The sequence below is a fragment of the Actinosynnema sp. NPDC023587 genome (assembly GCF_040640215.1).
GTDB lineage: Bacteria > Actinomycetota > Actinomycetes > Mycobacteriales > Pseudonocardiaceae > Actinosynnema.
Genome location: NZ_JBFABG010000006.1, coordinates 1 through 115,343, shown reverse-complemented (window position 1 = coordinate 115,343; position 115,343 = coordinate 1). Strand labels below are relative to the sequence as shown.

Annotated in this window: 105 protein-coding genes and 1 pseudogene (1 of these 106 running past the window's edge); 43 read left to right on the top strand and 63 right to left on the bottom strand. The window is 73.1% G+C overall.

Going from position 1 to position 115,343, the window contains the following annotated elements; translation table 11 throughout:
- Positions 1–75: the end of a tetratricopeptide repeat protein gene (locus AB0G01_RS18195; protein ID WP_360946801.1), read on the top strand. The gene continues 738 nt to the left of window position 1, outside the view; 75 of the gene's 813 nt are visible here — the last part of the coding sequence; its start codon lies off the left edge, out of view; it ends in the stop codon at positions 73–75.
- Between the two features lie 76 nt (positions 76–151).
- Here AB0G01_RS18195 and AB0G01_RS18190 read toward each other — a convergent pair whose 3' ends face one another.
- Positions 152–817, bottom strand: coding sequence for a TetR/AcrR family transcriptional regulator (locus AB0G01_RS18190; RefSeq protein ID WP_360946799.1), 666 nt, complete (start codon positions 815–817; stop codon positions 152–154).
- Positions 818–872: 55 nt separating this feature from the next.
- On the opposite strand from AB0G01_RS18190, the gene AB0G01_RS18185 reads away from it, so the two are divergent.
- Positions 873–1,610, top strand: a complete 738-nt coding sequence (locus AB0G01_RS18185; RefSeq protein ID WP_360946797.1) for a DUF4386 family protein — start codon at positions 873–875, stop codon at positions 1,608–1,610.
- 141 nt (positions 1,611–1,751) lie between these two features.
- Here the strand turns inward: AB0G01_RS18185 and AB0G01_RS18180 are convergent, their stop codons facing one another.
- Positions 1,752–2,687, bottom strand: a complete 936-nt coding sequence (locus AB0G01_RS18180) for a lysyl oxidase family protein (protein ID WP_360946795.1) — start codon at positions 2,685–2,687, stop codon at positions 1,752–1,754.
- Positions 2,688–2,831: 144 nt separating this feature from the next.
- On the opposite strand from AB0G01_RS18180, the gene wecB reads away from it, so the two are divergent.
- The gene (gene wecB / locus AB0G01_RS18175) at positions 2,832–3,944 is read left to right on the top strand and encodes a UDP-N-acetylglucosamine 2-epimerase (non-hydrolyzing) (protein ID WP_360946793.1); all 1,113 of its coding nucleotides are present in this window, start codon (positions 2,832–2,834) and stop codon (positions 3,942–3,944) included.
- On the opposite strand, the gene AB0G01_RS18170 is transcribed toward wecB, so the two are convergent.
- Positions 3,854–5,407, bottom strand: coding sequence for an FAD-dependent oxidoreductase (locus tag AB0G01_RS18170; protein WP_360946791.1), 1,554 nt, complete (start codon positions 5,405–5,407; stop codon positions 3,854–3,856). The genes wecB and AB0G01_RS18170 overlap by 91 nt on opposite strands.
- 96 nt (positions 5,408–5,503) lie before the next feature.
- Positions 5,504–6,304: a glycosyltransferase gene (locus AB0G01_RS18165; RefSeq protein WP_360946789.1), complete on the bottom strand. Its 801-nt coding sequence runs from the start codon at positions 6,302–6,304 to the stop codon at positions 5,504–5,506.
- Positions 6,305–6,699: 395 nt separating this feature from the next.
- Here AB0G01_RS18165 and AB0G01_RS18160 point away from each other — a divergent pair, with 395 nt between their 5' ends.
- Both AB0G01_RS18160 and AB0G01_RS18155 read left to right on the top strand, forming a co-directional pair.
- Complete coding sequence (locus AB0G01_RS18160) at positions 6,700–8,097, top strand: sugar transferase (RefSeq protein WP_360946787.1); 1,398 nt, start codon at positions 6,700–6,702, stop codon at positions 8,095–8,097.
- On the top strand, positions 8,079–9,632 hold the full coding sequence (locus tag AB0G01_RS18155) for a putative glycoside hydrolase family 15 protein (RefSeq protein WP_360946785.1): 1,554 nt from the start codon (positions 8,079–8,081) through the stop codon (positions 9,630–9,632). The genes AB0G01_RS18160 and AB0G01_RS18155 overlap by 19 nt, the downstream gene beginning before the upstream one ends.
- 46 nt (positions 9,633–9,678) lie before the next feature.
- On the opposite strand, the gene AB0G01_RS18150 is transcribed toward AB0G01_RS18155, so the two are convergent.
- The 10 genes from AB0G01_RS18150 to AB0G01_RS18105 all read right to left on the bottom strand — a co-directional run bounded on the left by AB0G01_RS18150 (position 9,679) and on the right by AB0G01_RS18105 (position 19,930).
- Entirely contained in the window at positions 9,679–10,746 is a 1,068-nt protein-coding gene (locus AB0G01_RS18150; RefSeq protein WP_360946783.1) for a glycosyltransferase family 4 protein, read from the bottom strand.
- An 11-nt stretch (positions 10,747–10,757) separates the two neighbouring features.
- Positions 10,758–11,846 (bottom strand): glycosyltransferase, encoded by a 1,089-nt coding sequence (locus AB0G01_RS18145; protein WP_360946781.1) that lies wholly within the window; start codon positions 11,844–11,846, stop codon positions 10,758–10,760.
- Positions 11,843–13,249, bottom strand: coding sequence for an oligosaccharide flippase family protein (locus AB0G01_RS18140; RefSeq protein ID WP_360946779.1), 1,407 nt, complete (start codon positions 13,247–13,249; stop codon positions 11,843–11,845). Before AB0G01_RS18140 ends, AB0G01_RS18145 begins: the two co-directional genes overlap by 4 nt.
- Positions 13,246–14,505: a glycosyltransferase family 87 protein gene (locus tag AB0G01_RS18135; RefSeq protein ID WP_360946777.1), complete on the bottom strand. Its 1,260-nt coding sequence runs from the start codon at positions 14,503–14,505 to the stop codon at positions 13,246–13,248. Before AB0G01_RS18135 ends, AB0G01_RS18140 begins: the two co-directional genes overlap by 4 nt.
- Positions 14,502–15,338, bottom strand: a complete 837-nt coding sequence (locus AB0G01_RS18130; RefSeq protein ID WP_360946775.1) for a hypothetical protein — start codon at positions 15,336–15,338, stop codon at positions 14,502–14,504. The genes AB0G01_RS18135 and AB0G01_RS18130 overlap by 4 nt, the downstream gene beginning before the upstream one ends.
- The gene (locus AB0G01_RS18125; RefSeq protein ID WP_360946773.1) at positions 15,335–16,396 is read right to left on the bottom strand and encodes a glycosyltransferase; all 1,062 of its coding nucleotides are present in this window, start codon (positions 16,394–16,396) and stop codon (positions 15,335–15,337) included. The genes AB0G01_RS18130 and AB0G01_RS18125 overlap by 4 nt, the downstream gene beginning before the upstream one ends.
- Positions 16,378–17,550 (bottom strand): O-antigen ligase family protein, encoded by a 1,173-nt coding sequence (locus AB0G01_RS18120; protein ID WP_360946771.1) that lies wholly within the window; start codon positions 17,548–17,550, stop codon positions 16,378–16,380. The genes AB0G01_RS18125 and AB0G01_RS18120 overlap by 19 nt, the downstream gene beginning before the upstream one ends.
- Positions 17,547–18,491: a polysaccharide deacetylase family protein gene (locus AB0G01_RS18115; protein WP_360946769.1), complete on the bottom strand. Its 945-nt coding sequence runs from the start codon at positions 18,489–18,491 to the stop codon at positions 17,547–17,549. Before AB0G01_RS18115 ends, AB0G01_RS18120 begins: the two co-directional genes overlap by 4 nt.
- Positions 18,488–19,318, bottom strand: a complete 831-nt coding sequence (locus tag AB0G01_RS18110; protein WP_360946767.1) for a hypothetical protein — start codon at positions 19,316–19,318, stop codon at positions 18,488–18,490. The genes AB0G01_RS18115 and AB0G01_RS18110 overlap by 4 nt, the downstream gene beginning before the upstream one ends.
- 213 nt (positions 19,319–19,531) lie before the next feature.
- A complete protein-coding gene (locus tag AB0G01_RS18105; RefSeq protein ID WP_360946765.1) occupies positions 19,532–19,930 on the bottom strand; it encodes a MerR family transcriptional regulator in 399 nt (132 codons plus the stop codon).
- A gap of 108 nt (positions 19,931–20,038) precedes the next feature.
- Between AB0G01_RS18105 and AB0G01_RS18100 the strand changes: the two genes are divergently transcribed.
- The 4 genes from AB0G01_RS18100 (at position 20,039) to AB0G01_RS18085 (ending at position 24,518) form a co-directional block, all read left to right on the top strand.
- Complete coding sequence (locus AB0G01_RS18100) at positions 20,039–21,337, top strand: hemolysin family protein (RefSeq protein ID WP_360946763.1); 1,299 nt, start codon at positions 20,039–20,041, stop codon at positions 21,335–21,337.
- Positions 21,334–22,362, top strand: a complete 1,029-nt coding sequence (locus AB0G01_RS18095) for a hemolysin family protein (protein WP_360946761.1) — start codon at positions 21,334–21,336, stop codon at positions 22,360–22,362. Before AB0G01_RS18100 ends, AB0G01_RS18095 begins: the two co-directional genes overlap by 4 nt.
- A gap of 190 nt (positions 22,363–22,552) precedes the next feature.
- The gene (locus tag AB0G01_RS18090) at positions 22,553–23,992 is read left to right on the top strand and encodes a GMC family oxidoreductase N-terminal domain-containing protein (protein ID WP_360946759.1); all 1,440 of its coding nucleotides are present in this window, start codon (positions 22,553–22,555) and stop codon (positions 23,990–23,992) included.
- A 289-nt stretch (positions 23,993–24,281) separates the two neighbouring features.
- Positions 24,282–24,518 (top strand): hypothetical protein, encoded by a 237-nt coding sequence (locus AB0G01_RS18085; RefSeq protein WP_360946757.1) that lies wholly within the window; start codon positions 24,282–24,284, stop codon positions 24,516–24,518.
- Positions 24,519–24,739: 221 nt separating this feature from the next.
- Here the strand turns inward: AB0G01_RS18085 and AB0G01_RS18080 are convergent, their stop codons facing one another.
- From AB0G01_RS18080 to AB0G01_RS18065, 4 genes are all read right to left on the bottom strand, one after another.
- Positions 24,740–26,050, bottom strand: coding sequence for a family 2 encapsulin nanocompartment cargo protein terpene cyclase (locus AB0G01_RS18080; RefSeq protein WP_360946755.1), 1,311 nt, complete (start codon positions 26,048–26,050; stop codon positions 24,740–24,742).
- A 150-nt stretch (positions 26,051–26,200) separates the two neighbouring features.
- A complete protein-coding gene (locus tag AB0G01_RS18075; protein WP_360946753.1) occupies positions 26,201–27,685 on the bottom strand; it encodes a sugar ABC transporter ATP-binding protein in 1,485 nt (494 codons plus the stop codon).
- Complete coding sequence (locus AB0G01_RS18070; protein WP_360946751.1) at positions 27,685–28,731, bottom strand: sugar ABC transporter substrate-binding protein; 1,047 nt, start codon at positions 28,729–28,731, stop codon at positions 27,685–27,687. Before AB0G01_RS18070 ends, AB0G01_RS18075 begins: the two co-directional genes overlap by 1 nt.
- A 26-nt stretch (positions 28,732–28,757) precedes the next feature.
- Positions 28,758–29,783: an ABC transporter permease gene (locus AB0G01_RS18065; protein ID WP_360946749.1), complete on the bottom strand. Its 1,026-nt coding sequence runs from the start codon at positions 29,781–29,783 to the stop codon at positions 28,758–28,760.
- Positions 29,784–29,929: 146 nt separating this feature from the next.
- Between AB0G01_RS18065 and AB0G01_RS18060 the strand changes: the two genes are divergently transcribed.
- The 3 genes from AB0G01_RS18060 (at position 29,930) to AB0G01_RS18050 (ending at position 32,589) form a co-directional block, all read left to right on the top strand.
- The gene (locus tag AB0G01_RS18060; protein WP_360946747.1) at positions 29,930–30,736 is read left to right on the top strand and encodes an SDR family NAD(P)-dependent oxidoreductase; all 807 of its coding nucleotides are present in this window, start codon (positions 29,930–29,932) and stop codon (positions 30,734–30,736) included.
- Positions 30,737–30,904: 168 nt separating this feature from the next.
- Positions 30,905–32,044, top strand: coding sequence for a substrate-binding domain-containing protein (locus tag AB0G01_RS18055; protein ID WP_360946745.1), 1,140 nt, complete (start codon positions 30,905–30,907; stop codon positions 32,042–32,044).
- Between the two features lie 122 nt (positions 32,045–32,166).
- Positions 32,167–32,589, top strand: coding sequence for a DUF4383 domain-containing protein (locus tag AB0G01_RS18050; RefSeq protein ID WP_360946743.1), 423 nt, complete (start codon positions 32,167–32,169; stop codon positions 32,587–32,589).
- A gap of 128 nt (positions 32,590–32,717) precedes the next feature.
- Here the strand turns inward: AB0G01_RS18050 and AB0G01_RS18045 are convergent, their stop codons facing one another.
- Complete coding sequence (locus AB0G01_RS18045; RefSeq protein WP_360946741.1) at positions 32,718–33,752, bottom strand: hypothetical protein; 1,035 nt, start codon at positions 33,750–33,752, stop codon at positions 32,718–32,720.
- A gap of 198 nt (positions 33,753–33,950) precedes the next feature.
- On the opposite strand from AB0G01_RS18045, the gene AB0G01_RS18040 reads away from it, so the two are divergent.
- Positions 33,951–34,325 carry a hypothetical protein gene (locus AB0G01_RS18040; protein ID WP_360946739.1) on the top strand — a complete coding sequence of 125 codons (375 nt, stop codon included), beginning with the start codon at positions 33,951–33,953 and terminating at the stop codon, positions 34,323–34,325.
- A 170-nt stretch (positions 34,326–34,495) separates the two neighbouring features.
- Here the strand turns inward: AB0G01_RS18040 and AB0G01_RS18035 are convergent, their stop codons facing one another.
- A complete protein-coding gene (locus AB0G01_RS18035) occupies positions 34,496–35,989 on the bottom strand; it encodes an FAD-dependent oxidoreductase (RefSeq protein WP_360946737.1) in 1,494 nt (497 codons plus the stop codon).
- A 65-nt stretch (positions 35,990–36,054) separates the two neighbouring features.
- Positions 36,055–37,212 carry a cytochrome P450 gene (locus tag AB0G01_RS18030; RefSeq protein WP_360946735.1) on the bottom strand — a complete coding sequence of 386 codons (1,158 nt, stop codon included), beginning with the start codon at positions 37,210–37,212 and terminating at the stop codon, positions 36,055–36,057.
- Between the two features lie 274 nt (positions 37,213–37,486).
- On the opposite strand from AB0G01_RS18030, the gene AB0G01_RS18025 reads away from it, so the two are divergent.
- Positions 37,487–38,473 carry a glycosyltransferase gene (locus AB0G01_RS18025; RefSeq protein ID WP_360946733.1) on the top strand — a complete coding sequence of 329 codons (987 nt, stop codon included), beginning with the start codon at positions 37,487–37,489 and terminating at the stop codon, positions 38,471–38,473.
- An 11-nt stretch (positions 38,474–38,484) separates the two neighbouring features.
- Here AB0G01_RS18025 and AB0G01_RS18020 read toward each other — a convergent pair whose 3' ends face one another.
- The 3 genes from AB0G01_RS18020 to AB0G01_RS18010 form a co-directional block, all read right to left on the bottom strand.
- On the bottom strand, positions 38,485–39,222 hold the full coding sequence (locus tag AB0G01_RS18020) for a 5'/3'-nucleotidase SurE (protein WP_360946732.1): 738 nt from the start codon (positions 39,220–39,222) through the stop codon (positions 38,485–38,487).
- The gene (locus AB0G01_RS18015; RefSeq protein ID WP_360946731.1) at positions 39,219–40,124 is read right to left on the bottom strand and encodes a PfkB family carbohydrate kinase; all 906 of its coding nucleotides are present in this window, start codon (positions 40,122–40,124) and stop codon (positions 39,219–39,221) included. The genes AB0G01_RS18020 and AB0G01_RS18015 overlap by 4 nt, the downstream gene beginning before the upstream one ends.
- A gap of 65 nt (positions 40,125–40,189) precedes the next feature.
- The gene (locus AB0G01_RS18010; RefSeq protein WP_360946729.1) at positions 40,190–40,411 is read right to left on the bottom strand and encodes a DUF6343 family protein; all 222 of its coding nucleotides are present in this window, start codon (positions 40,409–40,411) and stop codon (positions 40,190–40,192) included.
- A 108-nt stretch (positions 40,412–40,519) separates the two neighbouring features.
- Here AB0G01_RS18010 and AB0G01_RS18005 point away from each other — a divergent pair, with 108 nt between their 5' ends.
- A complete protein-coding gene (locus AB0G01_RS18005) occupies positions 40,520–40,912 on the top strand; it encodes an HNH endonuclease (RefSeq protein ID WP_360946727.1) in 393 nt (130 codons plus the stop codon).
- A 22-nt stretch (positions 40,913–40,934) separates the two neighbouring features.
- On the opposite strand, the gene AB0G01_RS18000 is transcribed toward AB0G01_RS18005, so the two are convergent.
- From AB0G01_RS18000 to AB0G01_RS17990, 3 genes are all read right to left on the bottom strand, one after another.
- Positions 40,935–41,420 carry a TspO/MBR family protein gene (locus AB0G01_RS18000; RefSeq protein WP_360946725.1) on the bottom strand — a complete coding sequence of 162 codons (486 nt, stop codon included), beginning with the start codon at positions 41,418–41,420 and terminating at the stop codon, positions 40,935–40,937.
- 66 nt (positions 41,421–41,486) lie between these two features.
- On the bottom strand, positions 41,487–42,929 hold the full coding sequence (locus AB0G01_RS17995) for an NAD(P)/FAD-dependent oxidoreductase (protein WP_360946723.1): 1,443 nt from the start codon (positions 42,927–42,929) through the stop codon (positions 41,487–41,489).
- A 160-nt stretch (positions 42,930–43,089) separates the two neighbouring features.
- Positions 43,090–44,091 carry a hypothetical protein gene (locus AB0G01_RS17990; RefSeq protein ID WP_360946720.1) on the bottom strand — a complete coding sequence of 334 codons (1,002 nt, stop codon included), beginning with the start codon at positions 44,089–44,091 and terminating at the stop codon, positions 43,090–43,092.
- A 79-nt stretch (positions 44,092–44,170) separates the two neighbouring features.
- Between AB0G01_RS17990 and AB0G01_RS17985 the strand changes: the two genes are divergently transcribed.
- Complete coding sequence (locus AB0G01_RS17985; protein WP_360946717.1) at positions 44,171–44,524, top strand: MmcQ/YjbR family DNA-binding protein; 354 nt, start codon at positions 44,171–44,173, stop codon at positions 44,522–44,524.
- 19 nt (positions 44,525–44,543) lie between these two features.
- Here AB0G01_RS17985 and AB0G01_RS17980 read toward each other — a convergent pair whose 3' ends face one another.
- Entirely contained in the window at positions 44,544–45,530 is a 987-nt protein-coding gene (locus AB0G01_RS17980) for a hypothetical protein (RefSeq protein ID WP_360946714.1), read from the bottom strand.
- Entirely contained in the window at positions 45,527–46,153 is a 627-nt protein-coding gene (locus AB0G01_RS17975) for a PadR family transcriptional regulator (protein WP_360946711.1), read from the bottom strand. Before AB0G01_RS17975 ends, AB0G01_RS17980 begins: the two co-directional genes overlap by 4 nt.
- Before the next feature lie 188 nt (positions 46,154–46,341).
- On the opposite strand from AB0G01_RS17975, the gene AB0G01_RS17970 reads away from it, so the two are divergent.
- Positions 46,342–47,124 (top strand): hypothetical protein, encoded by a 783-nt coding sequence (locus tag AB0G01_RS17970; RefSeq protein WP_360946708.1) that lies wholly within the window; start codon positions 46,342–46,344, stop codon positions 47,122–47,124.
- A complete protein-coding gene (locus tag AB0G01_RS17965; protein ID WP_360946705.1) occupies positions 47,121–48,269 on the top strand; it encodes an XRE family transcriptional regulator in 1,149 nt (382 codons plus the stop codon). The genes AB0G01_RS17970 and AB0G01_RS17965 overlap by 4 nt, the downstream gene beginning before the upstream one ends.
- Before the next feature lie 25 nt (positions 48,270–48,294).
- Here the strand turns inward: AB0G01_RS17965 and AB0G01_RS17960 are convergent, their stop codons facing one another.
- The 3 genes from AB0G01_RS17960 to AB0G01_RS17950 form a co-directional block, all read right to left on the bottom strand.
- Positions 48,295–48,891, bottom strand: coding sequence for a short chain dehydrogenase (locus AB0G01_RS17960; protein ID WP_360946702.1), 597 nt, complete (start codon positions 48,889–48,891; stop codon positions 48,295–48,297).
- 105 nt (positions 48,892–48,996) lie between these two features.
- A complete protein-coding gene (locus AB0G01_RS17955) occupies positions 48,997–49,800 on the bottom strand; it encodes an SAM-dependent methyltransferase (protein ID WP_360946699.1) in 804 nt (267 codons plus the stop codon).
- Between the two features lie 236 nt (positions 49,801–50,036).
- Positions 50,037–51,449 carry an APC family permease gene (locus AB0G01_RS17950; protein ID WP_360946696.1) on the bottom strand — a complete coding sequence of 471 codons (1,413 nt, stop codon included), beginning with the start codon at positions 51,447–51,449 and terminating at the stop codon, positions 50,037–50,039.
- 137 nt (positions 51,450–51,586) lie between these two features.
- Between AB0G01_RS17950 and AB0G01_RS17945 the strand changes: the two genes are divergently transcribed.
- Together AB0G01_RS17945 and AB0G01_RS17940 are read left to right on the top strand one after the other, a co-directional pair.
- Entirely contained in the window at positions 51,587–52,192 is a 606-nt protein-coding gene (locus AB0G01_RS17945) for a TetR family transcriptional regulator C-terminal domain-containing protein (protein WP_360946693.1), read from the top strand.
- Positions 52,193–53,269 carry a P1 family peptidase gene (locus AB0G01_RS17940; protein WP_360946690.1) on the top strand — a complete coding sequence of 359 codons (1,077 nt, stop codon included), beginning with the start codon at positions 52,193–52,195 and terminating at the stop codon, positions 53,267–53,269.
- A 25-nt stretch (positions 53,270–53,294) separates the two neighbouring features.
- Here AB0G01_RS17940 and AB0G01_RS17935 read toward each other — a convergent pair whose 3' ends face one another.
- Positions 53,295–54,026 carry a zf-HC2 domain-containing protein gene (locus AB0G01_RS17935; protein WP_360946687.1) on the bottom strand — a complete coding sequence of 244 codons (732 nt, stop codon included), beginning with the start codon at positions 54,024–54,026 and terminating at the stop codon, positions 53,295–53,297.
- A 64-nt stretch (positions 54,027–54,090) separates the two neighbouring features.
- Between AB0G01_RS17935 and sigC the strand changes: the two genes are divergently transcribed.
- Positions 54,091–54,660, top strand: coding sequence for an RNA polymerase sigma factor SigC (gene sigC / locus AB0G01_RS17930; RefSeq protein WP_360946684.1), 570 nt, complete (start codon positions 54,091–54,093; stop codon positions 54,658–54,660).
- Between the two features lie 201 nt (positions 54,661–54,861).
- Here the strand turns inward: sigC and AB0G01_RS17925 are convergent, their stop codons facing one another.
- The 5 genes from AB0G01_RS17925 to AB0G01_RS17905 form a co-directional block, all read right to left on the bottom strand.
- Positions 54,862–55,974, bottom strand: a complete 1,113-nt coding sequence (locus AB0G01_RS17925) for a hypothetical protein (protein ID WP_360946681.1) — start codon at positions 55,972–55,974, stop codon at positions 54,862–54,864.
- Positions 55,975–56,247: 273 nt separating this feature from the next.
- Complete coding sequence (locus AB0G01_RS17920; protein ID WP_360946678.1) at positions 56,248–56,859, bottom strand: HD domain-containing protein; 612 nt, start codon at positions 56,857–56,859, stop codon at positions 56,248–56,250.
- 73 nt (positions 56,860–56,932) lie between these two features.
- Positions 56,933–58,501: a PH domain-containing protein gene (locus AB0G01_RS17915; RefSeq protein ID WP_360946675.1), complete on the bottom strand. Its 1,569-nt coding sequence runs from the start codon at positions 58,499–58,501 to the stop codon at positions 56,933–56,935.
- 179 nt (positions 58,502–58,680) lie between these two features.
- Positions 58,681–59,442, bottom strand: coding sequence for a hypothetical protein (locus tag AB0G01_RS17910; RefSeq protein ID WP_360946672.1), 762 nt, complete (start codon positions 59,440–59,442; stop codon positions 58,681–58,683).
- Positions 59,439–59,918 (bottom strand): hypothetical protein, encoded by a 480-nt coding sequence (locus tag AB0G01_RS17905; RefSeq protein WP_360946669.1) that lies wholly within the window; start codon positions 59,916–59,918, stop codon positions 59,439–59,441. Before AB0G01_RS17905 ends, AB0G01_RS17910 begins: the two co-directional genes overlap by 4 nt.
- Positions 59,919–60,128: 210 nt before the next feature.
- Here AB0G01_RS17905 and AB0G01_RS17900 point away from each other — a divergent pair, with 210 nt between their 5' ends.
- On the top strand, positions 60,129–61,772 hold the full coding sequence (locus tag AB0G01_RS17900) for a caspase family protein (protein WP_360946666.1): 1,644 nt from the start codon (positions 60,129–60,131) through the stop codon (positions 61,770–61,772).
- A 28-nt stretch (positions 61,773–61,800) separates the two neighbouring features.
- Here AB0G01_RS17900 and AB0G01_RS17895 read toward each other — a convergent pair whose 3' ends face one another.
- Both AB0G01_RS17895 and AB0G01_RS17890 read right to left on the bottom strand, forming a co-directional pair.
- Positions 61,801–63,996 (bottom strand): hypothetical protein, encoded by a 2,196-nt coding sequence (locus tag AB0G01_RS17895; protein ID WP_360946663.1) that lies wholly within the window; start codon positions 63,994–63,996, stop codon positions 61,801–61,803.
- Positions 63,997–64,067: 71 nt separating this feature from the next.
- On the bottom strand, positions 64,068–65,018 hold the full coding sequence (locus AB0G01_RS17890) for a TauD/TfdA family dioxygenase (RefSeq protein ID WP_360946660.1): 951 nt from the start codon (positions 65,016–65,018) through the stop codon (positions 64,068–64,070).
- A gap of 315 nt (positions 65,019–65,333) precedes the next feature.
- Between AB0G01_RS17890 and AB0G01_RS17885 the strand changes: the two genes are divergently transcribed.
- The 8 genes from AB0G01_RS17885 to AB0G01_RS17850 are packed head-to-tail and all read left to right on the top strand — an operon-like array spanning position 65,334 to position 74,386.
- Entirely contained in the window at positions 65,334–66,521 is a 1,188-nt protein-coding gene (locus tag AB0G01_RS17885; protein WP_360946657.1) for an ROK family transcriptional regulator, read from the top strand.
- Positions 66,518–68,083, top strand: coding sequence for an ABC transporter substrate-binding protein (locus tag AB0G01_RS17880; protein WP_360946654.1), 1,566 nt, complete (start codon positions 66,518–66,520; stop codon positions 68,081–68,083). Before AB0G01_RS17885 ends, AB0G01_RS17880 begins: the two co-directional genes overlap by 4 nt.
- Complete coding sequence (locus AB0G01_RS17875; protein ID WP_360946651.1) at positions 68,080–69,039, top strand: ABC transporter permease; 960 nt, start codon at positions 68,080–68,082, stop codon at positions 69,037–69,039. Before AB0G01_RS17880 ends, AB0G01_RS17875 begins: the two co-directional genes overlap by 4 nt.
- A complete protein-coding gene (locus tag AB0G01_RS17870) occupies positions 69,036–69,833 on the top strand; it encodes an ABC transporter permease (protein ID WP_360946648.1) in 798 nt (265 codons plus the stop codon). Before AB0G01_RS17875 ends, AB0G01_RS17870 begins: the two co-directional genes overlap by 4 nt.
- Before the next feature lie 15 nt (positions 69,834–69,848).
- Complete coding sequence (locus tag AB0G01_RS17865; protein ID WP_360946645.1) at positions 69,849–72,131, top strand: arylsulfatase; 2,283 nt, start codon at positions 69,849–69,851, stop codon at positions 72,129–72,131.
- Positions 72,118–73,695, top strand: coding sequence for an ABC transporter ATP-binding protein (locus AB0G01_RS17860; protein ID WP_360946642.1), 1,578 nt, complete (start codon positions 72,118–72,120; stop codon positions 73,693–73,695). The genes AB0G01_RS17865 and AB0G01_RS17860 overlap by 14 nt, the downstream gene beginning before the upstream one ends.
- A 59-nt stretch (positions 73,696–73,754) precedes the next feature.
- Positions 73,755–74,135 carry a hypothetical protein gene (locus AB0G01_RS17855; protein ID WP_360946639.1) on the top strand — a complete coding sequence of 127 codons (381 nt, stop codon included), beginning with the start codon at positions 73,755–73,757 and terminating at the stop codon, positions 74,133–74,135.
- A gap of 47 nt (positions 74,136–74,182) precedes the next feature.
- Positions 74,183–74,386 (top strand): hypothetical protein, encoded by a 204-nt coding sequence (locus AB0G01_RS17850; protein WP_360946636.1) that lies wholly within the window; start codon positions 74,183–74,185, stop codon positions 74,384–74,386.
- Positions 74,387–74,454: 68 nt separating this feature from the next.
- Here AB0G01_RS17850 and AB0G01_RS17845 read toward each other — a convergent pair whose 3' ends face one another.
- The 3 genes from AB0G01_RS17845 to AB0G01_RS17835 form a co-directional block, all read right to left on the bottom strand.
- Positions 74,455–75,756 (bottom strand): M28 family metallopeptidase, encoded by a 1,302-nt coding sequence (locus AB0G01_RS17845; protein WP_360946633.1) that lies wholly within the window; start codon positions 75,754–75,756, stop codon positions 74,455–74,457.
- 162 nt (positions 75,757–75,918) lie between these two features.
- Positions 75,919–76,875, bottom strand: coding sequence for an ATP-dependent DNA ligase (locus tag AB0G01_RS17840; protein WP_360946630.1), 957 nt, complete (start codon positions 76,873–76,875; stop codon positions 75,919–75,921).
- Positions 76,876–77,018: 143 nt separating this feature from the next.
- A complete protein-coding gene (locus AB0G01_RS17835) occupies positions 77,019–78,215 on the bottom strand; it encodes an ROK family transcriptional regulator (RefSeq protein ID WP_360946627.1) in 1,197 nt (398 codons plus the stop codon).
- A 149-nt stretch (positions 78,216–78,364) separates the two neighbouring features.
- Between AB0G01_RS17835 and AB0G01_RS17830 the strand changes: the two genes are divergently transcribed.
- The gene (locus AB0G01_RS17830) at positions 78,365–79,087 is read left to right on the top strand and encodes a GntR family transcriptional regulator (RefSeq protein WP_360946624.1); all 723 of its coding nucleotides are present in this window, start codon (positions 78,365–78,367) and stop codon (positions 79,085–79,087) included.
- Positions 79,088–79,156: 69 nt separating this feature from the next.
- On the opposite strand, the gene AB0G01_RS17825 is transcribed toward AB0G01_RS17830, so the two are convergent.
- Together AB0G01_RS17825 and AB0G01_RS17820 are read right to left on the bottom strand one after the other, a co-directional pair.
- Positions 79,157–79,747, bottom strand: coding sequence for a DUF5994 family protein (locus AB0G01_RS17825; protein WP_360946621.1), 591 nt, complete (start codon positions 79,745–79,747; stop codon positions 79,157–79,159).
- Between the two features lie 159 nt (positions 79,748–79,906).
- On the bottom strand, positions 79,907–80,788 hold the full coding sequence (locus tag AB0G01_RS17820) for a LysR substrate-binding domain-containing protein (RefSeq protein ID WP_360946618.1): 882 nt from the start codon (positions 80,786–80,788) through the stop codon (positions 79,907–79,909).
- A 94-nt stretch (positions 80,789–80,882) separates the two neighbouring features.
- On the opposite strand from AB0G01_RS17820, the gene AB0G01_RS17815 reads away from it, so the two are divergent.
- Positions 80,883–81,248 (top strand): nuclear transport factor 2 family protein, encoded by a 366-nt coding sequence (locus tag AB0G01_RS17815; RefSeq protein WP_360946615.1) that lies wholly within the window; start codon positions 80,883–80,885, stop codon positions 81,246–81,248.
- Positions 81,249–81,266: 18 nt separating this feature from the next.
- Here the strand turns inward: AB0G01_RS17815 and AB0G01_RS17810 are convergent, their stop codons facing one another.
- Positions 81,267–82,055, bottom strand: a complete 789-nt coding sequence (locus tag AB0G01_RS17810) for a GAF and ANTAR domain-containing protein (protein WP_360946612.1) — start codon at positions 82,053–82,055, stop codon at positions 81,267–81,269.
- Between the two features lie 521 nt (positions 82,056–82,576).
- Complete coding sequence (locus AB0G01_RS17805) at positions 82,577–82,825, bottom strand: DUF6537 domain-containing protein (protein WP_360946609.1); 249 nt, start codon at positions 82,823–82,825, stop codon at positions 82,577–82,579.
- Between AB0G01_RS17805 and AB0G01_RS17800 the strand changes: the two genes are divergently transcribed.
- Both AB0G01_RS17800 and AB0G01_RS17795 read left to right on the top strand, forming a co-directional pair.
- Positions 82,794–83,708, top strand: coding sequence for an RHS repeat-associated core domain-containing protein (locus AB0G01_RS17800; protein WP_360946606.1), 915 nt, complete (start codon positions 82,794–82,796; stop codon positions 83,706–83,708). The two genes, AB0G01_RS17805 and AB0G01_RS17800, sit on opposite strands and share 32 nt — an antisense overlap.
- Before the next feature lie 197 nt (positions 83,709–83,905).
- The gene (locus AB0G01_RS17795; RefSeq protein ID WP_360946603.1) at positions 83,906–84,256 is read left to right on the top strand and encodes a hypothetical protein; all 351 of its coding nucleotides are present in this window, start codon (positions 83,906–83,908) and stop codon (positions 84,254–84,256) included.
- 683 nt (positions 84,257–84,939) lie between these two features.
- Here AB0G01_RS17795 and AB0G01_RS17790 read toward each other — a convergent pair.
- On the bottom strand, positions 84,940–88,371 hold the full coding sequence (locus AB0G01_RS17790) for an indolepyruvate ferredoxin oxidoreductase family protein (protein WP_360946600.1): 3,432 nt from the start codon (positions 88,369–88,371) through the stop codon (positions 84,940–84,942).
- A gap of 161 nt (positions 88,372–88,532) precedes the next feature.
- Between AB0G01_RS17790 and AB0G01_RS17785 the strand changes: the two genes are divergently transcribed.
- The gene (locus AB0G01_RS17785; RefSeq protein ID WP_360946597.1) at positions 88,533–88,982 is read left to right on the top strand and encodes an Lrp/AsnC family transcriptional regulator; all 450 of its coding nucleotides are present in this window, start codon (positions 88,533–88,535) and stop codon (positions 88,980–88,982) included.
- A gap of 117 nt (positions 88,983–89,099) precedes the next feature.
- Here the strand turns inward: AB0G01_RS17785 and AB0G01_RS17780 are convergent, their stop codons facing one another.
- Both AB0G01_RS17780 and AB0G01_RS17775 read right to left on the bottom strand, forming a co-directional pair.
- A complete protein-coding gene (locus AB0G01_RS17780) occupies positions 89,100–90,857 on the bottom strand; it encodes a M28 family peptidase (protein WP_360946594.1) in 1,758 nt (585 codons plus the stop codon).
- 340 nt (positions 90,858–91,197) lie between these two features.
- The gene (locus tag AB0G01_RS17775) at positions 91,198–91,617 is read right to left on the bottom strand and encodes a hypothetical protein (RefSeq protein WP_360946591.1); all 420 of its coding nucleotides are present in this window, start codon (positions 91,615–91,617) and stop codon (positions 91,198–91,200) included.
- 139 nt (positions 91,618–91,756) lie between these two features.
- Between AB0G01_RS17775 and AB0G01_RS17770 the strand changes: the two are divergent.
- Positions 91,757–92,116 (top strand): annotated as a pseudogene (locus AB0G01_RS17770) (transposase); the annotation flags it as partial.
- Between the two features lie 205 nt (positions 92,117–92,321).
- Here the strand turns inward: AB0G01_RS17770 and AB0G01_RS17765 are convergent.
- Positions 92,322–92,627: a hypothetical protein gene (locus AB0G01_RS17765; RefSeq protein ID WP_360946588.1), complete on the bottom strand. Its 306-nt coding sequence runs from the start codon at positions 92,625–92,627 to the stop codon at positions 92,322–92,324.
- A gap of 628 nt (positions 92,628–93,255) precedes the next feature.
- Between AB0G01_RS17765 and AB0G01_RS17760 the strand changes: the two genes are divergently transcribed.
- The 3 genes from AB0G01_RS17760 to AB0G01_RS17750 all read left to right on the top strand — a co-directional run bounded on the left by AB0G01_RS17760 (position 93,256) and on the right by AB0G01_RS17750 (position 96,449).
- Positions 93,256–94,494, top strand: coding sequence for a helix-turn-helix transcriptional regulator (locus AB0G01_RS17760; protein ID WP_360946580.1), 1,239 nt, complete (start codon positions 93,256–93,258; stop codon positions 94,492–94,494).
- Positions 94,491–95,375, top strand: a complete 885-nt coding sequence (gene ribD / locus AB0G01_RS17755) for a bifunctional diaminohydroxyphosphoribosylaminopyrimidine deaminase/5-amino-6-(5-phosphoribosylamino)uracil reductase RibD (protein ID WP_360946577.1) — start codon at positions 94,491–94,493, stop codon at positions 95,373–95,375. Before AB0G01_RS17760 ends, ribD begins: the two co-directional genes overlap by 4 nt.
- Positions 95,376–95,570: 195 nt before the next feature.
- Positions 95,571–96,449, top strand: coding sequence for a hypothetical protein (locus AB0G01_RS17750; protein WP_360946574.1), 879 nt, complete (start codon positions 95,571–95,573; stop codon positions 96,447–96,449).
- Positions 96,450–96,605: 156 nt separating this feature from the next.
- On the opposite strand, the gene AB0G01_RS17745 is transcribed toward AB0G01_RS17750, so the two are convergent.
- Entirely contained in the window at positions 96,606–97,121 is a 516-nt protein-coding gene (locus AB0G01_RS17745; RefSeq protein ID WP_360946571.1) for an OsmC family protein, read from the bottom strand.
- Positions 97,122–97,492: 371 nt separating this feature from the next.
- On the opposite strand from AB0G01_RS17745, the gene AB0G01_RS17740 reads away from it, so the two are divergent.
- Positions 97,493–98,260, top strand: coding sequence for an aminoglycoside phosphotransferase family protein (locus tag AB0G01_RS17740; protein WP_360946568.1), 768 nt, complete (start codon positions 97,493–97,495; stop codon positions 98,258–98,260).
- An 85-nt stretch (positions 98,261–98,345) separates the two neighbouring features.
- Here AB0G01_RS17740 and AB0G01_RS17735 read toward each other — a convergent pair whose 3' ends face one another.
- Complete coding sequence (locus tag AB0G01_RS17735) at positions 98,346–99,662, bottom strand: M20/M25/M40 family metallo-hydrolase (RefSeq protein ID WP_360947384.1); 1,317 nt, start codon at positions 99,660–99,662, stop codon at positions 98,346–98,348.
- A 346-nt stretch (positions 99,663–100,008) separates the two neighbouring features.
- On the opposite strand from AB0G01_RS17735, the gene AB0G01_RS17730 reads away from it, so the two are divergent.
- Complete coding sequence (locus tag AB0G01_RS17730; RefSeq protein ID WP_360946565.1) at positions 100,009–100,377, top strand: hypothetical protein; 369 nt, start codon at positions 100,009–100,011, stop codon at positions 100,375–100,377.
- Positions 100,378–100,527: 150 nt separating this feature from the next.
- On the top strand, positions 100,528–104,061 hold the full coding sequence (gene dnaE / locus AB0G01_RS17725; protein ID WP_360946562.1) for a DNA polymerase III subunit alpha: 3,534 nt from the start codon (positions 100,528–100,530) through the stop codon (positions 104,059–104,061).
- Between the two features lie 180 nt (positions 104,062–104,241).
- On the opposite strand, the gene AB0G01_RS17720 is transcribed toward dnaE, so the two are convergent.
- The 10 genes from AB0G01_RS17720 to AB0G01_RS17675 form a co-directional block, all read right to left on the bottom strand.
- On the bottom strand, positions 104,242–105,165 hold the full coding sequence (locus AB0G01_RS17720) for an aldo/keto reductase (protein ID WP_360946559.1): 924 nt from the start codon (positions 105,163–105,165) through the stop codon (positions 104,242–104,244).
- Positions 105,166–105,387: 222 nt separating this feature from the next.
- Entirely contained in the window at positions 105,388–106,059 is a 672-nt protein-coding gene (locus tag AB0G01_RS17715) for an LmbU family transcriptional regulator (RefSeq protein ID WP_360946556.1), read from the bottom strand.
- Positions 106,060–106,214: 155 nt separating this feature from the next.
- On the bottom strand, positions 106,215–106,874 hold the full coding sequence (locus tag AB0G01_RS17710) for a response regulator transcription factor (protein ID WP_360946553.1): 660 nt from the start codon (positions 106,872–106,874) through the stop codon (positions 106,215–106,217).
- On the bottom strand, positions 106,871–108,103 hold the full coding sequence (locus tag AB0G01_RS17705; protein WP_360946550.1) for a histidine kinase: 1,233 nt from the start codon (positions 108,101–108,103) through the stop codon (positions 106,871–106,873). The genes AB0G01_RS17710 and AB0G01_RS17705 overlap by 4 nt, the downstream gene beginning before the upstream one ends.
- Before the next feature lie 51 nt (positions 108,104–108,154).
- Positions 108,155–109,015: a methyltransferase domain-containing protein gene (locus AB0G01_RS17700; protein ID WP_360946547.1), complete on the bottom strand. Its 861-nt coding sequence runs from the start codon at positions 109,013–109,015 to the stop codon at positions 108,155–108,157.
- A gap of 25 nt (positions 109,016–109,040) precedes the next feature.
- A complete protein-coding gene (locus AB0G01_RS17695; RefSeq protein WP_360946544.1) occupies positions 109,041–110,747 on the bottom strand; it encodes a carbamoyltransferase N-terminal domain-containing protein in 1,707 nt (568 codons plus the stop codon).
- A 220-nt stretch (positions 110,748–110,967) separates the two neighbouring features.
- Complete coding sequence (locus AB0G01_RS17690; protein WP_360946541.1) at positions 110,968–111,180, bottom strand: hypothetical protein; 213 nt, start codon at positions 111,178–111,180, stop codon at positions 110,968–110,970.
- Positions 111,181–111,236: 56 nt separating this feature from the next.
- Positions 111,237–111,452 (bottom strand): hypothetical protein, encoded by a 216-nt coding sequence (locus tag AB0G01_RS17685; protein ID WP_360946538.1) that lies wholly within the window; start codon positions 111,450–111,452, stop codon positions 111,237–111,239.
- A gap of 127 nt (positions 111,453–111,579) precedes the next feature.
- Entirely contained in the window at positions 111,580–112,821 is a 1,242-nt protein-coding gene (locus tag AB0G01_RS17680) for a flavin-dependent oxidoreductase (RefSeq protein ID WP_360946535.1), read from the bottom strand.
- Between the two features lie 12 nt (positions 112,822–112,833).
- Positions 112,834–114,129 (bottom strand): activator-dependent family glycosyltransferase, encoded by a 1,296-nt coding sequence (locus tag AB0G01_RS17675; RefSeq protein ID WP_360946532.1) that lies wholly within the window; start codon positions 114,127–114,129, stop codon positions 112,834–112,836.
- A 206-nt stretch (positions 114,130–114,335) separates the two neighbouring features.
- Here AB0G01_RS17675 and rfbA point away from each other — a divergent pair, with 206 nt between their 5' ends.
- Positions 114,336–115,208 (top strand): glucose-1-phosphate thymidylyltransferase RfbA, encoded by an 873-nt coding sequence (rfbA, locus tag AB0G01_RS17670; protein ID WP_360946529.1) that lies wholly within the window; start codon positions 114,336–114,338, stop codon positions 115,206–115,208.
- Positions 115,209–115,343: the final 135 nt, after the last annotated feature.

Here is a 115,343-nt window from a genome sequence, read left to right as displayed (position 1 = left end):
GCCGACGAACTCGGGTTCGACGTGGACCGCGCCCTCGGCTCGATGGACCTGACCCGCCCCGACCCGACCGGCTGACCTGGCTGACCCGACTGACCCGACCCGCCGGTGGCCGGCCACCCGAGGAGCGCCGGCCCCGTGGTGGACGGCCCGGTCACGGGGCGATGCCGAGGTCGTCGGACAGGGCGCGGAAGCGGGCTTCGGCGAGCGGGGCGGTGTCCTCGCCCAGCCAGGCCAGGTGGCCGAAGGTCTCCAGGACCACCAGGCCGTGGATCGCGGTCCACGCGGCGAACGCCACCGCCGCCGCGTCCGGCGGCAGGTCCACCGCCGAGGCGAAGACGTCCAGCGCGGTGGGGGGCGGTGCGACCGCCCGCTGCTTCAGCGCGCCGCGCCGCCACGCGTCGATGATCGGCGGCACGAAGGCGGTGCCCACCTGCCGGCTCGCGTGCGACGTCGGGCCGGACCTCGGGGCCTGGTAGTCCGGGACCGGCGTCCCGTACAGGAGCGCGAACTCGTGCGGGTGCGCCAGCGCCCACCGCCGGTAGGCCAGTGCCGCCGCCACGAAGGCGTCGCCCTCCGCCGCGTCCCGCGCCCGCGCCACCTCCTCCGCCAGCGCCGCGAAGCCGTCGGTGATCAGGTCGGTCAGCAGCGCGTCCCGGCTGGGGTAGTAGCGGTACAGGCCCGCCGGGCTCATCCCGATCGACACCGCCACCGCGCGCAACGACAGCACCGCGCCGCCGCCCTCCCGCAGGTGGGCCAGCGCCGCCGCCTTGATCTCGGCCGACGTCTGCTCCCTGAGCCGTTCCCGCCTGGTCGCCATGGTGCGTCAGGCTAGCGCGTTGCGATCGGTGTTCGCAGTGCGCTACCGTCGAAGTGTGAACACTGATCGCAGTGCAACTATTGATCGCAGTGCAGTCGGCGGACGCGTCGACGTCCCGAGGCGGGCGACCGCGCTGCTGCTGCTGGTGGAGGGGCTGTTGCTGTTCGCCCCGGCGGTGGTGCTCGGGGCCGCCGTGGGCTGGCCGGCCAGCCTGGGCGAACCCGCCGCCACCGTGCTGCCGCAGGTGGCCGAGAACGAGGTGGCGCTGCGGTTCGGGTACGTCCTGTACCTCGCCTACTCGGCGCTGTTCCTGCCGGTGGCGCTGTGGGCCACGGCGACCTTCGCGCCCGGCCGGCAGGACTCGCGGGTGGTCCGCCTCGGCCTGGCGTTCGCCGCCCTGTCCACGGCGGCGCGGTGCATCGGCATCGTCCGGTGGCTCACCACCATGCCCGACCTCGCGCACGACTGGCAGGCGGGCGTGCACCGGGACGCGATCGAGGTGCAGTACGACGCGCTGAACTCGTTCGCGGGCGGTGTCGGCGAACTGCTCGGGGTGTCGCTGTTCGCGGCCGGCTGGCTGCTCTGCCTGGCCAAGGTCGCGGACATCCCGGTGTGGCTCAAGGGTTTCACCGTCCTCACCGCCGCCGCCCTGGCCCTGCCGCTGGTCGAGCTGCTCGGCGTGGACGCGGGCGCGCTGATCAGCGTGGGCAGCGGGACGGTCCAGCTCTGGTTCCTGGTCGCCGCCGTGCACGTCGTCCGGAGCGGCCGGCGGTCCCGGCACCCGGCCGCCTGATCCGCGCCCGTGCCCCCGGTGCGCCAGGCCGGGCCCCGGCCGCCGGACCCCGCCACACTTCGGACCACGACCGCGACAGCCCCGGTCCCCGCGCGGGGACCGGGGCTGTCGCGCGCGGGACGCCGGTGAACCCGGCCCCGTTCACGACTTGGCGCAGTGCTCCTGGTCGGGGCAACTGCGCAGCAGCTCCACCTTCGGCGGCTTGGTGATCACCGGCGGGCGTCCGGTGCCGCCCGGCCACTGCACCGAGATGGCGATGGACGACGCGTTGTTCCCGTAGCTCTTCTCCAGGAAGCTCCGGTCGACGTTGACCAGGTTCACCACGTCGTACACGCCCGAGGGCACGTCGGTCAGGTCCAGCCACTGGTAGTCGACGTCGTACTTGTAGTCGTCGCCCGCCCCGACCGAGATGCCCTCCACGACGTCGAGCGCGCGCGGCTCGTGGTGGCGGCAGCGGTTCAACCGCAGGAACTCCGCGAGCAGACCCTCGGAGCTGTCCGGGTCGCGCGGCCGGTTCGCCAGGTCGCGGGCGTCGCGCGTGGTGTAGCGGTCGCCGAGGCAGAACCCGTTCTTCCGGTCCTGCACCAGGGTCGTGCCGTCCGGCTTGCGCAACTGGAAGCGCTCGAAGTCCATCAGGTGCCAGTGCGTGTGCGCGGGGGCGGGCTCGTAGTACATCGTCGCCGGGATCGGGTTGTCGGCCTCGTCGTAGGAACCCGGGATCGACCCGTCGCGCGAGGACTGGAACGCCTGCCGCGCGGTCATCGTCGGCGAGTCCACCGAATCGCGCCTGCCGTAGATGAGCAACGGCCCGTCACCGACGTTGTCCACCGCCGTGGTGAACCGGATGCGCACCCCGCCGGCCCGGCCCGAGTCCAGGCAGGCCCCGTTCGGCGCGTACCGGTCGGCCACCATGCACACGTCCCAGGCATCGCACCGGTCCGGTGCTCCGGTGGTGCCGCCGCGACAGCCGACCGGTGCCTGTCTCAGGTCCGGCAGGAGCGGCCCCCCGGACGCGGGGGCACCCAGCACCGCCGCGGTCAGCGCGGCGGCTGCCGCGGCCTTGAATGTCCGAATCACCACCGCAACGTACTGGCAGCACAGCCGATTCGACACATCCGTTCACTCGATCGGTTGAGGTGCAACGGAAATCCGCACGTCGGGACCTAACGTGTCGCGCGGTCCGGCACCGGACACCCCGGTCGAACAAGGAGAACCCCCACGGTGGACACCGTCACGCTGGTGTGCGGCACGCGTCCCGAGTTGATCAAACTCGCCCCGCTCGTCCGGCTCCTCGGCTCACGCGCGGTCGTCGTCTACACCGGGCAGCACTACGACCGCACGATGTACGAGCTGATCCGCCGCGACCTCGCGGAACCGGGCCGCTTCCACGAGTTCGCGCTCGGCGGCGCGCGGCGCGGCGCGCAACTCGGCCGCGCGGTCAAGGCGGTCGACGACGTGCTCGCCGCGCACCGCACCGCCGCCGTCGTGGTGCAGGGCGACACGACCTCGGCGCTCGCGGGAGCGTTGGCGGCCAACGCGAACGACGTCCCGCTGGTGCACGTGGAAGCCGGTCTGCGCAGCTTCGACCGGGCGATGCCGGAGGAGCACAACCGGGTCGCCATCGACCACCTCGCCGACCTGTGCTGCGCGCCGACCCCGCTCAACCGGGCCAACCTGCTGGCCGAGAACATCCCGGCCGACCGGGTCCGGGTCACCGGCAACACCGTCGTGGAGGCGCTGGCCGCCGCGCGGCCCGGCCCCGAGGCGGAAGCCGCCGTGCTCGCCGCCCACGGCCTGCGCCGCGACCACTACGCCGTCGCCACCATCCACCGCCCGGAGAACGTGGACGACCCGGTGAACCTGGAAACCGTGCTGCGCGAGCTGGCCGCGCTGCCGCTGACCGTCGTGCTGCCGCTGCACCCGCGCACCGCCAAGCGGGTCCACGACTTCGGCCTCGGCGCGCTGCTGGGCGACCTGCACGTGGTGGAACCCAGGGCCTACCCCGAGTTCCTCGCCCTCGCCGCCGGCGCGGCCGTGGTGGTGTCGGACTCCGGCGGCATCCAGGAGGAGGCCAGCGTCCTCAAGCGACCGGTCGTCGTGGTCCGGCGCAGCACCGAGCGCCCGGAGATCGAGGGGACCTTCGGCACGCTCGTCCCGCCGGGCCCGCGGATCGGCGCGGAGGTCGGCCGGTGGCTCGACGACGTGGCGGGCCACCGGGCCCGCCTCGCCACCGTCCCGTCGCCCTACGGCACGGGCTCACCCGCGCTGCGGATCGCCACCGCCCTGGAGGAGCTGGTCGACCAGCGCCCCGGGGCGCTCCTGCCGGTCGGGTGAGCCGGGTCGGACCGCGGGGGGGGGGGGCCCGCCCCCCCCCCGCGGGGGCCCGGCCCCCCCCGGGGTGGCGCCCCGCGCCCCCCCGGGGGAAGGGGGCCGGGGGGGGGCCCCCCCCCCGCGGGGGCCCTCCCGGGGGGGCGGTGGCGCGGGGCCGCCGCGGCGGCGCCCCCCCCCCGCCCCCCCCCGCGGTTCGCCAGGCCCACGCTGGAGTTCCAGCTCGTCACCGACGGGTAGACGTGCGCCGTGGTGGCCAGCAGCAGCGGCGTGCCCCCGACCACGACCGGCGGCTGCCGCGCCAGGTAGCCCAACGGGTACACCGGTTCCACGAACGGCGCTTTGAACACCCGCACCTCCTCCACGTCCCCGGCCACGAGGTCCGGGTACAGGCCGACGAGCTGCGCGGCCCACCGCGCCGCGATCCGCTCGTCGTCCTCGCGGTAGAGCGCGGATTCCCGGTCGGTGTAGCGCATCGCGTACACCAGGTGCCGCCCGTCGAACTCGCCGGCGAGCGCGGACATCTCGACGACGCCGTCGAACTCGGTGCCGGACCGCACCACGGGGGCCCAGTAGTGGCCCGTCAGCGGGCGCTTGAGGAAGAACAGCGCGTTCACCACGCCCTGGTACGGCAACCGCACGTCGGGCAGCGCCCGCGCCAGCTCCTCGTCGGCGATCGACCGCAGCGCGGGCAGCGGCAGCGTGGAGACGACCCGGTCGGCGGTGCGCACCTCGCCGGAGGCCAGCGTGACCGCGCCGCCGGCGGACACCCGCGTGACGGGGCAGGAGGTGCGCACCGCGCCGCCGGAGTCCTCGACGGAAGCCCGCAACGCGTCGACGAGGGCGCGGTAGCCGCCTTCCGGGTAGCCGCGCACGGAGACGTTGCTCTCGCGCCCCAGGCGCTGCCACAGGTACAGCGCGGGCACGTCCCCGAACGACGCGCCGAACTTCGACCCGAACATCGGCGCGAGCAGCAGCTCCCAGATCCGGTCGCCGTAGACGCCGCGCAACCAGTCCTCGGTGCGCAGCCGGTCGAGGTCCTTGCCCCGGCCCAACCGCCGGAGCAGCAACGAGACGACCCCGAACCGGACCCGCTCGGGCAGCCGCAGCGGCGTGAACCGCAGCAGGTCGCGCGGGGTGTTGAACGGGAAGTGCCGCCCGTCCACGACCATGCCCATCCGGGTCGGCCGCCACCGGATGCGCTCGCGCGCCCCCACCTCGTCGAGCAGCTCCAGCAGGTCGTCGTCGGTGGGCATCACGCAGTGGTAGAAGCGCTCGACCCACCGCTCCCGCCACGGGAAGAACGTGCCCAGCCCGCCGAGCTGGTCACTCCCCTCGACCAGCTCGACGACCGCGCCGGCCCGACCCAGCCGGTGGGCCAGCGCCAACCCGCAGATCCCACCGCCCAGCACGACCACCCGCATCCCGCGCAACCCCGTGCCCACTCCCGCCACCTTCTCCTCGCCCACCCGGTCCCGCCTCCGCTCCGCTCGCCGCCGGTCCCACCCGTGCCCGTCCTCCGGCCGTCCTCGCGGTTCCCGGCCCGCCCGGACGGCCGTCCCGGGTCAGAGCGGCCGGTAGGGCGCGGGGGCGAGCCGGTCGCGCACCAGCAGCTTCAGGTACTGCGCCACGGTCTTCCACAGCCGCAGCTTGCTCGGGCCCTGCTTGCGGTCGTAGTGCAGGTGCAACGGCACCTCGGTGATCACCGGCCGGCAGTGGCGCAGCTTGAGCAGCAGCTCGACCATGCACGCGAAACCGCGCTCCTCCACCAGCCGCTCGCCCCAGTGGCTCGTGGCCCGGTCCAGCAGGCTCACCCGGTAGGCGCGGAAGCCGCTGGTGAAGTCGCGCACGCCCGCCACCCGGAACACCCGGCGGAACAGCAGCGCCGCGCCCCGGGAGAGCAGCCGGCGGAACGCGGGCGCGGTGGCGTCGTCGCCGCCCGCGACGAACCGGGAGCAGATCACCACGTCCGCGCCCGCCGCGATCTCCCCGCGCAGGGCGGTGATCAGCGCCGGGTCGTGGGTGTCGTCGGCGTCCATCACGACCACCAGGTCGTCGCGGTCGGCCACCTCCAGCACGGCGCGCAGACCGGACCGCACGGCCTGGCCCAGCCCCAGGTTCTCCGGGTGCCGCACGACGCGGACGTCCAGGCCCGCGACCTGGCCGGCGGCCTCGGCGGTGCCGTCGGAGGAGCCGTCGTCCACCACCCAGGCCGTGACCTCCTCGGTCCGGGCCACCTCGGCGAGCCGGCGCAGCAGCGGCGGCAGGGAGGCGGCCTCGTTGTACGCGGGGAGCACGACGTGCGCCCGTCCGCGGGTGAGGATCGAGCCCGGCGCGCGGCGCGCCTCACGTTCGTCGACGGTCACTGGTCGACCCCATTTCCATCGTTGCGGGTGAGCGGGCCAGAATTATTCGCCTGGGAACTCCGCGCGGGTTCCGCCCACCCCGTGTTCCGCACACCCGTGTTGGTGACGAGAACGCGCACGAGACGCTGCCTTTATCGCCGGATTGGAGGACATTCGCTCCCGAAAGAGTGATGCAACTACGTGTCTCGTTCTGTTCTGTGCGGTAAGTAATCAAAATGCTCGTTCGAGTGAACTCGGGCGGTTTACGTTTGTGGCGGTTCGGCCAGGGGGTGGGAGACCGCCCCCTCGTGGCCGACCGAGGGAAAGGACGTCGTCGCAATGTGCAGTGGCCAGGAACCGGAGCCGAGGAGCTCGGGTAGACGTGCGCCGGTCCTCGTCCGGAAGGGCGGCCGGAGGTGAGCCGGGCGAGCGCGACGACCACCGCGGCGCGGTCGCCGGGTGCACCGGTCGAGGTCCGGCGGGACGTGTTCGGGCGGGTCAACGCGGTCGCGGTGCTGCTGGTCGTGGTCGACGTGGCCGCGATCGCCGTCGTGGTGAGGGCGCTGCCGCCGGTCTGGGCGGGCGCGGTCGCCGTCGTGCTGCTGGGCGTGCGGGCCTCCTGCCGGCTCTACCGGCGGCGGCTGTGGCTGTCCTGGCTGCACGACCTGCCGCGCTCGGTGATCGCGACAGCGGCGGCGTTCGCGCTGGTCACAGTCGTGTCCCTGGTGTGGGGCGGCGCGCCGGACGCGACCGCCGACGCGCAGTGGGCCATGGTGAAGTTCACTGCATGGAGTGAACCTGGCCGCCTGTTCGTGTTCGCTTTCGGGCGCTGGGCCCGCCGCCGCTTCCACCGCTGCGACCGCACCATCGTGGTCGGCGCGGGCAAGGTCGGGGCCACGCTGGCCGCGTCGATGCTCCAGCACCCCGAGTACGGGTTGCGCCCGATCGGGTTCGTCGACCCCGCTCCCGCACTCGACCCCAGGGTGCTGCCGGTACCGCTGCTCGGGGACAACCTGGGCGACGCCATCACCCGGCTCGGCGCGGGCAGCGTCGTCCTGGCGTTCTCCCGCGCGGCCGACTCGCCGCTGGTCAACGCCGCCATCACGGCCCACCGGCTGGGCTGCGCGATCTTCGTCGTGCCCCGGATGTACGAGCTCTACCAGGACGGCCCGGACGTGGAGCGGCTGCGCAGCTACCCGCTGACGCGGCTGAGCACCGCGCCGACCAGCCGGCCGAGCTGGTGGGTCAAGCGCGCGGTGGACGTGGTGCTCGCCGGGCTCGCCCTGGTGGTGCTGGCACCGGTGATCGCGCTGGGCGCGCTGGCCGTCGTGCTGGAGAGCGGCCGGCCGGTGATCTTCCGCCAGGTCCGGGTCGGCATGGACGACCGCACATTCGTCCTCTACAAGCTGCGCAGCGTCCGGATGACCGACCACCAGGACGATTCCCAGAGCCGGTGGTCGGTGGTCGGGGACCGGCGCGTCGGACCGGTCGGGCGATTCCTCCGGCGCACCTCGCTCGACGAGCTCCCGCAGTTGTGGAACATCCTCAAGGGTGACATGTCCATTGTCGGCCCGCGACCCGAGCGCCCCGGTTTCGTGCGCGAGTTCTCGGCGGTGCACGACCTATACTGGGCGCGGCACCGGGTGCCGACCGGTTTGACCGGGCTCGCCCAGGTCCACGGGTTGAGGGGGGACACCTCGATAGTCGACAGGTCCCGCTACGACAACTACTACATCGCCAATTGGTCGTTGTGGCTGGACGCGAGAATCCTCCTCCTGACGGTGGGTGAGCTGTTGTGCCGAAGGAACCGCTGATTCGGGACCGCACCCGGCGGGCGCTGGCCGGCGCCAGCGCGGCGGTGCTCCTGCTGGTGGGACTGGCCGTGGTGCCGAGCTCGGCCGTGGAGCACGGGACCACCACGGCCGCACCGCTCGCGGCCGACCCGCCGGCGCAGCGGCGCGGCGAAGAGCCGTCCGGCGTCGCGCCGCTCGGTGCGCCGCCGAAGCCGACCGCGCCGTGCGCGTGGTGGTACGGCATCGGCGAGCCGCCGACCTACGCCGACCTCGACCTCGCCGCCCGCCGCTACGACCTGGTGGTGCTCAACGCGACCGAGACCGCCGCCATGCGCCGGCTGCGCCGGCTCAACCCGAAGATCAAGGTGCTGGTGTACAAGGACTTCTCCAGCACCCGCGACTACCACGGCGCGGTGGTCGGCGGCCACGACGCGCCGCTGCTGCCCAGCGGCATCGGGTACGTCGACGCGGAGCGCCGGCACCCGGAGTGGTTCGCGCTGGACACCGCCGACCGGCGGATCGAGTGGGCCGGGTACCCGAGGCACTGGCAGATGGCGGTGTGGGACGCGGGGTACCAGCGGGCCTGGGCCGAGGCGGTGACCGCCGAGGTGGTCCGCGAGGGCTGGGACGGGGTGTTGGCGGACAACGACTTCAGCTCGCTGAAGTACTACTCGAAGGCCGTGCTGAAGGGCACCGCCGACACCGCCGCCACCGACCGGTCGATCCGGGACGGCATGGACCGGTTCCTGGAAGTGGCCGGTTCCGCGCTGCACAAAGCGGGCAAGATGCTGATCCCCAACGTCTCGGAGTCCCAGCTCACGCCGGGCCGCTGGTCGGCGCACTCGCGCTTCGACGGCGCGATGGAGGAGAACTTCGGCCTGCGCGGCACCGGCGGTGACGGCGAGCTGGTCACCTTCCAGGGCAACGAGTTCAAGGAGCTGCGCGCCCAGGCCGCGCTCGGCGAGTCGTGGCTGTTGCTGGTCACCAAGACCCACGGCCACCGGGAGGAGCGCGTCGGCTACGCGACGGCGGCGCTGCTGGCCGGGCCGTACACGTGCTGGCACGGGGCGAGGACGAACGACTACCAGGACCCGGACTGGTCGGTGTACCAGGACACCGACCTGGGGGAGGCGGTCGAGACCGCGAACCGGCTGCCCGGCGGCACGTGGACGCGCCGCTTCACCCACGGCTGGGTGGCGGTGAACCCGACCGGCAAACCCGTCCGGGTCGACCTCCCGGCGGGCCTGGTCGGCGTCGACGGCACCCCCGCGCCGCCGTCGACCGAACTGGCCGCCACGGACGCCTTGGTGCTGCTGAAGCCGGGCCCGCCGGTCACCACCCCGGCCGCCACGCCGCCGACCACGGCCCCGACGACCACGGCGGAGCCGATCACGACGTCCCCGGGGCCCACCGCCCCGAAGCCGACGACCACGCTCCCCGCCCCGGTGACGACCACGCCGGTGACGACCACCCCGCCCGCCACCACCGACCCGACGACCCCGCCGGTCACCACCCCGCCCCCGGTCGGCCCGGCGCGGATCGCCCGCGCCCGCTGACCGGGGGACCCGGCCACCGGCCCGGACCGCCGTCCCCGCACCGGTGTCACTCGTCGGCGAGCAGTTCCCGGTAGAGGGCCAGGTGGCGTTGCGCGCAGACCTCGGGGGAGAACCGGGTCCGGGCGCGCAGCGCCGCCAGCCGTCCCCACCGGCCGGGAACGGGATCGGTGAACAGGCCCTTCAGGCAGACCGCCAGCCCCTCCACGTCCCCCGGCGCGGCGAGCCCCGCGCCGTCCACGAGCATCTCCGCGACCCCGCCGGTGTCCGTGGCCACCACCGGCTTGCCCGCCGCCATCGCCTCGGCCACCACGAGCGGCTGCTGTTCCAGCAGCGACGGCAGCACCAGCGCGTCGTGCCGCCGCAACTGGTCGGCCACGTCCGGCCGGAACCCGAGGAACTCCACCCGGCCCGGCAGCAGCCGCCGCGCCTGCTCCTCGGCCGCCAGGCGCAGCGGCCCGTCCCCGATCACGGTCAGCGTCGCGTCGTCCGGCATCACCCCGGCCAGCGCCGCGAGCAGCACCGGCAAACCCTTGCGCTCCACCAGGAGCCCGACGAACACCAGCCGCCGCACCGGCCCGCGCGGCGGTGCCGCCTCGGGGATCTCCACGCAGTTGTCGATGTGCGCCACGCGGTGCGCCGGCACCCGTAGCCGTCGTTGCAGGAACTCGCCCATCGACGTGGCCGGCACGACCGTCCGGTGCACGAACCGCGCGACGCCGGCGTCCGCCGCGAGCACGGTCCGGGTGTAGCTCGACGGCCCCACCGCGCCCGGCACACCCCGGAACCACGCCTCGCTCACGTCGTCGGGCAGCCCGTGGTAGGTCTGCACCACCTTGTGCCGCAACCGCAACCCCGCGCTCACCAGCCCGGCCCGCCGGTCCTGGGCGTGCACGACGTCGGGCCGCCACGCCCGCACCGCGTCGCGGGCGAGCCGGCCGCCCGGCAAGTCCCCCTTGCCGAGCACCGAAACCGGTTCGTGGCACCCCGCGATCAGCTCCCCGCCGCGCGCCGGGCGCGGCCCGAACACCCGGACCTCGGCCTCCCCGGACGCGGCGAGCGTCGCCGCCAGCCGCACGGTCACGTCCACCGGACCACCGCGGTCCTGCGTCAACACGTAGGCGACCTTCACCGATTACCTCCCACGAGCTTCTCCACCAGGGTCGCGACCTGGTCGCCCACCCGCACCGAGTCGAACAGCACCTCGGCCCGCCGCCGCCCGGTCAGACCCTCTTCGGCGGCCAGCACCGGGTCGGCCAGGCGCACCGCGACGGCCTCGGCGAGCGCGGGCACGTCACCGGCCGGCACGACCGCGCCCGCGCCGCCGACGCTCTGCCGCACGCCGCCGACGTCGAAGGCGACCACGGTCCGCCCGCTGGCCATCGCCTCCAGGGGCACCAGGGCCATCCCCTCGGCCCGCGACGGCAGCACGACCACGTCCGAGGCGGTGTAGAAGTCGGCCACCGCCGTGTCGTGCCCCCACCACCGCACCGACCCGAGGTCGCCCGCCGCCTCCCACCTGGCCCGCATCGGGCCGTCGCCGACCAGCACGAGCTGGGCGTCGGGCACCCGCTCCAGCACCGCCGGCCACGCCCGGAGGAGCTGGTCCTGGCCCTTGAGCGGGGCGAGCCGGCCCACGCACACGGCGGTCGGCACGTCCGGCAGGCCCAGCCGGACCCGGGCGGCGACCCGGCTGCGCGGCCGGAACGCGGTCGTGTCGACGCCGTTGCACACCACTTCCGCCGCCGTGCCGATGCCCCGGGCGCGCCCGGCGGCGAGCTCGTCGTCACTGACGCACACGAGCTGGTGAGTCCACCGGGCCGCGTACCGCTCCCACGCCGCCGACGCGTGCCGCAGCACGCCGCGCGCGGTCTGGAACGACCACAGGTGCGGCTGGAAGATCGTCGGCCGGGTGCCGCGCACCGCGAGCCGCCCGGCCAACCCCGCCTTGGAGCTGTGCAGGTGCACCGCGTCCGGGTCCAGCACGGCCAGCACCCGGCGCAGCCGCGCGGCCTCGGCGAGCGTGCCGGGACCGGGGGAGCGGCCGGCGGGCCAGTCGTGCACGTCGATCCGCACGTCGGCCAGGCGGTCCGCCAGCCACCCCGGCGGGCACACCACGTCGACCGACCACCCCCTCTCCCGCTGGGCGACGGCGAGTTCCAACACCACTGCCGCGACCCCCGCCGCCACCGGCTGGGTCACGTGGACGATCCTCATCGGCGCACCTCACGCAGTTCGCGAACCGTGCGGCGGTTGGCGGGCAACGCCGCCGCCGTGTAGCCGAGCACCAGCGCCGCCGCCTCGCCGAGCGCGCCCGGCAGCGTCGGTCCGAACAGATCGCCGAACAGCCGTCCCACGGCCAGGCAGCACGCCACCCCGACCGCGACGGAGGCCGCCATCCGCGCGAGTCCGGGCGGCGCGATCCCGTTGCGCGCCAACACCAGCCACGCCAGCGGCACCATCGCCCACACCACGGCCAGTTGGGTGATCGCGACCGCGACCACGCCGTACCGGGTGCACAGCGCGAGCCCGACGACCAGCGCCACCAGGTGCGCCAGCTCCAGCGCCAGGTACCGGCGGGCGTGCCCGGCGGCGCGGATGACCTGGTACCACAGGTGCAGCAGGCCGAACCCGAACCCGTAGCCGCACAACAGGACCAGCGGCAGCGCGGCCGGTGCCCAGCGGTCCCCGAAGAGCACCACCCGGTCGGCCAGCGCCGCCGTCACCGCGTACAACCCGCCGGTCACCACCAGCACGGCGTGCGTGAACCGACCGGCCGCCTGGGGCAGCTCACCGCGCCGGCCGGTGCGGATCAGCCTGGCGCACAACGGGAACACCACGCCACCGAGCACGACCGCGACCATGATGCAGGGCACCCAGGCGATCCGGTACGCCAGCGAGTACACGCCGACCGCCTCGGTGCCCAGCTCGTGGCCGACCGCCAGGTAGTCGACGTTGACCAGCAGCACGGCCACCAGCGCGCCCGGCCCGACCACCGAGATCCACCGCACCGCCTCGGCGGCGGCGTCCGCGTCCCACCGGGGCCGCACCCGCACCCCGACGGCCACGCCCAGCACGGGCTGCGCGACGGCCGTGCACAGCAGCCCGTACACCAGCGCGTGCGGCCCGAACCCCTGGGCGGCCAGCACGATCGTCAGGGCCGCGCCCAGCACGGCACCGCCCGCGTCGGGCAGCAGCCGCCGCCGGAAGTCCAGGTCGCGGTGCAGCAGCCCCATCTGCACGCCGGCCGCCGCGGTGAACGGCAGGCTCGCGGCGGCCAGCCGGATCAGCGGCGCGACGCCGGGTGCGCCCAGCGCCGCCGCGATCCCGTCCGCCGCCAGCACCAGCAGCAGCGCCAGCGCGACGCCCGTGCCGACGCTCAGCGTCAGCAGGGTCCCCGCCATCCGGCGCGGGTCCAGACCCGTCCGGCTGATCACGTCGTAGACGCCGGCGGACTGCACGACCTGGCCGATGTTGACCAGCGCGACGGTCAGCGCGACCAGGCCGAGGCCCTCCTCGGTCAGGAACGCCGCCAGCACCAGCGTCACGGCCACCTGGCCGCCCTTGCCGACCAGGTTGACCAGGAACAGCCACAGCGAGCCGCGCACCGCGCCCGTCACGTCCGCACGGCGGGCGCGTGCCGTCGTGCGACCACGACCAGCACCACCCAGGCGACCACGATCGCCGCCCCGTCCAGCGTCACGCTCGCCCGCTCGCCCAGCGACGACCGCACGGCGTCGTCCACGAAGTGCAGGTGCGCGAACGGGATCAGCGCCGCGACCAGCGCCACGCCGAGCGACGGGGTCCGGTCCCGCCACCACCGCACCGCGACCATCGCCAGCGCCGGCACGGCGATCAGCACGTCGCCGGGCTGGTGCACCACCGCGACCACCACGGCCAGGCACGTCACCAGGTCGGCCACCGCGAGGCCGGTGGGGTCACCGGCCCGGTCCAGCCGGCGCACCACCAGGACCGTCGCGGCCAGCACCCCGACCAGCACGAGCGGTTCCGCGCCCGGCGGCAGCCACCCGGTGATCCGGAAGAGCACCGCCGCCACGTCGACCCGCTGCGCGGTGAGGGAGTCCACCGCGCCGTACGCGGTCGCGCCCGCGTGCTCCAGGTTCCGCCCGACCACGTCCAGGAACGCGCCCACCCCGCCACCGCCGAGCACCAGCGGCACCACCACGAGCAGACTGGCCAGCGCCGCGACCCCGGTGCCGCCCAGGGCGACCTTCCGCGACCCGCGCGCGAACAGCAGCACCGCCAGCGGCAACCCGAACTGGGGCTTCAACCACGCCAGCGCCAACGCGACCACCGCCAGGCGCGGGTAGCGGTCCCGCGCCAGCAGCGCGCCCGCCGCGCCGACCGCGATCAGCGGGTTGACCTGCCCCACGTACAACTGGGCCTTGCCGACCTGGCTGACCACCAGCAGCGTGCCGACGACCGCCGTGCCCAGGAACAGCGGCGCGCGCACGTGCCCGGCCGTGAGCACCGCGAGGAAGACCAGCAGCAGCAGCAGGAACGCCGCGAACGCCACCGCACCCACCCGGTAGTCGGGCAGCGCGAACGGCAGGTGCAGCACGAGGTGGTAGGGCTGGTACAGGTTGAAGTTCTGCCGCACCGGCCAGTGCGCGAACATCACCGCCGGGTCGTACGGGTTGCCGCCCGCCAGGAATTCGCGGATCGGGTAGTGCAGCGCGTCGCGGAAGTCCTGCATCCGCTCCTCGGCCCGGTTCGCCCAGGTGGGGGCCGGCACCTCCCACGCGGGCCGCAGCGCCCGCCACGCGGCGAGCGCCCCGACCGCCGCGACCAGGACCGGGACCAGAACAGCGACCAGCCCCCGCCGGTCCAGACCGCGTTCCAGCTCCCGTTTCACACCACCACCACCGCGATCACCGACGTGTCCGCCGACAGCGAGCCGACCACGCCGGCCAACGCGTCGTGCCGCGCGCCACGTGGCACGACGGCCACCAGCGCCGTCCCCTCGGCCGGCTCGAAGACCTTGTCCGGCAGGTCGTCCGAGAGGTCCTCGGCCCGTTCGACCAGATCGGGGTCGACCGACACCACGCGCACCGGCCGGGCGGCTGCGGTCAGCATGGCGGTCAGCTTTTCCAGCAGGTCCGGGTCGTCGTCGGGCAGCACCGGCACCGCGTGCCGCACGCCGGCCGACGCCAACGCCGCCCGCACGCCGTCGGTCGCGCGGGTCCGGCGCAGGTGCCGCACCACCACGGAGGCGATGCCGGCCACCAGGCCCGCCGCGCCGGCCAGCCCCGTCGTCAGCGGCCAGTCCGGGGAGACCCGCACGACCTCGGGCTGGTCGAGCAGCCGCAGCTTCCCGGCCGGGGCCAGCAGGTCCGCCTGCACCAGGACGTTGGCCAGCGCGGTGGCCTCGCGCTTGGCCTGGAGGGCGGTGGCCGCCCGCACCGACACCCGGGCCAGCCCGGACGCGGGGACCAGCTCCACCGACACCCGCTCGGCGTTCGTGCCGACCGCGCCCACCACGGACGGGCTGCGCGCGAGTTCCACCAGGGCGGGCAGCGCCAGGGCGGTGACCTCGCCGTACTGCGGCGAATCCGCGCTCGCCGGGCCGGCCAGCAGGCCCACCCGCGCCACGTGCTCCTCGCTCCGGAACAGGGTGGCCAGCACCACCAGCGAGGCCACCGCCAGCGCCACCAGGACGCCCTGCCCGATCAGCCGCGTCTTCGTCATCGACTTCCCCACTTCCGCAACAGCTCGTCGTAGGACTTCATCAGCGCGCGCGGGTCGTGCGCCTTGGTCACGGCGGCCCGCCCCGCCGCGCCCACCGCCGCGCGCCGCGCGTCGTCGAACAGCAGGCTCCGCAACGCCTCAGCGGTCGCCTCCGGGTCGCGCGGCGGCACGACCAGCCCGCCGCCGCCGGCGAGCGCCTGGCCCACGCCGTCCACGTCCGTCGCCACCACCGGCCGCCCGGCCGCCAGCGACTCCAGCACCGCGATCGGCATCCCCTCCCAGTCGCTGGTCAACACCGTGACGTCGGCCGCCGCCAGCAGGTCCGGCACGTCCGGTCGGTTGCCCAGGAACCGGACCCCGGCCATGCCGGCGGCGGTGCGCTCCAGCGCGGGCCGCAGCGAGCCGTCGCCGGCCAGCCACAGCTCCGCGCCGCCGCCGATCCGCGCCCACGCGGCCAGCAGCACGTCGTGCCGCTTCTGCGGGGCCATCCGGGCCAGGCACAGCGCCACCGGCACGTCCTGCGGCACGCCCATCGCGGCCCGCACCGTCGCCCGGTCCACCCGGGGTTCCTGCGGGAACACCGCGTTCGGGATCACCAGCGGGTCCGGGCGCAGCCCGGCGGCGCGCAACCGGGTCGCGGTGGCCTCGGCCACCGTCACCACCGCGCCGGAGGTGCGCCGCAGAATCCGCGCCGCACCGTCGTAGTCGGTGTCCGCGACGCCGTGGAACACCGTCAGCAGCGGAACCCGGCCGGGCAGCAGCGCCAACCGGGCGACCATGCTCGCGGACACGTTGTGCGCCAGGACGACCTCGGGCTTGAAGTCCTTGATGGCGGCGCGGGTCGCGGTGGTCGCGCGCAGCACCCCGGCGGCCTTGCGGCGCGGGACCGGCACGGTGAACGTCGGCACGCCGTGCCCGCGCAGCGCCTCGGCCCGGTGCCCGCCGCCGCTGGCCACGGCGGTCTGCCAGCCGAACTCCCGACCGCTCCGGGCCATCCCGGCGACCAGGGCCTCCGCCCCGCCGGTGCCCATCTCACTGATCACGTGGAGCACGCGCACTCGGTTCCCCTTCGACGCAGATCGGCCGCGGCGACGACCGCGACCAGGGACCACAACGGCAGGTAGTACTGCTGGGACAAGAAGGTCGACGCCACGACCACGGCGATCAGCGACGCCTGCGCGGCGGCCATCGGGCGGCGCGACCCGGCCCGCAGCACCCGTTCCGAGGACACCGCCGCGATCGCCAGCAGCCCCGCGAAGAGCCCGAAGCCCGGCACCCCCAGCTCGGCGGCGACCTCCAGGTACATGTTGTGCGCCACCGGGTTCTGCTCGTCCACCTCGGCGTTGTGCGACGCGGCGGCGTACCCGCCGCGAAACCCGCCCGGCCCGACCCCGAGCACCGGGCGGTCGGTCAGCATCCGCGCCGCCGCCTGCCAGCGCAGCTCGCGGGTGTCCACGTTGGACCCCGCGATGTGGCTCTTCTCCTGCAAGGCCCGGTCCAGCGTCGGACCCGCGAGCACCAGCGCGGCGACGCCCACCGCCGCCAGGGCGGCCGCCCCGCCGACGACCGCGCGCACCGGCAGCGCCCGCCGGGCCACCAGCCACGCCAGCGCGGCGGTGAGCGCGAGCCCGCCGCCGCGCGAGAACGTCGCCGCCGCGCCCGCCGCCAGCACCAGGGCGGTGGCCGCCAACCCGGCCGCGCGGGCCGCCGACCGCCGCCCGTCGATCAGCGCGACCAGCAGCGGCAGCGCGGCCACCAGGAAGTACGCCAGGTCGTTCGGGTCCTCCAGCGGTCCGGTGGCGCGCGTCTGCCCGTCCGCGACGAGGCTGTGCAGCGCGCCCACGGCGGCCACCGCCGCGCCGCCGGCGATCGAGGCGAGCAGCGCCCGGATCGGCACCTCGCGGGACGCGACGTCCACCAGCACCACGGTGACGACCAGGAACGGCAGCCACCGCAACAGGTATTCCACGGCGTACGGGCCGCCCGCGTTGAGCGCCGTGGACGCCAGCAGCACCACCGCGAACAGCGCCAGCACCCCGTGCACCGGGTGGGGTCGCGGCACCCGCCGCTCCCACACCCGTCGGGCCAGCCACGCCACCACGAGCAGGCCGGGCGCGACCTTCGCCGCCTGGCCGTGCAGTTCCAGCAGGTAGCCTTCGAGCGGGGCCAGGGCCACGGTCGCGCACGCGAGCACGCGCACCAGCCAGGTCATCCCGACCGCGCCAGTCGCCGCGCGGCCCGCACCGGCAGGTCCGCGCCCAGCCGGGCGACGTGCTCCCCGGTGCCCACGACCTCGAAGTGCCGCCGCAGCGCGCCCAGCGCCCAGCCGAGCAGCGCGACCTTCCGGGCGGCGGGCACCGCCATGCCGGGGAAGAACTCCATCCCGGGTGCCTCGGCCGCGCCCAGCACGTCCGTGGGGTGCAGCAGCAGCGACGGCGAGACCCCGCGCAGCCGGCACAGCCGCAGCGCGGTGCGGAAGTAGCCCCGGGCCAGGGCGGGGGAGAACTGGTGCAGTCGCAGCAGGTACGACCCGTGCACCGGGACCCTCAGCAGCGGCATGGTGGTCACCGGCAGCTCGACCGGGCCGCTGTCCCAGCGGTAGGCGCGGTTGGGCGCGAACACCTCGGCGAAGCCGCCGAACAGCTCCGAACTGTCCTCTGTGGAGGGTGCGGAGCGGTTGTGGTAGAAGCGCGCCAGCGGTCCGATCCAGGTCGGCAGCGTGCTCGCGTCGTACCGGTAGCCGCGCTCGGCGAGCACGTCCAGCAGGTCCGGCGTGACGCTGTAGCCGGGCCCGCGGAAGCCGACCGGGCGCGGCGCGCCGGCGGCGACCAGGGCGTCCTCCGCGCGCACCACCTCGGCTTCGAGCTCGGCGCGCGAGTACCGGTGCAACCACGGCTCGTGGCCGAACGAGTGGTTCGCGACCTCGTGCCCGGCGGCGCTGATCGCGGCCACCGCGGCGGCCCCGTCGTCGCGCACCGCGTCCGCGCCGACCACGAACACCGTGGTGGTCAGGCCGTGCTCGGCGAAGACCTCCAGCAGGCGTGGCGTCGCGGTGGGCAGGAAGCTCGGCCGCCGCTCCCACGCCGGGTCGCCGTGGGTCTTGAGGTAGGCCCAGAGGTTGTCCAGGTCGAGCGAGACGCTGGCGACGGTCACACCGCCTCCCGCGCGGGAGCGGGCGGCGCGGCCACCGGGCGCGCCGCGCGGCCCAGGGCGAGCACGCCCAGCACGACGAGGGCGACGCCCGCCGCCACCCACCACTCGCGGCCGGGGGTGATCCGGTCCCCCAGGGCCAGGACGCCCACGGCCGAGGTGACCACGACGGTCACCGAGTCCATGGTGGCGACCGTCGAGGTGGCCCCGCCGCGCTGCAACGCGACCGCCATGCCCGCCTGCCCCACCAGCGCCGCCGCGACCATCAGCCACAGCAGCGGGAAGAAGGGCAGGTCGAGCAGCGGTTCGTCGGCCAGCGACCGGCCGGCGATCGCGACCACGGCGTAGGCGAGTCCCGCCGCCGCCGCCACCGGCACCACGCCGGACGTCTTGCGCACCACCAGGAACACCGCCACCAGCGGCGGCCCGAGCACCAGGAGCCCGGTGCCGGTGGGGATCTCCTCGGCCACCGACGGCGCGGACGCCCCGGCGAGCAGCAGCAGCCCGATCGCCATGGTCACCAGCACGGCGACCTCGACCGCGCGCACCCGCCACCCGAGCACGAGGACGCCGAACACGGTGGCCACGCCGACCGCGCACGACGAGCCGGCCTGCACCAGGTACAGCGGGAGCTCGGCGCGGGCGGCGAAGGCCAGGGCGAACCCGCCGACCTGGCCGGCGAACCCGAGCAGGTAGAGCCGGTCGGCGACCAGCCGGGCGAGCAGTCCGAAGCCGTCGCCCGGTGCGGCGCGGCGGGCGGCGGTGGTCTGCGCGACGATCCCCAGCGCGTACATCGCCGTGGCGGCCACGAGAGCGGCATATCCGGGCACGCGACAACTCCACGGGGAAAAGGAATTCGACGGGTGGCAGCGTACGACCCGGAAATTCCCGTCCCGATCGGGCGATATTCGAATTACTCGAAAGAGTGATGCAGAACGGCATAAATCAGCGCGCTGTCACCAGGCAGGGTGGTGTCGTTCGCACGCCCGGTGACGGGCCCAGCGGACGGGTGAGTTCCGGTCGCGGCGAGCGGGCACCGGCGGCTACGGCAGCGGGAGGTCCGGCGGGATCTGGAGCGCGATGGTGATCAGCGCGTGCACCCGGGTCGCGATGGCACCGAGGATGCCCTGGAGCTCGGGCGAGGCGGTCTCGGCCGCCGCGTGCAGCACCCGGAGGTCGTCGTCGATGAGGGTCAGGATCGCGCCCACGTCGGTCTGGCCGCCGGTCAGCGCCACCGCGATCTCGTCCAGCGGCAACCCGTGCACTTCGAGCCGCTGCACCAGGTGGATGCGCTCCACGTCGGCCAGCCGGTACAACCGGTAGTTGCCCGCGGTGCGCTGAGCGGGCGCGATCAATCCCAACTGGGTGTAATAGTCCACCGTGCGGATGCTGACGCCCGCTCGGGCCGCCAACTCACCGATCCTGATCAGGGCCTCGCTCACAAACCATACAGTGCCACGTGCTAGTGTCGATGTCATGCCTGATCCGACGGATTCCGACGGTTGCAGTAGCGAGCCGGGCGAGCCCCGGCCACCTCGCGGCGGTGCGCCGTGCTGATCCTCGGCGGCCTGCTGGCCATCGTCGCGCTCACCGCCGCGACCGGGTACTTCGTCGCGCAGGAGTTCGCCTACATGGCGGTCGACCGCGGTCGCCTCCGGCAGATGGCGGAGAACGGCGACAAGGCCGCCGACCGCGCGTACGCCGTCACCACCCAGCTCTCGTTCATGCTCTCCGGAGCCCAGTTCGGCATCACGGTCACCGCGCTGCTGGTCGGCTACATCGCCGAACCGCTGCTCGGCACCGGCCTGGCCGACCTGCTCGGCTTCACCGGCCTCCCCGAGGCGGCGCGGATGTCGCTGTCGCTGGTCCTGGCGCTGGTGTTCGCCACCGTCGTGCAGATGGTGCTCGGCGAGCTGTTCCCCAAGAACCTGGCCATCGCCAAGCCGGAAGCGCTGGCGAAGTTCCTGGCCCCCTCCACCGCGGTCTACCTGAAGGTGACCGGTCCGGTGATCCGCCTGTTCGACGCCTCGGCCAACCGGCTGCTGCGCGCGGTCGGCATCGAACCCGTCGAGGAGCTCCCGCAGGGCGCGACCTCCGAGGACCTGGCGCAGATCATCGGCGCGGCCGGCGCGGAGGGCCACCTCGACCCCGAGCTCACCCGCCTGCTCGACCGGGGCCTGGACTTCCGGGGGCTCACCGCCGACCAGGCGATGACGCCGCGCGTCGCGGTCCGCACGGTCGGCGCGGACGAGCCCACCTCGCACGTCGTGGAACTGCTCGACACCGGGCACTCCCGGTTCCCCGTGGTCGGCCACGACCTGGACGACCTGATCGGCGTCGTTGGCCTGGCCGAGGTGCTGACCGTGCCGCCGGAGCACCGGCGCGGCACCCCCGTGCGGTCGATCGCCGTGCCCGCGCTCGTGGTGCCCGCCTCGCTCGGCCTGCCCGCCGTGCTGGAACGGCTGCGCACCGAGCGCCGCCAGCTCGCGTGCGTGGTCGACGAGTTCGGCGGCTTCGCGGGCGTGGTCTCGCTGGAGGACCTCGCCGAGGAGCTCGTGGGCGAGATCCACGACGAGGACGACATCGTCGCCGAGGGGGTGCGCCGCCGCCCGGACGGCTGGTGGTCGGTGCCCGGTCGGTCGCGGATCGACGAGATCGCCGACGCCACCGGTATCGAACTGCCCTCCGACGACAGCTACGACACCGTGTCCGGCCTGGTGCTGCACCGGCTGGGCCGCACCGCGCGCGCCGGTGACGAACTCGCCCTCGACGGCGTGGTGGTGCGGGTGGCCGAGGTGTCCCGGCACGTGCCCAGCGCCGTCCTGCTGCACGCGGAGGGTGGCCGATGAACACCGGTGGGGCGCTGTTCGCGTCACTGGTCCTGCTGGTGGCCAACGCCTTCTTCGTGGCCGGCGAGTTCGCCCTGATCGCCGCCAAGCGGCACCGCCTGGAACAGGCCGCCGAGGACGGCAGCCGGGCCGCGCGCGCGGCCGTGGCCGGGGTGCGCGAGCTGTCCCTCATGCTCGCCGGCGCGCAGCTCGGCATCACGCTGTGCACCCTGGGGTTGGGCGCGCTGGCCAAGCCCGCCGTCGCCGACCTGCTCGACCCGCTGTTCCTGGCGCTGGGCCTGCCGACCCGGCTCTCCTACGCGGTCGCGTTCACGATCAGCCTGGTGCTGGTGGTCTTCCTGCACATGGTGGTCGGCGAGATGGCACCCAAGTCGTGGGCCATCGCGCACCCGGAGCGCTCGGCGCTGCTGCTGGCGATCCCGTTCCGGGCGTTCGCCAGGTCCGTGCGGTGGGTGCTGACCTCGCTCAACCACACCACGAACGCGTTGCTGCGGCTGCTGAAGGTGCAGCCGCAGGACGAGCTGTCGCGGGCGGACCAGCCGGACGACATCCGGATGCTGGTGCGCCAGTCCGCCGAGCACGGCCTCATCCCGGAGGGCCAGCGGCGGCTGCTGACCCGGATGCTCCAGTTGCGCGGCACGTCCCTGGCGCAGGTGATGGTCCCGGTGTCCGAAGTGGACAGCGTGCGCGAGGACACCGACGCGTACGACGTGGAGCACCACAGCCGCGCGACGGGCCACTCCCGCTTCCCGGTGCGCGCCGAGGACGGCCGCTTCGTCGGCCTGGTGCACATCCGCGAGGTGGTCCGGGCGACCGCGGTGGGACAGGCCCGCCCGGCGCGCGAGCTGATGACCGCTCCGCTCACCCTGCCGTCGTCGCTGTCGGTGACGGACGCGGTGAGCGAGATGCGCGCGCACCGCTCGCAGCTCGCGCTGGTCGCGGACGGCGACGACGTGGTGGGCATCGCGGCGCTGGAGGACCTGCTGGAAGAGCTGATCGGCGAGTTCGAGGACGAGACCGACTAACCGGCGGTGGTCCGGGCGTCCCCGCCCGGTCCCGTCCCGCCCGAGGGGCTCCGCACGTGGCCCCGCAGCCCGGGGCTTGCGCGGTCCGGGTCCGGTGCGGTTCACGTCCTCCTGTGCCCGATGCGCGGCCGGACAACGGCCGTGCGCTCCGGTTCAAGGAAGACAGCCGCCCGTTTGCTGGACTGGGGCAATGGTCGACGCGGACTTCGTGGTGGTGGGTGGGGGCACGGCCGGCTGTGTGCTGGCCCGGCGGCTGCTGGACCGGACAGAGGGCACGGTGCTGCTCCTGGAGGCCGGCGACCGGGACCTGAACCCCGCCATCCACGACCCGCTGCGGATGCACGAGCTCTGGGACAGCGCGCAGGACTGGGGCTTGCGGTCGGTGCCCCAGCGCGACGCCGGAGGCCGGTCGTTGCACCTGCCCAGGGGGCGGGTGCTGGGCGGTTCGCACGCGCTCAACGCGATGATCCACGTTCGCGGCAACCCCGCCGACTACGACGACTGGGCCGCGCGCGGCAACGCCGGCTGGTCGTGGGCGGACGTCGAGCCGGTGTTCCGGCGGATCGAGGACGGGCCGCTGACCATCCTGCGCGACTACGCCGCCGACGCCGTCCAGGACTCGATCGTGGCCGCCGCGCAGCAGGCCGGGGTGCCGTACAACGCGGACTACAACGACGGCGACCAGACCGGCGTCAGCCGGATGCAGTTCACCATCGCGGCGGGGGAGCGGCACACCACCGCGCGCGCCTACCTCACCCCCGTGCTCGACCACCCGAGGTTCACCCTCGTCACGAACGCGCACGTGCGGAAGCTGCTGATGTCCGGCGACCGGTGCGTGGGCGTGGAGTGGACCGAGTACGACCGGGTGCGCCGGGCCCGCGCCGGCGAGGTGGTGCTCAGCGCGGGCGCGCTGGGGTCGCCGCTGGTGCTGCTGCGCTCGGGCATCGGGCCCGCCGACGACCTGCGGGCGTCGGGCGTCGACGTGGTCGCGGACCTGCCGGGCGTCGGCGACAACCTCCAGGACCACTGGCTGGTCCCGACGATCTTCAGCGCCGCCAAGCCGATCGGGCACACGCCGGGCATCCCGCCCGCGCAGACGCACCTGTTCTGGCGCAGCCGCCCCGGCCTGGCGGGCCCCGACCTCCAGCCGCTGCACTTCAGCGCCCCGCTGTACGAGAAGTGGATGTCCGGCCCCGACAACGGGTTCTCGCTGATGGCGGGGCTGATCCGCCCGGAGAGCTCCGGCCGCGTGACGCTGTCCGCCCCGGACGGCCCGCCGGTGATCGACCCGCGCGCGCTGTCCGCCGGGTCCGATGTGGACGCCCTGGTCGAAGCGGTCCTGCTGTGCCAGGAGATCGGGCACGAGCGGGCGCTCAAGGAGTGGGGCGCGGACGAGATCTACCCGGGCAGGCTGGAACTGCGCGACTACGTGCGGCGCTCCGTGACCACCTACCACCACCAGTCCGGCACCTGCGCCATGGGCAGCGTGGTGGACGCCGAACTCCGGGTGCGCGGGATCGGGGGACTGCGGGTGGCCGACGCCTCGGTCATGCCCTCGATCGTCTCCGGCAACACCAACAGCCCGACCGCGATGATCGCGGAGAAGGCGGCCGAACTGATCTCCGGGTGACAAACGGCCCGCGTCCCCCGGCGCGGCCCTGAAGTCCGACCGGCACCAGTGCGGATAAACGTGCGCGGGGCGGGTCCTCGCCGTGCGGAATATCGCGCGGAATCGGCGAGGTCCGCTTTTCGGCGCAACGGTGGGTGCGAATATTCTGGGCGACGGTGCTTCGGAGGGCGTGCGACTCGCCGATCGTTACAAGATATGTGCAACTGGTGACCCTCGGTCGTCCCTACGTTGGCCATGACGGCTCGACCCGAGCCGCTGTCGTGGAACGGATGGGACGGTGCGTGGTGCGGTGACCAAGGACGAATTGCTGTTCAACACCTGGCTCACCAGCGTCAACACCCGGTTGGGGCGCTACATAGTCCGGCTCATGGATGAAAGTGCCCACGGCGCTCAGGCGGCCGGTCGGACCAGGTACAGCGTCGAACTGGCCGATGTGGAGGTGGAGTTGGCCGACGACCTCGGACGACTGGCAGAGGCCATCGCGTCGAAGGCGGCCGGGCGTCCGTACCCCGTGGACGAATGGTGAGCTGACGACGTGGAAGTCCGGCCGGGGGCGGGGACGTGGTGTGGCCCGGTGCGGGTCGCCGCGCCTGAGGACGGAGTCCGCCGTGCCCCGGGGACGCGGGCCGCCGGTCGGTGGGAGCCGGGCGGGACGACGGAGGACGGCCGTCTCGATCCGGTGTCCTCCGGATTCGGGTACGGCCGTCCTGGGAGTGGTCACCGCGGTGAGCGGCGTGAGCGGTGGGGTCAGGCGCGGTAGCGCGGGTTCGTGTTGTGCCACTCGAAGCCGCCGCCCATCCACGCCCGCAGGCCGCGCAGGAAGCGGTGCAGCTCGGGGGACGGGACGGCCAGCAGTTCCCGGTGGCCGGCCTCGAAATCGCGCACGAAGCGGTTGTGCAGGTCCACGGTCACCTCGGTCGCCTCGGCGATCGGGCACTCCCGGTCGGCCGCGATCTGGAGCACCATGTTGACCACCGGGTTCTCGTCGGCCGCGTCCTTGGCCACCGAGAGCAGATCGTTGACCAGGACGGCCGCCGTGCCCGCCTGGAACGCGGCGCGCCGCACGCGCGGGTCGTAGTACAGCTCGGCCGGCACCTCGTAGCCGCCGACCGCGTCGACCAGCGTCATGGACGTGTAGAACGTGTCGTGCTGGCGGGTGGCCAGGTACTTCCACGCGGGCGGGTAGTCGCCGGTGTGCCGCCACGCCGCGTAGGTGTTCCAGGCGACGAACATCGCGAACGTCGAGTAGTTCACCCGCTGCACCAGGGCCGGCGAGCCGAACCGGGACAGGTGGTCGATCCCGGAGCGCAGCGCCACCAGCACCGGCTCGGCGGCCAGGGCCTCCTCCAGCGGGGCGGTGAACTCGCCGGCGGCGGGCAGCGGGTCCATGGCGGCCATCGCGAGCGCCAGCCGGGGCGGCAGCTCCGTGGGTGTCGCGCCCCGCTCGCTGTCGTCGGCGTACAGGTCGTCGGCGGCCCACCAGGCGGCGTTCAGCTTGGCCGCGATCAGCAGGTGCTCGGGGTCGTCGCTGTCGGTGTGGGCGAGCACGGCCAGCCGGCCGAACCCCGCGCCGCGCAGGTGGTCCAGCTCCTCGCCGACGAAACCGCACCGCTCGGCCCACTCGACCAGCCGGTCCTCGACCGCGCCGGTGAGCACGTCGTCGACGCGCTCGACGACCGGGACGTAGAGCGGCGAGCGGGTGCCGTCGCCCCACTCGCGCAGGGCGTACCCCGGGCCGGGGGCGGCCCCGGCGGTCCGCGCCGCCTCGCCCACCAGCGCCACTTCGCCCAGCAGCGCGGCCAGGTCCGGCACACCGGGCAGACCGGGGTGCGGCGAGCCGGGCGGGACGGGGAGACCGGGGTACGACGTGCTCAGGCCGGGGACCGGTGGCGCGGTGCTCGGTGGTGCGGCGGGTGGGGGCACGGGGGTCGGTGCGGGTGGTTCGGGCCGCAGTCGGGCGAACCGGGCCGCCAGACGGGCCGCGGACGTCCCCAGCCCGGTCGGCGTGGTCCAGTCGGAGGTCGCGGTCGCCTGTTCGGCGGGGGCGGTGTCCGTCACAACGGTCGAGAGTGGCACTCGCGGCCCCGGTCGGCCATCCGCCAGCCGGGGACACCACCCTCACGAACGAGTGGTTTCCGTTCACGTGGGCCCGTGCCGACCGCCAGGCCGCACCGGAGGAGAAGCCCCCGGCGCGGCCGTCGGTCCGGCTCAGACCTCGCCGGTGTTCATCGTGCGCAGGATGGTGTGCTGGTCGATCCGGTCACCGGTCAGCTCCGCGCACACCTCGCCCTTGTGGAAGACCACGACCCGGTCGCACGCCACGACCAGCTCGTCCAGGTCGGTGGAGCACAGCACGACGATCTTGCCCGCGTCCGCCACGGCCCGCAGCAGCGCGTGGATCTCGGCGCGCGCACCCAGGTCCACGCCCCGCGTCGGGTCGTCCAGCAGCAGCACGGACGGGTCCGCCGCCAGCCACTTCGCCAGCACCACCTTCTGCTGGTTGCCGCCGGACAGCAGCCCGGCGCGGATGTCCACGTTCGGCGGCTGCACCCGCACCCGCTCGGCCAGCGCCCGCGCCGACTCGCGCAGCGCGCCGGTGCGCAGCAGCCCGCCGGCCGCCGCCAGCGCCACCGGCCGGACCTGGGCGATGTTCTCCCACACCGGCTTGTCGAGCATCAGCCCGACCCGCCGCCGGTCGCCCGACACCAGCGCCACCCCGGCCGCGATGGCGGACCGGAAGTCCCGGGGGGTCCGCCCGCCGGGCAGCGTGATCGAGCCCCGCACCGGCCGCCGGATGCCCGCGACGACCTCCAGCGCCGTGGTGTGCCCGGACCCGGCGAGCCCGGCCAGGCCGACGATCTCGCCGCCCGAGCACACCAGGTCCACGTCGGTGAGCCGGTCCTTCACCGTCACACCGCGCAGTTCCAGCTTCGCCGCGCCCGGCGTGCCGGTCGTGCGCACCGGCACCGGCAGGTCCTTGCCCAGCATGGCGTGCACGACGTCGCCGATGTCGAGCTCGGCGCGCGGCCGGGCGTCGAGCACCGTGCGGCCCTCGCGCAGCACGGTGATCTCGTCGCACAGGTTCATCACCTCTTCGAGGATGTGCGACACGAACACCACCGCCACCTCGCGGTCGCGCAGCACCCGCAGGACGTCGAGCAGGAGCGCCGAGCTGTCCTTGTCCAGCGCCGACGTGGGCTCGTCCAGGATCAGCACCCTGGGCCGCACGATCAGCGCCTTCGCGATCTCCACGAGCTGCCGCTGCGCGAGCGAGAGCGAGCCGAGCCTGGCCTTCGGGTCCACGTCCAGGCCGAGCTGCTCCAGCACCGGCACCGCCTTGGCCAGCATCTCCGCCCGGTTGAGCAACGGACCCCGGGTCGGCTCGCGCATCGGGTAGAGGTTGGCCAGCACGTCCAGGTCGGGGAACAGGTTGAGCTCCTGCGACACCACGGCGACGCCGTTGGCCGCCGCCTCGGCCGTGCTGGCGAAGGCGACGTCCGCGCCCGCCAGCCGCAGCGTGCCGGCGTCCGGCGACACCGCCCCGGTGATCACCTTGATCAGCGTGGACTTGCCCGCGCCGTTCTCGCCCAGCAGGGCGTGCACCGAACCGGGGCGCAGCGTGAGGTCCGCTCCGGCCAGCGCGGTGACCCCGCCGTAGGTCTTGGTGATCCCGTGCGCGGTGAAGGCGTGCATCAGTTGGCCTCCCCGATGGGCTTGAGGTGCTTCGCCGGGTCGGCGAGCTGCTTGTCGGTCTCCGCCTTGAACGCCGCCTTGCGGGAGTCCTCGTCCTTCTGGCGCGCCATGATCTGGTCGATGTTGGCCGCGTTCACCACCAGCGAGCCGGTGTCCCACCAGCCCTTGGGCATCTCCTTCTTGGTGCGCGCGTGGTCGGCCAGGATGCGCAGCGCGACGTAGCCCTTCATCCAGTGCTCGGGCGAGGCGAGCGCGAACACGTAGCCGTCCTTGACGGCCTGGAGCGCGGCGACGTCCGGGTCGCACGAGCCGGCCAGGAACTTGCGGCCGGTGTTCTTCTGGATCAGCGCCAGCGACACCGCGTCCTGCGCGCCGACGCCCAGGTAGCCGATGGCGTCCGGGTGCGCCTTGACGATGTCGTTCCACTTGTTGAAGTTCGACGTCGGCTCGGAGCCGGAGTCGAACGGGCCGGTGATCGTCAGGCCGGGGCGCTTGGCCTCGATGACCGACTTCATGCCGTCCAGCCGCTGCTGCAACAGGGTCAGGCCGGGGATCGCGTTGCCCAGCACGACCTCGCCGGTGGTGCCCTCCGGCACCTGCTTGACGAACTCCTCGCCGAGCAGCTTGCCCAGCTCGGTGTTGCTGTTGCCGATGAACAGGTCGACCTTGGTGCCCGCCGGGGGAGCGGTGTCCACGGCGACGATCGGCACGCCCAGGTCGGTGGCCTGGTTGAGCGGGCGCACGAACAGGTCGGGGGTCAGCGTCTCCAGGGCGACGCCGTCCTTGGAGTTGCGGATCGCCGACTGGAAGAGCTGGACCTCCTGCGGACCGTCCACCTGGGACGGTGCGCTCAGCGTCAGGTCGATGTTCCCGGCGTCGGCCGCGGCGGCCTTCGCGCCGAAGGCCATCTCCTGGAACGGGTTCTGCGTCGACGTGGCGTAGACGAACGCCATCTTGAGCGGCGTGTCGGCGGACGGTTCCGCCGCGCCACAGCCGGCCAGCAGACCGGCGACGGCGAACGCCGCCACGTACCGATGGGGACGCATCAGGGACCTCTTTCCTACGCGGGGTTTCACAGGCCGAGCATTGATTCGCGGGCTCGCCGCCGACTGCGCAGCGCGCTGTCCACCCCGACCGCCAGCAGGACGACCAGACCGGTGGCGAACGAGCTCCAGTTCGCGGGGATGTTGAAGTAGACGAGACCGCTGGACACCACGCCCAGCAGGATCGCGCCGAACACCGCGCCCACGACGGTCGCGACGCCACCGCGCAGCGGCGTGCCGCCGATCACCGCCGCCGCGATCGCCTGGAGCTCGAAGCCGGTGCCGATGTTCGGGTCACCGGAGGTGAAGAAGGCCAGGCCGAGCACGCCGGCCAGGCCGCCGATCGCCCCGACCAGGATCAGCACGTACATCCGCGTGCGCGGGATGGAGATGCCGGAGAACGCGGCGGCGTCCGGGTTGGACCCGATGGACCGCACCCGGTAGCCGAACGGCGTCCACCGGAGCACCACGGTCAGCCCCGCCGTGACCGCGATCAGGATCCACACGCTCACCGGGAGCCCGAGCCAGTCGCCGCCGAGCACGGAGAAGAAGGAGTGCTCCAGCGGCAGCCCGGTCACCTGCTGCCCCTCGCCGAGCGCGACCGCGAGTCCCCGGTAGAGCTGCATCGTCGCCAGGGTGGCGACGAACGCCGGGATCGCGACGTGCTGCACCACCAACGCGTTCGCCAGGCCGAGGACCGCGCCGAGCGCGATGCCCGCCGCGCACGCCAGCCACGGGTTGAAACCGTCCCTCATCAGCAGCGCCGAGGTGATCAGCGAGAGGCCGAACATCGCACCCACGGAGAGGTCGATCTCCCGCATCGCCAACAGGAACGCCATGCCCGCGGCGAGCAGCGCCACGTACACGGAGTTGTTGAGCACGTCCCGCAACTGCCCGATGGTGAGGAAGTTGGGGCGCAGCACGCCGATCACGAGCACCAGCAGGATCGTCGCGATCAGCACGCTGCTGGATTCCGCCCGCAGCACCTGCCTGCCGAACCCGACGATCGAGTTGCCCTTCCGGGTTGTCGGGACACGTCGGTCTACCTCGGTCATGCCGCCTCCGTCCGCCCTGTACGGCCCCAGGGTGCGGCGGCGGCCTGGGGAACGCTTGCCCGATGGCGAACAGCCGTTGACCACCAGCGCACCGACTGTGGCCGGGGCCACAGCGAGTCGGCAGGCGCTGACTAGCGTCTGCGGCCATGGGCAGCATCGAGGGCAAGGTGGCGCTGGTAACCGGTGCCGGTTCGGGGATCGGCGAAGCGGTCGCCCGCAGGCTCGACGCCGAGGGCGCGCGGGTCGCCGCGCTGGACGTCGACTCGACCGGGGCGGAGCTGACCGCGGGCCTGCTCCGGCAGGGCATGGCGGTGGTGGCCGACGTGTCGGTCTCGGCTCAGGTGGACGAGGCCGTGCAGGCCGTCGTGGACACCTACGGCCGGCTCGACATCCTGGTCAACAACGCCGGCATCCGGGGCGGGCAGGAGGCGGACGAGGCCTTCGGCCGGTTGGCGTCGCGGCTGGCCGAGGGGAAGTCGGGCGAGCCGACGACGATGCTGGACGCCACCGTGGCCATCAGCGACGAGGCGTGGCACCGGATGCTCGGCGTCCACCTGGACGGCACCTTCTACGGCACCCGCGCGGCGCTGCGGCACATGACGAGCGGCGCGGTGATCGTGAACGTGTCCTCGGTCTGCGGGATGACGGGCTGCGCCCACATCCCGCACTACTCGGCCGCGAAGGCCGGTATCGAGGGCCTCACCAAGGCGGTGGCCCGCGACGTCGCGCCGCGCGGTATCCGGGTGAACTGCATCGCCCCCGGATACATCGACACGCCGCTGGGCGACGTGATGGCCCCCGTGGTGCGCGAGGACCTGGAGCGCCAGACCCCGTTGGGCCGGTTCGGGCTGCCCGCCGAGATCTCCTCGGCGGTCGCCTTCCTGGTCGGCCCGGACGGCACCTACGTGACCGGCCAGACCATCGGCGTCAACGGGGGTTTCGTGATCCGCTAGGGAGCGCCGTCGAGGCGTGACCCGCTCGAACGCGATGCGGTCGTGACCGACCGTCCTCACCGGACTCCGGCGGCGCTCCCCGGGCGAGGCGGCCCGGCGTGGTCCGGGGGCGGTCACCCCGCCCACCCGGTCCGCCGCAGGACCGGAATCGGCGTGCGGTGCGCGCATATGATCCTGGCACGGTCGTTCGACCGCACGACCAGCCAGGAGGCGCGCATGGACGCGAGCCGGAGACACCACGCGATCCTGATGGCCGTGCGCGCGGCCGGGAGCGTCCGCGCCGCCGAGCTCGCGACCAGGCTCGGCGTCTCCGCGATCACCGTCCGCCGCGATCTCGCGGAGCTGGAGGAGCGCGGGGACGTGACCCGGGTGCACGGCGGCGCGGTGCTGCCCGGCGCGGTCCAGGACGCGGTGGTCGCCCCGGCGCTGCGCCGGCCGACCGGTCACCGGGCCGCCATCGGCATGGTGGTCCCGGCCGCGAGCCAGTACTTCCGCGAGGTGGTGGAGGGCGCGCGCCGCGCCGCCCAGGCCCGGGACACCAAGCTCGTGCTCGCCGTGTCGGACGGCCACCTCGACGACGACCGGTCCCCGGTCCGACGGCTCCTGGAAGCCCGGGTCGACGGCCTCCTGCTCACGCCCGGCGAGCCGGGGTCCCGACCGGTCCCGGCGCTGGAGTGGCTCGCCGAGCTGCCCGTTCCGGTGCTGTTCGTCGAGCGGTCCTGCGCACCGACCGCGCACCTGCCCCCGGTGGAGTACGTGGCCTCGGACCACCGGCACGGCGCGATCCAGGCCGTGCGCCACCTGGCCGAGCTGGGTCACCGCGACGTCGCGCTGATCACCGGCCGCTCGCCGGCCAGCGGGTGGATCACCCGGGGCTACGACGCGGCGGTGGCGGCGTTGGGGCTCTCGCCCGCCATGCCCCGCCACGAGGACCACGCCCACGAGGAGATCGCGCGGCGGTTGGACGACTTCCTGGACGGGTTCGCCCGCCACGGGGTCACCGCGGTCCTCGCGCACCCGGACAGCATCGCGATCCAGGTCCTGCGACGGGCGCGGCAGCGCGGCCTGGTCGTGCCCGACGACCTGTCGGTCATCGCCTACGACGACGAGTTCGCGGGCCTGGCCGACATCCCGCTGACGGCGGTCGCGCCACCGCGCGAGAACGTGGGCCGGCTGGCCGTCGAGTTCCTGCTCCGCAAGCTGCACAGCGGTCGCAAGGACCGCGCGGAGCTCCACATCCACCTCCTGCCGCACGTGGTCGTCCGCGCCTCGACCGCCGCACCGCGTGCCGCCGTCCGGGTGGTCTGACCGGGGCGGCGGCACGCGGTTTCCCACTTCCGGGGCGCGGGTAGCCGAGGATCGACCGACGGAGGACAGCGATGGTGACAGGAGTGGCGATGTCGCGGGTTGGCGCACTCAGACGGGCACCGGTGCGGACCGCGGCTTACGTCGTCGGCGTGGTGTTCCTGGCGCTCGGCGTCGCGGGCTTCGTGCCGGGGTTGACCACGAACCACGACGCGCTGAGGTTCGCGGGCGACTCGGAGGCGCTGCTGTTCGGGGTGTTCGCCGTGTCGGTGCTGCACAACATCATCCACCTGCTGATCGGCGTCTGGGGTGTCGTGACGGCCCGGTCGGTGCGCGGTGCCAGCCTGTTCCTGGTCAGCGGTGGCGTGTTCTACATGGTGCTGTGGTTCTACGGCCTGGTGGTCGGCACCGCCCCCGGCCCCGCGAACTTCCTGCCGATCAACACCGCCGACGGGTGGCTGCACCTGTGCTCGGCGCTGGTCATGACCGGTCTCGGGTTCGCCCTGACCCGGAAGGCGTCGCAGACCCGGCCCCCGTCGGGTTCCTGAGCGCGGACCGCGCGGGACCGGGCTCCAGGCACCACGTCCCAGGAACCACGTCCCGGTGTGATCCGGTCGATCGAGCATTCTTCATGATTGAGGGGAGTCGCCTTCGGTGACGCCGGCTGATCTCGTCTTCACCGCTGTGCGCAGGAAGTGGTGGCCGGAACCGTCTTCTGGTCACCGCTGGTGAAGTAGGCTTCCACGAAGACGCAGCCCCGGAGCGTGGTGAGCATCGGGCCGAGACCGTAGGGGATGGGAGTCGCCCGCGACGGCTCGGTGAAGTCGAATCGGGTTCCCGTTTCCGGGCGGTGGCCGATGACGTGGAGCGTCCACCCGGCCGGTATGACGTACGTGCCCTCGTTGAGGCCACCCCAGAGCACACGCGCCCAGATCACCGGACAGGCAGGCGAGGTGCGTAGTTCGATAATGCCGATTCGCTTACCTTCGGGACCGAAAACCGCTGGCCTGCTCGACTCCACCGGCTCGCTCGCGGGCGGATCGGCACATTTGCTGTCCGTCCCGTCGAGCCCGCGCGGGTCTTTGCCGTCGTAGCGGGCTTCGACCTGCAAGGCGTCGGGCGGGGTTGTCGGATCGTCCGCCGTGTCGCTCGGCCCGTCGGTCACCCTGTGGACAATCAGCGCTCCCAGGCCGATGAGGCCCACCAGAGCCACGATCAGCACACCACGTCGGGGTGATCTTGTGCGTCCTGCGGTATCCACCGGCCGGTCAGGGGTGGTCGACGTTGGAGGGGTTGAAGCCTTCCTGCCGACCTGGTCTGCCGGGAGTAGCGCTGGATTCTTGTTCCGGTACCGCTCCAGGAGCAGTTCGGCCAGATCCTGGGCACCCGCCTCTTCCCGGCGGTTGAGCGTGCTTCTGCTCGGCCGGTCCAACCCCTCTCTCGACTTGATCCCTTGGATAGCTAATCGGCGTCGTTCGCTGAGATTCCTTTCCACGGAGAAGCCGACGGCAAGCGCGTTGCGGATGGCGAGACCGGTCATCGTGTCGGCGAGGGCATGGGCGGTGTCCCGCAACCGCTTCTCGCCTTCCTCGATGTCCGAGGTGCCGAGCACTTCGAGGAGGAGGGGGTGCTCCCGGAGCTTCAGGGCGGTCAGGCCCTCCTTCTCGCGCAACCGCTTGATGATGTCGGTCAGCGTCCCGGCACTGATCACTGGCGATCTCCTCTGGGCTGGGGATTCCGCCGTCCGGCGATGGCTTCCCAAAAGTATCCCATGTCGACCTCGAATCGACCTTGGAGCGGGATTGACACCCTTTTGGGATGACGGCTGTCCCATGGTGTGAGCATCGACCCGAGGGGTTGAGTGGCACTCGTGAGCGGTGCGGGTGGAAGCTTTAATGGAGAAGGGGATATGAGGAAAAGGCTGACCAAAGCTTTACTTGCCGTGGGTCTCACGCTGGTGGCGACCTTTGCGCTGGCGCAGCCCGCGTTGGCGGTGGGCAAGACGGTGACGATTTCGATCGGCGACTGGAACTGCCGACTGAACAACGAGTACAAAGGATCGGTGTCCCGTTCGCTGATCGATGTCGTGCCGGGCACCAATCCGCCCGCTTCGTGGCAGAACGGCAGGAGCCGCACTGTCAACGTGACCTACAATTCCGGTGGTTCGGCGGTCACCATCGCTGCGGTGGTGTATTGCAGCACTGGTTGGTTCAGCGGCTACTACCGCGAGATCGCGGCGGGGATGTGGGTGAACAACCAGACCGGCTCCGACTGGCAGATCTGATGGTGCGGCCGCGTGGTCGGCCGATGTGACGAAGTCGGCCGGCCGTGATCAGCGCGATGGCCCTGGGTGTCGGTAGCACCCAGGGCCATCGCGCTGATCTGCTGCCGACGCCTCGACTCATTCCGACAGGGTTTCCCAAGCGCGAGGACGTTCGGCAAAACGGTCTTCGATCAGTCGCCGAGTTCGCGGCGGGGCAGGGGATCGGTGGCCGGGCCTTCCAGGACTTCGCCGTCCACGCCGAACCGCGAACCGTGGCACGGGCAGTCCCAGCTCCGTTCGGCGTCGTTGAAGCGCACCAGGCACCCCAGGTGCGTGCAGCGCGCCGACACCACGTGCAGCTCGCCGTCGTCGTCGCGGAACGCGGCGACCTTGCCCAGGCCGTGCCGCACCAACCGGCCGTGCCCGCGCGGCACCTCGTCGACCGAGGCGACGTTGCCGGGCCGGAGCCGGTCGCCCACCAGGTCCACGACCACCTCGGCGTTCTTGCGCAGCAGCGTCGGCACCGAGCGCGGGGACATCCGGTGCGGGGTGAACCGGGCGGCCCACGGCAGCGGGTCGCCGGTCAGCTCGGCGGCGAGCGCGAGCCCGGCGAACGTGCCGCCGGACAGGCCCCACTTGCGGAACCCGGTCGCCACGAACACCCGGTCGGAGCCGGGCGTGTACGACCCGACCATCGGCATCCGGTCGAACGCGACGACGTCCTGCGCCGACCACCGGTGGGTGAACTCGGCGACGTCCCAGCGCTTGTGGGCGTAGTCCTCCAACGCCCGGTACGGCTCGTCCTCCGGTGACCCGGTCGGGTGACTCCCGCCGCACACCACCAGGAGGTCGCCGTGCACGGCGAGCGACCACGAGGGCTCGCCCGCGCTGATCCCCAGGCCGGTCGGGGGAGCGCCCGAGCGCAGCCGCGCGGCCACGCAGTACGCCCGCACGGTCTCCAACCGGGCGAAGTACGCGCCCCGGTCCAGCAGCGGGAAGTGCGTCGCCACGACCACGCGCTCGGCGACGACCTCGCCCGACGCGGTGTGCACGACGCACGGCGTGCCCGAGTCGATCCCGGTCACGCGGCTGCCCTCGAACACGTACGAGCCGTCGCCGTCGACCTGCGCGGCGAGCGCGTGCAGGTACTTCACCGGGTGCAGCGTGAGCTGGTCGTCCAGCCGGACGGCGTCGTACACCTCGAACGGCACCCCGAGCTGTTCGCCCCGGTCGCGGGCCACCGGCAGCCCCGCGTCGAGCGCGGCGGCGGCTTCCTGGTCGACGGCCGCGATCTCCTCGCGGGTGGCCGCGTAGGTGTAGGCGGGCATCCGGCGCAGGTCGCAGTCCGCGTCCGCCGCCCACTGCGCCACCTGGGCGACGCCCGCCAGGCTCGCCGCCGCGTAGTCGGCCGCCGCGTCGGCCCCGTGGGCGCGGGTGAGCTCGGAGTAGACCGTGGCCTGCAACGCGGTGACCTTGGCCGTGTTGTTCCCGCTGGTCCCGCTGCCCACCCGGTCGGCCTCGACCAGCGCGACGCGCAGCCCGGCGCGCTTGAGCAGCAGGGCGGTCGTCACACCGGCGAAACCGGCCCCCACCACGGCGACGTCCACCGCCGTGTTCGAGACGAGCGGGTAGTGGCGTGCGGCGTCGGTCAGCCACAACGAGTGCTGTGCGGTTGTCGTGTCCACACCAGCCGCATACCCGCCGGCGGGCCGTTTGAACGTGGCCCGGGGCGCACGATCGCGTCGGCCGGTCACCGCGCGGGTATGCGCAGGGTGAAGTGGTCGAGGGTGGCGGGCAGGGGTGCCCGCAGCACGGGCCCGGCGAGGTGCTCGCGCAGCGCGTCGAGCATCGTGCCGGCGGTCAGCAGCACGAGGTCGCGCCCCGGGCACACCCCGGGACCGCCGCTGAACGGCACGATCGCCGGGTCGTCGGTCGGCCACAGGCCGGGCGCGTACTCGTCGGCGTGCGGCCCCCGCCGGTGGAAGTACGGGGTGAACACGACGAACGTCGTGCCGGCGGGCAGCCACCCGCCGCGCCAGCGGGTCGGCCGGGTGCTCTCCCGGAGCAGGATCGGCGTGGTCGGCCACAGCCGCGCGGACTCCAGCACGCCCGCCGCGCCCGTGCCGCCGATGGCCAGCGCGCGCATGGTGACGATCCCGGCCGCGTCGAACGCGAACAGCCAGTGCGGGACCTGCCCGGCCAGGTCGTCGGCGGGGGCGGTGGCGGCGAGGCTGCCGGGCTCCGCGCGGTCCAGGTGCGCGCGCAGCCGGCGGTCGAACCGGTGGCGCAGGGCGTCGCGACGGGGTCGCAGGTACGCCCAGTTCCCGGCCCGCCGCAGCGCCGCCAGCTCCTCGGTGAGCTCGACGTCACCGCGCGCGCCGCCGCCGAGCACGATCCGCCGCACCACCCGCCACCACGTCTGGGTGAACGCGTCCCAGGTCAGCTCGCCCGCGCTGTGCACGTGCCGCGCCAGCAGGTCCGCTTCGTCCCGCACCACCGGCTCGACGTCGACGCCCTCGGGCCTGAGCACGCGCTCGGTGAACCGCCTGCGCCGTTCCCGGGCCGCGCCGCGCGACGCCAGCACGCCGTGCGGCTGGAAGTGCGCCAGCGCGGCGCGCTTCTCCCGCGTGGCGAGCGCGAACGGCTCGGGGGACTCGGCGAGCAGCCTGCCCACGTCCCCGGGGTCCAGCACCAGCGCGAAGCTGCGGCCGGTGACCCGCAGCCGCAGCGGCCCCGCCCCGTACCGGTCGCGCAACGACCGGAGCACGGCGATCGCGGACGCGTCGGTCTGCCACCGCCCGGCCAGTGCCATCGCGCCCGGCCGCCGGACGATCACGCCCTTGGCCAGCGTGGGCAGCAGCACCGCGCCGAACGCCCTGGCGGTGTCCCACCTGCTCGCTACGTCCACAACGCCTCCTCCACGCGTCCCCGCCCGGCCGGCGCGGGCCGGGACGGTCCTCACGGGAGTGTGGCCGCTCGGGCGGGTGCCGGCTCGTCAAGCGCGATCGGGGTGATTCGCCCGGTCAGGTGGTTTGGGCGACCGGCTGCCGGCCAAACCTCCCGGTGGCCGCCGCGCCGAGGCCGCGGGCCGCCTCCGCTGGTAGGTCCTCTGTGGACGGACCGGGTCCGGTCGGCGACCCGCTCCGCGTTCGCGCGTGATACCCACCACAGCAGGAGGTCGCGTGAAGATCGCCGTCGTCAGCGACGTCCACGACCCCGTGGACGCCGCGCTCGCCCGCTCGGGGCACGACATCACCGTCGACGAGGTGGGCGAGGACGTGGGGGAGTCCGTCGCCCGCTTCACCTGCCGGTGGCGCACCGACCCGCCGGACGTCGTGCACGCCCGCGGCACGGCGGCCGGGGTGGCCGCCCTGGTCGCCTCGCGCGAGTCGGGCCTGGTGGTGGTCCAGTCGTTCGGCGGCGTCGAGGTCGGCCGATCCGGCGACGCCGAGCGGACCCGGGCCGAACGCCTGGTCGGCCGCGAGGCCGCGCACGTGCTCGCGGTGAGCGTCGACCAGCGCCTGGCCCTGCTCGGGCTGGGGGTCCGGCGGTCGAACATCTCCGTGGTCCCGGCCGCCGTGGACACCGACGTCTTCCACCCCGACGGGCCGGCCGCGCCCCGGGGCGCGGGGTCCCGCCTGGTCGCGGTCGGCGAGCCGCTCCCCGAGCGGGGGTTCCAGGACGTGGTGGCCGTGCTGCGCTCGCTGCCGGACACCGAACTGGTCGTCGCCGCCGCGCCGGGCGGGCCGTGCGCGCGCCGGCTGGCCGCGCACGCCGACGTGTGCGGCGTCGCCGACCGCGTGCGGTTCGACGGGCGCACCGCGCTGCCCGCCCTGCTGCGGTCGGCCGACGTGGTGGTGTGCCCGGCGCGCGGCGAAGCCGACCCGACGGTGGCGCTGCGAGCGATGGCCTGCGGGGTGCCGGTCGTGGCCACCGCCGTGGGGGTGCTGCCCGAGACGGTCGTGGACGGGGTGACCGGACGCCTGGCCGCGCCGCGCGACACCGCCGCCCTGGCCCGCGCGCTGCGGGCCGTGCTCAGCGAACACGGCCTGCGGCAGGCGTTCGGCATGGCCGCCTTCGACCGGGTCCACGCCCGGTACGCGGTCGGCCAGATCGCGGTGGAGGTCGAGAAGCTGTTCGAGGGCCTGGTGCCGTCGCGGGCCGTCTGACCCCGCCCGCCCTACCAGTCCACGTCCCGGTCCTCGGTCACCGGCAGCAGCGGGGTCACGGTCGAGTGGCCCTCGGCGAGCAGGACCGCGTCGCTGCCCGGCGGCAGGTCGCCTTCCACGACGATCGAGGCCAGGGTGATCGACCCGTCGTCGGTCTCCTTGACGCGGCTGCGCACCATGCCGAACTCCGCCAGCGACGCGCGGCGCGGCACACCGGCTCGCGGCCGGTTGGGGACGTTGAGGTTGAGCGTCGTGCCGGGCGGCGCGGCGGCCAGCCGGTCGAACAGACCGGTGGCCACCTCGACCGCGGTGCTCCAGTGCTCCACGTCCCACTCCAGGCCGACGTCGAGCGAGACGGCCATCGAGCGCGCGCCGTTGATCGACGCGGTCAGCGCCGCGCCGACGGTGCCGGAGTGCAGCACGGCGCGACCGACGTTCGCACCCCGGTTGATCCCGGACAGCACGATGTCCGGGGGACCGCCGAACGAACCCTGGGACGCCACCAGCGCGATGAACGCGGGGTGGGCGGCGACCGCGTAGCCGGGCACGCCGGGCAGCCCGGCCAGCTCCCGGCGCTCCACCCGCACCCGCCGCTCGTCCTCGGCGGCGGTCAGGCCCGCGCCGGTGCCGCTGGACTCCCGCGCGGGCGCGGCCACGACCGTGGTCCAGCCGTGGTCCACCGCACCGCGGGCCAGGGCGAGCAACCCGGGCGAGTCGATGCCGTCGTCGTTGGTGATGAGCGCTTTCACCTGTCGTCCTCCCACTGCTTGAGCCGTACCCGCCCGACCATTTCGCGGACGACCTCCCCGCTGCCCGACCCGAGGCCGTGCCGCATGATGTTGACCGCGCCGGCCGCCGCGCCGAGCTTGAGCGAGTCCTCGACGGACAGGCCCTGCGCCAGGCCGGCGGCCAGTCCGGCGGTCATCGAGTCGCCACCGCCCCGGGTGTCCACGGGGGACATGTCGGGCGACTCGACCAGGACGAACCCGCCGTCGACCATCGCCAGCGTGTCGTCCGCCGCGCGGGACACCACGACCGTGCCGACCCCCGAGTCGGCGAGCTTGCGGCACGCCTTCGCCAGGTCGGGCAGCGAGTCGGACTCGGCGAGGCCGTCGGAGACCAGTTCCTCGTGGCTGACCTTGACCACCGCCGGGCCGCCGGCGAGCGCGGCGGCCAACCGTCCGCCGGAGAGGTCCACCACCACCTGGCAGCCGTTGCCGCCGAGGTCCGCGGCGAGCCTCTCGTAGACCGAGTCCGGCACCGGCTCGTCGTCCTCGGCGGGCCCGCTGAGCACGGCCACGCCCGCGCGCAGCGCTTCGACCAGGGTCATCTCGTACAGGTCGTCCAGTTCGTGCCGCGACAGCGCGTCCGCCGGCATCACCACGAGGGGGTCGCGCACGCCATCGCGGCGGTCGTGCACGTAGGCCCCGTTGCGGGCGGCGACGTCGCGCGCCTTCAACTCCACGCCGACCAGGTGCCGCAGCACCTGCCCGGTCTCACCGCCGAGCGCCGCGCACAGCACGACCTCGACGCCCAGGGACTGGATCATCCGGGACTGCCACACGCCCTGGCCGCCGGCGTGGACGTGGATGTCCGGCTCACCGTCCAGCACCTCGACCGTCACCGTGAGCTGGGGGGACGGGGCGAACACCGCTACTCGACCTGTAGTCATGAGACCCTTTACCCGTTTTGCCCGATTTACACCCCTGGTGTCGATCAGCCGGGATCACCGCGCCGCTTCCGGTGGACCACCCAGAGGAGATCCGCCACCAGCCCGAGGGCGAGCAGGCCGAGCACCACCGCGAGGAACGCGTACCCGGCGCGCGCCAGCAGCACCGCCGCCCCGCCGTTGAGCACGATGCCGAAACCCGCGAGCCACAGCCGCAGCGTCAACGCGCTGCGCGGCGGTGCGCGGGGAGGAAGTCCGTCTTCGTCCATGTGTCCCGGATTCCCGGATCGACCGGACCGCACACCGGTGGGCGGGTGGGGACTCCGCAGTCGGTGCGCCGCCCGCCGGTCGGGCCCGGTGGTCGGTAGGCTGGTCCGATGGCGGTCGACCGAAGCCGGCGGGGCCGTGCCGCCCGCAAGCGCAAACGCCGGATGGACAGCGTCGAGCACGACCTGACCGACGCGCAGTGGGCCGCGCTCCGGGACGCCTGGGGCGGGTGCGCCTACTGCGGCGCGACCGACCAGCCGTTGCAGCGGGACTGCGTGCAGGCGATCTCGCGCGGTGGCCGCTACACCGTGGACAACGTCGTGCCCGCCTGCCGCTCGTGCAACGCCGGCAAGTGCAACGCCGAGGTCACCGGCTGGCTGCGGCGCAAGCGCCTCGACGAGCGGGCCTTCCTGACCCGGCACATCGAGATCCGGACCGCCCTGGGCCTGATCGCCGTCGCGGAGCCGGACCCCGTCGACGGGCCGGTGCCGTCGACCGGATGACCACGGCCGCACCGCGCTCCGGTCAGGCGTTGGCGCGCCACAGCGCGAAGGTCAGCGCGGTCGCGAAGGCCACCCACACCCAGTAGGGCACGAGCAGCAGCGCCGCCGCCCCCGAGATCCGCCGGAACAGCCCGATGTTGACGGTGATCAGCACGAGCAGGGCGACGATGTCCGCGCCCGCCAGCTCGAAGCTGCCCGCGCCGAAGAACAACGGCGTCCACAACGCGTTCAGGACGAGCTGCGCCGCGTAGACCCACAGCGGCAGGCCGAACCCGATGCGCCGCCACACCAGCCAGCCGCTGACCGCGATCATCAGGTACAGCACCGACCACACCGGACCGAACAACCACCCGGGCGGGGCCCACGGGGGTTTCACCAGGGAGCCGTACCGGTCGGACGAGCCGGTCACCGCCAGCGACCCCACCAGGGCGATCGCGACCACGGCCGCGACGAACCCCGCCAACCCCCACCACTGCCTGCCCTGACGCCTGACCGTCGCCGAGACCACGTCGTCTCCCTCCGCGCTCCCGCAGGGTAGCCACCCGAGGCCCCGGCGAAACGATCGCCGCGCCGGTCAGTCCTTCCACGGCATCTCGTCGCGGATGCCCTCGTGGATCGCGAAGGCGTTCTTGACGGCGGCCTTGAGCGCGCCCTCCGCCCACCGGCGGTGCCGCCGGTCGCAGGCGTCGTTGGCGAACCACACCCGGCCCACCGGCCGGATCACGTCGTCGTAGAACGTCTCGCTCATCTCGAACGCCCGGAACAGCGGGCCGATCCCGCACGCGAACCAGTCCAGGGCCCAGTCCTTGTAGACGCCGAACTCGAAGGTGTCCCGCGCCTCGGGGTGGATCTTGACCAGGTCCTCCAGCGCCTGCGCGACGCTCTCCTCCCCGGCCAGCGGCGTGTACGGCATCGAGTCCTGCTCCCAGCAGTACGACGCGATCATCACGCCCCGCTTGTAGCGGGTGTCCTGCCCGGCCGGCGGGTAGACGATGTTGCGGATCGCCAGGTCGGTGACGGTCAGCCCGTGCGTGATCCCGTACGAGGTCTCCCACCACCGCTCGGAGAACTGCATGAACAGCTTGTGCGCGCGCCCGTAGTAGGTGTTGCGGATCGCGTACCACTTGTCCGGGTCCAGGCCGCTGATCTCCATGTGCCGCAGGCTCGCGAACGGGACCGTGACGACGCACTCGTCGGCGGTCACCACCTGCGAGCGGCGGCCCGCGCGGAAGTGCACCCGCACGCCGGTCTCGTCCTGGTCGATCGCGTGTACCTGCGCGCCCATCCGGATGTCGTCCATCAGGTAGGGCTCGAACGCGCGTGGCAGGCAGTCCGCGCCCTGCTCGATGTAGACCAGGTTCCCGAAGACGTCCTCGTAGTAGTGCGAGAACCACTCGACGAGCGAGAAGTGGTAGCGCCCTTCGAGGTTGAACAGCGGGCCGAGCATGGCGAGCGCACCGTCACCGAGCCCGCGCTCCTTGAGGTAGCCGAGCAGCGTGTACTTGTCGTAGTCGGTGAGCAGCCGGTGCCAGGCCTTGTCCGGCTCCTCGTTCTCCATGATGTCCACGAGCGGTTGCACGGTGTGCCGGAGCAGTTCGTGCGGCGGCCGGGCGGCTTCCTCGGCGGACAGGTCGAAGGAGAACGAGTCGGCGCGGAAGTCCTTGCGCCGCACGCCCTTGCCCTGCAAGTAGATGAACGTGTCCTCGTCGTACATCGGGAACGGCCGGGTGGCCAGCGCGAACCGCTCCTTGATGAGGTGCTGGACCAGCGGGTGCTGTTCCGGGAACCGCATCGCGCCGAACTCGCCGTACAGGTCCCCGGCGAACCCCCGGTGGGTCAGGATTCGCCCGCCCACCCGGTTCTGGCCCTCCAGCACGACCACCTCGTGGCCGGCTTCCTTGAGCAGCAGGGCGGTGGTCAGCCCGGCTATCCCCGCTCCGACCACGACGACCTTCCGCCGTGGTGCGGAACTGTCCGGCAATCCGTCGCGCAACAGGTCGAGCGCCGCCAATTCCATGGGCCACGATTGCGCCGCCCGGATCTGCGGGGCAAGAGCCGTTGCCCGAATGGCGCGGTGTATCCCCCGATCCGGTAACAGTGGCTCGCCGCAGGACTGCGGGGGGTGACCGATCGTGCCCCAACGAGGGATGTGCGGGATGCGAATTGTGCGGAAAGACCTACCGGGGCAGGAGGGGCCACACGTCGGCGGCCACGGCCTTGGCCGTGGTGCAGGCCAGGTCGACCGAACTGCCGGGAGCCAGGGTGACCGCCACGAGCGCGATCTCGCTCACCCCGTCCCCGACCGGCAGGTGGGCGGTCTCGGCCACGCACAGCACGAGCGAGGTCACCGCCGTCCTGCTGATCGCCGTCCGCCGCCCGGCGACGTCCTCGACGGTGGTGTTCCCGCCGTCCGCCTCGGCCGGCACCCCCACGGTGAACGTCAGCCGCATCCGGGGCGGGTTGACCGAGCCGTCCCGGCTCCAGCGGCACTGGTGGGCCGCCGGGTAGGGCCGGGCCTTCGCACCCAGGAGGCCGGGGACCTTGGCGACGGTGTCCCGGGCCGCGATCGAGCACGGGTCGACCTTGCCGATCGACCGCGCCTGGTACGCGCGGTGCCCGGCGTCCTCGGCCAGCACGCGGTCGGCGGCGGCGGTGGCCAGGGCGTCGGCCGGGTTGCACAGCTCCGACGACGTGGTCTTGGCGGTGTTGTAGTTGCTCACCGTGATGCTGAGCGTGACCAGGTCGGCGAACACCAGCCGGCGGGCGCACTGGTAGGTGTCGTCCGGCTGGTAGGCGATCCGCAGCCCGCCCCGGTAGTTCCGGTAGTCCGCCCGCACCTCGCTCTCCGAGGCGAGCTGGTCGAGGCTGCCGACCTGCACGTCGAGCTCCGTGCCGGCCGGCGTGGTCAGGGTGGCCGGGCAGTAGTCCAGCGATTCGGGCGGGGAGAGCGCGGCCGTGCCGTAGGCCTTGAGGTCGGCGGGGTCGAACAGGCTGCACGGGTCGAACGTGGGCAGGTCGCCCAGCAGGTTCACGGCGGTGGCCCGCGACTTGTCCTTCGCCGTGGTGGTGGTCGTCGGGATCGGGCCCGCGACGGGCGTTCCGCCCACCCGCACGCTGCACCCGCCCACCACGGCGACGAGTCCCACCACGAGGAGGACCCGCCTGCCTGTCCTGATCATGACCGCAGCCTAGGCGAAGCGCGCTCGGCGGCACATGCGTACGTATACTCGGGTTCGCGGAACTTTCCGGGGGAATCCAGTGGCGGTCGGCAGTGATGTGTTCTTCGGTCTGGTAGGCGCGCTCGCGGAGGTGCGGCGTGCCGAAGGCGGGCAGTACAGCTCCTTCGCCGTGCGCGGGAAGAGGTTCGGCTACCACTGGCCGCGCACGCGGACCGTGGGGCTCAAGCAGACGTTGTCCGAGCAGCGGGCCCTGGTGGCCGAACGCCCGGAGGTGTTCGAGGAGCAGTTCACCGCCGGCGGCTTCGGCTGGGTCGTGGTCCGGCTGGACGGGGTGGACGCCGGCGAACTGGCCGAGCTGGTGTTCGAGGCGTGGCGGTTGTCCGCGCCCGAGGACCTGATCGCCACCGCGTCGGACCCCGCCGCACGTCGCTGACCGCCCGGCCCGCCGTCACCTACCCGTCGGCCGACCGGATGATGTCGCGGTAGGCCGCGAAGGCGGGCTTGGGCTCGTAGGTGTCGGTGACCAGGCCGAGTGAGCCGAGCGGTGCCGACGTACCGCTGTCCGCGTCGCGCAGGGAGAACAGCTCGTACTGGGCGATGTTCAGCGGTGCGCGCAGGGCCAGCACCGCGCCGATCATGTCGGTCAGCGACTCGCGCTGCGCGTCCCCGTCGCGCGGCGCGCCGCTGGGGGAACCGTTCTCCACCACGTGGATCGGGGTTTCGGGCGGGATGTGGGCGCGGGGCAGCGAGTGCTCGCGCAGGTGGCGCAACGCGTGCGCGGTGAGCGACCCGACGTCGCCCGGTGTGCCGCGCGGCGCGACCGGGGAGAAGGCGTCGGGGTAGAGCCCGAGGCCGACGTAGTCCACGTGGGCCGCGAAGTCCTGGTGCGGCACGGAGTTCAGGTGCGCCCAGAACGCGTCGTCGCCGCCCAGCCATTCGGCCGGCTCGGCCACCGAGAACCCGACCGCCGGGGCCAGGCCGCGTGCGCGCAGCAGGGACTTGACGTGCGGGATGCCGTGGACCAGCGCGTCGAGCACGCCGGGCGAGCTGCCGTCGATCAGCGGGATCGGGAAGTTCGGCTCCAACGTGACCTGGAGGAAGCGCACCAGGTGCCCGTAGCGGTCGACCACGGCCTCCAGGAACCGCAGCCACCCCGGCAGGTCGGCCGTCGCGGGGAGGTAGCTGACCACGAGGTCCAGCTCCCGCCCGGACTCGGCGTACCACTCGTCGGGCAGCGTGAGGTGGTCGAGCCCGTGGTGCGCGCCCAGGCTCGCGGCCAGGTCCGGCCGGTGCGGTTCGCCGAGGTGGTGCACGTACTCGCGGACGACGAACGGCCGCCCGCCGGCGAGCCGGTCGACCAGCTCGCGGATCGCCGCCGGGTCCGCCGGGCGCGAGCAGGTCGTGCCCGCGCGGCCCCCGGGGTAGATGCCGAACTTCACGGGTCGGTCCTTTCCGGACGGTGGTCGGGGCATTCGGTGTTCTGCCGGCTGGTGTTCTGTTGGTTGGGGTGGGGCTGTCCGGCGTCGGGCCAGTCGAGCTCGCCGGCGCGGATTCGTTGGGCGGTGGCGCGGGTCCAGGTGATCTCGGCGGTGACGACCGAGCGCCAGTAGGCGACTTCGAGCATGTGCGCCTCGCGCACGTCCGGCGGCAGCCGCAGGGCGTCCAGCTCACCGTCGAGCCGGGTGGCGCGGTCCTCCAGGATGGTGGCGGCGCGGTCGGCGGGCAGGATCGCGACGTAGGCGACGGCCAGGGTGAAGTCGACCGACGCGGCGGGCGAGTCCACCAGCCCGGACTCGACCTTGGCGCGGAAGTCGGCGAGGCCGGCGGCGGTCGGCTCGTAGACCGTGCGCGGCGGCCGGTTGCCGACCTGCTCCGGGGCGCGGGCGGCGACGAGTCCGTTGCGTTCCAAGGTTTTCAGCAACGTGGTGACGGTGCTGCGGGTCGTGCCGCGCTGGTAGCGCTCGTGCAGGCGGGTGGTGAGGTCGTAGGCGTGCGCGGGGTGCTCGACCAGCAGGCCGAGCAACGGCAGGACCAGGCTGTTGCGGGTGGCGTCCAAGGGCACGGTCGCACTCTATAGACGTATACGACTAATTGGCAACCCGAGGTGTTCGGCTCGCCGCTTCGGGCTCCCGCCATGGGCCGGCAGCGCCGAGGACTCCCGGCGCTTGCCGGGCGCGACGGGTCGGCGGTGTGCGACACGCCGGTTCATTTCCACGCACGATCTACTGGTCGCGAGGTAGGTTGGACGTCATGACGGAACAGCGGGAAGTCCTCGCGGAGTTCGGCTCGGCCGGCGTGCTGGACGGCCTGCGCTGGGCGTACCAGTCGGCGATCACGCGGGCGCTGGAGGACTTCTCCGAGGCAGACGGCCACGACGCGGCCTGGTTGGGCAACACCCGCTTCACCCTGTTCCGCAACCGGCTGGACCGCGTCTTCCACTGCGAGCGCTACGCCGCGCCGGACGCCGACTCGGGTCTGGACGAGCTGTACGCCCGCCTGTCCGGCAAGGACATCGACTCGATGCCGCGCGTCGCGCCGGGCGTGGTGCAGCGCTCGAACCTGAACAACAGCCCCGGCTGGGCGGTCGGCCACCGGCGGTTCCTGCTCGCCGCGGGCGAGTACGGCAAGCTGGGCGCGCTGGCGTGGGCCCGCCGCAGCAGCACCAAGCAGCGCGTCGCCCTGCAACGCGAAGCGCACCCGGCGCAGGCGTCGCTGTTCGAGCACTCCGCCGAGGAAGGGGTCGGCGGCCTGTTCGCGCTCACCTCCCAGGTGCTCGACCTCGACACCTACGTCGTCGCGCACAGCCTCGACCCGGTCAGCCGGCGCGCCGAGCTCATCCTGGGCCGCGCCCGGCTCAACGCGGGCGGCGGTCCGGCGTGGGCGTGGCGGGTGGACGTGCTGGGCGCACCGGCGGCGGACCGGCGGGCCGCCGCGACCCCGCCACCCACTGCGGCCGACCCGGCGGCCGACCCGGCCCCGGACGCCCCCGTCCGCCTGCGTGGTCGGGGCGGTCTCGCCGCCGGTGAGCGGTGAACCCTCGCTCTCCGGTGCGGGCGGCCGACGTCGCCCCGCTGTTCGACGGCTCGCGGCTCACCCTCGCCCGCAGGCTGGCCGGCCTGCGCAAGAGCGACCTCGCGGGCCGGGTGGACAAGAGCCCGACCGCCGTGGCGGCCTGGGAGTCGGGCGCGAAGCGGCCCACCGCCGCGACCGTCGCGCAGTTGGCGCTGAGCCTGGCCGTGGAGCCCGGTTTCTTCGCCGTGCGCGCCGACGACGTGGCCGCCGTGAGCGCCACTCCGCACTTCCGGTCGCTGCGGTCGACCAGCCAGCTCGCCCGCGACCAGGCGTTCGCCTACGGGCAGGTGGCGGTGGACGTGGCGGCGAGCCTGGAGCGGCACGTCGAGTTCCCCGAGCCGGACGTGCCGTGCCTGCCGGTCGCGGCGGACGACCCGGACGACGGCCCGGAGCGGGCCGCGCGGCTGGTGCGCGAGCGGTGGGGGATCGGGCCGGGCCCGGCGGGTCACCTGGTGCGGCTGCTGGAGAACCACGGCGTGCTGGTCGTGTTCAGCCCGCCGGGGGCGGCCTCGGTGGACGCGTACTCGTTCGACAGCCGGTTGCGGCCGGTGGTCGTGCTCAACCCGGTCAAGCGCGACTACTACCGGCAGCGGTTCGACGTGGCGCACGAGCTCGGGCACCTGGTGATGCACGGCGACGCCGAGCCGGGCGTCCGGGGCGTGGAGGACCAGGCGCACCGGTTCGCCGCCGAGCTGCTGATGCCGGCCGACCAGGTCCGCGACCTGCTGCCCGCGAGCATGGGCGGCGCGGTGTGGCCGACGCTCGCCCGGCTCAAGGAGCAGTGGGGCGTGAGTATTCAGGCGCTGCTGTACCGGGCGCGGTGGCTGGGCCGGCTGGGCGACGTGTCGTACCGCAACGCCATGGCGACCGTCTCCGCGCGGGGGTGGCGGCGCGGCGAGCCCGGCCTGGTGACGGTGATGGAGCAACCGTCGCTGCTGCCGCGCGCGGTCGAGCTGCTGGCGTCGGAGGGGATCGGGGCCGGGGCGCTGGTCGAGCAGTGCCGCGTGCCGGCCGACCTGTTCCGCACGGTCACCGCCCGCACGCCGCACGCGGCGGACACCACCCGGGCCGGGACCCGGGTGGTGTCCATCCTGAACGGCGGCTGACCCCGCCGGGCCGCGCACCGCCCGGTCAGGGGATGAAGACCTGACCGGTCTGCGCGCCCTCCACGGACCGCACGTAGGCCTGGGCCACGTCGGCGGCGTCGACCGGCGGCATCCCGGGGAAGAACGGGCCGTAGTCGGGCAGGCTCTCGGTGACCACGGTGGGGCTCACGGCGTTGACCCGCTGCGGTGCGATCTCGATCGCGGCGGCCCGGACGAACGCCTCCACGGCACCGTTGACCAGGGACGCCGCGCTGCCGGTGACGATGGGCTCGCGCGCCAGCACGCCCGTGATCAGGGTGAACGACCCGCGCTCGGCGATCCGGGAGACACCCTGGCGGACGAGTTCCACCTGGCTGAGCACCTTGCCCTCGAACCCGGCGCGGTAGTCGTCGGCGGTCAGGTCGGCGAAGGGCTTGAACGGCACCGAGCCGGCCGCGCTGACCACCGCGTCCACCCGCCCGGCCCGGTCGTAGAGCTCGGCGATCCGGTCCGGGTCGGTGATGTCGACGCGCAGGTCGCCCGACCCCCGGCCGGCGGTGACGACCTCGTGACCGCGTCCGGCGAGCGTCCGGTGGACGGCCGCGCCGAGCGTGCCGGAGGCCCCGATGAGCAGAATCTTCATGCCGTCGACGTTAGGCGTGGTCCCGGGGTGGGGGAAATGTCTCTCGCGCCTCACTCGTGCTCGCCGGTGGTGGACGCGGACCTGCGGCACCTGGAGCAGGTGGGCTCAGCCCTTGCGCCCGACGGCCGCGAACGTCGACGTGCGGCGCGGGTCGGCGTCCTCCTCGCCCGGGTCGGGCCGCCACTCGGTCAGGTAGACCACGCCGGGGTCGACCAGCGTCAGATCGCCGAACAGGCCCGCCACCTCGGCGCGGGTGCGCACGGCGAACTCGCCGACGCAGCGCCGGAAGTGGTCGGTCGCCTCCGCGTAGTGCTCCTCCGACCCCTCCTGGGTGGCGTGCGACACGACCAGCCGGCTGCCCGGCGCGGCCGGCCCCAGGTACCGCCGGATGAGCCCGGCCGGGTCGTCCTCGTCGGGCACGAAGGGCAGCACCGCGACCATCAGCACCGCGACCGGCCGGGTGAAGTCCAGCAGCCGCACCGTTTCCGGCGCGTTCAGCACGTCGTCGGGCCGGCGCAGGTCGGCGTGCACGGCGGCGGCCCGGTCCGCGCCGGCCACCAGCGCCCGGCTGTGCGCGACGGCCACCGCGTCGGTGTCGACGTAGACCACCCGGCACGCCGGGTCCGCCCGCCACGCGACCTCGTGCACGGTGCCGGCGGTGGGGATGCCGGACCCGAGGTCGAGGAACTGGGTGACCCCGTCCGCGACCAGGTGCCGCACCGCCCGGCGCAGGAAGTTCCGGTTGGCCCGCAGGATCGCGGGCAGCTCGGGCATCGCGTCGGTGATCCGCCGGGCGACGTCCCGGTCGGCCTGGAAGTTGTGCGAGCCGCCCAGGTGCACGTCGTACACCCGCGCCGCGCTCGGCCGCTGGAGGTCGATCTCGGTACCCGCCCACGTCGGACGTTCCATCGTCGGACCTCCCTCGACAGCGAGGGGTGCGACCTTATCGGCGCGGATCGCGCGTTGTCCTCGGGACGGCGCATTCCCACCTGTTCGGAATCCGACCGCGTTCGGGGTCGCCGGGGGATTCCGGGGCGGCGTCCTGTGTGGACGCCGTGCCCCGGGTCCGCGCGACCGCCCGGGTGCGCGGACCCGGGCGGCCCGGCCGGGGGTGGGACCGGCCTCCCCGGCGGCGGGGGAGCGGGTCAGTCCTCGGCTTCGGGGCCCCGCAGCTCCCACGCGCCGCGCCGGCGCAGCACCAGCAGGTAGTACAGCGCGGACACCACCGCGATGCCCGCCGTGATGAGCAGGCTCGGCCGGCCGATCGCCGGGTCCATCGCGTTCTGCCACACCACGAACGCCAGCGCCGCCAGCGCCAGCACGGGTGCCACCGGGAACAGCGGCATCCGGTACGCGGCGTGCGCGGTGCTCCCGTTGCGCCGCCCGTTGAGGGCCGCCAGGCACAGGGCCGCGTACACCGCCACGATCGACGTCGCGGTGACGACGAGCAGGAAGTCCTTGTCCGCGAAGCACAACACCGTGGCGAACGCGCCGGTGGTCAGGGTCGCGATCCACGGCGTGCCGGTGCGCGGGTGGATGGCGGCCAGGTTGCGGCTGATGTTGCCCGGCCAGGCCGCGTCGCGGCCGGTGCTGAACACCATCCGGGAGGTGATCAGGATGATCGCCAGCACGGCGTTGAGGATGGCCAGCGCGACCGCGAGGCTGATGACGGTGTTCACCGTCGACCCGGCCTGGGCGGTGACGAAGTAGCTCATCATGTTCTCGGCGGCGAAGAGCTCCTCCAGCGACGGCGCGCCCATCAGCACGGCGGTGACCGGGATCAGCTCGGAGGCCACGGTGATCGCCAGCGCCCACAGGATGGCGCGGGCGATGCCGCGACTCGCGTTCGAGGTCTCCTCGCCGAAGTACACCGCCGAGCCGTACCCGTTGTAGGAGAAGATCGCCACGGCGGCGGCGGCGGTGATCAGGCCGATGGCCGCCGGCCCGACCACGCCGTCGGACGCGGCGACGGGGTTGGTCAGCAGCTCGCCCAGCGGGCGGGCCGGGTCGAACAGGCCCAGCGCGCTCACCACGGCCAGCGCGACCATCTCGATCACCAGGAACACGCCGGTGATCCAGGCGTTGAGCTTCACGTCGAACACGGCCAGCACGGTCGCGCCCGCCGTGGTCACGGCGGCCACCAGCGGTCCGGGCAGGCCGGGGATCAGCACCTCCAGGTAGGTGCCGACGCCCAGCGCGATGACCGCGATGATCAGCAACTGGGTGACCATGAGCAGGCCGAGCGTGACGAAACCGGGCAGTTTGCCCAGCGTGCGGCCGACGATCGCGTACTCGCCGCCGCTGAGCGGGTAGGCGGACGCGAGCTCGGCGTAGACGAACGCCATGAACACGCCCACCACGGCGGCGATCGCGAAGCTCCAGAACGCGCCGCTGCCGGCCTGCGCCACGACACCCGGCGCGATGATGAAGACCGAGGAGGCGGGGGAGATCGCGGACAGCGTGATCAGCAGGGTGCCGAGCACCTTCAAGCCCCGGCGCAGGGCCGGTGTCGGGCGGTGGTCCGACGGTGGTGCGGGTGACGACGATGGATCCGGCATGGCGGTCTCCTCGGTCCCAGTTCTTTGACTGGTCATCAAAGAACTCGAACCGGGCCGAGTCAATAGCAAGCCAGGATTCGAGGACACTTCCGTGCGCCGGGCTTGCGTTCTTCGAAGATCACCCGAAGAATCGGGTCATGCCGAGACCCAGCCGGGCCCACGAGAAGCGCGGCGAGCTGGTCGCCGCCGCGCGCCAGGCCCTCCTTGACCGCGGCCTGCTCGACCTGAGGTTGCGCGACGTCGCCGACCAGGCCGCCATGTCGACCGGGTCGGTGCTGTACTACTTCCCGACCCTGGGCGACCTGCTCTACGAGGTGCAGCGCGAGGCGATCGAGCGGTTCTGCGTGGACCGGGAGAACGCCGCCCGCCGCGAGGTCGACCCGCGCCGCCGGCTCACCGTGACGATCCGCGCGGGCCTGCCCACCGGGCAGGACGACGAGCTGTGCGCGCTGATCTACGAGCTCGGCGCGTACGCCCGGCGCGACCCGGCCTACGCCGCGCAGCACATCCGGCTGTGCGAACGCCAGGTCGCGCTGTACACCTCCGTCCTGGAGGCCGGCGCGGCCATCGGGGTGTTCGACCTGACCCGGGACGCGACGACCATCGCGCGCGCCCTGGTGTCGCTGGAAGACGGGCTGGGCCTGCACATCACGCAGGCCGTGCCCACGTTCACCGTCCCCCAGGCCGAAGCGATCCTGCTCGCGTACGCGGCCGACACCACCCGATGCGAACTGGAGGCGTGAATGCGCGCACGTGACCTCGGAATCCGACTGCTCGGCGACACCGGGCCGCTCAACGCGATCACCGACGTGCCCGGCGTGGAGGTCGGCTACACCACCCTGGTCGAGGGGGACGCGGTGCGCACGGGCGTGACCGCCGTCCTGCCGCGCGGCCGGTCGGGGGTCGACGTGCCGTGCACGGCGGGGTGGTACTCGCTCAACGGCAACGGCGAGATGACCGGCACGACGATGATCAGCGAAGCCGGGCAGTTGCGGATGCCGGTGCTGATCACCAACACGCACGCGGTCGGCCCGTGCCACCGGGGCGTCGTCGACTGGGTCGCCCGCGAGCACCCCGAGGTCGCCGCCCAGTGGCTGCTGCCGGTCGTCGCGGAGACCTGGGACGGCTACCTCAACGACATCAACGGCCCCCACGTGCGGCCCGAGCACGCGGTGGCCGCGATCGAGGACGCCCGGCCGGGGCCGGTGGCCGAGGGGTCGCTCGGCGGCGGCACGGGCATGAACTGCTACGCCTTCAAGGGCGGCAACGGCACGTCGTCGCGGGTGGTCCGGTACGAGCGGGAAACCTACACCGTGGGCGTGTTCCTCCAGGCCAACTTCGGCGGCCGGCGCGAGCTGGTGGTGGCCGGCGTGCCGGTGGGGGAGGCGCTGACCGACGACAACCCGATCGAGGACGGCGACTGGAAGAACCCGCCCGGCGCGGGGTCGGTGATCGTCGTGGTCGCCACCGACGCGCCGCTGCTGCCGGGCCAGTGCGCCGCGCTGGCCCGCCGCGTGCCGCTGGGGCTGGCCCGGACCGGCACCACCGGGTCGCACTTCTCCGGTGACATCTTCCTGGCGTTCTCCACGGGCAACGGCGGGTCGATGACCCCGTCCGCGTTCTCGGAGGGGGAGCTGGGCTACGACCAGGTGCGCCACCTCCCGTGGAGCCGGCTGGACGACTTCTTCGCGGCCGTGGTGTACGCGACGGAGGAGGCGGTGCTCAACGCCCTGGTGGCGGGCCGCGACATGACCGGCCGCGACGGGCGGCGCTCGCCCGGCCTGCCGCTGGACCGCGTGGCCGAGCTGGTCAAGCGCTAGGTCCGGGAGGCCCCGGCGGACGTGTTCAGGCCGCCCGTCGGCGGCTCACCGGCCGCAACCGGGGCCGGGGTCTCGGGGTCGCCCGCGGCGGGTCTTCCACCCCGCCGCGGAGATCGGGCGAATCCGGCAGCGGTTCCGCGACCCGGCCCCCGTCCGGGTCCCGCCGGCCCCGGTGCACCACCACCAGCAGCACCAGGCCGAGCACCAGGACCGCGTGCGAGGTGACCCGCTGGACCGTCGCCTCCCCGGTCACCAGGTCCTGCACCGAGAACGCCCCGAGCACCACCACGAAACCCGCCACCACCGGCAGCATCCCGGTCGTGGCGCGGGGCCGCAGCGCCGTCCACAGCAGGCCCAGGCCCAGTGCCAGGTTCCACGCCGTGCTCTCGTTGAACAGGTGGCTCCCGCTGGCACCGTGGATGCCGTGCCCCGCCGTGCCGCCCTCCGGCCCCGACCCGAGCACCTGCCCCAGCCCCAGCGTGACCTGGGCGACCGCCACCCCCGCCAAACCCGCCCTCGGGTACCACCCCCGGGTCGGGGCGACCGGCGGCGCGGCGGCCAGGACGGCGTCCACCAGGTCCGGCGTCACGGTGGCCGGCCGCAGCCGCAAAGACCTGGTCAGCGCTGCGGCGTCGTCCTGCCACGCACGGCACGCGGCGCACCCGTCGAGGTGCGCGTCGGTGTCGTCGGCGGGGCCCGGCCCCGGTTCGCCGTCCAGCCGCGCCGACAGGGCCTCCCGGCAGGTGTCGCAGTCCACGGCCCTATTGTCGGGCAAGCGGGCGGGGAAGTTCCCGGCGCGGGGTGCACTAACCTGGCGCACTGTGTCGATCTCACGCGGTGACGACGACGTGGTCACGAGCCTGGCGCTGGCGGCGGGCTCCGGTGACCGCGCGGCGCTGGAGCGGTTCGTCCGGGCCACCCAGCGCGACGTGTGGCGGTTGGTCGCCCACCTGACCGACCCCGGCCGGGCCGACGACCTCGCCCAGGAGGTCTACCTCCGGGCCCTGCGCAGCCTGCCCGCGTTCGAGGGCCGCTCCTCGGCCCGCACCTGGCTGCTGTCCATCGCCCGGCGCACCGTCGTGGACCACATCCGCAGCGCCGGCGCGCGACCCGTGATCGCCTGGTCGGCGGACTTCCAGCAGGCGTCCGACGCGCAGCGGTCCGCCGCGCGCTCCGCCGGGTTCGAGGACGTCGTGGAGCTGAACCTGCTGCTGGCCGCGCTGCCCGCCGACCGGCGGGAGGCGCTGTTGCTCACCCAGGTCCTCGGCCTGTCCTACGCCGAGGCCGCCGAGGTGTGCGGGTGCCCGATCGGGACCGTGCGGTCCCGCGTCGCCCGCGCCCGCGACGACCTGCTGCGCGGCCAGGGCCACGAGGGCATGACCGCCGGCTGACCCGCGCCGGGCCGCCTGTCCGGAGTTCGGCGGGCGGCCGGTGTTCCGGCGTTTCGCCCGGCCGCGATCGCGGTGGACCGGCCCGGGGGTCACGGGTTCCCGAAGTCTTCGGGAAGTGGGCACCTCGGCCGGAAACCGCGGTTCCCGGCCGAGGTCCGAGGCGTTCGCCGGACGTGGATCACCCGTCCGGCCCCCGACGGTCTACCGGCCGCGCACCTGCCACTTCACCGCGCGAGCCGAGCCGTCGGCGTTGGTCGACGTGCCGACGACGGTCCCGTTGTTGTTCAACGCCACCGGCGAGCTGGTCGCGCCGCCCAGGGTGCCCAGGTCGACGACCCGGCCGTGACGCCACAGGAACGCGCGCTGCTGCCCCGTCGCCGAGCTGTAGCCGATGATGTCGCCCGCGTCGTTGATCGCCGTGGCCTCGGCCGGTCCCGGCACGTTGAGCACCACCTGGCGACCGCCGCGCCACACGGTGGCCCGCCGGACACCCGACGCGTCCTGCGTCCACCCGACGATGTCACCGCACTCGTTGACCGCCTGCGGCGAGGACGCGACCGCGCCCACCCCGCCCGGCAGCACCGTGACGGTGGTGCCCTGCCAGCGCAGCGGCTGGTTGTCGCGGTTGCCGACGATCACGCCCGACTCGTTCACGGCCACCACCGCGTACGGCCCGGTCCCGGCCACGGCGGCCAGGCCCGAGCACGACCCGTCCTGGCACCGGAACGCGCTCTTGGCGTCGCCGAACATCGCCGTCTGGGTGCCGGCGACCAGACCGCGGTCGTTGATCACCGAGATGCCCAGGTGCGGGCCGCTCATCGGCAGTTCCACGTGCCCGCCGGTCTTCCACACGGCCGAGGCTTCCTGGTGGTAGCCGTAGGGGGAGCGCGAGTACGTCATCGGCACGTCGCCGTTCGAGTTGATCGCCGTCGCGATCACCCACCCGGCCCCGGACGGGGCGAGGTTGGTGGTCGTGCCGTTGTGCCAGAGCCGGGGGTGCTGCTGGTAGGTCCCGCCGCCGCTCCACGACTCCAGGCCGAGCACCTGCCCCAGCCGGTTGATCGCCGTGGCGTTGCCGCGACCGAGGTCGACCGGCGTGCCGTTCTCCCACAGCACGACGCGCGAGCCGGTGTTGCCGGAGTGGGTGCCGGCGACCTGGCCGTTGTCGTTGAGCGCGATCACGCGGGAGGTACCGCCGGCGAGCGCGGGGAGCTCGGTGACGGTGACCCGGGGCGCGGCCTCGGCGGGCGTGGTGAGCGCGAGCGGCAGGGCAGCCGCCAGCAGCAGTGGTACCAGGACACGCTTGTGGGGCATGGGTGGCTCCGATGTGGTGTACGTGGCGGCGCGACCCGGACGCTAGCGCCGGTGGGCTGGAATCAGCGTCCCCCGGGATGGTGAGATGACCGCGCGTTCTGCCGGGACTCCCGGCACGTCGGAGCGCGCACTCGCGTCAACTGGTTGGAGCGGTGGGGAAATCCGACCTGCCGGGGGTCGCGGCGCGCGGCGCGGCCCCCGGCGGGTCGGACCGCGACCACTACGGGTTCTCGCAAGCCACCGGGGCCGCGCCGGCGCACCGGGGCGGCCGGGTCAGCCCGTCGGACCCGGCGCGGGCGGGTCCAGCGGGTTGCCCAGCACGCGGGTCTCCCAGCCGGTGCGGAACAGGTCGGCGGCGGCGCAGTCGGGTTTGCGCCCGGCCTGGTCCCGGGCCCGGTCGAGGAAGGCGGGCGCGAAACCCAGGCGCGGGAACCGGTGCAGCAGCGCGGCGGTGAAGGTGTCGGTGAACCCGGCCAGGCGGCGGCCGGAGACGTCGGCGCTGACCGCGACCTGGAGGAGGTGGCTCTCCGGGTCCTGCTCGGCCGGGACGTCGTCGCGCATGTGCCGCACGATCACCTCGGCCAGCCGGTCGCGGCGCGGCGCGGCCCACCCCGCGCCCGCCGCGAACACCTTGGCCACCTGGCCGCCGGCCACCTCGAACGGGAGGAGGTGGCTGTCGAACGCCGGGGTCAGCGCCAGGTCGTGCAGCAGCGCGGCCACGTAGAGGAGCTCGGCGTCGTGGTCGATCCCGTGCGTCGCGGCGTGGGCGGCGGCCCAGGAGTACGCGCGCAGCGAGTGGTTGCGCAGCCAGGGTTCGGCGTGCTCGTGGCACACGTCGAGGGCGGCGCGGGCCGCCGGGGTGTCGGGTCCGGTGAAGAAGTCCACGGCGGTGAGCCTAAGTGCACCGATCGGTGACGTCGGGACACGACGTGCGCGCGGCCCGCCACGACCAGCGCCCCTACGTCAGCCAGAGGACCGCGCCGGCCGCGATGGCGAAGCACAGCACGACCGGCAGGACACCGCCGAACCGCGTGGTCACGTCGTCGTCGCGGGCCGGGGCCAGGTCGTGCAGCCGGCGGGCGAGCGCGCCCAGTTCGGCCACCGGGCGTCGGCTCGGGGCGAGGGTGAACCGCGCCCCCGACTCCAGTTCCAGCACCAGCCGGTCGCCGTCCCGGCGGATCGACGTCACCGCCGACCACGGCACGCGGTAGGTCCGCAGCCACGACCGGACCGACGCGCCGTCCCGGTGGAACACCGCCGACGGCCGCGCCCGCACCCAGCCCGCCAGCACGCACGTCCCCGCCGTCCACAGGGCCGTCAGCACCACCGGCCCGTCCACCGTCGTCGCACCCACCACCAGGAACAGCGCCGCCGCGAACAGCCACCGCCCGGCCACCACGTCCCGCCGGAGCGGCGGCACCGGGTAGGGCAGCGGCGGGACTTCCAGGGCCACGCCCAGGAGCTCCTCGCCCGGACCGTCGGAGCGGGGCAGCTCCCGGTGGCCCGCCCGCAACGGCCGGGTGGGCAGCAGCACCCCGTCCGGGCCCGACAGCACCACCCAGCCGCCGTGGCTCAGGTCGCCGACCGCCAGCATCCGGTCGTCCTCGAACGGCCGCGACACCGGCACCGACGCGAACGGCCGGCCGTCCACGGTGTGCAGCACCGCCCGGCCCCGCTGGTCCGCCCGCACCAGCACCTCCACCGCCGGCGACGGGCCGGCGAACACCCGCTGCCACGCGCGCCGGCCGGCCAGGTCGCGCAACCGCAGGAACGCCGCCATGCCCAGCGACACCGCCATCACGGTCAGCGGGAACGTCACGTCACGGGGCTCGGCGACCAGTTCCGCCCACCCGCCGTCCACCCGCACCGGCACGTCCGCCCCGACGGCGTAGCCCTCGGTGGACAGCACGTCGAACGTCCGCTGCGACGACGGCAGCCGGACCGTCACGTCGTGCTCGCCGACCGCCGTCACCGTGCCGCCGACCCGGACCGCCGCCACAGTGTGCTCGTCCAGCTCCGTGGCGTCGACCAGGTACTTCACCAGCGCCAGCACCCCCACCAGCAGCATCAGCAGCGCCACCACCGTGCGCCCGGTGAACCGCACGGGCGTCGCGCGCGGCACCCGGACCGGCGCGCTGATCGGCCCCACCACCCGGTGCTGCGCCCGCCGCGCCTCGACCAGCCACAGCGCCACCAGCGCGCACGCCAGGCCGTGCAGGCCGAACGCGAGCCGGATGCCCTCGTCGGCCTCGGACATCATCTCCACCAGCCCGAAACCCGCGCCCAGGGCGCATCCCAGCACCGGTTCGCGCCACAGCAGCACGGGCGTGGCCAGCAGCGCCGCCGCGACCACCGACAGCCACGCGTCGGGGTGGCACGGGGCGGCCGACGTGCACGTGGTCGGCGTGGTGATGGCGTAGCCGAAGGCGAACCCCCAACCGGCCAGCAGCACGCCTTTGTAGACCCACGCCGGCACGGCGTGCGCCTCCCAGCGGCGCAGGTCGGCGGCGGTGAAAGGTCGGCTCATACCGGAGATCCTGCGGTACGCGGCGACGCCGTCCGCCACCAGCCCCGGGGTAGCCGGTCGCACCGGCGGCGACCGGCCCGCCACCCCCGCCGGTCGGTGCGGGCGCGCGGAAGCAGTGGTTCGGAGCAGCCCTCCGAACCCGTGATCGCGGTGCCGTCGCGGTGCGACCCGCTGCCCGGTCAGGGGTACTGGAGCAGTCCCAGGATCAACCCGCAGAGGAAGAGCAGGAAGCCGGCCAGCGCCAGCACCGGTCCGCTCGTCAGCGCCGTCCGCCAGGTCAGGATCTCCGGCGGCGCGGTGAGCGGGAGGAGCACGGGCGACGTCCCCGCCGGTCGGGGCAGCCACGCCGGTGTCTCGACGCCCACCCCGAGCTTGCGGAGTTCCCGGACGCCGACGACGTGCGTCACCAGGTCCGCCTTGCCGGCGGCCAGGGCCTGCCGGAGGAGTTCCCCGACCAGGGCTTCGGAGGTCTTCGCGTCCAGCAGCACGGCGAGCAGCGCGGCCAGCGGGCCCTCGTCCCGCACCGTGACGTCCTCCAGCGCGTCGCCGAAGCTCAGCCTCGCCACCGCCGGGTAGACCGCCGGCAGTTGTGCGCCGAGCACGTCGATGGGCGCGGGAGCGTCGGCGGTGCGCTGGACGAACGCCGCGCCGCACAGCACGTCGCGGATCGCCGAGCGCGTCGCCGCCGCCGGCGGCGGGCCCGCTTCCTCGATCGCGGCCAGCACGCGGGCCGCGTCCGGCGCGGACCCCGCGCCGCGCAGCGACCGCGCCAGCGCCAGGTGGTCGGCGGCCCGATCGCTCGGGACGGTGTGCACGATCTGCCTCCGCTGGTCGAATACCGCTGGGAGCGCGGCGGGGAAACCCGGCCCGCCGGTGACGTCGTCCGGCGCGGACGCGAGGGGCGACGGGCTCGCGGGCGGCGACCCGACCCGCGCCGTCACCGGAGGGACCGGGCCCGCCGATAGGTCGGAGACGGTTCCCCGTACAGCACGTCCAAGCCCGGCCCGATGGTCACCGGCTGGTAGGCGGACAGCGCGAAGGTCCGACCGTCGAGGTGCCGCAGCCGCACGCCCGAACCCGTCACGCCCGAGCGCACCCGGTAGATCTCGTAGGCGGGTTCGTCGTCGGCCGTGTGCCGCAGCAGCAGCTTGTCGCCGACGACCTCGATGGCGAAGCGGAGCCGCTGGGAGCGCGTGCCCGGCACCGGCAGGAAGCTGTGCTGGTCGCGCGAGGTGACCTTGACGTGGATTCCCCGGACGTCCTGCCACCGCATCCGCACCGCCGACCGCACCACGATCCCCACCAGCGCCCCGGCCGTCACCACCGCGAGCAGCACCCACAGCCCGAACCCGTCGACCAGGAACGGAGGTGCCTCCTCCGCCGTGATGATCATGCCGACCGCTCCGGAACCGGTCACCACCTCGTCCTCCGCGACGCCTCGGGCCGCCGGGGCGGCGGGTGCGACCGCAGATATACCGCACGCGCCCGCGCTCGTCGCCCGACCCGGTCCGGTTCACTCGTCCGGACCAGTCCCCGCGACGAGTCGATCTCGGAACGGCCGCACCGCGTCGGCACCGCCGGACCGCACGGTTACCCTCGTCTCCCGACATCCAGGGGAGGGGACCGCGTGCACCTGCGTCATCCGGCCCCGAAGCCCGCCGACCCGCGTGCCGCCCTGGTCCTGACCACCGGCGCGTACGCGGACGAACGGCTGGCCAGGCTGCGCGCCCCGGTCGTGGACGCCACCGGCATGACCGAGGTGCTGGGGGACGCCGCGATCGGCGGCTTCGAGGTCACCGTCGTGCCCGACGGCACCGAGGTCGAGGTGCGGCGGACCGTCGACCGGTTCCTGGCCGAGCGGACCTTCGACGAACTCGTGGTGGTCTACCTCTCCTGCCACGGCCTGCTCGACGCGCGCGGCCGGCTCTACTTCGCCGCCACCGACACCGACCGGGACCGGTTGCCCTCCACCGCGGTCGAGGCGAGGTGGCTGCTGGAGCGCCTGGACGAGTGCCGCGCCGGCCGCCAGGTGCTGATCCTGGACTGCTGCTTCAGCGGCGCGTTCGACCGCGGCGCGAAGGCGGCCGAGACCGAGGTGGACCTGGAGCGCCGGCTCGCGGGCGGCCGGGGCCGCGCGGTGCTCACCGCGTCGCGCGCCACCGAGTACTCGTTCGAGGGCGAGGCCCTGGGGCGCGGCGGGTCGGTGTTCACCGCGGCGCTGGTCGAGGGTCTGCGCTCCGGCGCGGCGGACCGCGACAACACCGGGTACGTCACCGTCGAGGACGCCTTCCAGTACGCCGCCGACCGGGTCCGCCGGGACGACGGCTCGACGCAGACGCCGCAGCGCTGGCTGTTCCGGGGCGAGGACGCGATCATCCTGGCCCGCAACCCGTTCGGCGCGACCGTCGTGCCGACGCCGCTGCCCGAGTCGCTCGGCGCGAGCCTGGAGAGCCCGTTGCCGTTCGTCCGGGAGGGCGGGGTGCGGACGCTCGGCGAGTGGCTGTCCTCCACCGAGCCCGGCCAGGTCCTGGCCGCCCACCAGCGGTTGCAGCTCATCGCCGCCCAGGACGCGCCCCTGGTCGCCGAGCGGGCCCGGGAACTGCTGCGCGCGGTCGAGCCGCCGCCGGCCGTCGAGGAGCCCGCGCCCCCGGTGCGCCCCGCGCCGGTGGTGCCGCTCTACCTCGTGGTGGACGTCTCGGCGTCGATGGCGGGGCGGCGGATCGACGCGGTCAACGCGGCGATACCCGAGATCCTGCGGCGGATCGGCGACGACCCGCGCGGCGCGGAGCTGCTGCGGTTCGGCCTGGTCGACTTCGGTTCACAGGCCCACGCCGTGCTGGCCATGTCCTACGAGCCCGCCGCGTCGACGCCCGTGCCGACGCTGCGGGCGCGGGGCGCGACCTCGTACGCCGCCGCGTTCACGCTGCTGCGCGAGCAGGTCGACCGGGACGTGGCGGGCCTGGCCGCGCGGGGCCGGGCGGCCGACGAGGTGGTGGTCGCGTTCCTCACCGACGGCTGGCCGACCGACACCAACGACCAGTGGATCGGCGCGTTCGAGGCGCTGGTGGACAACCCGCCGGCGGCGCTCACCGTGCTGGCCCTCGGCCTGGGCGACGGCTTCGCCGCCGCCTCCGCGCTCGCCCACGTGGTCGGCGGCCCGAAGGTCTCGGAGCGCAGCAGGGCCGAGGAGGTGTCCGCCGACGAGTCCGGCCTGGGTCGCATCGCGGACTTCTACCTCGACGTGGTCGCGGGCCTGTCGGTCACGCACTGACCGCCCGCTCGCCCCCGGTGCCGGGGTCTCACCCGTGCTCGGCGTCCAGCAGCGCGCTGCCCGCCACGAACGCCGACGCGGCCAGCGGACCGCCGCCGTCGGCCACCCGGCGGTACTCGCGCAGCGCCGCCGGCGCGTCGCCCAGCCGCTGGAAGTTCGCCGCCACCAGGAAGCGGGCGTGATCGGCCCGGACCCGGTCCCCGGTGTCGCCCAGGTGGTCCAGCAGGCTCGCCGCGCGCAGGCCCGCGTCCACCGCGTCCTCGTGGCGGCCCGCCGCGTCGTTCGCCCGCGCCAGCCGCCACCACTGCTCGGCGGTCGCGCCGCCGGCCCGCAGCGACGCCTGGCCGATCGCCTCGTTCAGGTCGTCCACCGCCTCGGCGAGCCGGCCCGCGGCCATCAGCGCGCACGCCCGCAGGTAGCGCAGCCGCCCCACCAGGCGGTCCTCCCGGTCCGCGAGCCGGGCCAGCAGCGGGTCCACCAGGTCGTGGTGCGCGTCGGCGTCCTCCAAGCGCGCCAACGCTTCCAGCGCCTTCTCCGGAGCGTCCGCGTCCACGAACGCGATCAGCGCCGCGCGCGCCGACGCCGCCGAGCGGTCCGGGAACAGCGCCGCGTCCACCAGCAGCAGCGAACCCCGGGCGAGCGGGTCGCCGGTCGCGTGCCGCAACCCGCGCCGCACCGCCTCCTCGGCCTCGTCCAGCCGGCCCCGCGCCGCCGCCGCGTACGCGGCCCAGTGCTCGCCCCACGCGCACGCCGCGTCGTCGCCCAGCCCGCGCAGCCCGGCCAGCGCCCCGGCGGTCAGCGCCGCGCCGTCGGCGGCCCGGCCGTCGGCCACGATCCACAGGCCCAGCCGGCAGTGCGCGAGCAGCGCCCGCCGCACGTCGCCGTGCCGGCGGTGGACCTGCGCCGCCCGCCACAGCTCCGGTTCGGTCCCGGGGTCCTGGCAGAACCACGCCCTCAGTTCCGCCGCCCGCGCGGCCAGGTGCTCGGGCAGGTCGTCGGGCAGCGCCGCGAGGCACGCCCGCGCCTCGTCCGGCTCGCCGCGCGGGTCGTGCCACTCGGCGCGGTCCAGCAGCCGCGCGGGCGACAGCGGCGGCGGCGCGGTCGTCAGCGGGCGGCGGGTGGTCGGGGTCAGCGGCAGGTGGTCCACCAGCGGCGCGGCCACCAGCCGGGCGCGCACCCGGTCGCCCTGCGCGCACGTCCCGTTGCGCCGGTCGAACCGGTCGGCCAGGTCCAGCGCGAGCCGGCGCATCCGGTCGGCCAGCACCCGGAACCGGCCCGAGTTCGGGTCGTCGCCCAGGTCCAGCTCGACCTCGCCGCGCCCCAGCTCCACCATCCGCCGGGCCAGCACCGCCACGGCTGTCGCGAACTCCATGGTGGCCAGCGGCCGGCGGCGCGCCTGGAAGCCCCGCAGCGGCCCGAGCCAGTCGACGCCCGCGTCCTCGTTGCCGGTGAGCGCGCAGAACTCCACGATCCGGCCGTGCTCCTCCAGCGAGTGGAACTCGCCGGCCATGCCGCGCAGCAGCCGCCGGTAGAGCTCGGCGGCGTGTGGCCACGCGCCGGTCCGCGCCACCGGCAGCAGCATCAGGCTCCGCACCCGCACGGTCGCGCGGTCGACCGCGGACGGGTCGGCCGGCACCGGCCGGGCCAGCTCGTGCGCGCGGGCCGCGGACTCCGCGTCGCCGCGCGCCAGCAGGTGCTCCACCTCGACCGGCCGCCGCCACCGGTCGTCCCCGGCGGGGTCCGCGGTGGCCGCCCACCGCCGGAACGCGCGCTCGGCGGTGGGCCGGTCGCCCACGTGCGCGGCCACCCCGAGCCGGGCCGCGTGCACCTCGTGCAGCCCGATCCCGGCGGCCCGGAAGCGGCGCTCCACGTCGTCCAGCGCGGCGGTGATCTCGACCAGGGAGAGGTCCGGGAAGTCGACCATGGAGCCGACCAGCCGCGCGTGCCAGGACAGCAGCGAGACCTCGTCGTCGGCGTCGAACCGCCACGGCCGGTGGTCGTACTCGTCCACGCACTCGCGGAACAGCCGGAACACCTCGTCCCACCGGCCGTCGACCCGGTGGGCGTCGGCGAGCAGCCGGCGGGACAGGTAGGTGGCGCGCCGCACGTCGCCGGCGTCGGCCCGGCGCACGAGTTCCGCCAGCCGCCCGGTGCGGCTCTCCGCGTGCTCCCCGGCCTGGGCTTCGCGCAGCGACACCCACACGTCCCGCTCCACGGAATCCACCGACGATCTCCCCCCGGAGTGCGCTCGGCCGCACAGTAACACCGGGGTTCGACCACGCGGCCCGCTGCCGGCTACAAGGCGGAGTAGTGCGCGGCGTCGCCCTGGCGGACCACGCTCGGCGTGCCGTCGATGCCCACCGGCACGTCGCCCGCCAACGTGATGCGGTGCAACCGGCGCGCCTGGTCGTCGTAGTCGGCGATCGCGTAGTGCTGCGTGGCGCGGTTGTCCCAGATCGCCACGTCGCCGTCCTCCCAGCGCCAGCGCACGGTGTGCTCCAGGCGCGTGACCCGCTGCTGGAGTAGCTGGAACACCGCCTGCGACTCGGTGGAGGACAACCCCACCAGGCGCTTCACGAAGTGCCCGAGGAGCAACGCGCGCTCTCCGGTCTCCGGGTGCACGCGCACCACCGGGTGTTCGGTCTCGTACAGGTCGGACACGAACTCCTTGCGGTATCCCTCGGTTTTCACGTCCACGCCACCGATGCGCAGCTCGTCGACGTTGGCCGCGTAGTCGTAGGCGTTGGTGTGCACCGCCCACAGGTTGTCCACCAACGCCTTCAGCGACGGCGGCAGCGTCTCGTACGCGGCGACGGTGCTGGCCCACGTCGTGTCGCCGCCGTACGGGGGCAGGTGCACCGCGCGCAGGATGCTGATCGCGGGCACCCGGTCGACGAAGGTCACGTCGGTGTGCCAGCTATTGGCCTTGCCGTAGTCGGAGTCGATCGGCAGCACGTTGGCGTTGTCCCGCCCGCGCACGGTCGGGTGCGCCAGCGTCGGCGTGCCCAGCAGCTTCCCGAACGCGAGCTGGCCCGCGTCGTCCAGGTGGTGCTGGCCCCGGAAGAACACGACCTTGTTGGCCAGCAACGCCGACCGGACCCGCGCGACGGTCGTGGCGTCGAGGTCGCCGCCCAGGCGCACGCCGTCGACCCGCGCGCCGATGGCCGACCCGAGCCGCACCACCGACACCTCGCCGGCCGGTGCTCCGGACACTTCGGTTCCCGCGGTTTCCACAGACAGGCTCACGGTGTTCCCTTCGACTGGGTGGTTCGCGCCGCGCGGTCGCGGCCGGAGAGCGGGACCCGGCCCGCCCGTCGAACGGTACGAACGCCCCGACCGCGCCAACAAGGTTCCGTCAACCACTGAAAATAAGTAGTCGTCGGAATTCCATATCCCGGACGTCGTTGACTTCCGAAGTGGACACACGGAGTCTTCGGCTGTGCACCGCTGTTGCTGACCTCCGCCGCCGGCCGCCCGCCGGCTCCCGCGATTTCCTCGTCCGCCCGAACGAAAACGGGCGTCCTCGTGCTGCCCGAGAACGTCCGGAGAGGGTTGTCCACCGTGATCGAGACCCCGCGCGCCCGCCCCGGCGTCCGCGCCGCCAACGCCGCCGCGGTGCTCGCCGTGATCCGCCGCGAGGGCCCGCTCTCGCGGGCCGCGATCGGGCAGCACACCGGGTTGAGCATGCCCACGGTCAGCAGGCAGGTGGCCGCGCTGATGGACGTGGGCCTGCTGCGCGAGTTCCCGGACCTGGTGCCGGCCGGTGCGATCGGCCGGCCACGGGTGCCGATCGCGCTGGACGAGACCGTGTTCGCCGCGTGCGGCGTGCACATCGGGGTGAGCACCACCACCTACGGCCTGGCCGACCTGCACGGCACGCTGCTGGACTCGGAGGAGATCCCCACGCCCGGCGGCAGCGCGGAGGACGCCCTGGCGCACATCGCGGGCAAGGTGCGGGCGTTCCTGCGCCGCCGCGCGGGCCGCACGGTGGTGGGCATCGGCCTGGCCAGCGGCGGCCTGGTGGACGCGGCGCGCGGCCTGCTCGACCACGAGCGGCTGGGCTGGCACCGGGTGCCTGCCGCCGAGCTGCTGCACCGGGCCACCGGCCTGCCGGTGCACCTGGACGGGCACGTCGCCGCGATGGCCAACGCCGAGCTGCTGTTCGGCTGGGGGCCGAGGGTGTCCAGCCTGCTCTACTTCTACGCCCGCGAGGTGGTCGGCATCGCGTTCGCCGTGGACGGCGCGCTGCACCGCGGCCCCGGCGGGGGCGGCAGCATCGCGCACCTGCCGATCGGCGGCGACGCGCGGTGCCCGTGCGGCGCGACGGGCTGCCTGGAGGCGACGGTCGCGGACCGCACGGTGGCCGAGCGCGCGGTCCGCGCGGGCGTGGTCGCCGAGCCCGACATCCGGTTGGTCCGGTCGGCCGCGCGGCGCGGCGACGGCACCGCCGGGCGGCTGCTGGTCGAGCGCGCCACCGCGCTGGGCCGCGCGGTCGGGCTGCTGCGCGACGCGTTCAACCCGGACCGCGTCGTGCTCGGCGGCCAGGCCATCACCGACCCCGCCGAACGCCTGCCGGACCTGCTGCGGGCGTTCGCCGACACCACGACCCTGCCCGGCGCGGACATCGTCTCGGTGACCCGCCTGGGCCCCGCGCTCCAGGCCACCGCCGCGTGCACCGGCCTGCTCAACCGCCTGTTCGACCACCCGCTGGACCTGCTCGACGACGCGAGGAAGGCAACCGCCCGATGAACCTGACCAGACGTGCGACGCTCAAGGCCCTCACCGGGGCCGCGCTGCTGCTCGCCACGACGGCCTGCCAGTCGGCGGTGGACGCGCGGAGCTCGGCGGGCGACGCCTCGGCCGCGCCCCGGACGGGTGGGATCGCCGAACTCGGCGTCACCCTGGACCTGGTGCCCGCCAACGTGTTCACCAACAGCAACGCGGCCATCACCACCCTGGTCGGCCTGGTCTACGACAGCCTGGTCCGCTACGACCGGGAGGGGCTCGACCCGAAACCCGCGCTGGCCACCGAGTGGGCGGTCGGCGACGGCGGCCGGACGGTGACCCTGAAGCTGCGCGGGGGCGTCAAGTTCCACACCGGCCGGCCGTTCACCTCGGCGGACGTCAAGTACTCGCTGGAGACCTACACCGACCCCCGGTGGAACGGCCAGCTCCTGAGCACCGCCAAGGCGGTCACCGGAATCGAGACGCCCGCGCCGGACCAGGTCGTGCTGCGCTTGGAGCACCCGGTGAGCAACCTGTTCGACCTGCTGGAGACGGTGCCGGTGATCGACTCGGAGACGGCGGGCGACATCGCGTCGGGCAAGCGGTTCGTCGGCACCGGCGCGTTCGAGTTCGAGTCGTGGCGGCCCAACACCGATCTGACGTTCACCCGCAACGCCGACCACTGGGACGGCGCGCCGTACCTGGACGGGTTGCACGTGCGGGTCGTGCCGGACGGCCAATCGCTGCTGGCGGCGGTGAAATCCGGCCAGGTGCACCTGGCGCGCGGCATCGGCTACCGGGACGCGGAGGCCGCAGCGGCCACGCCCGGCCTGCGCTCGATTCCGTTGGCGGGCGCGGAACTCCAGGCGTACGTGGGCCTGAACGTGACCGCGCCCGGCCTCGACGACCCGAAGGTCCGCCAGGCCGTCGCCCACGCCCTGGACCGCGACCGGATCATCAAGGAGGTCTACCGCGACCAGGGCTACCCCGCGTCGCTGCCGTGGCCGCGCACGAGCCCGGCCTACGACGAGGAGCTCGACCGCCGCCACCGGCGCGACGTCGGCAAGGCCGAGGCGCTGCTCGCCGAGCACGGCGCACCCCTCCCGGAGATCCCGCTCGCCTACGTCGGCAACGACCCGGCGTTCACCGCCATCGCGCAGATCGTGCAGAACAACCTGGCCGAGGTCGGGATCGCGGTGAAGCTGGAACCGGTGGACTCCACCCAGTTCGTCAAGCAGTTGATCGGCGCGCAGTTCCCCGGCCTGTGGACCACCAACCACTCCTGGGCGCAGTTGTCGCCGGCCACGCTGACCGTCAGCGCCTACCCGTTCAACGCCCGCCGCAACGCCTCGCGGTTCTCCTCGCCGGCCTACACGGCCGCCGCCGAGGCCGCGTGGACGCTGCCCGCCGCGACCGGGCCCGAGGCCACCGCCGCGTACCGCGAGGTGTCCGAGCAGTTGTTGGCCGGCGGGTTCCTGGCCGAGATCGGCGTGGTGCTGGAGCAGTTCGTGGTGCGCGACGCCCTCCAGGGCGTGGACTGGTCCCGGCGGCGTGAGCTCGACCTCGGCAAGGCGCACCTGAGGTGACCGGCTACCTGGTGCGGCGACTGCCCTCGGCGCTGATCGTGCTGTGGCTGGCGTCGGTGCTGATCTTCCTGCTGATCCGGGCGATCCCCGGCGACGCGGCGGCGGTGCTGGCCGGTGCCGACGCGCCGCCCGAGGCCGTCGCCGCGATCCGCGCCGAACTCGGCCTGGACCGGCCGGTCGGGTCGCAGTACCTGCACTGGGTCGGCGGGCTGCTGTCCGGCGACCTCGGGCGGTCGTTCCTGATCGGCGGCGACATCGCCGGGCTGGTGGCCGACGGGCTGGCCAACACCGCGACGTTGACGCTGGCCGCGCTGCTGCTGGCGGCGCTGACCGCGCTGGTGCTGGGCCCGGTGTGGGCGGCCACCCGCAACCCGTGGGTGGACCGGCTGCTGACCGGGTTCCACACCGCGTCGGTCGCGCTGCCGACGTTCGTCACCGGGGTGGTGCTGATCCTGGTGTTCGGGGTGTTCTTCCGGCTGCTGCCCACCGGGGGCGTGCCGCCCGCCGGGTTGCTGGACCGGGTCGACATCACCGCGCAGTACCTGGTGCTGCCGGCGGTGTGCCTGGCGCTGCCGGTGGCGGGGGTGCTCACCGGGTTCCTCGCCGAGACGTTGCGCGGCGAACTGCGCCAGGACTACGTGACCACGGTCCGCGCGGCCGGCGTGCGCGACCGGGAGGTCGTGGTGCGGCACGCCCTGCGCGGCGCGCTGCCGGTCGCGGTGACCGCGCTGGGGTTGCAGACCGGGGCGCTGCTGGGCGGCGCGGTGCTGGTGGAGTCCATCTTCTCCTGGCCGGGCCTGGGGATGCTGGTCGAGCAGGGCATCACCCGGCGCGACTACCCGGTGGTGCAGGCGTTGCTGATGCTGTCGGTCACGGTGTTCGTGCTGGTCCAGTTGCTCACCGACGTGGCCCACGCGGCGCTGGACCCCCGGGTCCGGTTGGGCGGCCGGCGGTGAGCGCGCTGACCCGGGGTCGGGGACTGGTCGGGCTGGTCCTGGTCGGCGTGGTCGCGGTGGCCGGGCTGGTCGGGCCGCTGCTCGTGTCGTGGGACCCGTACCAGCAGATCCCGGACGCGAACCTGCTCGGGCCCTCCGCCGCGCACCCGCTGGGCACCGACGACCTCAACCGGGACGTGCTGTCGCGGCTGCTGTCCGGTATCCGCGTCGACCTGCTGATCAGCCTGACGGCGGTGCCCGTCGGGGCGCTGATCGGCTGCGCGATCGGGGCGCTGGCGACGTTCTCCAGCGCCCTGGACGTCGCCGTGCAGCGGTTCTTCGACGTGCTGCTGGCGTTCCCGCAGCTCATCCTGGCGGTGGGGTTGGCGGCGGTGATCGGGCCGGGCACCACGTCGGTGATGATCGTGATCACGGTGGTGGAGATCCCCGTGTTCGGCCGGCTGCTGCGCTCGGCCGTGCTGCGGGTGCGCGAAGCCCAGTTCGTCACCGCCGCCGAGGTGATCGGCGGCGGGCGCACCCACGTGCTGCGCACCCACGTGCTGCCGAACTCGCTGGAACCGCTCGTCGTGCAGCTCGCGCTGTCCATGTCGGTGGCGGTGTTCATCGAGGGGGCCATGAGCGTGCTCGGCATCGGCGTCAGCCCACCGGACCCGTCGCTCGGCGCGGTGCTCACCACGTCCTTGCGCTACCTCGACCTCAACCCCCTGTTCGCCCTCGGCCCGCTGGCCGTGACCGCCGTGCTGGTGCTGGGTTTCCAGCTCGTCGCCCAGGCCGCCAACGCGGCCCGGGGCTGAGAAAGGACCACCCCGATGACCCTCCCTCCCCACGCCCGGGGCTACGACGGCTTCGCCGGCCGGGTCGGCCGCACGTTCGGCGCGTCGCGCCCCGCGTGGCCGGCCGAGCGCCGCCCGCGCGGACCGAACGTCGTCGTGGTGCTGGTGGACGACCTCGGCTACGCCGACGTCGGCCCGTTCGGCGGCGAAGTGCGGACCCCGAACCTGGACGCCTTGGCGGCGGGCGGCCTGCGGCTGACCAACTACCACACCACGCCGCTGTGCTCGCCGTCCCGCGCCGCCCTGCTGACCGGCCTGAACCCGCACCGCGCCGGGTTCGCCTTCCCGGCCAACGCCGACCCCGGCTACCCGGCGTACTCCTTCCAGCTCCCCGACGACGCGCCGTCGCTGGCGGAGTCGTTGCGGGACGCCGGGTACGCCACCTTCGCGGTCGGCAAGTGGCACCTGACCCGGGACGCGGCCAGCCACGACGCCGCCGACCGGTCGTCGTGGCCGTTGCAGCGCGGGTTCGACCGCTACTTCGGCAGCCTGGAAGGTCTGACCAACCTGCACCACCCGCACCGGCTGGTGTGGGACAACAGCCCCTACGACGGCGACTACCCCGACGGGTACTTCCTCACCGACGACCTCACCGACCGGGCCGTGCGGATGATCGACACCTTGCGCGCCAACGACCCCGACAAGCCGTTCTTCCTGTACTTCGCCCACCACGCGATGCACGGCCCGCTCGGCGCGAAGCCGGCGGACCTGGACCGCTACCGGGGCCGCTACGACGAGGGCTGGGACGTCATCCGGTCCCGCCGGTTCGCCAAGCAGCTCGCCGAAGGGCTGTTCCCTCCCGGCACGGTCCTGCCGCCGCGCGACGCCGACGTCTCGCCCTGGGACGAGCTCCCGCCGGAGCGGCGCGAGCTGTTCGCGCGGTACATGGAGGTCTACGCGGCCTCCTTGTCCAATGTGGACGAGAGCGTCGGGCGGATCGTGGAGGCCCTGCGGCGGCACGGGGAGCTCGACGACACCGTCATCGTGTTCACCTCCGACAACGGTGCCACCGCCGAGGGCGGCGCGGAGGGGACCCGCAGCTACTTCAGCCAGTTCGTGCACGTGCCGGGCGTGCCCGGCGACTGGGAACGGGACGTGGCCCGGGAACTGGACCTGCTCGGCGGTCCGCAGACCACCGTCCACTACCCGAGGGGGTGGGCCCAGGCGTCCAACACCCCGTTCCGGCTGTACAAGTCCGACACCTACGCGGGCGGCGTGCGCACCCCGTTCATCGTGCACTGGCCCGCCGGCCTGGAACCGGGGCTGCGCCACCAGTACGTCTACGTCACCGACGTCGCACCGACCCTGCTCGACCTGGCGGGCGTGCCGCGCCCGACCCACCGGCAGGGCGTGCCCGCCGTGGAGCAGGACGGCGTCAGCGCCGCGCCGGTCCTGCGGTCGGCGGACGCGACGAGCCCGCACACCACCCAGTACACCGAGACCGGCGGCAATCGCGGCTACTACGCGGACGGCTGGAAGATCGTCACCCGGCACCGCCCCGGAACCCCGTACGACGACAGCGAGTGGGAGCTCTACCACGTCGCCGAGGACCCGACCGAGACGACGGACGTCGCCGCCGAGCACCCCGCCAAGCTCGCCGAACTCGCCGCCGCCTGGGAAGCCGCCGCGTGGCACAACGCGGTCTTCCCGCTGACCGACCACAGCCCGGCGGCCTCCCTGCGCCGGCCCGCCGACGAACGCCTGGAACGCCCGGTCGACCTCTACCCGGGCACCCCGCTGCTGGAGCGCTACCGCTCGGCACAACTGGTCCAGTTCCGCTCGTTCACCGCCTTCGCCGACATCGAAACCACCCCGGGCGATCGCGGCGTGCTGTTCGCGCACGGCGACCAGGGCGGCGGTTACGTCGTGCACGTCGACGACGGCCACGCCCACCTGACCTACAACGCCTACGGCGACATCCACCGCACCACGCCGATCCCGCTCCCCGAAGGCGCGGCACGGGTGGTGCTGCGCGCCGAGGCGCTGCCGGACTTCCGCTGGGAGTTCGCACTGGACACCGGTTCCGGCGAAGCCGTCCTGGGACCGGTGCCGCAACTGATCGGCCTGGCCCCGTTCACCGGCATCAGCGTCGGGGAGGACCGGGGCGGCCCGGTCGACTGGGCGTCGCACCTGCGGGAGCGCACCTTCCCGTTCACCGGGACCTTGCGGCGGGTGCGCTACGAGCCGGGGGAGCGGGCCGCGTACGACCCGAAGCTGGTGGCACGACTGTGGGCGGAGGCCGAACGTGTCTACGACTGACCTGCTGGCCATCTCGGGTCTGGAGGTCTCCTTCGGCGACGTCCGGGCCGTGCGCGAGGTGGACCTGACCATCGCGCCGGGCGAGATCCTGGCCCTGGTGGGGGAATCCGGCTCCGGCAAGTCCGTGACCGCCCGCGCGGTCCTGGGCCTGCTCCCGGCGAACGCCGAGGTGCGCGGCAGCGTGCGGCTGGCCGGCCGGGAACTGGTCGGTGCGGGCGAGGCGGCGTTGCGGGAGGTGCGGGGGCGCTCGGTGGCCATGGTGTTCCAGGAACCGGCCACCGCGCTCAACCCCGTGCGGACCGTCGGGTGGCAGCTCGCCGCCGTGCTGCGCGCCCACCGCGCGCTCTCCCGGTCCGCCGCCCACCGCGCGGCGGTCGAGCTCCTCGGCCTGGTGGGCATCCCCGACCCGGCGACCAGGGTGCGGCACTACCCGCACCAGCTCTCCGGCGGCCAGAAGCAGCGGGTCGTCATCGCGCTGGCGCTGGCCAACGAGCCGGACCTGATCATCGCCGACGAGCCGACCACCGCCCTGGACGTGACCGTGCAGGCCGAGATCCTGGACCTGCTGCGCGACCTGCGCGACCGCCTGGGCACCGCGATCCTGCTGATCACCCACAACATGGGCGTCGTCGCCGACCTGGCCGACCGGGTGGCCGTCCTGCGCCACGGCGAACTGGTCGAGCAGGCCCCGGTCGACGAGCTGTTCGCGGGCCCCACCCGCGCGTACACCCGGGAACTGCTGGCCGCCGTGCCCAGGCTGGGCCACCGCGACCCCGCGCCGCCCCACACGTCCACCGACGCGCTGCGGCTGACCGGGGTGACCGTCCGGTACGGCGACTTCACCGCACTGTCCACTGTGGACCTGCACGTGGCGCGCGGCGAGGTGGTCGGCCTGGTCGGCGAATCGGGTTCCGGCAAGTCCACCCTGGGCAGGGTGGCGGCGGGCGTCCTGCGGCCGACGGCGGGCACGGCGGCGGTGCTCGGCACCGACCCCGGCGCGGCCCGCGCGCGGCTGGGCTTCGTCTTCCAGGACCCGGGCAGCTCGCTGAACCCCAGGATGACCGTCGCCGACTGCATCGCCGAACCCCTGCGCGTGCACCGCCGGCCGGGCGACCACCGGCGGCGGGTCGCGGAACTGCTGGACGCGGTCCGGCTGCCCGCCGACCACGCCGACCGCCGGCCCCGGGAGCTGTCCGGGGGCCAGCGCCAGCGGGTGGGCATCGCGCGGGCGCTGGCGTTGTCCCCGGACCTGCTGATCGCCGACGAGCCGACCAGCGCCCTCGACGTGTCCGTCCAGGCGTCGATCCTGGCGCTGTTGACCGAGCTGCAACGGGAGCACGGTTTCGCGTGCCTGTTCATCAGCCACGACCTGGCCGTGGTCGACTCCCTGGCCCACCGCGTGGCGGTGCTGCACCGGGGGCACGTGGTGGAGCAGGGGCCCCACCACGAAGTCCTCCGGACCCCCGCCGCCGCCTATACCCGACGCCTGGTCGACGCCGTCCCCATCCCCGATCCCGTCGCCCAGCGCGCCCGCCGCGCCACCCTGGCCGAGGTCCCGGCCTGACCCCGGAAACCGGAAGTTTCCAGACGACAACCAGCCCTCGGAACGAGGAGGATGGAGGGGTGACGGACAGGGCGAAGTTCTCCGTGAACCCATACCTGCACACCGCACTGGTCCTGCTGTTCGCCTCGACGCTCTTCATCGGTGGGACGTGTCTGTTGACCACCGTCGAGGTGACCGGCGCGCGGGGCGCTGAAGTCGCGTGCGGCAGCCCCGCCACCGGTCTGCCCGGCTCGGTGACCTACGACCCGCACGACAGGCGCACCGCCGAGGTGGCGGAGAACGTGGCCGCCTGCGAGTCGGCCCTGGGCGCGCGGCGGGCCTGGGCGTGGCCCGCGACCCTGCTGGGCCTGGTCGGGTCCCTGCTGGTGCTGTTCCTGGGCCGCTGGGTCCGCCCGGAACCCCGGTGGTGGACCGAGGAGGTCAAGGCCGTGCACCGCTGACGGTTTGGCCCGACCCGGGCCGGCAACCCCGGTGCGGGAGGTGTGCCATGACCGAACCCGACGAAGCCGACCTGGTGCGGACCCGGCAGCTCATCGACGAGGCGAAGGTGATCGCCGAGGACCTGCGCGAGACCACGCCCGACCCGAGCCCCGCCGCCGACCCGGTCACCGTCGCCGAGTCGAACCCGGGCACCGTCGCGGCGGTGGACGCCGAGCCGGAGCCGGACGCGGACGCCGAGCCGGAGCGGTAGCGGCCGGGGGGACGGTTGGCCGAGTGCGGTCGGGAACCGGCGGCGGGCGGATCGCCGCCGGTCTCACCTCAGAACTGGAGGTACCAACTGTTGAGCTTGCCGACGTCCTGCGGGCCCGCGTCGCGGATGCGCAGCTTCCACACGCCGTCAGCGGCTTCACCCGACGCGTTGACCGTGTAGGTCGTCACGAGGTTGTCGCCGCTGTCGTTGCCGGAGTTCTTCACCCGGAACGCCGTGCCGTCCGGTGCGACCAGGTCGATCACCAGGTCGCCGCGGTAGGTGTGGGTGATGTCCACGCCGAGCACCAGCGCCGAGGGCGCGTTGCCGGAGACGCCGGACACGGTGATCGAGCTCTCGGTGGTGGCCTGGTCGGGCAGGGTCAGGTCGTCGTCGTTGGTGAACTTCTTCCCGTCCGGCGGGGTGCCCGTGCCGGCCAACGTCCACAGCGCGTAGGCGATGACGTCGGTCATCCGGTCCAGCGCGGTGTTGTCGATGTTGCCCGTGGTGTCGCACGACCGGTGGTAGCAGCGGTCGAACGCCACGCCCGACTGGCCGCCCCACTTCGACGCCTGGGCGGCGGTCTTGGTGACCTCCGCGCCGGTGAACAGGCCGCCGATCGGGATGCCCGCCCGCGCGAACGCCGCGTGGTCGGAGCGCCCGCCGACGGAGGTCAGCTCGGTGGCCACCTTGCCGCTGAAGCCGGCTTCCAGCGTCTGCTGGAGCTGCACGGACCCGGAGGGCTGACCGCTGGCGCTGTAGACGAAGTAGCCGGGGTTGGGCGAGCCGGTCATGTCGAAGTTCAGGTACGCCTTGATCTTCGACTTCTCCGCCGCGGGGAGCTGGTTCACGTAGTAGGTGGACCCGATCAGGCCCAGCTCCTCCGCGCCCCACCACCCGAACCGCAGGTGCTTCTGCGGCTTGAGGTTCTCCCGCGCCACGGTCAGCGCGACCTCCAGGATGCCCGCCGACCCGGTGCCGTTGTCGTTGATGCCGGGGCCGGCGTTGACGCTGTCCAGGTGGCCGCCGAGCATCAGGACGTTGTTCGCGTCGCCGCCGGGCCAGTCGGCGATCAGGTTGTAGCCGGTCGCGCCGCCGTGCGTGAACTGCTGGATCGACGTCGTGTAGCCCACGGCGTCGAGCTTGGCCTTGACGTAGTCCACCGACGCGCGGTAGCCGGGCCGGCCGTGCGCCCGGTTGCCGCCGTTGTTGTTGGCGATCGTCTGCAAGCTGTTCAGGTGCGCTTGGACGTTGGCCAACGGGATGTCCGGCGCGGCCGACGCGCTCGGTGCCGCTGTGGCCGCTGGTGGGCTCAGCAAAGCCGTGGCGAGGAGCAGGGCGCTCGCCAGCGGCGTCGTCCTCTTGAAGGACATGGCTGCCTCCGCAGGGGTGTAGGGATAGCCGGTGTCGAGCCTGCGGCCTGCGGCAACTCGGCGGTAGCGACGAACGTCGTGACACATTCGGCCGCAAAGCGACAGCTTTATATTCTCTATTATTTCAGTGTGGAATAAATACAGTGGTGGTTGGTCCGAGTGCTACTCCGCGCCCTCCTCCCGGCGGGCCTTCGCGCGTCGCTTGCCCTCGTGCATCGCCACGACGCGGGCGACCGGGATCTCCCGACCCTCGGCCACCAGGTCCTCGGGGAGCCGCTGCGGCGCGGGCAGGCGCGCCGCCCACGGGTCGTCGCCGCCGAGCAGGTCCACGGCGGTCCGCAGGGTGAAGTCGCGCGGGGTGACCCGGTCCAGGTCGTCCCACGACACCGGGAACGACACCGGCGTGCCGGGGCGGATCCGGGGGCTGTACGCGGCGACCACCGTCGCCCCGTACGCGCGGGTCGAATCGAGGAACACCTTGCCCTCGCGCTCCTCGCGGATGTAGGCGGTGGTGGCGGTGCCGGGGTCGATCCGCTCGGCGCGGGCGGCCAGCGCGCGGGTCGCCGCCGCCGCGTCGTCGTCGCTCGCCGCGACCGGCACGAACACGTGCAACCCCTTGGCCCCGCTGGTCTTCACCGCGCCGGTGAGGCCGGCGTCGGCCAGCGCCGCCCGGACCAGTCGTGCGGCACCGACCACGGCGTCGAACGGCTCGCCCTCCGGCGGGTCGAGGTCGAGGACCACGTACTGGGGGTGTTCGCGGTCGTCCGCGAGGCTGAGCGGGACGTGGTACTCCACCGCGCGTTGGTTGGCGAACCACAGGAGGGTCCGGCGGTCGTCGCACAGGGCGTAGTTGACCTTCCGCTTGGACGCGTCCGCCCACACCGGCACCGTGCGCACGAAGTCCGGCGTGTACTTGGGGACGTTCTTCTGCATGAACGGGTCCTGACCGCGCAGCACGCGCACCACGGACAAGGGCCGCCCCGCCAGGGTGGGCAGAATCCGGTCGCGCACGGCGTCCAGGTAGTCGACGAGGTCGCGTTTGGTGGCGTCGGCCCCCTCGAACAACGGCTGGTCGAGGTTGGTCAGCGACACGCCGTCGCGTTCTTCAGCAGCGCCCATGCGCACACCCTCGTCGGTCGGGGGCACGTCGGCAAGTGGGCCGGTGGTCGCCCGCGCCGCGTTCCGGTCACCGGACCGTCCACAGTGGACGTGCCCGGTGTCGGTGACCTGTCCGACCGGCACCCGGCCCGCGTGGCGCTCGGCTAGAGCAGGGCGGTGAGCCGGTGCTCGACGTGGTCCAGCGCCATGCGGACCGCGCCCAGGGCGACGTTGCCCGCGCCCAGCGCCGACACCCGCAGGTCCACCGGCACCAGCAGCAGCCGGCCGAGGCGCTTGCGGACCGCGTCGAAGAGCACGTCGCCCGCCCGGGACACCCCGCCGCCGACCACGACCCGCTGCGGGTCCATGATCAGGAGTTGGACGGCCAGGCCCCGTGCGAAGCGGGTCGCGATGGTGTCCACCACCGAGGCCGCCGCCGGGTCGCCGGCCTCCGCCGCCTCGAACAGCGGGGCGATGTCGGCGCACTCGGCGAGCCGGTCGCGCAGCGGGCTGTCGCAGCGCTGCACGCCCAGCCGGAGGATCTCGCCCGTGCCGACCAGCCGTTCGAACGCGCCCAGCCCGTCGGTCGGTGGCTTGGGTTCGTCGTCCAGGTCGGTGACCAGGTCGATGAACCCGAGCTCGCCGGCGGCGGACGACGCGCCCCGGTAGGGCTTGTCGTCGATCACCATCCCGGTGCCGATGCGCTCGCCCCACTGCACGAACAGCAGGTTGTCGCCCGCCTCGCCGCGCCACCGCTCGGCGACCACGGCCAGGTTGACGTCGTTCTCGATGCCGACCGGGCAGCCCAGCCACTCGCGCAGCTCGGCGATCACCGGCAGGCTGGACCAGCCGGGGATGCTCGGGGCCAGCACGACCTCGCCGCGCTCGTGGTCCACGATCCCGGGCGTGCCCACGGCGACCGACCACAGGTCTGTCGGCGTCACGCCCGCTTCGACGGCGATGTCGGTGAGCGTGCTGCGCAGCAGGGGGACCATGTCGGGTCCGGTCGGGCTGGCGGCCTCGCGCTCGGCGAGCACGGTGCCGGCCAGGTCGGCGATCATCACCAGGACCTTGTGCGGCCCGACGTCGATGCCCGCGACGTGGCCCAGGTCGGCGCGGAAGCGGGCGCGCTGGGCGGGGCGGCCGATCTGGTGCTCGGTGGGGCTGGAGAACTCGGCGATGCCCGCGTCGGACAGCGCGGTCAGGGCGCGGGTGACCGCCGGCCGGGACAACCCGGTGGCCACGACCAGGTCGGACACGGTGGAGGTGTGGCCGTCGGCGTCGCGCAGCGCGTTGAGGACGGCCGCGGCGTTGATCCGCCGCAGCACGTGGGGCCCGGTAGCCGCCGATCCGGATGACACGCGTGCCTCGCTTCCGTGCTCTCGACGCGCACGCTAGCAGGTCCAAGCCCTTGACAAGTGGTCCAGACCATAGCAGAGTATCGAACGGTTCGTTACTAAGTGCGCCCAGCTCACGTCCCTGCGGTGAGATTCGGCTTGGGGGAGGCGACGTGGAAGACGTGAAGTACCGGCTCATCGCCGATCACCTGATCGGTGCCATCGACCGGGGCGAATACCCGGTGGGCAGTGCACTGCCCACCCTGCACGAGCTGATGGACAGGTTCGGCGTGGCCCGGGGCACCGCGCGCGCGGCCGTGGCCGTGCTGGTCGCGCAGGGCGTCGCGACGTCCAAGCAGGGCCTGGGCACGCTGGTCTGCGGCACGACGGTCCCGTCGCAGCCCCAGCCGCCGAGGATGCTGCCGGACGGCGCGACCTACCCGAAGGTGGTGCTCAGCGGCTGGACCGCCGCCGGCCCGGACATCGCCGGCCGGTTCGGCCTGACCACCGGCAGCCTCGTGGTGCACCGCGTGCGGCACCACCACACGGGTACCAGGGTGACCAGCATCGACCAGCAGTGGCTGCCCAAGGTCGTGGCCAGCACCATCGAGCGGCACACCGGTCACGACATCTCCGACCGCAACGACACGCCGCACCCGGACCTGACCCCGCTGCTGCGCAACGCCGGTCTGGACCCGATCGTGGCGACCGTGCAGCTCGACGCCCGCCTGCCCAGCCGGCACGAGGCGGACACCCTGGACATCCCGGTCGACGCGCCGGTCCTGGTGGTCCACCGGATCACCCACGGCTCGTCCGGCACGCCCGTCGAGGCCACGACGACGGTGTCCAGCACCGGTGGCTCGGCCCCGAAGTTCACCATCCCGCTCACCGGCTGAGACCGCGCCCCGTCCGCACCCCCTGCGACCGCACAACGGAGTGCGGGAGCTTCGGCTTTCCGGTGCCCGCTATCCGGTCGGCAGGCCGCGACCCCGTCCGGAGTGGGTGCGGTGCCGCGTGCGGTGGACGGGCGGGTGCTCGCCCACGGCCGGCGCGGGCCCAGAAGCGGGCCCAGAAGCGGACCCAGAGGCGGGTCCGGAGGTTGGCCCGGAGGCGATCCCGGCGGCGGCGAGGATCTGGGCGGGCAGGCGGGTGTGGTCCGACGCCGAGGCGAGGGCCAGCGCGCGATCGGCCGCCCGGCCGTCCGCGTCCGGTGGCACGACCAGCAGGTCGACGTGCCGGTGATCGGTGCTGGAGACCTGCACGACGTCGGTGTCCAGCGCGGCGAACCCGAGCAGCGTGACGGTCCTCCCGTCGAACTCGACGTGCTCCGGCGCGGTGCCCCAGAAAGTCCGGGCGAAGACCACCCGCTCCACGACGCCGAGCCGGTCGGCGAGCGCTCCGGCCAGCGCCGGCAGTTCGGCCACGAGGTCACGCGATCGCGGCCACCACGCGCCGTCCACGTGGCCCACCGGCAGCGCGGGCGGCTTGAGGCGCAGCCGGGGCAGGGGCCGCGACCGGTCGGCGGGGAAGGGCGTGGGGGGTGGGCCCGACGTCATGTCGGTGCTCCGATCTCCGGTCCGACCACGGTCAGCCGAGGCTCTCGCGCAGGAACCGGCGCGGTGGCCGGTGCGGGTGATGCCGGGGCGAGCGGGACCCGGATACCCCTGACCCTACGCGCCCACGTCGTCCGCCGTGCCGTACCGGGACCGGGATGGTCAGGGGGACTCGGCGAACGCCCGTCGGCAGTGGGCGACCAGTTCGCGCACGGCCGGGCCTCGGGTCGGGTGCCAGACCAGGGCGAGCAGAGCGGGGATCGCCACGTCGTCGATCGGCACGGCGGTGAGCCGGTCGGTGTGGTGGGCGGCCATCGACTCGCTCAGCAGGCCGACACCCAGCCCCCGCGCCGCCAGGTCGGCGATCGCGTCCGCCGCACCGGCCTGGAACGCGATGGTCGGGCGCAGGTCCCGCGCCGCGCACGCCTGGTCGAACACCGCGCGCAGGCCGGTTCCGGGCGGCATGCACACCAGCGGGTGCGCGACCAGGTCCCGCAGGGTGAGGCGGCCCTCCGTCGCCGGGTGGCCGGGCGGTGCCGCCGCGACCAGCCGTTCGCTGATGATGGTCAGGGCGTCCAGACCGGGTGGGGTGGCGTTCGCGGTCCCCACCAGGGCGAGGTCGGCGGTCTTCGCGCGCACCGACTCGACGAGTTCGTCGGAGTCGGCCTCGCGCACCGAGATCCCGACGCCGGGGTGCGCCCGGTGGAACGCCGCCAGCGCGTCGAACAGGGGCGTGATGGTGCAGCCGTTGACCATCCCGACGGTGAGGTGCCCCCGGATCAGGTCGGTCACCTCGCCCACCGCCTGCCCGACCGCCTCGGCCGCCGCGAGCGCGGCGCGGGCGTGCTCCAGCGCCGCCTTCCCGGCCGTGGTGAGCGTGGCGGTCCGCGCGGACCGGTCGAACAGGTCCGCGCCCAGTTCCCGTTCCAACTGGCGGATCTGGGCGCTCACCCCGGACTGGCTGATGTGCACGCGCTCGGCGGCGCGGGTGAAGTTGCGCTCCTCCGCGACCGCGACGAAGTACTCCAGTTGCCGCAGTTCCATGACTGTGGATTCTAGCTGCCATCGGAACCATCTGTTGGACTTCTGGCCGGTCGGTGGTGAGGCTGGTGGGGACACCACAGCCGAGGAGGAACGCGTGACGGACTACGAGAAGGCCATGCGACCGGAAGACATCACCCGCCTGTTCGTGGAGCGGTCCAACGCCGGTGACGCGGCCGGGGTCGCGGCGCTCTACGAGGAGAACGCCGTGCTGGCCTATCCGCCGGGCGGGCGGACGGTGGGCCGCGAGGCGATCCGCGAGCTGTGGGCGCGGGTGCTGGCCAACGGTCCCCGGTTCGAACTGGAAACGCCGTTGCCCACGCTGGTCAGCGAGGACATCGCGCTCACCTCGACCCCGCCGAAGGACGGTTCGGGCGCGCGGGCGCAGGTCGTCCGCCGCCAGCCGGACGGGAGCTGGCTGCGACTGCTCGACCAGCCCGAGTTCGTCGACCCCACGAGCTGACGTGCCGGCCGGCCCGGGTCAGCTCCGCGCGCCGTCGGATTCCGGTGCCACGCCGCCGACGAGGCGGTACCGGGTCAGCGCCTCGTGGAACCCGCCCCGCTCGTGGGCGTCCACCAGGTCGGACGCGGCGTCGCGGAGCTTGCGGTTGGCGTCCTGCGAGGCCCGGCGCAACAGCGAGAAACCGCTCTCGGCGTCGGTGGCGAAGTGGCGCATGAGCAGGCCCTGGGCCAGACCGATGGTGTGGCGGGTGCCGAGCGCGGTGGTCAGGTGCCGCACGAGCTGCCTGCTGTGGTCGAGCAGGTCGGCGTTGTCCAGCGCGACGCCGGCGTGCAGGGCGATCAGCAGGATGAGGTCGTAGGAGTGGTCGTTGAACCGGTGGGGCTCGCGGGAGAGCAGCGTCAGCGCGGCGGTGGGGGAGCGCTCGGTGGGCAGGGGGAGCACCAGGCAGCTCCGGAAGCCGTGCACGGCCAGCCGCGAGGCGAACAGCGGCCACCGGCCGTCCCCGGCGGTGTCGCCCAGCCGGCGGGGTTCGCGGTAGCGGAGCACCTCGCGGATCGGGTCGCCCCCGCCCGCCACGCCGTCGTCCGGCACGGGACCGAGCGGGGCGTGGCCGGTGGTCATGGTGATCTCGAAGCCGTCGTCGCCGGTGACCGCGAGGAAGGCCAGGTCACAGCCGGGGACGCTGCGGACCAGGTGGTCGGCGAACCGGCGGGCGACCGCCTGGTGCTCCTCGTCCTCGGTCAGCCGGGCCATCTCGACCAGCTCGGCGGCCAGTCCCGGGACGGAGGCGTTCGCGTGACGTGTCATCTGCTGTGCACCCCTCGACAGGCGGTACCCCCGCAACGACGACCAGGGGTCGGCGGCGGGGGCTCTGGGTCGGGGTGCTGCTGTGCTGAACACCCGCCGGCCGCCCACCCTAGCGCACCGCCGACCCGACCCGGCCCGGTGGCGCGAGCACACCGCCGGCCGACCCGCCGGGCCGACCTGCTGTCCATCCCGGTACCGGCGGACATTCGTGAGCTTCGCCTCTTCGTACCCGCGCACCATGTCCGGCAGCGCGGCCGGCTCCGCGACCGCCGCACGGTCCACACCGGACGCCCGGATGCCCTCACCGCCGCCCGGCCGACCGGTGGGACCTGAAAGCGGAGGGCAGGGAGGATGACGAGGAGTTCGCCGCGAACGGGCCGGACGAGATCACCGACCGGTAGCCGTGCCGCTTGCGGCGTCCACCGGTGACGGATCAGTCAGTGGGACCCGGCGACTCGGAACAGCTTCAAGCCGAAATTCCCGGGGGATCGGTGCCGGCACCGATCCCCCGGGAACAGTGGTCACGCCGACGGCACCGGGACATCGGCCAAGCGGGCCAGGATTTTCTGTTGCCGCTCCCGGTACTGGCGGACGTTCGCCAGCTTCACCTCTTCGTACCCGCGCACCATGTCCGGCAACGCCGCCAGTTCGGCGACCGCCGCACGGTCCACATCGGACTCCCGGAACGCGCGCACCACGGCGGCCTGCACCAGCGCCCGGACCGTCGAGCGCTCGGCGGTGAGCGACGGGCGCGGCGACCTCGTCGCCACCCTCGACCCGGCCGGCACGGTGACCGCCACCAGCGGGACCAAGCACTCCCTGGGCTACCAGGGCGACTGGACCGACCCGGACACCGGCCAGGTCAACATGACCGCCCGCTGGTGCAGCCCGGCCATGGGCGGGTTCGCCTCGCGTGACGACTACCCGTTGCCGGGCACCCCGTCCGGGCCGGCCAACCGGTACACCTACGGACTGGGCGCTTCGACGAACTACACGGACCCGACGGGCCACTTCCCGAGCAACTGGCTGTGCCTGTTGCTGCCGGCGTTGTGCGCCTCGCCACTGCCGTTGAACCCGCCACCCGGCAATGGCAAGGGTGACGGGGACAACCAGCCCGGTGTCCGCACCCCGCCCGGCACGAATTCCGGTTCCAACGACCAGTACCGCGCCGACCCGGCCGACGCGGCCAGGGAAGCGGCCCGCGAGTTCGGCCGCAGCAACCCGCTGCCGGTCCCCGAAGCGCTGACCCAACCGCTGTTCGGCAACGGCCGCACCCCGCCGGTGTCCTCGTCGCCGCAGTCCCGGTCGCACCTGGCGGGCGACTACGCCCACCCGGTGGACGACGTGAACCGGTCGTACTCGTCGGTCTACACAGACTTGCTGGAGCAGAACGGTTCGGTCGTCCAAAACGTGAACAACTCCCTGCGGTCGCCGACGTGGCCGACCGAGGAGTCGAACTCGGACACGTCGTGGGAAGCGGACCTGCTGGAGAAGTGCGCGACGCCGGTTCCGGGGATCGAGATCGACGAGAAGAAGTGGGACTACCTCTTCGGAGGGCCAAGGACCACCCGCACAACACGCCGAGGAGCATCCAGAACGAACTCGACTTCAATCGGATCGGTATCACCGACGTACCGGAAGGTCGCCAACTGATCATCGACAACCTGCATGATGCCGTGAAGGGTCCGCAGAATCGGAAGAAGGTGTTCAGCAATGAGCACGGGACCTATGAAGTGCGGGAGTCGCTGCTCAGTGGCCCCTACGGCTTCTTGGTGATGGAGTCCACCTGGGAGGTTATGGGAGACGGTACACTCCGTACTCACCACGATCATTCCGAAGGGTGACAGACATTGACGACCGATATTGCCGTGCCGACCGACCAGGAGTTCGTCGAAGCTCTCGGCGTGTCGCCGGTGCTGCTCGACGGGGGTACGGCTACGTACATGGTCGAAGTGGCTTCGGGCGATACCGAGTTGCGCTTCAGCTACGACTTGGTCGAGCGTTCCGTGCGGGTGCGGGTCAACGGCGGCCCCTTGGGCGCGGTGGACTTCTTCTGCGAGGGTCTGGACGGGATGTCGTTGATCTCGAAGGGTCCCGAGGTGGGTCTGTCGGTGCGGCTGTCCGGCCCCTGTCACGTCGTCCGCCTGAACGTGACGATTTTCCCGGCAGTGGAAATCCGGTCGGAAGTGTTGGCGGCCTGAAGCCTTGAGGCCGATTGCGGAGGTCTGCCGACTGCGGACCCACGGGGTGACTGAGACTGGTGATGGTGACGACTGATCACTCCGAGGTCCCTGGATGCTCTCCTTCCATGATGATGAAGCGCTCCAGCGCCTGGTGCTCTTGGGTTTCTTGCCGGAAGCGAAGTCGTTCGGCGATGTCTCCGATCTTGTCGCAGGTAAGCCGCGTGTTCCCCTGATCGACCGGGAGCCGTGCACTCCCACATCCGCCCGCAGACCGGCGAGAAGAGGATGGTGCACTTTTACGACAATAGTGTCACCGGGAAGTTCGGCTACGACATGGACTACAAGCCCACACTTCCCGGGAGTCGATACCCCGAAAATCAGGGGAGCTTTATGCGGGTTCGCTGCGAGTCGATCATCTACCCGGCCACCGGCGAACCCGGGTTGAACAGCCCCTGGGTGGAAATGGGGCAGGAGTACGTCGCGATCGCCGTCCAACTGGACGTGTTCGATCGACGAGCGCGGCCACCTCAAGATGAGTCCGGGCCCAGGGCAAGAGCCGGGTTTCCGGGAGGCGTACTTCGACGGAGATCGAGAGGCTGTGAAGGTGTTCGACGCGGAGTTCGCCATCATCCTTCAGCAGTCGTAGTGCCGGCGGAGCCTTCACCGCACATACGTGGTGAAGGCTCCGCCGCCTCGCTCTGTCAAGCAGAGGGAACGACGTCGGCCAGTCGGGCCAGGATTTTCTGTTGCCGCTCCCGGTACTGCCGAACGTTGGCCAGCTTCACCTCTTCGTACCCGCGCACCATGTCCGGCAGCGCGGCCAGTTCCGCGACCGCCGCACGGTCCACATCGGACTCCCGGAACGCGCGCACCACGGCGGCCTGGTACTCGGCCACCAGTTCCCGCTCCACCCGCCGCACGTGCGCGTAGCCGAACAGGTCCAGTCGCGTCCCGCGCAACCGCCGGCCCGCCGCCAGCACCCGGAACACCGGGCGGAACCACGGGCCCAGTGCGATCTTCTTCTTCATCCCCAGCGCGCGCAGCACCGGCGGGTGCAGGCGGTACGCCGCCCGTGCGCCCTCGCCGAACTCGGCCTTGATCTTCGCGTCGAGCGCGGGGTCCAGCGACAGCCGCGCCACCTCGTACTCGTCCTTGTACGCCATCAACTTGAACAGGTTCCGGGCCACCTCCACCGTCACGTCGGTCGGCCCGTCCTCCAGCACCCGCACGCGCTCCACGAAGTCGACGTACGCCCGCGCGTAGCGCTCGTCCTGGTACGCCACCAGCTCCGGCACCCGGATGTCCAGCACCCGTGCCAGTTCCGACCCCGGCTCGGCCCGCACCAGCGCCCGGACCGCCGCAGCGGCGGGGGAGAGGGGCCGGGTGGACTCCACCGGTGCGCTCCGCTCGGCTGCGGGCTCGGCCACCAACTGCCGACCGTGCCGGAACGCCTGGAGGTTCGCCGCCACCGCCACGCCGTTGAGCTCGATGGCCCGTTCGATCACCGACGCCGGCAGCGGCAGCGCGCCGGTCTGGTAGGCCGCGCCCAGTTGCAGGATGTTCGCGAATTGCCCGTCTCCGAACAGTTCCTCGGCCACGGCCCGCGCGTCCAGTGCCACGGTCCGCGCCGTCGCCGACTCCAGCACCGACCGGATGCGGCCGGGCTCGGGGAACGCCACCGACGTGTCCACGACCATCTTCCCGGTCGGCACCTCGGTCGTGGACACCACGGCCACCGTGCGCGCGGGGTCCGTGGACGCCAGGTTGGCCGGGTCCGCGCCCACCAGCGCGTCGCACGCCAGGTACAGGTCGCACTCGCCGGCCGCCAGCTTGGCCGCGCGGTCGGTCGGCACGGCCGTGACCTTCAGGTCCGACACCACCGCGCCGCCCTTCTGCGCCAACCCGGTCTGGTCGAGGGTGCGCACGTGCCGCCCGTCCAGCACCGCCGCCGTGGCGAGGATCTGGCCCACGGTCACCACACCCGTGCCGCCGATGCCGGTGATCCGCACCGCGAAGTCCGGACCGGCCCACACCGGCTCGGGCACGGCGTCGGCGGCCAGCTCCACGGCCTCCCGACGACGCGGCTCGCCCCCACCGGGCACGACGGTCAGGAACGACGGGCAGTCGCCGTCCAGGCACGAGTAGTCGACGTTGCACGACGACTGGTGGATCGCGGTCTTGCGGCCGAACTCGGTCGGGACCGGCTGCACGGACAGGCAGTTGGACTTGGTGCCGCAGTCGCCGCAGCCCTCGCACACCCGCTCGTTGACCACCACGCGGGTCGCGGGCGCTTCCTGCTTGCCGCGCCGCCGCTTGCGCCGCTTCTCCGCAGCGCACTCCTGGTCGTGGATGAGCACGGTCACGCCCGCGATCCCGGCCAGTTCCTCCTGCGTGCGCAGCAGTTCCGAGCGGTCCCGGACCTCGACGCCCGCCGGGAACGACCGGCGGCGCAGCGCGCGCGGCGCGTCACTGGTCACCACGACCCTCCGCACGCCTTCGAGCAGCAGCAGCGCGGCGATCTTCTCCACGGGCAGCCCGCCGACCGCCTCCTGACCGCCGGTCATCGCCACGGCCGAGTTGTGGAGCAGCTTGTAGGTGACGTTCACACCGGCCGCGACCGCCGCGCGCACCGCCAGGCTGCCGGAGTGGGTGAACGTGCCGTCGCCGATGTTCTGGGTGAAGTGCGGCGTCTCCACGAACGGGGCCATGCCGATCCACTGCGTGCCCTCGCCGCCCATCTGGGTCACCCCGACCAGCGAGCCGACCTGCTCGGGGTCCATGAACAGGCTCATCGTGTGGCACCCGATGCCGCCGCCCACGATCGTGCCCTCCGGCACCTTCGTGGACGAGTTGTGCGGGCAGCCCGAGCAGAAGTACGGCGTGCGGGCCAGCAGCGGCACCGCGATCCGCTCCCGCCGGCCGCGCTGCCGCCACGCGTCCACCGATCCGATGCCCAGCGGCGCGAGCAGCCGCGCCAGGCCGGCGGCGATGCCGTCCGGGTCGAGCTCGCCGACCTCGCCGAACAGCGCCCGGCCGTCCGGCCCGGTCTTGCCGTGCACGGCGGGCGCGTTCGCGCGGCCGTACAGGACGTCCTTGATCGCGGCCTCGACGAACGACCGCTTCTCCTCCACGACGACCACGGTGTCCAGGCCGTCCGCGAACTCGCGCACGATCGTCGGCTCGACGGGGTGGATCACGCCGAGCTTGAGCAGCCTGATCCCGTGCCGGGACAGGGTGTCCCCGGTCAGGCCGAGCCGGTCCAGCGCCTGCCGCACGTCCAGGTACGACTTGCCGGCCGTGACGATCCCGATCCGGTCGCCCGCGCGGCCCCGGACGATCCGGTTCACCCCCGACACCCGCACGTACTCCAGGGCCAGCGGCAGCCGCACCGCGTACAGGCTGCGCTCCAGCCCCGCCAGCTCCGCGCCCAGCAGGCGGGAGGTGGGCCGGTGGCGGTAGGCGTGGCCGGGCATCTCCGGCGCGGCCCACCCCGGGGCGACCAGGGCGGTGCTGGACGCGTCGGCGACGTTCGCGACGATCTTCAGCGACGACCACACGCCCGCCGCGCGGGACAGCTCCACCGCGTGCCGGCCGTGGTCCAGCACGTCCTGCGAGTCGGCCGGGAAGAACACCGGGATCGCCAGGTCGGCCAGCGCCAGGTCGGACGCGCACGGCACCGTGGACGACTTCGCGTTCGGGTCGTCGCCCACCAGCGCCACCGCGCCCCCGTGCGGGTCGGTGCCGGCCAGGTTGGCGTGCCGCAGCGCGTCGGTGGCCCGGTCCAGGCCGGGTGCCTTGCCGTACCAGACGCCCGTGACGCCCCGGTAGCGGCGGCCGGGCAGCGCGCCGGTGAGCTGGCTGCCCATGACCGAGGTGGCGGCGAGCTCCTCGTTCAGGCCGGGCCGGTGCACCACGGCGTGCTCGTCCAGCAGCGCGGCCCGGCGGGCCAGCTCCAGGTCGTAGCCGGCCAGCGGCGAGCCCTCGTAGCCGGAGACGAACACGGCGGTGTCCTCGCCGCGCCCCCGGTCGTGGCGCACCCGGTCGAACAGCACCCGCACCAGGGCCTGCACCCCGCTGAGGTGGACGATCCCGTCCTCCCGGAGGTAGCGGTCCTCCAACGTGAACGCCTCCACGCCGTGCTCCTTCACTCGACACCGATGCGGTGTGGGTCACACCACACGGTGGCGGAGCGCAGCGCAACATCCGGTCCGGTTTTCCCCCGTCCGACGCAAAGATCGGTGCTCACCCGCAGGTTTTTCGCGAATCTTTTGCGTGGGGGACTATCCTGGCGGATGTGCCGGAAGAACTCGACGCCACCGACCACGAGATCCTCGCGCTGCTCCGCGAGGACGCGCGCCGGACCCTGTCCGACATCGCGGGCCGGGTCACCCTGTCCACGGCGGCGGTCAAGAGGCGCATCGACCGGCTGACGCAGATCGGCGTCATCACCGGGTTCACCGTGCAGATCGACCACGCCAAGCTCGGGTGGGGGATCGAGGCGTTCACCGAGCTGAGGTTCGTCGGCACCACCAAGGTCTCCGACATCCTCGACACGACGACCCGGATGCCCGAGGCGCAGGCCGTGTTCACCATCGCGGGCGACCCCGACGCGCTGGTGTGGCTGCGGGTGCGGGACATGGCCCACCTCCAGCGCACCATCGACGAGATCCGCCGCCACCACCAGGTGACCGGCACCAAGACCCTCATCGCGCTGGACTCGTGGACCAGGGGCCAGGACGGTTGACCGCCGCCCCGCTCCGGTGCGGAGAGGCGGAAGGCCTGCGCGGAGGTCCGGCGCGGAGTGCGACGGCGGCCGCCGGCCCGGGTGGGCCGGCAGCCGCCGTCGGTCAGGAACGCGGGATCAGCAAGCGCCCTGGTCCTGCCACACCGCCCAGGAGTTCGGGTGGCCCGGCTCCGAGCCGGACGAGTACCACACCGACTTCCACTTGCGGCTGTTGTGCGACACCAGGTCGTTCGGCACGTAGGACGCCGAAGCGCTCCACGCCGTCGTGCCGTCGCACCCGCCCGGACCGCCACCGCCGGTGACGGTCAGGGTGTAGGTGGCCGAGCGGGACGAGCTGCCCGAGCCGGTCACCGTGATCGTGTACGTGCCGGCGGTCGCCGTCGCCGCGACCGTCACGGTCGCCGTGGACGACGAGCCCGACTGCACGGTCGAGGGGTTGAACGCCACGCTGACACCGCTGGGCGCACCGCTCGACGAGAGCGCCACGTTCTGCGGCGAGCCCGACGTGGTCGCGGTGTTCACCGAGAACGTGCCGGAGTTGCCGACCTCCACCGAGCCCGAGGACGAGCTCAACGACAGCGAGAACTCGTCACCGCCGCCGTTACCGGTCACGGTGAGCGTGTACGTCGCCGTCTTGGTGACCGTGCCCGCGCCCCGCACGGTGATCGCGTACGTGCCTGCGCCCACCGACGAGCCGACCGACACCGTGGCCGTGGACGACGAACCGGACTGCACGGTCGACGGGGTGAACGCCACCGACACGCCGCTGGGCTGGCCGGTCGCGGTCAGCGACACGTTCTGCGCCGCACCGGACGTGGTCTGGGTGTTGACCGTGAACGTCCCGGTGTTGCCGACCTGGATCGAACCCGAGGACGGGTTCACCGCCAGCGAGAAGTCGCTCGCCGGCGCGTCGCTCACGGCCTGCTTCCAGATCGTGTGGGCGATGCCGTCCGACGCGCGGTCCAGCGCGGTCGGGTTGATGTTGCTCGTCGTGTCGCACGAGCTGTGGTAGCACGAGTCGTAGGCCCCGCCGGCCGTGCCGCCCCACTTCTGCGCCTGCGCGTTGGTCTTGCGAGCCGACGCGCCCGTGGCGTAGCCCGAGGACGCGATGCCCGCGCGCTGGAAGGACGCGTCGTCCGACCGGCCCGCGCCTTCGACGTTCTCCTCGGGGGAGAGGTTCAGCGACGTCCAGTACTCCCGCAGCGGTGCCGCGGCGGCGGTGTTGATGTTGTTGATGAAGTAGCCCGCGTTGCGCGAGCCCACCATGTCGAAGTTGTAGTAGGCCTTGATCGCCGACTTCTGCGCGGCGGTCAACTGGCCGACGTAGAACCGGGACCCGTTGAGGCCCTGTTCTTCGTCGGTCCACCACGCGAACCGCACGTGCTTGGTCATCGTGGGGTTGCGCGCGGCGAGCTGGAGGGCGTTCTCCAGCAGCGCGGCGGAACCCGAGGCGTTGTCGTTGATGCCCGGACCCGCCGACACGCCGTCGAGGTGCGCGCCGAACATGATCGTCTGGTTGGCGTCGCCGCCGGGCCAGTCCGCGATCAGGTTGTTCGACACGTAGGTGCAGCCCGTGCACCGCTGCTCGGCCACGGTGTAGCCCGCGGCCTGGAGCTTGGCCTTCACGTAGGCCACCGACTGGGTGTACCCGCTGCTGCCCGCGCGCCGGTTGCCCCCGCTGCTGGAGGCGATGGACTGGAACTGGGTCAGGTGACCCTGCACCGCCGCCACGTCGATGTTCGGTGGTGCGAGCGCGGTGGCCGTCGCCGTTCCGCCGGGCTGCTGGGCTTCGGTCGCCAGCGCGGGCCCCGCGGACGTCGTCACCCAGGCGAGGGCCGCGAGAGCGACCGCCGCACCCAGGGTTCTGTGCTTCATCCGAATGCTCCTCGTGAGGCAGGGAAACGCCCGGCCGTCCCCGCCCAGCAGGTATGGGCGGTGTGCGGTGGCCCCGGCCGAACCAGCGAAGCGTCGCATTCCGAGGGCTCGCGAAATAGGGCTTACGGTAGGTACCGCAGACGGCGGTAGACCTGCACACTTTGGGGTTGCCTACCGGACGTCTGTCCCAAAGCAACGGTTGTCCCGATAAATTCACCGTTGACGGCAAGGTTTTCGTGGCAGGACCCCGGGCCGCGCGCCCCCGGACGACGTGGCCGTCGATCCCCGGGCCGGTGCGGCGACGACCACGCCGCGCGGTCGGGGATGCGCAGGCGGCGGGTCAGGCGTGCACGGCCCAGCCGTGAGCCGAGTACACGGCGATCGTCTGGGTGCCCGCGATGATCCTCACCGTCGCGTAGAGGTGGCGTTCGACCTGTGCGGTGTTCACCGGCACGAAGCACTTCGACGTCGTGGCCGTGCAACTCGACGGCAGCAGGTCACCGGAGAGCGACCACTCGTAGGTGTGACCGGGGGTGGGTGCCTGCACCTCGAAGGCGACGACGGAGCTGGCTGCCGGTGTCGACGAGTAGCAGTAGTTGCCGTAGACCGGCGGGATGGTCGCGCTCGGGAACACGGTGCACTCCAGGCCGGTGCCGAGGACTCCGAGACGGGGCGCGGCCTGTGCCGGGGCGATGGAGGGCAGGACGAGGAGGGACACGACGCCGGTGACGGCGAGCAGGGCGCGGAGAAGTCTTCGCACGATGAACCCCTTCGCGGAAGGTGGCCGAGCTGGGCTCCTGCCAGCATGGCCCTCCGGCATCGCCGGGCACATCGGCTGAAAGCGGGGTACGCCGGCGAGAGGCCCAGTCGTGCCCGGTGGTGGTCGGGCGGTACCGGGCAACCTGCACGACAGCCAGGCACTCAAGCCGATGCTCCGCGCCCTTCCGCGCGTCCGGTCCCGACGCGGACCGCGCCGGTCGAAGCCCGCGAAACTGCAAGCGGACAACGCCTACGACATCGACCACCTCCGCCGCTGGTTACGCGGGCGCGGCACGATCCCGCGCATCGCCCGCAAGGGCGTCGACTCCTCCGAACGACTCGGCCGACACCGATGGGTCGTGGAACGCACGATCGCCTGGCTGTTCGGCCACCGCTGCCTGGTCATCCGCCACGAACGTCACGCCGACAACCACTGCGCCTTCGCCACCCTCGCTGCAACACTGATCTGCTTCACACAACTCGCCAAAACATCCACGTGAGACCAGCGCTTAACTGTGGCTACGTCCATGACCTCGTGACATCTCGACGTCGGGTGGTTCGGCGAGGCAAGTCGGCGTGGTGCGGCTGGATTTTGTGGTGGCTCGAAAACGTCCGAGTCCGACCGACGTGACGTCCACCTATTCGTACGCCCTGCGGTCTCGGTGGAGGTCGATGAGCGACACCGAGGGCATGGTGACCTCGATGTCAGCGTGCGCTGTGCAGACGACTGACGTACCACGCGACGTGCGTCGAAGCGTATTCACCTTCGGACAAGCTGACGAAGGCGGCGGCGGCTTCGGCAGAGGAACTCGTCAGCCGTCCGCCGTCTTCGAGGCAGACCTGGACATGGTCGTGGAACGCCAGTCCCCAACCTGCGACCTCGGCTTCGTCCGGTTCGCCTCCCAACACGATCGAGAACATCGTGGGTTGATCGAAGCCGATATCCGACGGGGCATCGGCGTTCTGCACGGCTGGCTCATCCTGGAAGGCTTCGGAGGCGGCCGTGTTCATCGGGGTGTCACCGGGTTCTTGCACGGAGCTGCCTTTCAGGACTGGCTGGAAGGTCTCCGGAAACCTTCTTGGGCTTCCGGGGGAGTTGCGGGGGCGGTGGGCGGCCGGCTCTTCTGCGCTTCGACGGTGAACAAGTCCTCGAAGCGCAGCGGAGCGAGCGCGGTGAGCGCGCCCCCGATGAACGCAGGGCCTGGCCGGAGGTCGCCGCGAACGACTCGCGCGAGCGTCGATCGGTTGACGTCCATGGCTTGCGCCAAGGCGTAGTCGGAGAGAAAGCCGGCCCGTACTGCGGCTGTCGCGAAGGCCGCAGTACGTATCGACTTCGTCCATCAGCCGTACGCAATACCGTCCAATGCGGCTGTTGATCCGCGTGATCCACGCGATGAACTCGCGCTCTTCCCCCGTCATCGGCAGGAGCCGTGTGGTGTGTGGGGGCGCAACGCCGCTGTCGGCGATCCGTCGATTCCCATGATCAGACCCGTTGGCACGCTCGTCTCCTCGCCTCGGTGCCGTCGCTGTGGTTACCGGATATGCCACCAGTACCAGCTATGATTACGGAAGGGCGCAAAACGGCTACCAGGAGTTTTGCGGCTGACGTCCGGACTCCCGGTCACTGCGGAGCGTAAACATGAGCAACGAACACGATGCCGCCGCCGAACGTCTGCCTGCCGCCGTTCGTCTGGCACATGAGATCAGGGCACGTCGCCGGGAGGCCGGGCTCAGCCAGCCGCAACTCGGCACCGTGATCGGTTACACCCGCCAGTACGTGTCGATGGCCGAACGCCCGGGTCAGAACTTGCCTTCGTTTGACCTGGTCAAGGCGATCGACAACGCGCTGGACGCACGCAGCGCGCTGATCTCCCTGCGCCAGTTGGCCAAGCGCGAGCAACAGGCGTTGCGGGACGGCTCGGCAACCGCTCCTGAGCCGTCCTCGCGGGTGGCGGGCCGGCCGAAGACGTTGAGCGGGCTCGCACCTACGCAGATCCCGGACTTGGTGGATCACCTTCGTGAGCAGTGGCACCTGTTGGTGAAGACCGACAACTTGTTCGGCCCCAGGTTCGCGCTCGGCCCGGTGCACAGTCACCTCAGGCTGGTGCAGGAGGCGATGCGTCCCGCACGCGGGCAAGCCAGGCAGGAGCTCGTCAGGCTGGCCACCCAGTACGCGGAGTCGGCGGCTTGGCTGCACGAAGATGCGGGGGAAGAGCTATTCGCGCAACATTGGTCCGATCGCGCGATGGAATGGGCTCACGAGTCCGACGACCGGATGATGTTGTCCTGGACGTTGTTCCGGCGCAGCCAGCAGGCGACAGCCGCTGCCGATGCCGCGCGGACGATCGGGCTCGCGGCGGCTGCGCTGCGGGAGGACGCCGTCCTCACCGGGCCGATGAGGGCCGCGATCACCCAGCAGGAGGCGCACGGGTATGCCTTGGACGGTGATGAAGTCTCGGCCCAGCACAAGCTGGATGAAGCACATCAGTGGGCGGCGGACGACGTGGCCGGCGAGGCACGTGCTGGTCATGGGTCTTTCTGCACGGCTGCCTACCTGGAGTTGCAGCGTGGGGTGTGCTGGCTTGCCCTGGGAAGGCCCGATCGTGCCGTCCGGGTGTTCGAGTCGACGCTCCCTGTGCTCCCGCCTGCCTACCGGCGTGATCGCGGCCTGGCGCTGAGCCGTTTCGCCACGGCTGCGGCTCGGGTGCGGGAACCCGAGTACGCCGCCCACCTGGCGGGCGAGGCCCTGGGCATCGCGCGCAGCGTCGGTTCCATCCGGACGGAGAAGGAGTTGCGGACCGTCGCCGCGCTGCTCGCGCCATACCGTGCCCTCCCTGCGGTAGCGGCGTTCAGGGCCGGCTTGGACGAGGCGTCGTGAGCGTGTCGGAGATCGAGATCGACGCGATGCACCGAGCGATCGCCTTGTCGGCGTTCGGTTTGGGGCGCACGAGTCCGAACCCGCCGGTCGGGTGCGTCATCCTGGACTCGGCGGGACGCGTGGCGGGGGAGGGGTACCACGAACGCAAAGGCGAGCCGCATGCCGAGGTGCACGCACTCACGGCGGCGGGTGAGCGTGCTCGCGGTGGGACTGCGGTGGTGACGTTGGAACCGTGCAATCACCAGGGTCGGACGCCGCCGTGTCGTCAGGCATTGCTCGACGCCGGAATCGTCCGCACCGTGATCGCGTTGATCGACCCGACCTCCCGTGAGGAAGGCGGCGCGGCGCGGTTGCGTGCGTCCGGGGTCCAGGTCGAAGTCGGGGTTCTCGCGGATGCGGCCCGCCTGGTGCTGGGGCCTTGGCTGGACGCGCTGCGTTCCGGCCGTCCTCACGTCACCTGGGCGTACCGGATCGGCGCGAACAGGCAGGTCGTTGCCGCCGGCGCGGGCCAGGTCGGTGCGCTTGCGGCAGGTGTGGACGTCGTGGTCCACGAGGACGGCCGCGTGGTCGAGGCCGTGCCGGGTGCCCACGGCGAGGGCGTCTTCCGGTTGCCCGTCATCCGACAGGGAGCGGGGCCGGAGGAACTGTTGGCCGGGCTGTACCGGGGCGGGACGCGTTCGGTCCTTCTTGCTGTTGCACGTGACGGTGCATCCGAGTTCGTCCACGGTGGACTCGTCGACGACATCTCGGTTTTCTTGGGTTCCGAGGGGCCGGCGGGGGTGCCGATGGGCGGTGTGGGGCCGGTGCCTCAGGGGTTCGTGGTGCACAGGGTGTCGAGAGTGGGTTCGTCGGTTCGGCTGGACGCCCGGTATCAAGCTTGACGGTCGGTGCCCGGGAGTGGTCATGCGAGGGGGAAAATCCGCAGGTCGTTGATTTGCCCCGTTTCCCCGATGCGCCGCGTCACAGTGTGATGGGCGAGTGGAGTTCAGCAGCGACCAACGACGGTCGTGGTCCCGAGGCGTCCGATCCAGATCCAACGGCATGACCCCGCGCCGGAGTGCTTCGGCGGTGATCTCATGAGCAGCGAGGTGGAGCGGCTTCTCCGGGAGGTACGGCGAGCACGGCCCTTGCTCGGCCGACCAGATGTGGCCAGCAGGTCACGTGCTCCGGCCGACCAAGCCGAACTCGATACCTGGTTCGAAACGCGGAGTGGGCACATCCTGGACACGTTGCGCCAGGCGGTCGCGGGGAACCGTGATGTCGAGGCGGTCGCCGAAGCGCTGGCTTCGGTGTGGCCACTGGTGCCCGGGGACGTCGAGATGGAGTGGTGCCTGGCCATCCACGACCTCGCCGTCGCACTGTCCCGTGCGGCACCCCTGTCACCTGTTCTGGCCAGGGCGTTCCGGCGCGGCGCAGAGTATCTCCGAGCACGAGGCGACTACCGCTACGCGGCAAGCCACGGGATGCGGGAACTGGCCGTCTTTCGTGCTCTGGACGACCACGCCGCATCGGCAGCGGCCCTGCATTCGCTTGCCGTGACATACCGGGCGCAAGGTCGACTGCACCGAGTGATCGGATGTGCCGATGAGATCCTGGAAAACTGTGTCCTGCGGGGTGACAGATCCGGGATCGCGCTGGGGTTGGGAGTTCTCGGATGCCTCATGTCCGAAGTAGACAGAACCGATGCCGCGATCGACTACCTCCGACGCGCCAAGTTGTTGAGCGAGAAGTTGTCGGACGCCGCCGGAGCGGCACGCTGGCAGGTCGAGATCGGAAGGGCGCTGTGGTCCGCTGGTCGCGAGGCCACTGCACGACGACGTCTGCGGCAGGTGCTGGACGGGCAGGCCGACTGGGACGGGTACGTCGCCGCCCACGTCCGCGCGCTCCTGACCGCTCCGTGCGGAACCTGCTTGCCGGCTTCACCGTGGCCCGCTTTCGGCTGCTCCGACCGATAGGTGGTCGAACGGTCCCCGGCGTGGATCACCGGACACCGCCGTTGCGTCCGCGACTGCGAACGGCTCCCGTACCACCACGAGGCCATGGTCCGCTGGCCCATGATCCGCATTACCAGTCGCCGGCTCACCCAACACCAATAGCTCGGAAACGGCTACTCAGACCAGCTCGATCGTCACCGGCACCGCGCTGACCAGCGTGTGCCCGACGGGGGAGGAGCCGGTCACCTTGGCGTGCAACGCCTCCAGGTCCGCACGCGGCGCGGTCGACTCGATCCGCACCGTGGCCGTGATCGAGTCGAAGCCCGCGTGCCCCTCCCGCAACCCGAGGAACACGTGCAGGTCGACGTCGCCCTTCACGTCCACGGTGAGCCGGTCGAGGGCGATCCCGGCCACCGTCGCGTTCGCCGCGTACCCGACCGCCAGGCAGTTGCCCAGCGCGCCGAGCAGTTGCTCGACCGGGTTGGCCGCGCTGTCCCCGCCGCCCAGCGCGGTCGGCTCGTCCGAGGGCGTCGGGTCGAATCCACGCACCTTGGACTCGGAGCGGAAACCGCCCTGCCACGTGACGTGCGCGGCCCAGGTGGTGCCCGCCTTCGCGGGGTTCTCCCGCACGGCGGCGACCAGCGCGCCCACGGCTTGGACGTCTACCTCGTTCAACTGCGTTTCGACGGTCATCCGATACCTCCGGTCAGGGCGCGGCCGTCCACGCTTCGGCACGATCTCCGGTGCGGCACCGTGGACGTGATCCGCAGTCTGCGACGGTCCCCGGGGTCCTCGACAGGGGCCACCACCTGCTGGGACGGCGCGAAAACCGGGGGAATAACCCGCGCTGCCCACGATCCGGGCGCAACTGGCTCAGCCTGTGAACGCCGCCACCGCGCGCCGGTCCCGAGCGACTACCGCGAGTTCACCGGCCGCACGCCCCACATTGTCGGTCGGCGGTAGGTCGCCGACTACGCCCCGGGGTGGGCGCTGGTCGCCACCCGCCGCGCGTGAGGACGGAATTCGCCGGCCTTCCGGGCCGCGCGGCGGAAGGATGTGGTCGCGTGAGCCTGCACAGCGGTCAGTTCCACGACGTCGTCATCACCCCCGACCGGGTGCTCCGCTACCCCCGGACGGCCGCTGCCGCAGCCGAACTGCCCGGTCGGGCCGCCCTCCTGGTCGCGCTGAACACCCTCGCCCTGGGCACGGCGGTCCCGCGCCCGCTGGCCGAGCTCCGGCCCGCGCCGCTGGGCGAGTTCCACCTGGTCCTGAGCCGGGTGCCCGGCGCGCCCCTCGACCAGGCCGGCGCGCGGGCCGCGATCGACGTGGTGGCGGGGGAGTTCGCCCGCGTGCTGCGCGCGATGTCCGAAGTGGACGGACTCGACGGCGTGCCCACCGCCGCCCCCGGCCGGTGGGTCGAGTTCGCCGACGGGGTGCGCGCCGAGCTCTTCCCGCTCATGGACGGCCGTGGTCGGGAGCGCGCGGCACGCGAGCTGGCCGCCGTGCTCGCGCTGGACCACGTGACCACGGGCCTGGTCCACGGCGACCTCGGCGGCGAGAACGTGCTGTGGGTGGACGGCCCGGAGCTGGCCGGGATCGTGGACTGGGACGGCGCGGCGATCGGGGACCCGGCGGAGGACGTGGCCGCGATCGGCGCGAGCTACGGCCCGGAGTTGGTCGCCCGGGTCACCGCCCTCCTGGGGTGGCGCTCCTCGGCCCACCGCATCGCCGCCTACCAGGGCACCTTCGCCTTGCAGCAGGCCCTTTCCGGTGCCCTCGACGGCGATGACGAAGAACTGGCGGACGGTCTCGCCGGGTACCGCCCCGCGTGATCCACGGCCCCGCGTCCACCGGAAACGGCGACCTCGCCGCCGATCGCCGGGTGGGGTGCCCAGGCCGGACACCCCACCCCCGGTCTCACGAGTTGCGCAGGAACCGGTCCAGCACGCGGACGCCGAACTGGAGGGCGTCGACGGGCACGCGCTCGTCCACGCCGTGGAAGAGACCGGAGAAGTCGAGATCGGCGGGGAGCTTCAGGGGTGCGAAGCCGAAGTTCCGGATGCCCAGCTCCTGGAACGACTTCGCGTCCGTCCCGCCCGACAGCATGTAGGGCAGCACCCGCGCGCCGGGGTCCTCGGCCGTGATCGACGCGGTCATCGCGTCGACCAGCGCGCCGTCGAAGGTGGTCTCCACCGGCGGCAGGCCCAGCCACTCGCGTTCGACGTCCGGGCCCAGCAGCTCGGCCAGCTCGCGGTCGAACGCCTCCTCGCGACCGGGCAGGATGCGGCAGTCCACAGTGGCCTCGGCGATCGACGGGATGACGTTCGCCTTGTAGCCGGCCGACAGCATGGTCGGGTTCGCGGTGTCCCGGATGGTCGCGCCGATCATCCGCGACAGCGCGCCGAGCTTGCCGATCGCGCCGTCCAGGTCGTCCTCGGGGAAGTCGAGGCCGGTGATCTCCGAGACGCCGGCCAGGAACTCGCGGACCGACGGCGTCAGCACGACCGGGAAGCGGTGCTGACCGAGCTTGGTCACCGCCGCCGCGAGCTTCGCCACGGCGTTGTCGTGGTGGATCATCGAACCGTGCCCGGCGGTGCCGCGCACCCGGAGCTTGAGCCAGCGGATGCCCTTCTCGGCGGTCTCCACCAGGTACGCCCGCACGTCGTCCTTCAGCGTGATCGAGAAGCCGCCGACCTCGCTGATCGCCTCGGTCACGCCCTCGAACAGCTCCGGCCGGTTGTCCACGAGCCACTTGGCCCCGAACACGCCGCCGGCCTCCTCGTCGGCGAGGAACGCGAACACGATGTCGCGGGGCGGCACGACGCCGTTGCGCTTGAAGTGCCGCGCGACGGCCAGCGTCATCGCGACCATGTCCTTCATGTCGACGGCCCCGCGCCCCCAGACGTAGCCGTCCTGCACCGCGCCGGAGAACGGGTGCACCGACCACTCCGACGCGTCGGCGGGCACGACGTCGAGGTGTCCGTGCACCAGCAGCGCGCCGCGTGACGGGTCGGCCCCGGCCAGCCGGGCGACGACGTTGCCGCGCCCCTTCGCCCCGGACTCGACGTAGGTCGTCTCGAAGCCGACCTCGGACAGCTTCTCGGCCACCCACTCGGCGGCGGCGCGCTCCCCGACCAGCGTGTCCGGGTCCCCGGTGTTGGTCGTGTCGATCCTGATCAGCTCACTGGCGAGGGTGACGACCTCGTCCTGGGCCACCCGGAGGCCCTCTTCCACGTTGCTCACCCCGCCTTCCTACCACTGAGGTCCGCTCGGGCCCCGCCCGGTCACGTGCTGGGAAGGCGCTCGCGGCGGTCGGTCCCGTGGTGGTGTGCAGGTCAGGACGTCGGTGAGCGCCGAATGTCCCCGCAAGGTGCGGATGCCCATGTCCAGCCGTGTCCACTGCATCGCAGCGGGCTGTGACGACTCGTACCGCCGTTCAGAGTAGTCGTGTTCTCGGCCGGGTGGCGGCGATGTCGACGGTCGGTGACCTCATGACCCCGGAGGGGTGAACTGAGGTGAACCGCGGACCGCTCCGGTACGTAGTTCCGGGGAAAGCACCCCCTACCCCCGGGACCACTTCATGACCCCGACCACCCTGCCCGCCCGCCTGATCTCGTGGCTGGGCACGACCGCCCTGGTGCTCGGCCTGTGGGAGATCGCCAGCCCGATCACCCTGGGCCACGACTTCTCCGGCGTCCAGACCCTGCCCGCCGCGTTCACCGGCGGCACGGTCCTCGTGGTCGTCTCGCTGATACCGGCCATGACCCCGTTACAAGCCCGCTGGACGGCCCCGCTGCTCACCGCCGCCGGCTGGTGGATCGTCGCCGGCCCGTGGCTGACCTCGCGCCCGAGCCCGGTATCGCTGGTCAACGACGTGGCGGTGGGCGGCCTGGCGACCCTGCTCGGCCTCGCGCTCTCCACGCTGGCCCGGCCCCGGGCGGTCGCCTGACGGACCGGGCGCGATCCCGGACCGGCTGGTGCCGAGCCCTTCTCCAGCCGGTACAACCGGCGGTGGTGGTGGGTCGCCGCCGAGTTGTTTGACGCTCTCCCGCGCGGGTCGGTCGAATGGCCGCGTCCACGATTCGTTGGGAGCGCGCGGTTGTCCTCGTTCGTCCACCTGCACGTGCACACCGAGTACTCGATGCTCGACGGTGCGGCCAAAGTCGGTCCGCTGTTCGCCGAGGCGGACCGCCTGGGGATGACCGCGGTGGGCATGACCGACCACGGCAACATGTACGGCGCGGACGAGTTCTACCGCGCCGCGCGGACAGCGGGGATCACCCCGGTCATCGGCATCGAGGCCTACCTCGCGCCCGCGAGCCGGTTCCACAAGAAGCCGGTGTTCTGGGGCCGGTCGGGTCGGCAGCACGGCGACGACGTGGCGGGCGGCGGCGCGTACACCCACATGACCATGCTCGCGGCCAACGCGACCGGTTTGCGCAACCTGTTCACGCTCTCGTCGCTGGCCGGCATCGAGGGCTACTACCGCAAGCCGCGCATGGACCGCGAGCTGCTCGCCGCGCACGCCGGGGGCGTCATCGCCACCACCGGCTGCCCGTCCGGCGAAGTGCAGACGCGACTGCGCCTGGGCCAGCCCGAGGAGGCGTTGCGGGCTGCCGCCGACTACCGCGACATCTTCGGCGCGGGCAACTTCTTCCTGGAGCTGATGGACCACGGGCTGGTCGTCGAGCAGGTGGTCCGGGACGGGCTGCTGGAGATCGGCGGGAAGCTCGGGCTGCCCCCGTTGGCCACCAACGACTCCCACTACGTGCGCCGGGAGCAGGCCCAGTCGCACGCCGCGCTGTTGTGCGTGCAGTCGGGCAAGACCCTCGGCGACCCGGCCAGGTTCAAGTTCGACGGCGACGGCTACCACCTCAAGTCCGCCGAGGAGATGCGCGCCTATTGGGACGTGCAGGTGCCCGGCGCGGCGGACAACACGCTGCTCGTCGCCGGACGCGTCGAGCCCTACGACGAGGTGTGGGAGCACCGCGACCGGATGCCAGTCCTCCCGGCCCCCGACGGCCACGACGTGAACTCGTGGTTCCGGGAGCAGGTCGGGCTGGGCCTGGCGCGGCGGTTGCCCGGCGGCGTGCCCGAGGAGCACGCGCGCCGCGCCGAGTACGAGATGGACGTCATCGTGCGCAAGGGTTTCCCGGCGTACTTCCTGATCACCGCCGACCTGATGGACCACGCCCGCGCGGTGGGCATCCGGGTCGGCCCGGGGCGCGGCTCGGCGGCCGGTTCGCTGGTCGCGTACGCGATGGGCATCACCAACCTGGACCCGATCCACCACGGCCTGCTGTTCGAGCGCTTCCTCAACCCCGAGCGCGTCTCCATGCCCGACATCGACATGGACTTCGACGACCGGCGGCGCGGCGAGATGGTCCGCTACGCCACCGAGAAGTACGGCGCGGACCGGGTCGCGCGGGTGATCACGTTCGGCCGGATCAAGACCAAGGCCGCCCTCAAGGACGCCGCGCGAGTACACTTCGGACAGTCGGGTTACGCGATCGCGGACCGGATCTCCAAGGCCCTGCCGCCGCCGGTGGCGGCCCAGGACATCCCGCTGTCCGGCATCGTGGACCCGACCCACCGGCGCTACCCGGAGGCGGCCGAGGTCCGGGCCCTGCTGGACGCCGACCCGGACGTCGCCACGATCTTCGACACCGCGCGCGGACTGGAGGGCCTGATCCGCAACGCGGGCGTGCACGCGTGCGCGGTCATCATGTCCGCCGAACCGCTGGTCGACGTGATCCCGTTGTGGCGCAGGGACGACGGTGCCGTGATCACCGGGTGGGACTACCCGTCGTGCGAGGCCATCGGCCTGCTCAAGATGGACTTCCTGGGCCTGCGCAACCTGACCGTCATCGGCGACGCCATCGACAACGTCGAGGCCAACCGGGGCGGGACCGTCGACCTGGACTCGTTGGGCACCGACGACCCCGCCACCTACGACCTGCTGGCCCGGGGTGACAGCCTGGGCGTGTTCCAGCTCGACGGCGGCGCGATGCGCGACCTGCTGCGCCGCATGCGCCCCACCGGTTTCGGGGACATCGTGGCGGTCAACGCCCTGTACCGGCCCGGCCCGATGGCGATGAACACGCACAACAACTACGCCGACCGCAAGAACGGCCGCCAACAGGTCGAGCCGATCCACCGGGAGCTCGCCGAGCCGTTGCACGACATCCTCGCCGAGACCCACGGCCTGGTGGTCTACCAGGAGCAGATCATGCAGATCGCCCAGCGCGTCGCGGGCTTCTCCATGGGGCGGGCGGACGTGCTGCGGCGTGCCATGGGCAAGAAGAAGAAGGAGGTGCTGGAGAAGGAGTACGAGGGCTTCCACGCCGGGATGCGCGCCAACGGCTTCTCCGACGAGGCGGTACGGGCACTGTGGGACACCGTGCTCCCGTTCGCCGGGTACGCGTTCAACAAGTCCCACGCGGCCGGCTACGCGCTGGTCGGCTACTGGACGGCCTACCTGAAGGCGAACTACCCGGCCGAGTACATGGCCGCGCTGCTGACCTCGGTGTCGGACAACAAGGACAAGTCGGCGGTCTACCTGTCCGAGTGCCGGCGGTTGGGCATCAGGGTGCTGCCGCCGGACGTCAACGAGTCCTCGTTGCGCTTCGCCGCGGTGGGCGACGACATCCGCTTCGGCCTGGGCGCGGTCCGCAACGTCGGCGCGAACGTGGTGGAGTCGGTCATCCGGACCCGGGCGGAGAAGGGGGAGTACGCGTCGTTCGCGGACTTCCTGGACAAGGTGGAACTGGTGTGCTGCAACAAGCGCACGGTCGAGTCGCTGGTCAAGGCCGGTGCGTTCGACTCGTTCGGCCACCCCCGGCGGGCCTTGGCCGACGTCCACGAGGAAGCGGTGGACGCGGTGATCGGGCTCAAGCGGCAGCGGGCCCTGGGCCAGTTCGACCTGTTCGGCGGCGGGGACGACACCCCGGACGAGTCCTCGCCGCTGGCCCACCTACGGCTGGGCGTCGAAGAATGGCCCCGAGGGCGGTTGCTGGCGCTGGAGCGTGAGATGCTGGGCCTCTACGTGTCCGCGCACCCCCTCGACGGCGCGGACCGCCTCCTGCGCGCGCACGCGCCCAGGTCGCTCGGGGCGCTGCTGGCCAACCCGCCGAAGGAGGGCGAGGTGGTCATCGCCGGCATGGTGTCCGCGCTGGAGCGCCGGGTGGACAAGCGGGGCGAGCCCTGGGCGATCGCCGTGGTGGAGGACCTCGACGCGTCGATCGAGGTGCTGTTCTTCGCCCGGAGCTACCGGGAGTTGGGCGTGGACCTGGTGGAGGACGTCGCGGTCGTGGTGCGGGGGCGGGTGAACTGGCGCGAGGACAAGCTGTCGGTGTTCGGCACCGAGCTCACCGTGCTGGACGTGAGCGCCGCCGGGCCCGACGAGCCGCCGCTGGTGCTGGAGATGACTGCTGCGGAGGTCGACCAGGAGGTCGTGGTCGAGCTGCGCACGGTGTTGCGGGCGCACCGGGGCACGTCCCCGGTGCGGATCGTGCTGTGCCACGGGATGCGGCGCACCACGCTCGCGGTGGACGACTACCCGGTCGCCGTCACCTCGGCCCTGCTGGGCGAGCTGAAGTGGTTGCGCGGTGTGAAAGTGCTCGACACCCGGTGAGTTTAGTCCATTGTGGACTGTTCGGTGCGCGTTCGCCGCCGGGCTGCGGAGTCCTTCGCCGTACGGGGTTGTGGCCGTGGGATTTCGTCGGCGGCACGTGCGGCAGTGGCCGCCACCTGCGCGTGGGGCCGCTGAGGACGGGTCGACGCCGTCGGCGACCCGCCGGGGCCCGAAGCCGGCTCAGCCGGTCGGCGGCGCGGGAAACAGGCGCTCCAACTCGGCCAGCAGGTCGTCGTCCAGCTCCAGTTCCAGCGCCCGCAGCGAGCCTTCGAAGTGCGTCATGGTGCGCGGTCCGGTCACTATCCCGTCGATGCCCGGCTGGGACAGCGTCCAGCGCATCGCGACCTCGGCCGGGTCGAGACCGGCGTTGCCGCAGACCTTCTCGTACTCGGCGATGGTGTCGCGGTGGGTCTCCAGCGCGGCCATCGCCCGGCCCTGCGCGGTCTTCACGGCCGTGCCCTCGTCCAGCTTGCGCAGCGCGCCGCCGAGCAGCCCGCCGTGCAGCGGCGACCAGGTGAGCACGCCGATCCCGTAGGCCCGCGCGGCGGGGATCAGGTCGCTCTCGGCGTGCCGGGTGATCAGGTTGTAGATGCACTGCTCGGAGGCGATGCCCAGGAAGTGGCGGGCGTCGGCGGTCTCCTGCGCCTCGGCCAGGTGCCAGCCCGCGAAGTTGGACGACCCGACGTAGCGGACCTTGCCCTGCGCGACGAGCACCTCCATCGCCTGCCAGACCTCGTCCCAGGGCGCGGCCCGGTCGACGTGGTGCATCTGGAACAGGTCGATCCAGTCGGTGCGCAGCCGGCGCAACGACTGCTCGCACGACGCGATGATGTGCCGCGCGGACAGCCCGCTGTCGTTGGGCCAGTCGGTCATCGGATTGTAGACCTTGGTCGCCAGCACCACGTCGTCGCGGCGGCCCGCCCCGGTGGCGAACCACTCGCCGATGATCTCCTCGCTGAGTCCTTTGTGGATCTGCCACCCGTAGTGGTTGGCGGTGTCGAAGAGGTTCACGCCCCGGTGCACCGCCTCGTCCATCATGCGGAAGCTGTCCGCTTTGGACGTGCGGACCCCGAAGTTCAAGGTGCCCAGACACAGACGTCCCACGTGGAGAGCCGTTCGGCCGAGCGCGGTGTGCTGCACGTCGGTTGTCACCCCCGATTTCGTCAGACCTGGAGAGGCGCTGTCGGATGAGCGCTGCCGTATCCGCGGTGGGGCCTGCGGGCAGGGTTGTTCGATCGTCCCCCGGCCCGAGTGGAAAAGACAACGAGGGTGCCGCGCCCTTTGTCCCGACGTGGTGCGGGTGTCCCGCCGGCGGGACATCCGGGGTCACCAGGCGTGCGGCAGGCCGGCGCGCCCGGGTGTCGCAGACCGCTCCGAGGCGGCCTCGTCGAGCATGTCCAGAATCCACGACAGGAGGTCCTGGCCGGACACCGCGGCGGCGTCCTGCCAGCGCTGCCTGCGCTCCACGGGCACGCTCATCCGCAGCTTGAGCGCCTGCTCGGCACCCGCCGCGACGGCGTCGCGCGCCGGGGTCCGGCCGGCCCGCACCTCGCGGCGCAGCCGGGTGCGCGACCACTCGCCCGCCACCGCCAGGTCCAGCCAGCGGTCCTGCTGCTCCTGGTCGAGCCCGGCGACCTCGGCGTGGTGCTGGAAGCTCAACGCGCTGCGCCGGCGGTCGACGCCGAACTTGCGCGCCACCCACGCGTAGTTGCGCAGGGTCTGGTAGTCCAGCGAGGTCTCCTCGGTGGCCCGCTTGTAGCGGTCCGGGTACTGCGCCTGTCCGTAGATGAGCCAGTCGCCCAGCCACCAGCACGACGAATCGGAGATGGCGAAGATCTGCTTGCCGATGCGGCCCCACTCGGTGATCGGCAGGCTGGGCGGCAGGAGCAGCGAGGTGCGCCTGGTCAACGCGGTGCGGTGCGGCATCGCGCGGTCACGCGAGACCTGGGTGGGGATTACCCGTGAGGTGTTGTCGTCCTCTTCTGGCACACGGGGCATGAAAGCGACTCCACATCGATCGGTGTCCATGGGGGCGCGCCGTGACCGCGACGGGGGCAGGACTCGTCCGGCGGCCCGTGACTCGAAGCGCCTGTGATCGTTGCCGATTCCCGTCAGGGGTGTCAAGACTGGTGAAGTTCCCACCAGCGGGGCCGTCAGGAAGTCACACCCGCGTCCCTGGCCAGCAACGCGATCTGCACCCGGTTGTTCAACGACAGCTTCGCCAGGATGCGCGAGACGTGCGCCTTGACGGTCGGCACGCCCAGGTGCAGCTCCTTCGCGATCTCCGAGTTCGACCACCCCCGGGCGACCGCCATCGCCACGTCCAGCTCGCGCCCGCTGAGCGCGGCGAGCCGGTCGCGCCCGGCCGTGCGCCGGGCGTCGGCCTCCTCGTCGACCACGCGGGCGATCAACTGCCGGATCACCACCGGGGACAGGATCGGGTCGCCCGCCGCCACCCGCCGCACCGCCGCGATGATCTCGGCGGGCGGGGTGTCCTTGAGCAGGAACCCGGCCGCGCCGACGCGCAGCGCCCGCAGCAGGTGGTCGTCGGTGTTGAACGTCGTCAGCACCACCACCTCGGGCGGGTCCGGCCGCCGGCGCAACTGCTCGGTGGCGGTCAGCCCGTCCATGCGGGGCATCCGGATGTCCATCAGCACCACGTCCGGACGGTGGCGCTCCACCAGCGGCACCACCTCGGTGCCGTCGGCGGCCTCGCCGACCACCTCGATGTCCGGTGTGCCGCCCAGCATCAGCACCAGGCCCGCGCGCACCAGCGCGTCGTCGTCGGCCAGCAGCAGCCGGATCGCAGTCATGCCTCCCACGGTAACCAGGCCCACAACCGGTGATCACCGCCGGCCGGCCCGTGCTCCAGCCGGCCGCCGGCCAGCGCGGCCCGCTCGGCGAGCCCCACCAGGCCCTGCCGCCCACCGGGCACCTCCGGCGCGGCGGTCCCCTGCGGGATCGGGTTGCGCACCTCCACCTCCAGCCCTACCCCCGGCGCGCCGGACAGCCGCACGGCCACCGGCAGGCCGGCGGCGTGCTTGCGCGCGTTGGTCAGCCCCTCCTGCACGACCCGGTACGCGGTGCGGCCCACCGCGTCCGGCACCGCGTCCAGCTCGCCGATCACGTCCCGCACCTCGACCTCGACGCCCGCCCGGCGGGACTCCTCCACCAGGTCGGGCAGCCCCGCGAGGGTCGGCGTCGGCCGGTCGCCCGGGTCGACCTGGTACCCGACCGGGGCGCGCAGCACCCCGATCACCTCGCGCACGTCCTGCAACGCCTTGTGGCTGCTGTCCCGGATCACCGCCGCCGCCCGCGCCACCTCGGCGGGTGTCATATCCGAGCGGTACTCCAGCGCGCCCGCGTAGAGGCTCAGCAGCGACAGTCGGTGCGCCAGCACGTCGTGCACCTCGCGGGCGATCCGGTCGCGTTCGAGCCGCTCCGCGCGCTCGATCCGCCGCTGCGCCTCGACCTCGGCCTGGGCCGCCCGCTCGCGCAGCGACTCGACCAGGTGCCGGCGCGCGCGCACCGACACGCCCCACCCGGTGACCGCGAGGTAGACCAGGGCGCTGTAGATCAGCATCTCGCGGTAGGTCAGGCCGGGGTCGGGCCGCAGCGCCGAGTAGATCGGGGACAGCAGCAGGCTGACCCCGCCCACGGCGGCGACCACCGGCAGCGACCGGTGCACGGCCACGGCGAACAGCGCCACCGCCGCCGCGCCCTGCACCAGCATCGAGAACGTCGACAACGCCACCAGCGCCAGCGCCAGCGCGACCGGCCACCGCCGGCGCAGCCACAGCGCCGCGCACCCGGCCGCGCCGATCACCTGGTCCACGACCACCAGCGGGTCGGGCAGCTCCGGCTGCGTGCGCAGCTCCCGCGCGGTGATCAGCCCGAACGCCGACGCGAGCAGGAAGCACGCCGTGTCGACCACCCAGTCCCGGGTGGTGCGCGGCGCGCGGACGGCCGGGTCCGGCGGCGGGAACCACCGGTCGCGCCACCGGGCCGGGGTCGCGGCCGGCGGCGGCGTGGACGCGCTCATGACCCGACGCTAGCGCTCGCCGCCCGGCCGCGACCGGCCGCCCCGCCGCGCTCAGCCGGCCCGGCGGGTGCCGACGAACACCAGCACACCCTCGTGCTCCTCGTCGTCCTCGCCGACCGGCAGCTCCCCGCCGAAGTGCGGCACCGAGTCCACGATCTCGACCAGCCCGGCCGGCGCGTCGTCGTGCTCCCGCACGTAGTCGAAGATCGCCTCGAACACCTTCGCGTTGGTGGGCTTGGTGTTCGCGCTGACGTCGGAGAGCTCCTCGGTCTCGAAGCCCGCCTCCCGGGCGAAGTCCAGGTAGTCGTCGAACCCGACCAGGGGCGCGGCCCGCCACGCGGCCAGCACCTTCATCAGGCCGAACCGGTCGGCCTGGGTCATCTCCGGGCCCCGCTGGAACGCATCGGTGAGCGCGAGCCGGGCACCGGGCTTGAGCACCCGGGCGATCTGCCGCAGCGCCGCGACCCGGTCCGGGATGTGCACGATCGACTCGAACGCCAGCGCCGCGTCGAACGCACCGGCGTCGAATGGCAGGTCCAGCGCGTTGGCCCGCTGGAAGCGGACGAGGTCGGAGACCCCTTCCGCGGCGGCCCGCGCGGTGGCCAGCTCGACGTCCTTCGCGCTGATCGAGATCCCGACCACCCGCGCGCCGGTGGTCCTGGCGAGCTGGGTGGCCGGGCCGCCGGTGCCGCAGCCGACGTCGAGCACCAGGTCACCGGGGCCGACCCGGAGCTTGTCCACCATGATCGAGGTGAACCGCTCGGAGGCCTCCCGGAACCCGCTGTCGTCGTCGGGGCCGTGCCAGTAGCCGTAGTGCATGCTGCCGCCGAGGAAGCGTTGCAGCAGGTGGTTGACCTGGTCGTAGAAAGCGCCGACCTCGTCGGGGGTGGGCAACACGGGCGTGGTGCTCATCTTCTCGACCTCTCCGTTCGTCCGTCTACGCGTTCCGGCGGTACAACGTGCCCTCTTCCCACACCAGGTCGACGCCTCCCCAGCGCATCGCGGACCCCGCGTCCGGGAAGAACCCGGAACCGTTGAGGTTCGCGCTGGTGTTGCACAGCACCGGAATCCCGCTGAGCCGGTGGTACTCGCGCAGCACCGCTTCCAGCACCGGGTCGTCGGAGGTGCTCACGGTCTGGAGGCGCGCCGTGCCGTCCAGGTGCAGCACGGCCGGAACCCGGTCCACCCACCCCGGCCGGACGACGTGCTCGAAGAGCATGTGCGGGTCCGGGGTGCCCGGGTCGAAGACGTCCGGGGCGAACTCGGTGAGGCAGATCGGCGCGACCGGGCGGTAGGACTCGCGCTTCTTCACCGCGTTGAGCCGGTCCTTCATCGCCGGGTCGTGCGCGGGGGCCAGGATGCTGCGCCCGCCCAGGGCGCGCGGGCCCAGCTCGGCACGCCCGCCCAGCACCACCACCGGGTCGCCGGTCTCGTGCAGCACGCGGGCCAGCCGGGCCGGCGGGCACGGTTCGGCCGACCACCCCTCCGGCACGACCTCGGTGGGCAGCAGCGCGGGACCGCTGCGGGCGTGCCAGGCGATGGCCTTGAGCCCGTCCTCGGCGGTGAGGTGGGCGCACGCCGCGCCGATCGCCGAGCCGGAGTCGTTGGGGAACGGCGGCACCCACACCGAGCGGAACTCCGGCCGGGCGCGCAACGCGCTGTTCCACTTGATGTTCAGCGCGCAGCCGCCGACGAAGCACAGGTTCCACGGGCCGTCGCCGACCGACATCTCCCGCGCCTTCGCGGCGACCCGGTCGACCAGCAGCCCGCCCAGGAACTCGTGCACCGACGCCAGGACGTCCTCGTCGGGGACCCCCAGCCCGTCGGTGCGGGCGCGGACGTCGCGGAAGAAGTCGTGCAGGTAGCCCAGCGACGGCTCGGCGTTGCTGCCCCAGCCGCCGATGGTCTGCCGGTAGGCCACCACGCGCGGGGTGTCGTCCTCGAAGTGCTCGGCGAACAGCTCGGCGAGGACGGCGACCACCTCCGGGCGCGCCTCGCCCAGGGCGATGTAGGCCATCAGCTTGCCCGCCACGGACAAGTCGTCCACGGTGGCGGCGTCGTCGCCCCGGCGGAACGGTCCGAAGTGGTGCGCGGCGGTCGCGTAGGTGTGGCCGATCACCGGGAAGAGCTCGCCGCCGTTGCGGACCCCGGTGGCCGGGTCCACCCAGTACAGCCGGGGGAACAGGCCGCCGTCCCACACCAGCACGAACGCGGGCTCGTCGCGCACCGCGAACCCGCTGGAGCAGTAGGCGCCGGCCAGGTGCCCGGCGACGTGCACGTAGCTGGTGTAGGGCAGCGCCTGCCCGGCGATCCGGAACTCCCCGGTGTGACCGGGTTTCAGCAGGTCGGTGACGACCTCGTTCTCCCGGTACGGGGCGACGGTGATCTCCAGCGGCTCGCCGTGGTCGGCCACCCGCGCCGTGCCGGACTTGGTGCCGTCCCAGCCGTCGATCACCCAGTGGTCCACATCGGACACCGAGTAGCCGAAGTCGCGCAACAGCTCCGGCACCACGGCCAGGTCCTCGACCTGGCTGTAGCGGGGGTTGTTGCGCAGCTTCTCCACCTCGACGCTGAACACCAGCTTGTCGTCGTGCAGGACGGCCACCGCTCCGTCGTGCGTCAGCTTCAGGCCGCAGATGATCACGATGTCACCTCGTTCTCCGACAGGGCGCGCCGGTGGTCGGCGCGCCGATGGGCGACCACGTCGGTTCGGCGCGGGACCCGGGCCGGCCGCCCGAGCGGGCGACCGGGGCCGGTTCGACGTCCTCGAATTCCGCCGGCGCGGTCCGGGGGAGCGCGCCGGGCGTCGAGGTCGCGGCCCGACCGTACCGCCGGCCGCCGCACGGGTGGAAGGTGTTGCGCCGTCAGCGCTTCCCGGGGCCGCGGCGGTCGGTCGCACCGGTGTCGGGGCCGGGCGGGTGGGCGTCGGGGAGGATGAGGGACACGACCAGGTCCAGGGGGGAGATGCCCAGCGCGGCGGCATCGTCCACGAGGGAGCGCAGGCGCGCGGTGATGAGGGCGCGCCCGCGCCCGGCCTCGTCTTCCGGGTCCACCGGGTGTTCTGGGTGCACCGGCATGGCGGCAGCGACTTCCTCCGTGGGGTACCGGGGACGCCGACCGCGGGGACGGCTGGTCAACGTCCGGCGGAGCTCAACTTCATGGACGCGAACGCGACGACGATGGCCCCGACGACGGCCAGGCCGATGTTCGCGAAGATCTCGTAACCGTCGAGGAAGGACAGGTGGGTCACGATCGTCCACAGCCCGAACCACCCGAAGAGCTCGTGGACGATGCCGGCCAGGCCGTTGACGACGAGCAGCACACCGACGAGTTCGACTCCGCTTTTCATGGTCCCCACGCTAGCCGGCGCGGCGTTCGGCGTGATCCGTCGTCGGTGTCCGGTCGGTCGACTTCGGTACCCGGTCCGGCGCGGGCGGTGCTACCCGAGTCGGCCCGCCCCCTACCGAAGTAGGGGCTCACGGCACCGGCAGCACGCTGTAGCTCGCCCGCTCGTTGAGCAGCTCCGGCGCGAACCCGGCGGTCTGCTTGTAGCGCAGCGCGATGGCCGCCCGCTCGGCCATCGGCAGCACCCGGTCCACGTCGTCGAAACCGCCGGGTGCCCGGTCGTGCGCGAGCTTGATCACGATCTCCGGCCCCAGCCGCCGGTTGGCCTCCAGGATCGCCGTGGTCGGCGGCCGGCGCGCGTCCTCGTAGGCGTCCAGCGCCTCCTCGACGTCCCCGTGGGTGGCCAGGGCGTGCGCGAGCACCCGCGCGTCCAGGACGGCCTGCGACGCGCCGTTCGAGCCGATCGGGTACATCGCGTGCGCGGCGTCGCCGAGCAGCGTGACCCGGCCGTCCCGCCAGCGCGGCAGCGGGTCGCGGTCCACCATCGGGTACTCGAAGGCCGCGTGCGCGGCGCGGATCGTCCCCGCCACGTCCAGCCAGTCGAACGCCCAGTCGCCGAAGTGCGCCAGGACGTCGGCCACGTCGACCCGGCGGTTCCAGTCGCCGCGCGCGCCGGCCCGGTCGACCGGGCGCTCGGCGATCCAGTTGACCAGCACGTCGCCGCGATCGTCCGGGCCCGAGATCGGGTAGGCGACGAACTTCTCCACGCCGTCGCCGGCCATGATCATCGACCGCCCGGTGAGGTAGGGCTTCATCGTGGTGGTGCCGCGCCACAGCACCAGGCCGTTCCAGCGCGGCGGGCCCTCGTCGGGGGCGAGCAGCGCCCTGGTCGCGGCGTTGATGCCGTCCGCCCCGACCAGCACGTCGCAGCGCAGCTCCGCGCCGCCGGCGGCGACCACGACCCCGCCGGCGGTCTGGGTGAAGCCGGTGACCCGCGCGCCGGTGCGCACCGCGCCCGGCCCGAGCCGCTCCCGCACGGCCGCGAGCAGCAACATCTGCAACCGGCCGCGGTGCACCGAGTACTGCGGCCAGCGGTAGCCGACCGCCAGGCCCCGGGGCTCGGTCCAGATCCGCTGCCCGAACCGGGTGAAGTAGCTCAGCTCGGCGGTCTCCACGCCGATCGCGGCCACCCGGTCCACCAGGCCCAGCTCGGTGAGCTCCCGCACCGCGTGCGGCAGCAGGTTGATGCCCACGCCCAGCGGTGCCGGCTCCGGCACCGCCTCCAGCACCAGCACGTCGGTGATGCCGGCGGCGTGCAGGCTCAACGCGGCGGCCAGACCGCCGATGCCGCCACCGGCCACGATGACCTTCATCCGCTGCGCCTCCTAGCGTCCGGACAGCCGCGCGGTGAGCCGTTCGAGCTCGGGCACGACGTCGTTGGGCGAGGGCAGCGCGAGGATCTCCTCCCGCAGCCGCCCCGCGCTCTCCGTGAAGGAGTCCTCCTCCAGCAGCCGGACCAGGCCCGCCCGGACCTTCTCGCCGGTGACCTCGCTGTAGTAGATCGTCAGGCCCGCGCCCTGCGCCGCCGTGCGGCGGGCCAGCGGGGGCGCGTCGTGCTGCTCGGGCATCGCGAGCTGCGGCACGCCGTGCAGCGCGGTGGTGTTGGCGGTGCCGAACCCGGCGTGGTGGATGACCGCCGAGCAGGACGGCACCAGCGCGTGCAGCGGGACGAAGGACACCAGCTTCGTGTTGTCCGGCACCGAGGTCAGCTTGCGCTGCTCGTCCTCGGCGACGGTGGCCACGATCTCGACGTCCAGGCCGGCCAGCGCGTCCAGGATGCCCTGCACGCCCACCGGGTAGCCGCCGAACCGCTCGGTGGCGCACACCCCGAGGGTGAGGCACACCCGGGGCTTCGCGGGCTTGTCCCACAACCACTTCGGCACGACCGCGTCACCGTTGTAGGGCACGTACCGCATGGGCACGTACCGCAGGCCGTCCGCCTCCATGCGCAGCGAGTCGGGGAACTGGTCGATGGTGAACTGCCCGGTGGTGAGCTCCTCGGCGAACTCGACGCCGAACTTCTCCGCGTGCGCGCCCAGCCAGTCCGCCAGCGCGTCCTCGGTCGAGCCCCGCCGGTGCTTGAGCCGCAGGAAGTGCTCCCGGGTCCGGCCGAAGATGTCCAGCGACCACGGCAGCCGCGCGTGCACCGCGCCGGACGCGGCGGCGGCGATCGGCCCGGCGTAGGTGGCCGGCTCCCAGATCACCAGGTCCGGCCGCCAGGCGCGGGCGAACGCCACCAGGTCCTCGACCATCGGGTCGTTGATCATCCGGTACCAGGACGGCACGACCTTGTCGTAGCCGTCCTTGAGGTAGTCCCAGGAGACCTGGTCGGTCGGCAGCTCGGCCACGTCGAACGGCGGCAGCTCGACGCCCCGGATCTTCTTGTACGCCTCGGGGTTGACCTCGGCGAACCGCTGGGTGAGGAACCGGCGGGAGGCGTTCCACAGGTTGTGGTCCTGGCCGACGGGCACCGCCGTCAGGCCGGTGGAGGTGATCACGTCCACGAGCGCGGGCTGGCTCGCGACGCGCACGTCGTGGCCGGCGGTGCGCAACGCCCACGCCAACGGGACCATCGCGTGGAAGTGGGTCTTCTCCGAGTAGGTCGCGAACAAGACGCGCATGGGTTCCTCCGCATCTGCCGTGCCCGCAACGAATACCGGCCGGCGTCCGACGAGGAGCCAACCACGCCCCGGGGGGCCGGCCAACCCCTTGCGCCGGACCCCGGACCACCCCCGCCCGCACGCCGGGCTAGGGGTGAGAGGTGTTCCCGCGCCGACTTATGGTCCGACGCACAACCGATTCCAGCCTGCCGAACGGATGGTGTGACGTGAAGGGGATCGTGCTCGCCGGCGGGAGCGGAACCCGCATGTACCCGGCGACTTTCGCGACGTCGAAACAACTGCTGCCGGTCTACGACAAGCCGCTGGTCTACTACCCGCTGTCCGTCCTGATGCTCGCGGGCATCCGGGAGATCCTGGTGATCTCCACGCCCACCGCGCTGCCCGCGCTGCGGGCCCTGCTCGGCGACGGCGCGCAACTCGGGCTCGACCTGTCCTACGCCGTGCAGACCGAACCACGCGGTATCGCCGACGCGTTCCTGGTCGGCGCGGACCACATCGCCGGGCACGAGACCGCCCTCGTGCTGGGGGACAACATCTTCCACGGCGCGGGCTTCGGCGAGGTGCTGCGGCGCGGGCGCGCGGAACTGGTGGGCTGCACGCTGTTCAGCCACCCGGTCGCCGACCCCGAGCGCTACGGCGTGGGCGAGGTCGACGAGCGGGGCCGCCTGGTGGCCATCGAGGAGAAGCCCGAGCGACCGCGCTCCAACCACGCCATCACCGGCCTGTACTTCTACGACTCCGACGTGCTGGAGGTGGCCCGCGACGTGGTGCCCTCCGCGCGCGGCGAACTGGAGATCACCGACGTCAACAACGTGTACCTGAAGAACGGCAAGGCCCGCATGGTCACCCTCGGCCGGGGCTTCACCTGGCTGGACGCCGGGACCCACGAGTCGCTGCTGGAGGCCAGCCAGTACGTGCAGGTGCTGGAGCACCGGCAGGGCGTGCGGGTGGCGTGCCTGGAGGAAGTGGCGCTGCGGATGGGTTTCATCGGCGCGGACGACTGCTATGCGCTGGGCGAGCGGATGGTCAACTCCGACTACGGCCGCTACGTCATGGAGGTCGCGCGCCAGGCGGCCTGACCGGTGTTGCCCGGCGCTGCCCGGCGCTGACCGGTCAGCGCCGGGCCACACCGGGGACCGCCGCACGGGGGTCTCCACCCCCCGCCCCCCGGCCACGGGCGGCCCCCCGGGCCCCCCCAGCGGGCGGGGGCGGGG

Coding starts and splice junctions, on each gene's coding strand:
- AB0G01_RS17940 (WP_360946690.1), top strand. CDS start 52,193: ATGCGCGCACGTGACCTCGGAATCCGACTGCTCGGCGACACCGGGCCG.
- AB0G01_RS17970 (WP_360946708.1), top strand. CDS start 46,342: ATGACGGAACAGCGGGAAGTCCTCGCGGAGTTCGGCTCGGCCGGCGTG.
- AB0G01_RS17765 (WP_360946588.1), bottom strand. CDS start 92,627: ATGAACACGGCCGCCTCCGAAGCCTTCCAGGATGAGCCAGCCGTGCAG.
- AB0G01_RS17730 (WP_360946565.1), top strand. CDS start 100,009: ATGACCCCGACCACCCTGCCCGCCCGCCTGATCTCGTGGCTGGGCACG.
- AB0G01_RS17825 (WP_360946621.1), bottom strand. CDS start 79,747: ATGACGTCGGGCCCACCCCCCACGCCCTTCCCCGCCGACCGGTCGCGG.
- AB0G01_RS17955 (WP_360946699.1), bottom strand. CDS start 49,800: ATGGAACGTCCGACGTGGGCGGGTACCGAGATCGACCTCCAGCGGCCG.
- AB0G01_RS18040 (WP_360946739.1), top strand. CDS start 33,951: ATGAGGAAAAGGCTGACCAAAGCTTTACTTGCCGTGGGTCTCACGCTG.
- AB0G01_RS18090 (WP_360946759.1), top strand. CDS start 22,553: ATGGTCGACGCGGACTTCGTGGTGGTGGGTGGGGGCACGGCCGGCTGT.
- AB0G01_RS17690 (WP_360946541.1), bottom strand. CDS start 111,180: ATGCCGGTGCACCCAGAACACCCGGTGGACCCGGAAGACGAGGCCGGG.
- AB0G01_RS17810 (WP_360946612.1), bottom strand. CDS start 82,055: ATGACACGTCACGCGAACGCCTCCGTCCCGGGACTGGCCGCCGAGCTG.
- AB0G01_RS17995 (WP_360946723.1), bottom strand. CDS start 42,929: ATGGAATTGGCGGCGCTCGACCTGTTGCGCGACGGATTGCCGGACAGT.
- AB0G01_RS18005 (WP_360946727.1), top strand. CDS start 40,520: ATGGCGGTCGACCGAAGCCGGCGGGGCCGTGCCGCCCGCAAGCGCAAA.
- AB0G01_RS17840 (WP_360946630.1), bottom strand. CDS start 76,875: ATGGGCGCTGCTGAAGAACGCGACGGCGTGTCGCTGACCAACCTCGAC.
- AB0G01_RS17780 (WP_360946594.1), bottom strand. CDS start 90,857: ATGAAGCACAGAACCCTGGGTGCGGCGGTCGCTCTCGCGGCCCTCGCC.
- AB0G01_RS18060 (WP_360946747.1), top strand. CDS start 29,930: ATGGGCAGCATCGAGGGCAAGGTGGCGCTGGTAACCGGTGCCGGTTCG.
- AB0G01_RS18065 (WP_360946749.1), bottom strand. CDS start 29,783: ATGACCGAGGTAGACCGACGTGTCCCGACAACCCGGAAGGGCAACTCG.
- AB0G01_RS17745 (WP_360946571.1), bottom strand. CDS start 97,121: ATGACCGTCGAAACGCAGTTGAACGAGGTAGACGTCCAAGCCGTGGGC.
- AB0G01_RS17710 (WP_360946553.1), bottom strand. CDS start 106,874: ATGACTGCGATCCGGCTGCTGCTGGCCGACGACGACGCGCTGGTGCGC.
- AB0G01_RS18010 (WP_360946729.1), bottom strand. CDS start 40,411: ATGGACGAAGACGGACTTCCTCCCCGCGCACCGCCGCGCAGCGCGTTG.
- AB0G01_RS17715 (WP_360946556.1), bottom strand. CDS start 106,059: ATGCCCCGTGTGCCAGAAGAGGACGACAACACCTCACGGGTAATCCCC.
- AB0G01_RS17945 (WP_360946693.1), top strand. CDS start 51,587: ATGCCGAGACCCAGCCGGGCCCACGAGAAGCGCGGCGAGCTGGTCGCC.
- AB0G01_RS17820 (WP_360946618.1), bottom strand. CDS start 80,788: ATGGAACTGCGGCAACTGGAGTACTTCGTCGCGGTCGCGGAGGAGCGC.
- AB0G01_RS17675 (WP_360946532.1), bottom strand. CDS start 114,129: ATGCGCGTCTTGTTCGCGACCTACTCGGAGAAGACCCACTTCCACGCG.
- AB0G01_RS17880 (WP_360946654.1), top strand. CDS start 66,518: ATGAACCTGACCAGACGTGCGACGCTCAAGGCCCTCACCGGGGCCGCG.
- AB0G01_RS18120 (WP_360946771.1), bottom strand. CDS start 17,550: ATGACCTGGCTGGTGCGCGTGCTCGCGTGCGCGACCGTGGCCCTGGCC.
- AB0G01_RS18070 (WP_360946751.1), bottom strand. CDS start 28,731: ATGCGTCCCCATCGGTACGTGGCGGCGTTCGCCGTCGCCGGTCTGCTG.
- AB0G01_RS18190 (WP_360946799.1), bottom strand. CDS start 817: ATGGCGACCAGGCGGGAACGGCTCAGGGAGCAGACGTCGGCCGAGATC.
- AB0G01_RS17845 (WP_360946633.1), bottom strand. CDS start 75,756: ATGTCCTTCAAGAGGACGACGCCGCTGGCGAGCGCCCTGCTCCTCGCC.
- AB0G01_RS18075 (WP_360946753.1), bottom strand. CDS start 27,685: ATGCACGCCTTCACCGCGCACGGGATCACCAAGACCTACGGCGGGGTC.
- AB0G01_RS17760 (WP_360946580.1), top strand. CDS start 93,256: ATGAGCAACGAACACGATGCCGCCGCCGAACGTCTGCCTGCCGCCGTT.
- AB0G01_RS17700 (WP_360946547.1), bottom strand. CDS start 109,015: ATGAGCACCACGCCCGTGTTGCCCACCCCCGACGAGGTCGGCGCTTTC.
- AB0G01_RS17750 (WP_360946574.1), top strand. CDS start 95,571: ATGAGCAGCGAGGTGGAGCGGCTTCTCCGGGAGGTACGGCGAGCACGG.
- AB0G01_RS17680 (WP_360946535.1), bottom strand. CDS start 112,821: ATGAAGGTCATCGTGGCCGGTGGCGGCATCGGCGGTCTGGCCGCCGCG.
- AB0G01_RS17925 (WP_360946681.1), bottom strand. CDS start 55,974: ATGCCCCACAAGCGTGTCCTGGTACCACTGCTGCTGGCGGCTGCCCTG.
- AB0G01_RS17685 (WP_360946538.1), bottom strand. CDS start 111,452: ATGAAAAGCGGAGTCGAACTCGTCGGTGTGCTGCTCGTCGTCAACGGC.
- AB0G01_RS17865 (WP_360946645.1), top strand. CDS start 69,849: ATGACCCTCCCTCCCCACGCCCGGGGCTACGACGGCTTCGCCGGCCGG.
- AB0G01_RS18095 (WP_360946761.1), top strand. CDS start 21,334: ATGAACACCGGTGGGGCGCTGTTCGCGTCACTGGTCCTGCTGGTGGCC.
- AB0G01_RS18055 (WP_360946745.1), top strand. CDS start 30,905: ATGATCCTGGCACGGTCGTTCGACCGCACGACCAGCCAGGAGGCGCGC.
- AB0G01_RS17990 (WP_360946720.1), bottom strand. CDS start 44,091: ATGATCAGGACAGGCAGGCGGGTCCTCCTCGTGGTGGGACTCGTCGCC.
- AB0G01_RS17850 (WP_360946636.1), top strand. CDS start 74,183: ATGACCGAACCCGACGAAGCCGACCTGGTGCGGACCCGGCAGCTCATC.
- AB0G01_RS18130 (WP_360946775.1), bottom strand. CDS start 15,338: ATGACGAAGACGCGGCTGATCGGGCAGGGCGTCCTGGTGGCGCTGGCG.
- AB0G01_RS17705 (WP_360946550.1), bottom strand. CDS start 108,103: ATGAGCGCGTCCACGCCGCCGCCGGCCGCGACCCCGGCCCGGTGGCGC.
- AB0G01_RS17950 (WP_360946696.1), bottom strand. CDS start 51,449: ATGCCGGATCCATCGTCGTCACCCGCACCACCGTCGGACCACCGCCCG.
- AB0G01_RS17915 (WP_360946675.1), bottom strand. CDS start 58,501: ATGAGCCGACCTTTCACCGCCGCCGACCTGCGCCGCTGGGAGGCGCAC.
- AB0G01_RS18145 (WP_360946781.1), bottom strand. CDS start 11,846: ATGAGGATCGTCCACGTGACCCAGCCGGTGGCGGCGGGGGTCGCGGCA.
- AB0G01_RS17960 (WP_360946702.1), bottom strand. CDS start 48,891: ATGAAGATTCTGCTCATCGGGGCCTCCGGCACGCTCGGCGCGGCCGTC.